This window comes from Jiella soli (assembly GCF_020615385.1).
In the GTDB taxonomy this organism is placed as follows: domain Bacteria; phylum Pseudomonadota; class Alphaproteobacteria; order Rhizobiales; family Rhizobiaceae; genus VKMB-3413.
The window spans coordinates 1-114,131 of the sequence record NZ_JAJAVB010000027.1; the positions used below are offsets into that span (position 1 = coordinate 1).

General features: G+C 66.0%; 100 protein-coding genes, 1 tRNA gene, 2 pseudogenes and 1 riboswitch. Of the genes and pseudogenes, 52 read left to right on the top strand and 51 right to left on the bottom strand.

Annotated elements, in window-relative coordinates; all coding sequences use genetic code 11:
- Positions 1-325 (top strand): glycosyl hydrolase family 65 domain-containing protein (locus LH400_RS18505; RefSeq protein WP_229154608.1); only part of this gene is annotated, 325 nt, incomplete at its 5' end.
- Between the two features lie 203 nt (positions 326-528).
- Here LH400_RS18505 and LH400_RS18510 read toward each other — a convergent pair.
- Entirely contained in the window at positions 529-1,647 is a 1,119-nt protein-coding gene (locus LH400_RS18510; RefSeq protein ID WP_229154865.1) for an ABC transporter ATP-binding protein, read from the bottom strand.
- 211 nt (positions 1,648-1,858) lie between these two features.
- On the opposite strand from LH400_RS18510, the gene LH400_RS18515 reads away from it, so the two are divergent.
- The 7 genes from LH400_RS18515 (at position 1,859) to LH400_RS18545 (ending at position 8,428) form a co-directional block, all read left to right on the top strand.
- Positions 1,859-2,455, top strand: a complete 597-nt coding sequence (locus LH400_RS18515; protein ID WP_229154609.1) for a GntR family transcriptional regulator — start codon at positions 1,859-1,861, stop codon at positions 2,453-2,455.
- Positions 2,452-3,429, top strand: coding sequence for an alpha/beta hydrolase (locus LH400_RS18520; RefSeq protein ID WP_229154611.1), 978 nt, complete (start codon positions 2,452-2,454; stop codon positions 3,427-3,429). The genes LH400_RS18515 and LH400_RS18520 overlap by 4 nt, the downstream gene beginning before the upstream one ends.
- A 25-nt stretch (positions 3,430-3,454) precedes the next feature.
- Positions 3,455-4,660: an ABC transporter substrate-binding protein gene (locus LH400_RS18525; RefSeq protein WP_229154613.1), complete on the top strand. Its 1,206-nt coding sequence runs from the start codon at positions 3,455-3,457 to the stop codon at positions 4,658-4,660.
- 88 nt (positions 4,661-4,748) lie between these two features.
- On the top strand, positions 4,749-5,684 hold the full coding sequence (locus tag LH400_RS18530) for a carbohydrate ABC transporter permease (protein ID WP_229154615.1): 936 nt from the start codon (positions 4,749-4,751) through the stop codon (positions 5,682-5,684).
- On the top strand, positions 5,681-6,514 hold the full coding sequence (locus LH400_RS18535; RefSeq protein WP_229154617.1) for a carbohydrate ABC transporter permease: 834 nt from the start codon (positions 5,681-5,683) through the stop codon (positions 6,512-6,514). Before LH400_RS18530 ends, LH400_RS18535 begins: the two co-directional genes overlap by 4 nt.
- A gap of 40 nt (positions 6,515-6,554) precedes the next feature.
- A complete protein-coding gene (locus LH400_RS18540) occupies positions 6,555-7,436 on the top strand; it encodes a sugar phosphate isomerase/epimerase family protein (protein ID WP_229154618.1) in 882 nt (293 codons plus the stop codon).
- Complete coding sequence (locus LH400_RS18545) at positions 7,433-8,428, top strand: Gfo/Idh/MocA family protein (RefSeq protein ID WP_229154619.1); 996 nt, start codon at positions 7,433-7,435, stop codon at positions 8,426-8,428. The genes LH400_RS18540 and LH400_RS18545 overlap by 4 nt, the downstream gene beginning before the upstream one ends.
- A 168-nt stretch (positions 8,429-8,596) precedes the next feature.
- On the opposite strand, the pseudogene LH400_RS18550 reads toward LH400_RS18545, so the two are convergent.
- Positions 8,597-8,952 (bottom strand): annotated as a pseudogene (locus LH400_RS18550) (3-methyl-2-oxobutanoate hydroxymethyltransferase); the annotation flags it as partial.
- Positions 8,953-9,191: 239 nt separating this feature from the next.
- Here LH400_RS18550 and LH400_RS18555 point away from each other — a divergent pair.
- Positions 9,192-9,425: a hypothetical protein gene (locus LH400_RS18555; protein ID WP_229154620.1), complete on the top strand. Its 234-nt coding sequence runs from the start codon at positions 9,192-9,194 to the stop codon at positions 9,423-9,425.
- 593 nt (positions 9,426-10,018) lie between these two features.
- On the opposite strand, the gene LH400_RS18560 is transcribed toward LH400_RS18555, so the two are convergent.
- From LH400_RS18560 to LH400_RS18580, 5 genes are all read right to left on the bottom strand, one after another.
- Entirely contained in the window at positions 10,019-10,777 is a 759-nt protein-coding gene (locus LH400_RS18560) for an iron ABC transporter ATP-binding protein (protein ID WP_229154621.1), read from the bottom strand.
- On the bottom strand, positions 10,774-11,796 hold the full coding sequence (locus LH400_RS18565; RefSeq protein ID WP_229154622.1) for an iron chelate uptake ABC transporter family permease subunit: 1,023 nt from the start codon (positions 11,794-11,796) through the stop codon (positions 10,774-10,776). Before LH400_RS18565 ends, LH400_RS18560 begins: the two co-directional genes overlap by 4 nt.
- Positions 11,789-12,760, bottom strand: a complete 972-nt coding sequence (locus tag LH400_RS18570) for an ABC transporter permease (RefSeq protein WP_229154623.1) — start codon at positions 12,758-12,760, stop codon at positions 11,789-11,791. The genes LH400_RS18565 and LH400_RS18570 overlap by 8 nt, the downstream gene beginning before the upstream one ends.
- A 92-nt stretch (positions 12,761-12,852) precedes the next feature.
- Positions 12,853-13,779, bottom strand: a complete 927-nt coding sequence (locus LH400_RS18575) for a siderophore ABC transporter substrate-binding protein (protein ID WP_370638436.1) — start codon at positions 13,777-13,779, stop codon at positions 12,853-12,855.
- A gap of 290 nt (positions 13,780-14,069) precedes the next feature.
- On the bottom strand, positions 14,070-14,879 hold the full coding sequence (locus LH400_RS18580) for an alpha/beta hydrolase (RefSeq protein WP_229154626.1): 810 nt from the start codon (positions 14,877-14,879) through the stop codon (positions 14,070-14,072).
- Between the two features lie 146 nt (positions 14,880-15,025).
- On the opposite strand from LH400_RS18580, the gene LH400_RS18585 reads away from it, so the two are divergent.
- Entirely contained in the window at positions 15,026-15,628 is a 603-nt protein-coding gene (locus LH400_RS18585) for a PadR family transcriptional regulator (RefSeq protein WP_229154628.1), read from the top strand.
- Between the two features lie 42 nt (positions 15,629-15,670).
- Positions 15,671-16,450 carry a siderophore-interacting protein gene (locus LH400_RS18590; protein ID WP_229154630.1) on the top strand — a complete coding sequence of 260 codons (780 nt, stop codon included), beginning with the start codon at positions 15,671-15,673 and terminating at the stop codon, positions 16,448-16,450.
- 85 nt (positions 16,451-16,535) lie between these two features.
- Here the strand turns inward: LH400_RS18590 and LH400_RS18595 are convergent, their stop codons facing one another.
- Complete coding sequence (locus LH400_RS18595; RefSeq protein ID WP_229154632.1) at positions 16,536-17,516, bottom strand: helix-turn-helix transcriptional regulator; 981 nt, start codon at positions 17,514-17,516, stop codon at positions 16,536-16,538.
- 277 nt (positions 17,517-17,793) lie between these two features.
- Here LH400_RS18595 and LH400_RS18600 point away from each other — a divergent pair, with 277 nt between their 5' ends.
- Entirely contained in the window at positions 17,794-19,938 is a 2,145-nt protein-coding gene (locus LH400_RS18600; RefSeq protein ID WP_229154634.1) for a TonB-dependent siderophore receptor, read from the top strand.
- Between the two features lie 283 nt (positions 19,939-20,221).
- Here the strand turns inward: LH400_RS18600 and LH400_RS18605 are convergent, their stop codons facing one another.
- From LH400_RS18605 to LH400_RS18615, 3 genes are all read right to left on the bottom strand, one after another.
- Positions 20,222-21,448 (bottom strand): adenylate/guanylate cyclase domain-containing protein, encoded by a 1,227-nt coding sequence (locus tag LH400_RS18605; RefSeq protein WP_229154636.1) that lies wholly within the window; start codon positions 21,446-21,448, stop codon positions 20,222-20,224.
- Between the two features lie 261 nt (positions 21,449-21,709).
- Positions 21,710-21,847, bottom strand: a complete 138-nt coding sequence (locus LH400_RS18610; RefSeq protein ID WP_229154638.1) for a hypothetical protein — start codon at positions 21,845-21,847, stop codon at positions 21,710-21,712.
- Positions 21,844-22,782, bottom strand: coding sequence for a sugar kinase (locus tag LH400_RS18615; RefSeq protein WP_229154640.1), 939 nt, complete (start codon positions 22,780-22,782; stop codon positions 21,844-21,846). The genes LH400_RS18610 and LH400_RS18615 overlap by 4 nt, the downstream gene beginning before the upstream one ends.
- A gap of 850 nt (positions 22,783-23,632) precedes the next feature.
- Here LH400_RS18615 and LH400_RS18620 point away from each other — a divergent pair.
- The 3 genes from LH400_RS18620 (at position 23,633) to LH400_RS18630 (ending at position 28,933) form a co-directional block, all read left to right on the top strand.
- The gene (locus tag LH400_RS18620; protein WP_229154642.1) at positions 23,633-24,829 is read left to right on the top strand and encodes an efflux RND transporter periplasmic adaptor subunit; all 1,197 of its coding nucleotides are present in this window, start codon (positions 23,633-23,635) and stop codon (positions 24,827-24,829) included.
- Between the two features lie 169 nt (positions 24,830-24,998).
- On the top strand, positions 24,999-28,187 hold the full coding sequence (locus LH400_RS18625; protein WP_229154644.1) for an efflux RND transporter permease subunit: 3,189 nt from the start codon (positions 24,999-25,001) through the stop codon (positions 28,185-28,187).
- 119 nt (positions 28,188-28,306) lie between these two features.
- Positions 28,307-28,933, top strand: coding sequence for a TetR/AcrR family transcriptional regulator (locus LH400_RS18630; RefSeq protein ID WP_229154645.1), 627 nt, complete (start codon positions 28,307-28,309; stop codon positions 28,931-28,933).
- Between the two features lie 59 nt (positions 28,934-28,992).
- Here the strand turns inward: LH400_RS18630 and LH400_RS18635 are convergent, their stop codons facing one another.
- Both LH400_RS18635 and LH400_RS18640 read right to left on the bottom strand, forming a co-directional pair.
- Positions 28,993-29,910, bottom strand: a complete 918-nt coding sequence (locus LH400_RS18635) for an NAD-dependent epimerase/dehydratase family protein (RefSeq protein ID WP_229154646.1) — start codon at positions 29,908-29,910, stop codon at positions 28,993-28,995.
- A gap of 35 nt (positions 29,911-29,945) precedes the next feature.
- Positions 29,946-30,587, bottom strand: coding sequence for a cysteine hydrolase family protein (locus LH400_RS18640; RefSeq protein ID WP_229154647.1), 642 nt, complete (start codon positions 30,585-30,587; stop codon positions 29,946-29,948).
- Between the two features lie 171 nt (positions 30,588-30,758).
- On the opposite strand from LH400_RS18640, the gene LH400_RS18645 reads away from it, so the two are divergent.
- The 11 genes from LH400_RS18645 to LH400_RS18695 all read left to right on the top strand — a co-directional run bounded on the left by LH400_RS18645 (position 30,759) and on the right by LH400_RS18695 (position 40,773).
- Positions 30,759-31,559, top strand: coding sequence for an ABC transporter ATP-binding protein (locus tag LH400_RS18645; protein WP_229154648.1), 801 nt, complete (start codon positions 30,759-30,761; stop codon positions 31,557-31,559).
- Complete coding sequence (locus LH400_RS18650; RefSeq protein ID WP_229154649.1) at positions 31,546-32,271, top strand: ABC transporter ATP-binding protein; 726 nt, start codon at positions 31,546-31,548, stop codon at positions 32,269-32,271. The genes LH400_RS18645 and LH400_RS18650 overlap by 14 nt, the downstream gene beginning before the upstream one ends.
- Entirely contained in the window at positions 32,271-33,167 is an 897-nt protein-coding gene (locus LH400_RS18655) for a branched-chain amino acid ABC transporter permease (RefSeq protein WP_229154650.1), read from the top strand. Before LH400_RS18650 ends, LH400_RS18655 begins: the two co-directional genes overlap by 1 nt.
- A complete protein-coding gene (locus LH400_RS18660; RefSeq protein ID WP_229154651.1) occupies positions 33,164-34,195 on the top strand; it encodes a branched-chain amino acid ABC transporter permease in 1,032 nt (343 codons plus the stop codon). The genes LH400_RS18655 and LH400_RS18660 overlap by 4 nt, the downstream gene beginning before the upstream one ends.
- A 14-nt stretch (positions 34,196-34,209) precedes the next feature.
- Positions 34,210-35,376: an ABC transporter substrate-binding protein gene (locus LH400_RS18665; RefSeq protein WP_229154653.1), complete on the top strand. Its 1,167-nt coding sequence runs from the start codon at positions 34,210-34,212 to the stop codon at positions 35,374-35,376.
- 66 nt (positions 35,377-35,442) lie between these two features.
- On the top strand, positions 35,443-36,234 hold the full coding sequence (locus LH400_RS18670; RefSeq protein ID WP_229154655.1) for an N-formylglutamate amidohydrolase: 792 nt from the start codon (positions 35,443-35,445) through the stop codon (positions 36,232-36,234).
- Positions 36,231-37,121, top strand: coding sequence for a MurR/RpiR family transcriptional regulator (locus tag LH400_RS18675; protein WP_229154657.1), 891 nt, complete (start codon positions 36,231-36,233; stop codon positions 37,119-37,121). The genes LH400_RS18670 and LH400_RS18675 overlap by 4 nt, the downstream gene beginning before the upstream one ends.
- A gap of 54 nt (positions 37,122-37,175) precedes the next feature.
- A complete protein-coding gene (locus LH400_RS18680) occupies positions 37,176-38,492 on the top strand; it encodes a type I glutamate--ammonia ligase (protein ID WP_229154659.1) in 1,317 nt (438 codons plus the stop codon).
- Positions 38,493-38,518: 26 nt separating this feature from the next.
- Entirely contained in the window at positions 38,519-39,259 is a 741-nt protein-coding gene (locus LH400_RS18685; RefSeq protein ID WP_229154661.1) for an SDR family NAD(P)-dependent oxidoreductase, read from the top strand.
- A 78-nt stretch (positions 39,260-39,337) separates the two neighbouring features.
- Positions 39,338-40,099 (top strand): RraA family protein, encoded by a 762-nt coding sequence (locus LH400_RS18690; protein ID WP_229154663.1) that lies wholly within the window; start codon positions 39,338-39,340, stop codon positions 40,097-40,099.
- Positions 40,100-40,125: 26 nt separating this feature from the next.
- Complete coding sequence (locus tag LH400_RS18695; protein WP_229154665.1) at positions 40,126-40,773, top strand: cysteine hydrolase family protein; 648 nt, start codon at positions 40,126-40,128, stop codon at positions 40,771-40,773.
- Positions 40,774-40,888: 115 nt separating this feature from the next.
- On the opposite strand, the gene LH400_RS18700 is transcribed toward LH400_RS18695, so the two are convergent.
- From LH400_RS18700 to LH400_RS18740, 9 genes are read right to left on the bottom strand one after another with little or no spacing between them, the layout of a single operon-like run.
- Positions 40,889-42,043, bottom strand: coding sequence for a M20 family metallopeptidase (locus LH400_RS18700; RefSeq protein ID WP_229154667.1), 1,155 nt, complete (start codon positions 42,041-42,043; stop codon positions 40,889-40,891).
- Positions 42,040-44,433 (bottom strand): penicillin acylase family protein, encoded by a 2,394-nt coding sequence (locus LH400_RS18705; RefSeq protein WP_229154669.1) that lies wholly within the window; start codon positions 44,431-44,433, stop codon positions 42,040-42,042. Before LH400_RS18705 ends, LH400_RS18700 begins: the two co-directional genes overlap by 4 nt.
- 7 nt (positions 44,434-44,440) lie before the next feature.
- Positions 44,441-45,418 carry an ABC transporter ATP-binding protein gene (locus tag LH400_RS18710; RefSeq protein ID WP_229154670.1) on the bottom strand — a complete coding sequence of 326 codons (978 nt, stop codon included), beginning with the start codon at positions 45,416-45,418 and terminating at the stop codon, positions 44,441-44,443.
- Positions 45,415-46,410 (bottom strand): ABC transporter ATP-binding protein, encoded by a 996-nt coding sequence (locus LH400_RS18715; RefSeq protein ID WP_229154671.1) that lies wholly within the window; start codon positions 46,408-46,410, stop codon positions 45,415-45,417. The genes LH400_RS18710 and LH400_RS18715 overlap by 4 nt, the downstream gene beginning before the upstream one ends.
- A gap of 15 nt (positions 46,411-46,425) precedes the next feature.
- Positions 46,426-47,214 (bottom strand): SDR family NAD(P)-dependent oxidoreductase, encoded by a 789-nt coding sequence (locus LH400_RS18720; RefSeq protein WP_229154672.1) that lies wholly within the window; start codon positions 47,212-47,214, stop codon positions 46,426-46,428.
- A 12-nt stretch (positions 47,215-47,226) separates the two neighbouring features.
- Complete coding sequence (locus tag LH400_RS18725) at positions 47,227-48,093, bottom strand: ABC transporter permease (RefSeq protein WP_229154673.1); 867 nt, start codon at positions 48,091-48,093, stop codon at positions 47,227-47,229.
- A 10-nt stretch (positions 48,094-48,103) separates the two neighbouring features.
- Positions 48,104-49,024, bottom strand: coding sequence for an ABC transporter permease (locus LH400_RS18730; protein ID WP_229154674.1), 921 nt, complete (start codon positions 49,022-49,024; stop codon positions 48,104-48,106).
- A 22-nt stretch (positions 49,025-49,046) separates the two neighbouring features.
- A complete protein-coding gene (locus tag LH400_RS18735) occupies positions 49,047-50,540 on the bottom strand; it encodes an ABC transporter substrate-binding protein (protein WP_229154675.1) in 1,494 nt (497 codons plus the stop codon).
- Positions 50,541-50,589: 49 nt separating this feature from the next.
- A complete protein-coding gene (locus tag LH400_RS18740; protein ID WP_229154676.1) occupies positions 50,590-51,519 on the bottom strand; it encodes a polysaccharide deacetylase family protein in 930 nt (309 codons plus the stop codon).
- Positions 51,520-51,666: 147 nt separating this feature from the next.
- Here LH400_RS18740 and LH400_RS18745 point away from each other — a divergent pair, with 147 nt between their 5' ends.
- On the top strand, positions 51,667-52,422 hold the full coding sequence (locus LH400_RS18745) for an IclR family transcriptional regulator (protein ID WP_229154678.1): 756 nt from the start codon (positions 51,667-51,669) through the stop codon (positions 52,420-52,422).
- A gap of 173 nt (positions 52,423-52,595) precedes the next feature.
- Here the strand turns inward: LH400_RS18745 and LH400_RS18750 are convergent, their stop codons facing one another.
- The 7 genes from LH400_RS18750 to LH400_RS18780 form a co-directional block, all read right to left on the bottom strand.
- Positions 52,596-53,822 carry a pyridoxal-phosphate-dependent aminotransferase family protein gene (locus LH400_RS18750; protein WP_229154680.1) on the bottom strand — a complete coding sequence of 409 codons (1,227 nt, stop codon included), beginning with the start codon at positions 53,820-53,822 and terminating at the stop codon, positions 52,596-52,598.
- Between the two features lie 448 nt (positions 53,823-54,270).
- Positions 54,271-55,536: a glycerate kinase type-2 family protein gene (locus LH400_RS18755; RefSeq protein ID WP_229154682.1), complete on the bottom strand. Its 1,266-nt coding sequence runs from the start codon at positions 55,534-55,536 to the stop codon at positions 54,271-54,273.
- Positions 55,526-56,497, bottom strand: a complete 972-nt coding sequence (locus LH400_RS18760) for a 2-hydroxyacid dehydrogenase (RefSeq protein ID WP_229154684.1) — start codon at positions 56,495-56,497, stop codon at positions 55,526-55,528. The genes LH400_RS18755 and LH400_RS18760 overlap by 11 nt, the downstream gene beginning before the upstream one ends.
- A gap of 3 nt (positions 56,498-56,500) precedes the next feature.
- Positions 56,501-57,400 (bottom strand): succinate--CoA ligase subunit alpha, encoded by a 900-nt coding sequence (gene sucD / locus LH400_RS18765; RefSeq protein WP_229154686.1) that lies wholly within the window; start codon positions 57,398-57,400, stop codon positions 56,501-56,503.
- A gap of 17 nt (positions 57,401-57,417) precedes the next feature.
- Complete coding sequence (locus LH400_RS18770; protein ID WP_229154688.1) at positions 57,418-58,599, bottom strand: malate--CoA ligase subunit beta; 1,182 nt, start codon at positions 58,597-58,599, stop codon at positions 57,418-57,420.
- A gap of 97 nt (positions 58,600-58,696) precedes the next feature.
- Positions 58,697-59,641 carry an HpcH/HpaI aldolase/citrate lyase family protein gene (locus LH400_RS18775; RefSeq protein ID WP_229154690.1) on the bottom strand — a complete coding sequence of 315 codons (945 nt, stop codon included), beginning with the start codon at positions 59,639-59,641 and terminating at the stop codon, positions 58,697-58,699.
- Positions 59,642-59,961: 320 nt separating this feature from the next.
- On the bottom strand, positions 59,962-60,591 hold the full coding sequence (locus tag LH400_RS18780; protein ID WP_229154692.1) for a LuxR C-terminal-related transcriptional regulator: 630 nt from the start codon (positions 60,589-60,591) through the stop codon (positions 59,962-59,964).
- 284 nt (positions 60,592-60,875) lie between these two features.
- Here LH400_RS18780 and LH400_RS18785 point away from each other — a divergent pair, with 284 nt between their 5' ends.
- Both LH400_RS18785 and folD read left to right on the top strand, forming a co-directional pair.
- Positions 60,876-62,552, top strand: coding sequence for a formate--tetrahydrofolate ligase (locus LH400_RS18785; protein WP_229154694.1), 1,677 nt, complete (start codon positions 60,876-60,878; stop codon positions 62,550-62,552).
- Positions 62,552-63,445, top strand: a complete 894-nt coding sequence (gene folD / locus LH400_RS18790) for a bifunctional methylenetetrahydrofolate dehydrogenase/methenyltetrahydrofolate cyclohydrolase FolD (RefSeq protein WP_229154696.1) — start codon at positions 62,552-62,554, stop codon at positions 63,443-63,445. Before LH400_RS18785 ends, folD begins: the two co-directional genes overlap by 1 nt.
- Before the next feature lie 461 nt (positions 63,446-63,906).
- On the opposite strand, the gene LH400_RS18795 is transcribed toward folD, so the two are convergent.
- Positions 63,907-64,593 (bottom strand): hypothetical protein, encoded by a 687-nt coding sequence (locus LH400_RS18795; protein ID WP_229154698.1) that lies wholly within the window; start codon positions 64,591-64,593, stop codon positions 63,907-63,909.
- A 189-nt stretch (positions 64,594-64,782) separates the two neighbouring features.
- Here LH400_RS18795 and LH400_RS18800 point away from each other — a divergent pair, with 189 nt between their 5' ends.
- The 3 genes from LH400_RS18800 to LH400_RS18810 all read left to right on the top strand — a co-directional run bounded on the left by LH400_RS18800 (position 64,783) and on the right by LH400_RS18810 (position 68,521).
- Positions 64,783-65,592, top strand: coding sequence for a hypothetical protein (locus LH400_RS18800; RefSeq protein ID WP_229154700.1), 810 nt, complete (start codon positions 64,783-64,785; stop codon positions 65,590-65,592).
- A gap of 156 nt (positions 65,593-65,748) precedes the next feature.
- Positions 65,749-66,045 carry a hypothetical protein gene (locus LH400_RS18805; RefSeq protein WP_229154702.1) on the top strand — a complete coding sequence of 99 codons (297 nt, stop codon included), beginning with the start codon at positions 65,749-65,751 and terminating at the stop codon, positions 66,043-66,045.
- 67 nt (positions 66,046-66,112) lie between these two features.
- Entirely contained in the window at positions 66,113-68,521 is a 2,409-nt protein-coding gene (locus tag LH400_RS18810; RefSeq protein WP_229154703.1) for a phage/plasmid primase, P4 family, read from the top strand.
- Between the two features lie 430 nt (positions 68,522-68,951).
- On the opposite strand, the gene LH400_RS18815 is transcribed toward LH400_RS18810, so the two are convergent.
- Both LH400_RS18815 and LH400_RS18820 read right to left on the bottom strand, forming a co-directional pair.
- The gene (locus tag LH400_RS18815) at positions 68,952-69,116 is read right to left on the bottom strand and encodes a hypothetical protein (RefSeq protein ID WP_229154706.1); all 165 of its coding nucleotides are present in this window, start codon (positions 69,114-69,116) and stop codon (positions 68,952-68,954) included.
- Positions 69,117-69,221: 105 nt separating this feature from the next.
- A complete protein-coding gene (locus LH400_RS18820; protein ID WP_229154707.1) occupies positions 69,222-69,674 on the bottom strand; it encodes a hypothetical protein in 453 nt (150 codons plus the stop codon).
- Between the two features lie 159 nt (positions 69,675-69,833).
- Between LH400_RS18820 and LH400_RS18825 the strand changes: the two genes are divergently transcribed.
- The 5 genes from LH400_RS18825 (at position 69,834) to LH400_RS18845 (ending at position 76,325) form a co-directional block, all read left to right on the top strand.
- Complete coding sequence (locus tag LH400_RS18825) at positions 69,834-70,706, top strand: 23S rRNA (adenine(2030)-N(6))-methyltransferase RlmJ (protein WP_229154708.1); 873 nt, start codon at positions 69,834-69,836, stop codon at positions 70,704-70,706.
- 382 nt (positions 70,707-71,088) lie between these two features.
- Complete coding sequence (locus tag LH400_RS18830; protein WP_229154709.1) at positions 71,089-72,990, top strand: ribonuclease H-like domain-containing protein; 1,902 nt, start codon at positions 71,089-71,091, stop codon at positions 72,988-72,990.
- Positions 72,991-73,004: 14 nt separating this feature from the next.
- Positions 73,005-74,057 (top strand): adenylosuccinate synthetase, encoded by a 1,053-nt coding sequence (locus LH400_RS18835; protein WP_229154710.1) that lies wholly within the window; start codon positions 73,005-73,007, stop codon positions 74,055-74,057.
- A 332-nt stretch (positions 74,058-74,389) separates the two neighbouring features.
- Positions 74,390-75,610, top strand: coding sequence for a dCTP deaminase/dUTPase family protein (locus LH400_RS18840; protein ID WP_229154711.1), 1,221 nt, complete (start codon positions 74,390-74,392; stop codon positions 75,608-75,610).
- A 73-nt stretch (positions 75,611-75,683) separates the two neighbouring features.
- Positions 75,684-76,325, top strand: coding sequence for a hypothetical protein (locus LH400_RS18845; RefSeq protein WP_229154712.1), 642 nt, complete (start codon positions 75,684-75,686; stop codon positions 76,323-76,325).
- 260 nt (positions 76,326-76,585) lie between these two features.
- Here the strand turns inward: LH400_RS18845 and LH400_RS18850 are convergent, their stop codons facing one another.
- The 6 genes from LH400_RS18850 to LH400_RS18875 form a co-directional block, all read right to left on the bottom strand.
- Positions 76,586-77,362 (bottom strand): hypothetical protein, encoded by a 777-nt coding sequence (locus LH400_RS18850; RefSeq protein WP_229154713.1) that lies wholly within the window; start codon positions 77,360-77,362, stop codon positions 76,586-76,588.
- A 519-nt stretch (positions 77,363-77,881) separates the two neighbouring features.
- Positions 77,882-79,045, bottom strand: coding sequence for a restriction endonuclease subunit S domain-containing protein (locus LH400_RS18855; RefSeq protein WP_229154715.1), 1,164 nt, complete (start codon positions 79,043-79,045; stop codon positions 77,882-77,884).
- Positions 79,042-80,580, bottom strand: coding sequence for a class I SAM-dependent DNA methyltransferase (locus tag LH400_RS18860; RefSeq protein WP_229154716.1), 1,539 nt, complete (start codon positions 80,578-80,580; stop codon positions 79,042-79,044). The genes LH400_RS18855 and LH400_RS18860 overlap by 4 nt, the downstream gene beginning before the upstream one ends.
- Before the next feature lie 44 nt (positions 80,581-80,624).
- Positions 80,625-83,003, bottom strand: coding sequence for an EcoAI/FtnUII family type I restriction enzme subunit R (gene hsdR, locus LH400_RS18865; RefSeq protein WP_229154717.1), 2,379 nt, complete (start codon positions 83,001-83,003; stop codon positions 80,625-80,627).
- Between the two features lie 400 nt (positions 83,004-83,403).
- Complete coding sequence (locus LH400_RS18870) at positions 83,404-84,621, bottom strand: tyrosine-type recombinase/integrase (RefSeq protein WP_229154718.1); 1,218 nt, start codon at positions 84,619-84,621, stop codon at positions 83,404-83,406.
- Between the two features lie 229 nt (positions 84,622-84,850).
- A tRNA-Thr gene (locus LH400_RS18875) sits at positions 84,851-84,926 on the bottom strand.
- A 209-nt stretch (positions 84,927-85,135) separates the two neighbouring features.
- Between LH400_RS18875 and LH400_RS18880 the strand changes: the two genes are divergently transcribed.
- The 3 genes from LH400_RS18880 to LH400_RS18890 all read left to right on the top strand — a co-directional run bounded on the left by LH400_RS18880 (position 85,136) and on the right by LH400_RS18890 (position 88,157).
- Positions 85,136-85,963, top strand: coding sequence for an exonuclease domain-containing protein (locus LH400_RS18880; RefSeq protein WP_229154719.1), 828 nt, complete (start codon positions 85,136-85,138; stop codon positions 85,961-85,963).
- A gap of 81 nt (positions 85,964-86,044) precedes the next feature.
- Entirely contained in the window at positions 86,045-86,398 is a 354-nt protein-coding gene (locus LH400_RS18885; RefSeq protein WP_229154720.1) for a DUF2147 domain-containing protein, read from the top strand.
- 55 nt (positions 86,399-86,453) lie between these two features.
- A complete protein-coding gene (locus tag LH400_RS18890) occupies positions 86,454-88,157 on the top strand; it encodes a cisplatin damage response ATP-dependent DNA ligase (protein ID WP_229154721.1) in 1,704 nt (567 codons plus the stop codon).
- A 49-nt stretch (positions 88,158-88,206) separates the two neighbouring features.
- Here LH400_RS18890 and LH400_RS18895 read toward each other — a convergent pair whose 3' ends face one another.
- Positions 88,207-89,103: a LysR family transcriptional regulator gene (locus LH400_RS18895; RefSeq protein WP_229154722.1), complete on the bottom strand. Its 897-nt coding sequence runs from the start codon at positions 89,101-89,103 to the stop codon at positions 88,207-88,209.
- A gap of 120 nt (positions 89,104-89,223) precedes the next feature.
- Between LH400_RS18895 and LH400_RS18900 the strand changes: the two genes are divergently transcribed.
- Both LH400_RS18900 and LH400_RS18905 read left to right on the top strand, forming a co-directional pair.
- Positions 89,224-89,877 (top strand): NADPH-dependent F420 reductase, encoded by a 654-nt coding sequence (locus tag LH400_RS18900; RefSeq protein WP_229154724.1) that lies wholly within the window; start codon positions 89,224-89,226, stop codon positions 89,875-89,877.
- Between the two features lie 182 nt (positions 89,878-90,059).
- Positions 90,060-91,256, top strand: coding sequence for a pyridoxal phosphate-dependent aminotransferase (locus tag LH400_RS18905; RefSeq protein ID WP_229154725.1), 1,197 nt, complete (start codon positions 90,060-90,062; stop codon positions 91,254-91,256).
- 55 nt (positions 91,257-91,311) lie between these two features.
- Here the strand turns inward: LH400_RS18905 and LH400_RS18910 are convergent, their stop codons facing one another.
- Positions 91,312-92,061 carry an SDR family NAD(P)-dependent oxidoreductase gene (locus LH400_RS18910; protein ID WP_229154726.1) on the bottom strand — a complete coding sequence of 250 codons (750 nt, stop codon included), beginning with the start codon at positions 92,059-92,061 and terminating at the stop codon, positions 91,312-91,314.
- Positions 92,062-92,166: 105 nt separating this feature from the next.
- Between LH400_RS18910 and LH400_RS18915 the strand changes: the two genes are divergently transcribed.
- The gene (locus LH400_RS18915) at positions 92,167-92,544 is read left to right on the top strand and encodes a winged helix-turn-helix transcriptional regulator (protein ID WP_229154727.1); all 378 of its coding nucleotides are present in this window, start codon (positions 92,167-92,169) and stop codon (positions 92,542-92,544) included.
- A 26-nt stretch (positions 92,545-92,570) separates the two neighbouring features.
- On the opposite strand, the pseudogene LH400_RS18920 reads toward LH400_RS18915, so the two are convergent.
- A pseudogene (locus LH400_RS18920) lies at positions 92,571-92,852 on the bottom strand (MFS transporter); the annotation flags it as partial.
- 124 nt (positions 92,853-92,976) lie between these two features.
- Between LH400_RS18920 and LH400_RS18925 the strand changes: the two are divergent.
- On the top strand, positions 92,977-93,252 hold the full coding sequence (locus LH400_RS18925; protein WP_229154728.1) for a DUF6460 domain-containing protein: 276 nt from the start codon (positions 92,977-92,979) through the stop codon (positions 93,250-93,252).
- A 45-nt stretch (positions 93,253-93,297) separates the two neighbouring features.
- Here LH400_RS18925 and LH400_RS18930 read toward each other — a convergent pair whose 3' ends face one another.
- Positions 93,298-93,801, bottom strand: coding sequence for a hypothetical protein (locus tag LH400_RS18930; RefSeq protein WP_229154729.1), 504 nt, complete (start codon positions 93,799-93,801; stop codon positions 93,298-93,300).
- 115 nt (positions 93,802-93,916) lie between these two features.
- Complete coding sequence (locus LH400_RS18935; RefSeq protein ID WP_229154730.1) at positions 93,917-94,819, bottom strand: histone deacetylase family protein; 903 nt, start codon at positions 94,817-94,819, stop codon at positions 93,917-93,919.
- Positions 94,820-95,021: 202 nt separating this feature from the next.
- On the opposite strand from LH400_RS18935, the gene LH400_RS18940 reads away from it, so the two are divergent.
- Positions 95,022-96,317, top strand: a complete 1,296-nt coding sequence (locus tag LH400_RS18940) for an MATE family efflux transporter (protein WP_229154866.1) — start codon at positions 95,022-95,024, stop codon at positions 96,315-96,317.
- A gap of 82 nt (positions 96,318-96,399) precedes the next feature.
- On the opposite strand, the gene LH400_RS18945 is transcribed toward LH400_RS18940, so the two are convergent.
- Positions 96,400-97,500 carry a quinone-dependent dihydroorotate dehydrogenase gene (locus LH400_RS18945; protein ID WP_229154731.1) on the bottom strand — a complete coding sequence of 367 codons (1,101 nt, stop codon included), beginning with the start codon at positions 97,498-97,500 and terminating at the stop codon, positions 96,400-96,402.
- A complete protein-coding gene (locus LH400_RS18950; protein WP_229154732.1) occupies positions 97,497-97,844 on the bottom strand; it encodes a DUF952 domain-containing protein in 348 nt (115 codons plus the stop codon). The genes LH400_RS18945 and LH400_RS18950 overlap by 4 nt, the downstream gene beginning before the upstream one ends.
- A 166-nt stretch (positions 97,845-98,010) precedes the next feature.
- Here LH400_RS18950 and LH400_RS18955 point away from each other — a divergent pair, with 166 nt between their 5' ends.
- Complete coding sequence (locus tag LH400_RS18955) at positions 98,011-98,541, top strand: hypothetical protein (protein ID WP_229154733.1); 531 nt, start codon at positions 98,011-98,013, stop codon at positions 98,539-98,541.
- Positions 98,542-98,547: 6 nt separating this feature from the next.
- On the opposite strand, the gene LH400_RS18960 is transcribed toward LH400_RS18955, so the two are convergent.
- Entirely contained in the window at positions 98,548-99,528 is a 981-nt protein-coding gene (locus LH400_RS18960; protein WP_229154734.1) for an alpha/beta hydrolase, read from the bottom strand.
- Positions 99,529-99,881: 353 nt separating this feature from the next.
- A riboswitch (TPP riboswitch) is annotated at positions 99,882-100,007 on the top strand.
- A 92-nt stretch (positions 100,008-100,099) separates the two neighbouring features.
- Between LH400_RS18960 and thiC the strand changes: the two genes are divergently transcribed.
- The 6 genes from thiC (at position 100,100) to thiD (ending at position 105,556) form a co-directional block, all read left to right on the top strand.
- Positions 100,100-101,947: a phosphomethylpyrimidine synthase ThiC gene (gene thiC, locus LH400_RS18965; protein WP_229154735.1), complete on the top strand. Its 1,848-nt coding sequence runs from the start codon at positions 100,100-100,102 to the stop codon at positions 101,945-101,947.
- A gap of 5 nt (positions 101,948-101,952) precedes the next feature.
- The gene (thiO, locus tag LH400_RS18970) at positions 101,953-102,957 is read left to right on the top strand and encodes a glycine oxidase ThiO (RefSeq protein WP_229154736.1); all 1,005 of its coding nucleotides are present in this window, start codon (positions 101,953-101,955) and stop codon (positions 102,955-102,957) included.
- A complete protein-coding gene (gene thiS, locus LH400_RS18975; RefSeq protein ID WP_229154737.1) occupies positions 102,926-103,123 on the top strand; it encodes a sulfur carrier protein ThiS in 198 nt (65 codons plus the stop codon). Before thiO ends, thiS begins: the two co-directional genes overlap by 32 nt.
- A 4-nt stretch (positions 103,124-103,127) precedes the next feature.
- Entirely contained in the window at positions 103,128-103,901 is a 774-nt protein-coding gene (locus LH400_RS18980; protein WP_229154738.1) for a thiazole synthase, read from the top strand.
- A complete protein-coding gene (locus LH400_RS18985; protein ID WP_229154739.1) occupies positions 103,898-104,533 on the top strand; it encodes a thiamine phosphate synthase in 636 nt (211 codons plus the stop codon). The genes LH400_RS18980 and LH400_RS18985 overlap by 4 nt, the downstream gene beginning before the upstream one ends.
- A 261-nt stretch (positions 104,534-104,794) precedes the next feature.
- Positions 104,795-105,556: a bifunctional hydroxymethylpyrimidine kinase/phosphomethylpyrimidine kinase gene (gene thiD / locus LH400_RS18990; RefSeq protein WP_229154740.1), complete on the top strand. Its 762-nt coding sequence runs from the start codon at positions 104,795-104,797 to the stop codon at positions 105,554-105,556.
- A gap of 75 nt (positions 105,557-105,631) precedes the next feature.
- Here the strand turns inward: thiD and LH400_RS18995 are convergent, their stop codons facing one another.
- From LH400_RS18995 to LH400_RS19015, 5 genes are all read right to left on the bottom strand, one after another.
- Positions 105,632-108,484, bottom strand: coding sequence for an aq_1923 C-terminal domain (locus LH400_RS18995; protein WP_229154741.1), 2,853 nt, complete (start codon positions 108,482-108,484; stop codon positions 105,632-105,634).
- A gap of 406 nt (positions 108,485-108,890) precedes the next feature.
- Positions 108,891-111,116, bottom strand: a complete 2,226-nt coding sequence (locus LH400_RS19000; protein ID WP_229154742.1) for a WD40 repeat domain-containing protein — start codon at positions 111,114-111,116, stop codon at positions 108,891-108,893.
- A gap of 150 nt (positions 111,117-111,266) precedes the next feature.
- Positions 111,267-111,440, bottom strand: a complete 174-nt coding sequence (locus LH400_RS19005; protein WP_229154743.1) for a DUF1328 domain-containing protein — start codon at positions 111,438-111,440, stop codon at positions 111,267-111,269.
- A gap of 304 nt (positions 111,441-111,744) precedes the next feature.
- Positions 111,745-113,562, bottom strand: a complete 1,818-nt coding sequence (locus LH400_RS19010) for an NAD(P)/FAD-dependent oxidoreductase (protein WP_370638437.1) — start codon at positions 113,560-113,562, stop codon at positions 111,745-111,747.
- A 308-nt stretch (positions 113,563-113,870) separates the two neighbouring features.
- The gene (locus LH400_RS19015) at positions 113,871-114,116 is read right to left on the bottom strand and encodes a hypothetical protein (protein ID WP_229154745.1); all 246 of its coding nucleotides are present in this window, start codon (positions 114,114-114,116) and stop codon (positions 113,871-113,873) included.
- Between the last annotated feature and the right edge of the window lie 15 nt (positions 114,117-114,131).

Genomic DNA, 114,131 nt, shown 5'->3' on the forward strand with positions numbered 1-114,131 from the left:
CCGAGGCGGTTGGACCTGGTACACCGGCGCCGCCGGCTGGATGTATCGCGCCGGCGTCGAAGGCATTCTCGGCATCCGCAAAGACGGCGAATTCCTGACCATCGCCCCGCGCATTCCCCAGGCATGGCCGGGCTTTTCGGCGACGATCCGTATGGGCAACACCTGCTATCGGGTGAGCGTGGACAATCGCGATGTCTCGGGATCGACGGTCGTCCGCGCAGTGCTCGATGGCGTCGATGCGCCAGTGGAAGACGGCGCGCTCCGCGTCCGGATCGACGGCGCCGAGCATGCTCTGACCATCAGCCTGCCGACCTTGCCGGCTTAGACTCCCGCCTTGCCGCCTCAACGAACCGCGATCTGCGGCACTCAAGTTCCCTTGTCGCCCTGGTCATCTTCGTTGAATTCGCTGCTAAAGATCCGCTTTCCGCCCTCTTGAATCTAGGATCGGGGCTGCAGGGAACGGCCGCTCATGTGAAGCTCAGGTTTGATCGCAACCGTTCGACATGGGCGCGGAAGCGCCTCATTCGATCACGCTGTGCACGCCTTCAAAAGAGGCTCATGACCGTGGGAGGCAAGCCGCTCCCCGGAGGCCGCATCGAAGAGATGAGCGTGCGCGGCGCTGCCCGCGACGCTGAGGCTTTCGCCGATTTCCACCCGACTATCACGCGGCAGTTCGACTGTGATCATCCTGTCGCGCCCGATGTCGAGATAGCCGAAGGTTTGGCTGCCCAACCGCTCGACCACGCTGAGGGTGCCAGAGAACCAGGCCTCTTCCGGAGCGCATGGCACGAGGCCTTCCGGCCGGATGCCTAGCGTCACCCGTCCGTTCGGCGCCTGCGCACCGCCCGAAGGGATCTCGGCGCGCCCGGCGGGAACCTCTAAGACGAGCCGATCACCCCGGGTGGCAAGGACCGGACACTCGAGGACGTTCATGGTGGGGCTGCCGATGAACTGCGCGACAAAGAGTGTCGCCGGGGACCGATACAAATCGAGCGGCGCGCCCACCTGTTCGACATCGCCGCCGTTCATCACCACGATCCTGTCGGCAAGCGTCATCGCCTCGACCTGGTCGTGCGTCACATAGACGGTCGTCGCCTTGATGCGCCGATGCAGCTTGGCGATCTCCAGCCGCATCTCCACGCGCAGCGCGGCGTCGAGGTTCGACAGCGGCTCGTCGAACAGGAAGGCATCCGGCTTGCGCACGATCGCGCGACCCATGGCGACGCGCTGGCGCTGCCCGCCGGACAGCTGGCCCGGCCGCCGGTCGAGATAGGGGTCAAGCTTCAGAACCGCCGCCGCGTCGGACACGCGGGCGTCGATCTCCTGCTGTGCGACATCCCGCATCTTCAGCCCGAAACCCATGTTCTCGGCCACGCTCATATGCGGATAGAGCGCATAGTCCTGGAAGACCATCGCCACGTTGCGCTCGGCAGGCGGCAGGTGGCCGACCGGCCGGCCGCCGATGGCGAGGTCGCCGTCGGTGATCTCCTCAAGGCCCGCCAACATCCGCAGGAGGGTGGACTTGCCGCAGCCGGACGGACCGACCAGCACGACGAACTCGCCGGATTTTATCGCCAGGGAGATCGAGCGGATCACGTTCACGGACCCGTAATCCTTGCGCAGGTTCCGCAATTCGATGGCTGCCACGATGGTGCTCCTCCCAGCTTCGTCAGAGGCCGGCTTGACGACCTGACCATTATCAATAATGATAACGATATCGATTGCAAGAAGGTCGAGAGCTTTGGTCCGAACTGCCCCCACCCCGCGCGCCTTCGCGACGCCGATCCGCAGGATCGGGCGGGGCCGTCCGGCGTCGGGCAAGTCGACCGCGGCCTTCGCGGCGTTGAAGCGGGATATCATGCTCGGCAGCCTCGCCCCCGGGGAGAGTCTCGTGGAACTCGAACTCGCCGAACGCTTCGGCTGCAGCCAGGGCACGATCCGCGAGGCGCTGCTGCAATTGCAGGACGAGGGGCTCGTCCTCAGGCACGGCTATCGCGGCACGCAGGTTTCCGACTGCACCGAAGACGAGGCGGTGGAGCTGTTTCGCATCCGCCAGTCGATCGAATGCCGCGGCATCGCCCGGGCGATGGAGCATCCGGGCCGGACCCTCGTCGCCGAGATTGAGGAGATGGTCGCCGCGATGATCGCGGCGGCTGAGGCGGAGGACGAGCTCGAACTCGCCTCGATCGACCGCGACTTTCACCAGCGGCTGTTCTCCGAGGCGCGGCTGACGGCCCTGGAGCCGATCCTGCGCCGATGCCTCGTCCATAACCACCGCTACAAGATCTCGCAGTCGGAGGGGCCGCGCGACCTCGTCCAGACGGCGCGCCGGCACGAACCGATCGTCACGGCGATCCGGTCCGGCGACGCGGCGGCCGCCAAGACCGCCCTGTTCCACCACATCGCGACGATCGTCGACTTCGGCCCGACGGTTTTTCCGGAATCGCCGGAATGACGGGGCCCATCGCCCTCTCGGCCGAACTTGCGCCGGACATGGCCGCGCTGATGGATCGTGTTGCCCGGCAGGACGGGCCGCAGGCGGATCCGACGACGCTGCCGCCGGCCGAGGGGCGCCGCCTCGCCGCCGCCGGCAATCGCCGCTGGAATGTCGACCTGCCGGAAATGGCGGTGTCGAGGAATCTCGGCGTGCCGGCGGATGCGGCGCTCGGCGGGCCCGCGATCCGATGCTGGCTGCATGTTCCGCTCGACGCGCGTCCCGGCCTCGTCGTCTTCGTGCATGGCGGCGGCTTTTCCTTCTGCAGCCCCGAGACGCACGAGCGCGCCGCGCGGCTGCTTGCCGCCGAATCCGGCCTTGCGGTGCTGCTGCCGGACTATCGGCTGGCACCCGAGCATCCCTATCCCGCCGGCCTCACCGACGTGGTGGCGACACTGCGCGCCCTGCCGCGGCTTGCCGAGACAGCAGACGTGCCGCCCGGGCCGCTCTTCCTTGCCGGCGACTCGGCGGGCGCCAACCTCGCCCTCGCCTCACTCATTCACGAGATGCGCGCGGATCGGCCGGTCGGAGCCGCAGGTGCCCTGCTCTTCTACGGCAATTACGACGCCGATTTCGAAAGCCCGTCCTTCCGCTTCTTCGCCGAAGGTCCGGGACTGACGCGGGCGAAGATGCAGCGCTACTGGCGCTTCTATGTCGGCAACCGGGACATGCGCGGCGATGCGCTGGCCTGCCCGGCCTTCGCCGAGCGGACGGAGCTCGCGGCCCTGCCGCCGCTCCACCTGATGGCCGCGGGCGTCGACCCGCTGCTCAGCGACACGCTGGCCCTTCAGGCGCGGCTTGCCGATGCGGGGCGCTCCGAGAAAGCCGAAATCGTGCCGGGCGTCGTCCACGGCTTCCTGCAGATGACGCACGAATTGGCCGCGGCACGGGAGGCGATCGCCGCCGCCGGCCGGTTCGTGCGCGACCACAGCTGATCGATCGACAACAGGGAGGAAAATGATGTCGAAACAGAAACTGAAGCTCGCCGCAGCCGCCGCGGCACTCGTCGCGGGGCTGGGCCTTGGCCAGGCGAACGCCGAGACGGTCCGGTTCTGGTACCATTTCGACAATCCCGAAAACCCGATGTCGGGTCTCGTGGAGAAGTTCGAGAAGCAGAACCCCGACATCACCGTCGAGGCCGACAACGTTCCCTGGAACAGCTATTACGACAATCTCTACACCGCGATCGTCGGGGGCAACGCCCCGGATGCGGCGATGGTCAAGCTCTTCGCCCAGCCGCGGCTCGTGGAGATGGGCGCGCTCGAGCCGATCGGCGACCGGATCGAGGCGTGGGACGGCAAGAAGGAGCTTCTCGACAATCTCCTGAGCCTCAATGCCGGGCCGCAGGGCAAGCAATTCTACCTTCCGATCCAGTATGTCGTGCTCTACCTCTACTACCGCGCCGACCTCTTCAAGGAGGCCGGTCTCGAGCCGCCGAAGACCTGCGAGGAGTTCCGCCGGGACGCCAAGGCGCTCACCAAGGCGCCCGACCGTTATGGCTTCGGCTTTCGCGGCGGCAAGGGCGGCTGGGACCAGTGGGGCACCTTCGTCCTCTCGCGCGGCGCCAAGCTCGAGCCGGGCGGCCTGACGACGCCCGAGGCAATCAAGGCGAACCAGTGGCTGGTCGACATGTTCCAAAAGGACAAGTCGATCCCGCCCTCGGCGCCGAACGACGGCTTCCAGGAGATCATCGGCGCCTTCAAATCCGGCAAGACGGCGATGACCATCCACCATATCGGCTCGGCCAACGACCTCGTCGCGGCGCTGGGCGACAAGGTCTCGGCGGTGCCGGTGCCGAAGTGCGACGGCACGGCCTGGACGTCCTATGGTGACGAGTCGCTCGCGATCTTCTCGGCTTCCGAGCACAAGGACGCGGCCTGGAAGTGGATCTCCTTCCTGGCCGAGCCGGAGAACAACGTCGCCTTCGTCAAGGCGACCGGCCAGATGCCGGTGACCAAGACCGGGTCGAAGACCTATGACGGCCATCCCAAGCGCTTCGTCGAGGCGACGGTGGACTCGCTGCCCTTCGCGCATGTCCTGCCGCAGACCTCGGCGACCGCCGACTTCGTCAACACCGAGTGGCAGACGGCGATGCAGCAGGCGCTGACCGGCCAGATCACCGCCGAGGCGATGATGGAGAAGCTCCAGGGCATCTTCACCGAGTGATGCGATCGAATGGAAGCGCCCCCGCGGCGTTTCCATTCCTCGGCCGGCCGAGGCGACCGTCTCGCCTTCACAGTTCACGGGACCCGACATGTCCAGCATCAACGACGCGCTCGCGCTCGAGGCGCCGAATCCTGGCGGCCGCAAACGCCCGCGACGCGGCGCGCTTCTCCCCTATGCGCTGCTGACGCCGGCCGTCGTGGTCGTCCTGATCATCGTCTTCGCGCCCATGGTCGAGGCGCTGGTGACGAGCTTCTACGACTACGTCCTGTTCCGGCCGAACGCGGCGAAGTTCGTCGGCATCGCCAACTTCGTGAAGCTGTTCAACGATCCGGTGTTCTGGACCTCGCTCTGGCAGACGGCGCTGTGGATCGGCCTCACCGTGCCGCTGCAGATGGGCCTCGGCCTCGTCGCCGCGCTGCTCCTCAACAGGGAGTTCGCCTGGCGCGGCCTCGCCCGGGCGCTGGTGATCATCCCCTGGGCGCTGCCGAGCGTCGTCATCGCGCTGATGTGGCGCTGGATCTACGACCCGAACATCGGCATCCTCAACGACCTCCTCCTGCGCCTCGACATCGTCCGCGCCGCGATCCCCTGGCTCGCCGATCCCGATGTCGCGCTCTACGCAGTCATCGCGACGCTGACCTGGCAGGGCTTTCCCTTCTTCGCAGTGATGATCCTCGCCGGCCTGCAGGGCATCCCGAAGAGCCAGTACGAGGCGGCGGCGATCGACGGCGCCAGCGCCTGGCGGCAGTTCCGCCACATCACCCTGCCCGGCATCGGGCCGATCCTGGCCACCGCCGGGCTCCTGCGCACGATCTGGGTCGCCAATTCGATCGACGTCATCTTCGTCATGACCGGCGGCGGTCCCGGCTATTCCACCTACACGCTGCCGCTCTTCGCCTTCGTCAAGGCCCGGCAGAACCTCGACTTCGGCTACGGCTCGGCAATCGCCGTCACCTTCACCGTCATCCTCGGCGCGCTCGTCGCAATCTATATCGCAAGGACCATGCGGGAGGTCGAACGATGAAGCGCGACGGCTTCCTGAAACGGCTTTTGACGACGCACATCCCGGTCGCGCTCGTCGTCCTCCTCGCCATCGGCCCGTTCGCCTGGATGATCCTGACTTCGCTGACGCCCTCGTCGGCGATCATCGCGAAGGGCGTCTCGTTCTCGCCCGCGGGATGGGGGCCGGACAATTACGTCCGGCTCCTCGCCCATACCGACTTTCTCGGCAATATGGGCCACAGCCTGGTCGTCGCGCTCGGCACGGTCGTTCTCGGCCTCGTCGTCTCTGTGACCGCGGCCTATTCCTTCTCGCGCTTCCGCTTCTTCGGCCGCCGCGTCCTGATGCTGCAGTTCCTCCTGGTGAACATGTTCCCGGTCGTGCTCCTGATCCTGCCGCTGTTCACGCTGATGCGGCGCCTCGGCCTGCTCGACACCCATCTCGCGCTGATCATCGCCAATTCCACCGTCGCCATCCCCTTCGCGGTCTGGATGCTGACGAGCTATATCGGCGCGATTCCCAAGAGCCTCGACGAGGCGGCGATGATCGACGGCTGCTCGCGGCTCCAGGCGCTCAGGCGCGTCGTGCTGCCGCTCGCGCTCCCCGGCATCATCTCGACCGGCATCTACATCTTCATCACCTCCTGGAACGAATATCTCTACGCCCTCACCCTCGGCGGGCGGCACGTGCGCACGGTCACGGTCGCGATCCAGACGCTGATCGGCGAATACCAGATCGAATGGGGCCTGCTCGCGGCCGGCGGCGTCGTCGGCGCCCTGCCCGTCACCATCCTCTTCCTCGTCGTCCAGCGCCGCCTCGTCGGCGGGCTGACGCAGGGCGCCGTCAAGGGATGATGGCCCGCCTCTTTCTTCCTTACTCCAGCGGACAATGCCCATGAATCCGATCGGTCTGATCTCGATGCAATACGCCCGACCGTTCACGGCCGAGCACTTCCGGTTCTTCGACGCGATGAAGCGACAGGGCTTCGACTTCGTCGAACTCCTGGTGCCTGAGGTTGGCGAACTCGACCTGAAGGAGACGGCTGCGGCGCTTCGGGGCTCCGGCCTCGGCGTCGTCCTTGCCGCTCGCGTCAACCTGCAACGCAACCTCGCCTCCAAAGACCTCGCCGCCCACCGCGCCGGCATCGACTATCTGCGCTACACCGCCGACTGCGCCGCCGAACTCGGCGCTACCATCGTCGGCGGGCCGCTGACCGGCAATCCGCTCGTCTTCGCCGGCCGGCCGCCCGCCCCGGTCGCCGAGGACGAGCGCCTCGCCCGCAAGGAGCGCTGCGTCGTCGGCCTCGAGGCAGCGGGCGACCACGCAAAGGCCGCGGGGATCACGCTGGCGATCGAGCCGCTCAACCGCTTCGAAAGCGATGTCCTGCAGACCACCCAGCAGGCGATGGAACTCCTGGAGGCGGTCGACCACCCCGCCGTCGCGCTGATGCTCGACACCTTCCATATGCATATTGAGGAAGCCGACATCGCCGAGGCGATCCGGCTCGGCGGCCAGAGGCTCGTCCACTTCCAGGCGAACGAGAACCATCGCGGCTTCCCCGGCACCGGCGCCACCGACTGGGTGTCGGTCTGCCGTGCGCTGCACGAGGTCGGCTATGCCGGTCCGGTCTCGCTCGAACCCTTCCGCCGCAACGACGACCGCTTCGGCGTTCCCTTCGCGCAGTGGCGGCCCCCGCATGAGGACGAGGACGCGCGGCTTGCCGCCAGCGCCGCCTTCATCCGCTCCCATCTCGAACTGACGGAATACAGACGATGACCTTGAAGATCGGTTGGATCGGCTGTGGCATTCATGCGACGCAGATGCTGCTGCCGCAGCTCGTCCGCCACGATGTCGAGATCGCCGCACTCTGCGACATCGATGCCGGGCGGCTCGCCGCGGCCGGGCGCCAGTTCGGCGTCGAAACGCTCACCACCGATGCAAGAGCGCTGATCGAAACGCCCGGCCTCGACGCCGTCGGCATGGCGGTCGGGCCGGACCAGCATCTCGCCTTCGGCCTTGCGGCCCTGGAGCGCGGTCTGCCCGTCTTCATGGAAAAGCCGCCGTCGGGAACGGCAGCCGGCGCGCGGCAGCTGCGGGACGCTTCCGAGAGGGCCGGCAAGCCGCTCCTCCTCGGCTTCATGAAGCGCTATTCGGTCGGCAACAAGATCGCCAAGAACATCCTGACGTCCGGCCGCTTCGGCGATATCCTCGGCCTCACCGGCTATTACATGACGGCGCCCGGCTATTTCGCGGGGAATGTCGACTATACCGGCTTCCTTCTCCACCACTGCGTCCACTACATGGACCTCGTCTCGCATCTCGTCTCACCAGTCGTCGGCATGAACGCGCGCAAGGTCGAGAAGACGCCGGGCCGCATCCTCTTCCATGTCGGCTTCGACTTCGCCTGCGGGGCGATCGGCACAATCGCCATGGGCACCGCCCAAAGCCGTGGCGCGCCGGTCGAGCGGATCGAGATCATGGGCGATCACCAGCGCATCGAGGTCGAGGACGTCGTCGAGATCCGCTGGAACCGCAATCCGCCCTTCAAGGTCGGAGATCCCGAGGCGAGCCTCCTCGACACCGAGGACACGCTGACCTGGAAGCCGAACTTCACCGCCGCGGCGAACGAGGACTACAAGGGCTATCACGCGCTTCTTGCCGACGTCGTTCCGGCGTTGAAGGGCGAGACGACGGCCGCGCCGACCATCGCCGACGGGGTAATCGCCATGGAGCGGCTGGAGGAGATGCGCCGGTTGCTCAGTGTGTAGTCTCGGTCAGCGTCGGAGTTATAGCGTGCCAGCGAGCCCACCGGCGGTAGCATCCTGATCTCGATGTCCGGCAAGAGGAACTGCTCGACAATTCCATGGCCAAAACCTTCTTCAAAACCATGAACCCACACAACCTGCGCAAGAGCCACTTTCCCGTGACGAGTCCAATCAGATGTTGTCAACCTTTTCCATGAACCGATCGAGTTCCTGAGGATCCATCCGGACGATGTGGCGGTCCTCAGGATAAGCCTTTGCTTCGACATCAACCGCAAACTCACGGAAGGCGGCGACCCTTTCGGCCTGTAGCCGATCAAACTCAGCGGCAAAATTTCTGTACACCTTGGAATGACGAGGCATGTCGTCTCTGTTTTGCCCGAGAACGTCTTCCGCGAACAGATATTGCGCGTCGCAGCCGGTACCTGCTCCATCGACAGCATAAGGAGAGAGGTTCGCTTCGAGATCGCCTCGGCGACCTCGACCGGAACGACCTCAATCTCCGCGCCGAACGCCCCTGCGGCCTCGAGCGGCGCACCGAACGCAGATAGCGATCGCGCTTTCGGCGGTTGTGTTTCGGCACGACGGCATGACCCCAACCCCGATTCGCTACCCGGCGTTTTCAGAGGCTTGTCAGCGTGACCCCATGCCGATCGGCGCCGGGTAAGAATACCGAGAGGCCAGTGAAAGCGCTTCGACCGCTCCGCCGGTTCGCACGATCGACGAGTTCCTGGCCGCCGAGATCACGCGCGGGCTTCATCCCCGCCACATGGCCCGCACGAACAGCGTCGACTATCGCCTCTTCCCGCATTGCACCTTCGGGACGGTAATCGAAATCTCCCGAACCAAGGTGGCCAACCAAGTCGACCGAGCCGTTCTTCTGGCGCTCGTCCAGACGTTCAAGATGCCGGACCTGTTGGCGATGGCCGACACCTTCCGAGACATCGCTGGCTTGGCGGCCGGCATCTCAGCTTGGCGCTGCGACGCCAGAGAGCCACCGTAGGGGGCGGACCTCGCATTCTTGGCACTGGTCGACTTGCAACTCCAGTACAGACTGCATAACATTGGAGACGCTGCGATCTCTAAGATGTTGAATTCATTGCAGGGATTTGGATTGGGATCGCGTCCCTCCGGGCCCACCATTTTTCCTCACAAGCTGCTGAAACCGCTGAAGGTGCCGTTCCGGACCGTTCACAGGCCGAAATGCATGACATGAACGGCGACGCGGTGTCTCTGCCTGCCCAGGCGACACGGCGAAACAGTCGCTGTCAGTAGGTCCGCAGCGTTCCCGAGGACCGAGCCGGCCTGTTCGCCGCGCCCGGATTCAGCGAACATTGCGGACCGTGTTCCCTTGATCGCTTCAGAGCATTGGCTGGCGGAAGGCCGCCGATCTGCACCTGACCCTGAAGCGCCGCTGACTGGTCCGGCGTGTTTCGCTCTCTCCTGCTCCAATGGCTCAACAGGACGCCTCCGAGAGGACCCCTCCAGCGGAAGCAGACTGGTTCGTCCGCGATCGAGCGCATGTGAATCACCGCCCGCGCGAGCGGACGGCGAACCGGAAATCCCGTTCACCGCACCGAAAACCGCTTCCGTGCTTCACCGGCGGAACAGGCAGGTCCTTTGGCCCTCGATCTCGCGCACCATCACGGGTAGGCCGAACACCGCCTCGATGGTCTCTTCCGTCACCACGGTGTCCACCGGGCCGTCGACGACGATCCGGCCCTCGCGCATGGCGACGACCCGATCGGCGAAGCAGCTGGCGAAGTTGATGTCGTGCAGGACGACGACGACGATCTTGCCGAGATCGTCGGCCGCCTTGCGCACGAGCCGCATCATCGCGACGGCGTGGCGGATGTCGAGATTGTTCAGCGGCTCGTCGAGCAGGATCGCCCGTGTGTCCTGGGCGAGCACCATGGCGACGAAGGCGCGCTGGCGCTGCCCGCCCGAAAGCTCGTCGAGAAACCGATCGGCGAAAGGCACGAGGTCGAGAAAGGCGAGAGCCTCGTCGACCTTGGCGTGATCCGCGGCGGTCAGCCGCCCCTTCGAATGGGGAAACCGGCCGAAGCCGATGAGGTCGCGCACGGTGAGCCGGGCCATCAGCCCGTTCTCCTGCCTCAGGACGGAAATCCGCCGCGCCAGCTCGTCGCCGGCCGTCCGCGTGACGTCGAGTCCGTCGACGAATGCCTTTCCCTCGTCGATCGGCAGCAGCCGCGCTATCATCGACAAAAGCGTCGACTTGCCGGCTCCGTTGGGACCGATGATGGCGGTGACGCCCGGCGAATCGAGGGTCAGCGAGGCGCGGTCGACGACGCGGCTGTCGCCGTAGAGCTTGGTCAAAGACGATGCTTCGATCATCGGATTCCCCGCTTGACGACGATGGCCAGGAAGACGATGCCGCCGAGGAACTCGATGACGATGCCGAGGGCCGTGTCGAAGTGGAACACGCGTTCGAGAAGCGTCTGGCCGCCGACGAGGCAGATCACCGCGATCAGCGAGGCGGCGACAAGGGTTTCGGCATGCCGGCGCGAACCGACGAGAGAGACGGCGAGGCTCGCGACGAGCAGGCCGAAGAAGGTGACCGGGCCGACGAGCGCGGTCGAGACGGAGACGAGTACGGCGATCAGGCCGAGGCTGAGCCGCGTCAGGGCGACCGGGTCGACCCCGAGCGAGGTCGCGGTTTCGCGGCCGAGCGCCAGCACGTCGAGCTGCGGCAGGAGGCGCCAGAAGGACAGGGTGACGAGACCAATCAGAACTGCCGCCACGGCCAGAAGATCGGTCTCGATCGTGCTGAAGCTCGCATAGAGCCTGTCCTGCAGGACGACGAAGGCGTTCGGGTCGATCAGACGTTGGAGGAAACCGGAAAGCGAGCGGAACAGCACCCCGACGATGACCCCGACGAGGAGCAGCCTGTGAAGGTCGTGGGCCCCTTTGCCGAGCAGAGTGCCGTAGAGGGCGAGCGCAAAGCCGATCATCGCGAGGGTTTGGGCGAGGAACAGCGACATCGTCTCTGCGCCGGTCGCAAAGAGCGTTCCCGCGAAGGCCACCATCAGGGTCTGGATCAGGCCGTAAAGTGCATCGAAGCCCATGATGGAAGGGGTGAGGATGCGGTTGCCGGACAGCGTCTGGAAGACGACAGTCGACAGGGCGATGGCATGGCCGACGAGAATCATCGCGACAAGCTTCGGCGCCCGGAACGGCAAGACGAAGGACCAGTTGCCATGGGCCCCGATGGTCATGAAGATCGCGCAGCAGGCAATGGCAAGGAGCACCAGAAGCAACAGCGTGCGCGCCGGACCGCGCGCGGCGGCCCGCCCCGAGTGAACCTCCCGGCGCCGGCGCACGCCATGAACCTGCTTATCGGCGACATCAGCCATGCGCCGTCCTCCGCCCCGCAAGCAGGATGAGGAACAAGACCGAACCCGCGACACCCATGATGACACCCACCGGGATCTCGTAGGGATAGCGCAGGATGCGGCCGAGAACGTCGCAGCCGAGGACGAGCGTGGCACCCCACAAGGCGACGAACGGGACGATGCGCCGGCCGTTGTCGCCCATCGTCATGGTCACGAGATTGGGCACCACGAGACCGACGAAGGGGATCGAGCCGATGGTGGCGACGGTCACCGCGGCAATCAGCGAGACGATGACGAGGCCGATGGCGACCACCCGCTCATAGGCGAGGCCGAGATTGACGCTGACGTCGCGGCCAAGGCCCGCGAGGGTGAAGCGATCGGCCGCAAAGAGCGCGACCGCCCCCAGCGCGGCGCCGATCCATAGGAGTTCGTAGCGACCTTTCAGAACCATCGAGAAGTCGCCGCTGCTCCAGGCGGCGAGCGACTGCAGGAGGTCGGTCCGATAGGCGAGGAAATGGGCGGCCGACTGGATGATACCGGCAAGGATCAGACCGACCAGCGGAACGAGCAGGCCGCTCTTCAGCCGCAGCCGGCGAATGAGGGCGAGAAAGACGGCTGTGCCGGCAATGGCAAACATGGCCGCGACCAGCGCCTTGGCGAGGACGGGCGCCCCCGGCGCCAGAAGCGTGACCACCACCATGCCGAGCCCGGCCGCTTCGGTCGTGCCAATCGTCGAGGGTTCGACGAAGCGGTTCGACGACAGCATCTGCATGAGAAGCCCGGCGACGGCGAGACTCCCGCCAGCGAGGGTCGCCGCGGCAGTGCGCGGCAGCCGGCTGACGAGAAGGAGGCGCAGCGCTTCGCCGTCGACCCCTCCGCTCCAAACCGAGGCGAAGGAGAGATCGCCCGCACCGACGAAGAGGCTCGCAACGAAGAGAAGGCCGAGGCCGAGACAGCCAAGGCTCAGGAGGCGGCTATCGGACATGGTCGGCCGGGTGTGCGGGACTTTCGCCGCAGGCGGGGGGCGGCGATGCGCGGCGCCCGCGACAGGTTCATTCCGCGTGCCTCTTGTCACGCTCACTCGGCCTTCGCGAACGCCTCGGAGAGCTGGTCGACATTGCGTTGCAGGGCGGTGAGGCCGGCGCTCGAGAGATACCAGGTGGCAGGGTCGAGATAGACGACCTGGCCGCTTTTCCACGCCTTCGTGTTCTCGACCAGTTCGTTCTTCAGCATCGAGGCGGCGGCGCTCCGGCCGATCGCGGCGTCGCGGTCGATCACGAAGAGCCAGTCGGGGTCGGTCTTCGCGATATATTCGAAGGAGATCGCCTCGCCGTGATTGGCGACGTCAAGATTGCTGTCGGCCGGGGCGACACCGAAGGCGCCGTGAAGGATGCCGAAGCGCGAGCCGGGGCCGAAGGCGCTCATCCGGTTGCCGGTGGTCAGGACGATCAGGCCCTTGCCCCGGCCTTCGGTCTCGGTCTTAAGCGTCGCGATCGTGCTTTCGAGTCTGGCGATCCGCGCCTCGACTTCGTCCTGCCTGTCGAAGATCCTGCCGAGCGCACGGGCGCGGACGAGAGCCGAAACGAGGAAATCGGTCTGATCGACCGACATGTCGATGGTCGTCGCCACCTGGGAGAGCGCCTTCGTCTGGCTGCTCGAACGCCCACCGGTGATGATGAGGTCGGGCCGCAATGCCGCAACGGCTTCAAGATCGGCTTCGAACAGCGATCCGACCTTTGTGACGTCGTCCTCGGCATATTTGGACAGATAGCCCGGATAGGGAGCCGTCGGCGCACCGGCCACGTCGACGCCGAGCGCGTCAAGCGTGTCGAGAGTGGCGAGATCAAAGGCGACGACGGTCTTCGGCGCGTGCGGAACGCTTCTTTCGCCGGTCGCGGTCTCGACGCTGACCGTTGCCCCGGCGTCTTCCTGGGCAAGCGCGGGAGCACTGGCGAGAAGTCCCGCAAGGCCCGCGGCCGCCAGCGACCGGAACGCCTTGCGCATCAGGGAAGAGGGCCGCCTCCCAGCAGCGCGACGAACGATTGGGGTCATGGTCGGTCCTTCCTGCGGAGATGCATCCTCGCGGCCGACATCGCAAAAGTTGACTGACAATGTCAATATTTCGCTCTGCATGCGGAGCCTGCCGATCGCACGGCACGGCTCGGCTCGGCTCGGCGACGGACATCCCCGGCCGCCTGGGGAGGTAGCAAGATATTAAACCGGAAGATGTTTCCGGCACTGGCCGACAGGCGGGCGCGACGATCGGAGAAGGGACGCAGCGACGCTCGCGCCTTTCACCGCGGCTCCTCGCCGTCGCCCCTGGCGGTTGATGCGAAGAACTGGCGCAATGCGGGTGCGACGATCGAACCATGCGTTTCCTGCGGCAGGAAAAGCGTGGTGACATGGGCGTGGCCGGCATCGCGAAGCCGGGTGCCGAAATCGATCCCATTCGGACCCGCGCGTATCGCTTCGAGATCGCGCCGATCCTGTCCGGAGAGGCCGGCGCGCCATTGCCGGCGACCGGCAGCGAGAATCGTCAGGCGGCGCGTGTCCTTCGCCGGATGGATGGAAAGGCCCGCCAGGGTCTCGCCGAGTTCCTGCATCACCCGATGGCGGTTCCACCAGACCGAAGGATCGGCGGCGAAGAAATCGGCGATCGGCAGGTCCCGGCGCAGGAAGGCCCGAAGCACGAAAAGCCCTGCCAGGGAATGGCCGAAGACCGCGCTCGATCCCGCCGCCACCGGAGCGTGCTCGGCCAGGAAGGGCAGCAGCCGCGTCCGCAGGAAACCCGCAAACAGCCGCTCGCCGCCGGTCTGCGGGACCGGGTGGCCCGGACGCAGCGGAAACGTCTCGGCGCCAGCCGCATCGGTCAGCTCGAAATATCGACGCAGGATGCGGGTCTGCCCGTCGCGCTCCGGCAGGCCGATCCCGACGAGCAGCCGGGAGGAGCCCGCCGCCAGCGCGGTTTCCTCCGCCATCTCGAAGAACTGGTCGGCATCGAGGACGAAAGCCGCGGGCCAGAGGGAGCGGGGCGTCATCCCGATCCGGCGAAGCACGACGCGGTAGGGGCGCCCGGCAAAGGTCAGTTCGATTTCCTGGCGCATCCGCATGCCTCTCCGATCGAGGGCGGAAATATATTGATACTTGTCCTCAACATATATCGGGATGTATCGGCATTTAGAAAAAGGAGATCGAGATGCGCCGGATCGTCAATGACGGGCCGAGCTTGCGCCGCGAAGGCTCGCGCTAGATGCTCAAGGCGGAGCGGGATCATGGCAGGGCCGGCCCTCGCCACGGCCACAGCCAGGGACTTGACCGCGATGGCGAGGCTTCCGGCAATGCGGAGGGGCGCCAGCATCGCGGCCCGCATGCCGGGCGTGGCGGCCGGGGCCGGCGCGGCGGCCCGTTCGACTATGGCGACCTTCGCCTCCTCGTCCTCGTCATGCTCATGGAGAAGCCGAGCCACGGCTACGAGCTGATGAAGACGATCGAGGAACGCTTCGAAGGCCGCTATTCGCCGAGCCCGGGCCTGATCTATCCGACCCTTGCCTGGCTCCAGGATGGCGGGCTCATCCTGCTCTCGCCCGAAAGCGCGGGTCGCAAGCGCTACGAGGTTTCCGAGGCCGGGCGCCTGTTCCTTCAGGAACACCAGGAGCGTGTGGAGGCGATCTTGCAGCGTGTCGCACGCGGCGAAATCGGCCGCGGCGACATTCCCGAACCGATCCTCGCCGCGATGGGCGAGCTGAAGCGCGCCCTTCGCGCCCGGCTCGCCGCCGACCCGTCCGACGCCGCGACGGTCGAACGGATCGCCGGCGCGATCCGCGAGGCGGCGGCCACGGTCGGGCGCATGTGACTTTCTATCTGCCGAGATCTCTTTGGAAAAGGACATCCAGACATGAACCTGCATGAGCCCGTGGCGGCCTCTCCGGCAACCGCTCCGACAAGGCGCGTGCGCCACGAATTGCGGCGCCGCCAGCTTTCGGTGGTCTCCACCGAGCGCCTGAGCCCTGCGATGCTGAGGATCGTCCTCGGCGGCGAGGAGCTTCGAGGCTTCACGAGCCTTGGGGCCGACGACCACGTGAAGATCTTCCTTCCGGGCGAAGACGGGGCGGAGGCCGAGCGGCGGGACTACACCCCGCGCCATTACGACGCGCGGCGCAACGAGCTGACCCTCGATTTCGCCGTCCACGAGGCCGGCCCGGCCACCGCCTGGGCGTTGTCCGCGAAGGTCGGCGACGCGTTGACGATCGGCGGGCCCCGGGGCTCGCTCGTCATCGAAGAGAGCGTCCGGCGCTTCCTGCTGATCGGCGATGAGACCGCATTGCCGGCGATCGGCCGGCGGATCGAGGAGGCCGGACCGGGCGTTTCGATCGTCAGCCTCGTCGCCGTGCCCGAACCGGCCGACAAGCAGAATTTCGAGACGGCCGCCGATCTCCACGCGCACTGGGTCCACCGGCCGCTCGAGCGCGCCGACGATCCCGAAGCGCTGCTCGCCGCCCTTCGCACGATCGAGATCGAACCGGATTGCTTCGTCTGGATCGCGGCCGAGGCGTCCGTGGTGCGGGCGCTCCGCAGCGTCCTTCTCGAAGAGCGAGCCCATCCGAAAACCTGGTTCAAGGCGTCCGGCTACTGGGTCCGCGGAAAGGCCGACACGACGGAGAAGTTCGAGGACTGATCGTCGATCGCCCTGCTGGGCGGGGGCAAGCCCGTCGCGGCCTCCGCCCCGAAGGCGGGCACGGTTGCGGCAGCCCGGTCGCCGCCTACCGCACGCTTCTAGGCGATACGCCGAAATGCCGCTTGAACGCCGTCGAGAAATTGGCGGCGCTGCGGTAGCCGGCGAGATGCGCGGCTTCCGCCACGCTCAGGCCTTCGTGCTCGATGGCACGCCGGGCACGGGTCAAATTGCGTCGGCGGATGTAGTCGAAGGCGCTCATGCCGTGGACGGCCTGGAAGAGCCTCTGCAGCGTGCTGACGCTCGTCCCCGTCGCGGCGGCGATCTCGTCCAGCGTCGGATTGGCGAATTCGCGCAGGCACTCCTCGATCCGGCGCATCCGATGCAGATCGCGCGAGCCGACATGGCCGATGGCCCAGCAGGCGCGACGCGCACCGAGCTGGCCAAAGCCCTCGGCGACGAGTTCCAGCGCACGGCTTTCCAGATAGAGCCGCTGCAAGGCGGGTTCGTATGACGGGGGCCGTAGGATCTGCTCGCCGATCGCGATCATGCTGTTGCTCGGGCGCCAGCCGTGCCGCGCAAGATGGGTCCGGCAGAATTCGGCGACGCGCGGCGCCCGCAACGGGTCGGCGAGTCCGCAATCGGCCAGCCATTCGTGGGATATCGTGACATTGACCTTGCGCAGGTGCTCGCCCCGCCGCGAACGCCGCGTAAACACCGTCGGGCGGGTGCGCGCCATGACCGCGGCGCGGACGGTTCCGCCGTCGCCTTCGCCGGCCGGGATGATCGGGCTGCCATCGATCGCGGCGTCGACGGCCCCTTGCAGGAAGAGATAGAAAGTAACCCCGGGCCGCTGCTCGATGCGCGTCTCGAGATCGACGAGCTCGGTCGTGTCGGAAGAATGCAGCACGAGGCCCGGCCGCAGCTCGGTCAGCCGGTAGTGTCCCTTCAGCGCCGCTCCGTCGCCGACCTGTCCGCTGCGACGCCACGCAAACCCTTTGCCGACAAGCGCGGACGCGTCGGCAATCCGGCTGGCGGCGATGGTCTCGTCGTCGAGATCGAATGGCATACCCATCATCGTGCCACACCGGATTCGAGCCTGGAACAGCGGACCTCCCGCAGCACGGCGGACGGCCGTGACATGAAGGCAACACATTCTCGCCATGTTCGCGGCCCGCGCCGCCGCTGCACCGGTCGCAAAGCTCTTTGACACGTCCGCAAACGGCCTGCGCTGGTTCCGGCCTCAGCTCCTTCGTAAAACATGACCACAGATGACAAGTTTTAGTGCGGCGGTGCAAGACCCCTTCCGGGTCAAGCCGTTTCCGAGTCCGAGGGGGTTTATCAAAATGGGCAGTTTCGATCCGCGGCGCAGCCGCAAGACGGTGCTGAGGCTGCTCGTTGGCACGAGTCTGGCGAGCGGAGGCTGGATCGGTGCGGGCGCGGCGCAGGACGCCGGTTCGACGATCGACCTCGAGACCGTCACCGTCGAGGGGTCAAGCTACACCACCGAGGGAAGCAAGAGCTATACGACCGACCTGATCAGCGTCGGCGAGAAGGAAGCCCGGTCGCCGCGCGAGATCCCGCAGTCGACGACGGTCCTGACCCGCGAACGGATCGAGGACGGCGGATATACCTCGCTCGACACCGCGCTGCGCGAGACGCCCGGCATCGTCGTCCTCAACAACGACAATGGCCGCTCGAGCATCCTCTCCCGCGGCTTCGAGTTCGATTCGCTCTATTTCGACGGCCTGCCTGCGCCCCTGTCGAGCGTCTACGGCACCCAGCCGGACCTTGCCATCGTCGACCACATCGAGGTTCTGCGCGGGCCCTCGGGTCTGTTCGGCGGCACCGGCGAGCCTGCCGGCGCCATCAACATGGCCCTGAAGAAGGCGCCTGACGAGTGGCAGGGCTATCTCGAAGGTCAGTACGGTTCCTGGAACACCGGGCGCGGCGAGTTCGACATCGGCGGCCCGCTCAACGACGCCGGAACCATCCGCGGCCGCATCGTCGGCGCCTTTCAGGACGGCGACAACATGGTCGACGTCGTCGACAACCAGTCCGGCGTCGCCTATGGCACCGTGTCGGTTGACCTCACCGAACAGACCACCGCGACCGTCATCCTCAGCCATCTCGAACGCGACATCACGCCGTTCAACGGCCTGCCGACCTATGCCGACGGCTCGCTGATCGACATCGACCGCTCGACCTATACCGGCGCCGACTGGAACAGCTTCGACAACAATGTCGACGACTATATCGCCGAGGTGGAGCACAAGTTCGACGATGGCGGCCACGCTCGCGTCGCACTGCGCTATTCCGTCCGCGATGCCGACTTCCTCTATGGCTGGGCGGGAAGCGCCGCCGACCAGAACGGCAACGTCACCGGCATCCGCTGGATCGGCCGCGACTTCGAGGAAAAGTCGCTGGCGCTCGACGCCTTCGTCTCCAAGCCGTTCACGCTGTTCGGCCAGGAGCACAACGTTCTCCTCGGCGCCGACTACCGCAAGATCGACACCACGCTCCTGAGCGCTTCCGGCATGATCCCGGGAACCCGCAATCTCTACAACTGGAACGCCTCCGCGATCGCCGAGCCGACCGTCGACTACACCAGCCAGACCGACAGCGATCAGGAGCAGACCGGCATCTACGGACAGCTGCGCATCAAGCCGATCGATCGAATGACGCTGATCGGCGGCGGCCGCGTCAGCTGGTACGATTCCTCGACTGAAAACCTGTTGACCGGCGCGACCCAGGACGAGATCGAGTTCGACCACCACTTCACGCCCTATCTCGGCACGGTCGTCGATCTCACCGAGGAGATTTCCGCCTATGCGAGCTACACGGAAATCTTCCAGCCGCAGACCTATTTCGACGGCAATGGCGACCTTCTCGATCCGCGCGAGGGGCGCCAGTACGAGGCGGGCTTCAAGGGCGAATTCTTCGGCGGGACGCTCAACGCCACGCTCGCTTATTTCAATCTGCGCGACAAGAACCGGGCCGAACAGGACACCGGCGGAAACTACGTCGCCCTCGGCGAGGTCGAGGCGAGCGGCATCGAAATGGAGATCGCCGGCGAACTTCTGCCGAACTGGCAGGTGCAGGCGGGCTACACCTACACCCAGACCGAATATCTCAACGGCAGCGCCGCCGGTTCGGTCTTCAGCCCCTACACGCCCGAACACCAGGTACAGCTCTGGACCGACTACACCTTCCGCCAGGCCGACGCCTGGTATGACGGCCTGTCGATCGGCGGCGGCGTCAAGATCTACAGCGACTTCTCGGCTGTCAGCGGCTCGACCACGATCGAGGCTCCGGGCTATGAAGTGGTCGATCTCAAATTCGGCTACGAGATCAACGACAATCTCGAGGCGAAGCTGCAGATCAACAACCTCTTCGACGAAAAATACTACGCGCGTGTCGGCTCGACTTCGGTCTTCAACTTCTACGGCGAGGAACGCAACGCCATGCTGACGGTCAAGGCGAAGTTCTGAGGGAATCGGTCGCGACACCTCTGGCCGTGACTCGTGACACGGCCATGTCCGCCGTCTGTCCGAAGGCTACGGTATCGTCGCCGGCGAATGCCACAGCGTGATGCGGCGGCGCCTGCTGCCGCTCATGCCACTTCGTCGGGGGGACGCTCTTCGAATGTCCGGATCGATGAGGCGGTCGGTTCTGCGGGTCTCGTCGGTGGACCGGAAGGGCACCTGCGCTCCTCTCCGCCAATGTCACCGCTGAAATCTCCCCTTCGGGGCTGTCCCGTCTCGCCTGCGCGGATCACCCCTTTTGGACGAGGGCGAAGACCTCCATCGCTTCCTCGACGCCGCGAAGGGGGAAGGTCCCGACACTTTCGAGATCCGCGCCGCAGCCGGCTTCTTCGGCGAAGGCTCGGGATACGAGAACCGGCCGGTTCACCACCTTGGTCAGATCCTCCAGACGGGCGGCCGCATTGACCGCCGGACCGATCACCGTGAAGTCGAGCCGCCTCTGCGAACCGATATTGCCGTACATGACGTCGCCGAGATGGATGCCGACGCCGTAGCGCAGCGCGTCCCGGCCCTGGCGCCGTCGCTGCTCGTTCAGGCGATCCATCGCCTGCCGCGCCTCGGCGACCGAGCGCAGGAGATCGCGACACGGTTCGGGGCGATCCATCGGGAAGATCGCCAGCAGGCCGTCGCCGATGAACTTCAGGATTTCTCCGCCATTGCGCTCGATCGGCTCGCAGAGCGCGTCGAAATAGCTGTTGAGCATTTCGATGATGTCGTCGCGCGGCCACAGGTCGGATATGTGCGTGAAATCGCGCAGGTCGCAGAGCAGGATGGCCGCGCGCACCGTCTTGCCGCTGCCGCGGGTGATCGCCCCGGCGAGGATCTCCTCGCTGGCATGATGGCCGACATAGGTCTCGAGAAGAGTGCGCGCCAAGCGGTTCTTCAGGCGGATCTCGGTGACGAGGGAAAGGATCGGCGGCAGGCTGGAGAGGCAGGCGAGGTGCTCTTCGGAAAAGCCGGCGGGATTGGCGGACGCGAAGCTGACGACGTGCCGGCGGCCCAGGCTGTGGACGAGCGGCCAGGCGACGTAGTCGGTCAGGCCCTCGTCGCGCAGCTGCGCGAACATGGGAATTGCGGCCGCGTCGACATCGTCCCCGGCAAGTCTCCAGCGCACCTCGTCCTGGCCGCCATGGACCAGGGCGATCGGGCTGCCGCCATAGCCGATCGTCTCCAGAGTCCCGTGCTCGAATGTCCGGATTTCCGCCTCGGAAACGCCCTTCCGCCAGACGATCCGCGCCCCGAACCAGAGCGGGTGCTCGATGCGGAAATGCAGCGTCGCCCGGGCCAGGGGCAGGCCGGCGGCGGCGAGCCGGTCGCACAGATCCTGAAAGATGACGTCGATGAACCGCTCCTGCGCGGTTCCCCGCGTGAGCCAGTCGAGGATCTCGCTCGGCACCGAGCGCGGACCGGCTCCCTCGCAGATCGACGAAGGAGCCGCAACGATATTCTCGCTCATGGCGAATAGTCCCCGTGCTTCGAGCAAAGCCGCTTCTGCCGAGACGAATGGCCCATTTCAAGGCATCGCAAAGGCCGCTCGCGGCAGGCCGCAGCCTCTGCTGCGCGCCGCCGGCCGTTGCCGGTCCTTCCTCGCGCGCCTGCTGGGCCGCCGGATTGCGCCCGCCGCGTTCAGGCATCAGCCTGTGCGTCGGCGCCTTCTCCATCCGGGCGACAGAGCGTCCATCGATACCGAACGGCTGCAAATATCGAAAACGGCCGCCTAGCGGGTGTCGGTGGCGAAGGCGTAGTCGTCGAGGACCGATTCGACGCTGGCAATCAGGAGCCGCCGCGCCGTCGGCTGCACGGCACCGGCGGCGACCCTTTCGTAGAGCCGGCCGAGGTCGGTGGCGCTGCTCATGTCCGGCTTTCCAGGAAGGCTTCGGCTTCGGCGAGGCTCGCGGTGCCGGCCATCGGCCCCTTCTTCGTCACGGCCAGCGCGCCGCAGGCATTGGCGAGGCGGAGCGCCCGCTCGGTCTCATCGCCGCGAAGCCAGAAGCTGACGAAGGCTGCGCCGAAGCAGTCGCCGGCGCCGGTCGGGTCGACTTCCTCGACCGCGAAGGCCGGGGAATGCACCGCGCCGGAGGCGTCGTAGCAGACGGCGCCCGCCGCGCCCTTCTTGACCACGGCCGCCCGGACCCCGCGGGCGAGTATCTCCGCTGCGGCCTCGGCCTCACTACGCGCCTTTGTGAACAGGAAGAGTTCGTCGCCGCTCGGCAGGAAGACATCGGCGCGCTCCAGCACGAAGTTGAGCGCCTCGCGCATGCCGGGGGCGCTGAGGATTTCCCTGCGGATATTGGGGTCGAAGGAGACGGTGCCGCCACGGGCCTTCACGGCGTCGATACCGGCCTTGACCACCGCGATCACCCGCTCGGAGAACAGCGAGGATCCCATGACGTGGAAATGGTCGGCCGAGGCGAGCAGGCTGCGCGCCGCCGCGTCGAGCTCGATGAGCCCGCAGGCGCTATCGCGGATGTTGAAGACGAAGTTGCGGCCACCGTCGCGATTGTAGCGTACGAAGGCGCTGCCGGTGGCGGCGCCTTCGTGGACGGCGATCGCCGAGACGTCGACGCCGCTTGCCTCGAGCCGCCGGATGTTGAGGACGCCGAAATCGTCGGCGCCGACACTGGAGATGATGCCGGCTGGCTGGCCGAGGCGGCCCGCCTGGTCGATGAAGATCGCCGGCGCGCCCGAAGGGAACGGGCCGATGAGGGGGCCAGGCGTCAGAAAGGTCTGGCCGACCTGCGTCGCCATGATCTCGACCAGGATCTCCCCGGCGGTGACGATCTTTTTCATGAAACTCTCCCTCAGACCCGGACCTGCCTTTTTGCGCACGTCCGTGCAGTCGGCAAGGAGGATGACGGCGCCCTGGACGATCAATCGGGGGAAGTATGGCAGCACGTCGGATTTAAGCCGATCCTGAACGACGGGCTGGGCTGGGACTTCGAGGCGATCGGCTTCGCCGAGACGCGGCGGCTGATCGACGGCCGGGCTGCCGACCCGCGCCCTCCTCTGCGCCAACGACCGGATCGCATTCAGCGCCATGACGGCGGCCTTCGAGTGCAGACTGAGTCGGTCGCAGCGGTCGCAGCTTGCGCCAGGCTCCTTTGGAGCGATCGTCGAATGGGGCCGCCAGACCCTTCTCCTGACCCAGGCGATCAAGGAAACATTCGGCGCTGGATTATTTTTATACCGATCGGTAGTTTAATCCCTTGACCGCACCGCAGCATCATCCTACCTGATTGCTACCGCTCGGTACAGATATTCCGACCGAAATCGTATCGCCCTCAAGGTCATGGCGACCACAGGCGGGAGCACGGCAATGAACGATACCGATATCATCACCGCCGTCACTGGCCCGGCGCCTTGGACAGGCCGCTCCATCGCCGCCCGGCGCGGCGCCGGATGCCGCCGGAACAGCACCCTCCCGCCACCGGGCATCTGAGAACCGGCGGCGATAACCGCGGCGGCTGACAAAGGCCGCGGCTGGTTGGCAGCCGCGCCGACCGACCGGCCCCGATTACGCCGGCGCGAGGGACCGTCTGCCCGCCCACCAATGCGGCCCGGCCATCGCTCCGCCCGCCTCCAGCGGCTGTCGCAGAGCGGCCGCCGCAACGCCTTCCTCTCCAATCTGCGAGTGTCGAAGATGAAGAAGACCAGCATTCGTCGGCTCCTGTGGAGCTCCACCCTGTCTCTCGCGATCGCCGCCGGTGCGACCAGCGTGGCGCTGAACGATCCGGAACCTGCCATCGCGAACGAGGCGTCCGCCAAGGCTTCCGCGCCCGCAGCGGTCCCGGTTTCGGTCGCCACTGTGAAGCCGCAATCCGTGACCCTGTGGAAGGAGTTTTCGGGGCGGCTCGAAGCCGTCGACCGGGTGGAAATCCGGCCCCGGGTCGCCGGCGCGATCGAAGCCTTCCACTTCCGCGAGGGCGCGCTCGTCAAGAAGGGCGATTTGCTCGCCACCATAGACCCCGCCCCGTTCGAAGCCGCCGTCGCCCGGGCGCGCGCGGATGTCGAGGCGGCCGAGGCGCAGGTCCGTCTCGCCGCGCTCGAGGTCGATCGCGCGAAGTCGCTCGTCACCTCGCGGACCGTGTCGCAGAGCACGCTCGACCAGCGATCGAGCGCCTACGACCAGGCCGTGGCCAACGCCGACGCCGCCAGGGCGACGCTGAAGACCGCCGAACTCGACCTCGGCTACACCGAAGTCCGGGCGCCGATCGACGGCCGGATCGGCCAGATCCAGGTGACCGAGGGCAATCTCGTGGCCGCCAGCCTCGCCTCGCCGGTGCTTGCGACGCTGGTCTCTGTCGATCCGGTCTATGCGAGCTTCGATGTCGCGGCGAGCGACATCGCCGACATCCTCGCCAGCCTTCCGGAAGGCTCGGACGGGCTGCCGGCGGTGGAGAAACTGCCGGTCGAGGTCGAACGGTTCGGCGGCGCGGCGGCGAAGGATCCCGTCCGCGGCCATGTCCAGCTGATCGGCAACGAGGTGAACCCCGACAGCGGCACCCTGCGGGTCCGCGCCGCGATCGACAATCCCAAGGGCGCCTTCGTTCCCGGTGAGTTCGTCCATGTCAGGCTGGGTCAGCCCAAGCCGCAGGATGCGCTGATGATCAGCGAGACGGCTGTCGGGACGGACCAGGATCGCAAATACGTCCTCGTCGTCGGCGACGACCGGAAGGTGGAATACCGCAAGGTCGAGCTCGGCGCCTCCGTCGACGGTCTGCGCGTCGTCTCCGACGGGCTGAAGCCCGGCGAGCAGATCGTCCTCGTCGGGATCCAGTCGCTGGCGCCCGGCACTCTCGTCTCCCCCGAACCCGTCGCGCTGGCCGCCGCCAACTGACGCGCGACGGGGCGGACGGCCCGGCCAACCTCCAGGCCGGGCCGTCGTCACCGTAGAGAATCCACAGCCGCAACCCCTCCTCCCTTCGGCGTGCCAGAGCAGCGCCGGGGGTGGCGCAATAACTGCGTATCAAGCGCCCGGCACGGCCGAACGCTCGGAGCGACGTCCCATGAACATCTCGAAGTTCTTCATCGATCGCCCGGTCTTCGCTGGGGTCCTGTCCGTCCTCATCCTGATCTGCGGCCTGCTCGGCATGCGCGCGCTGCCGATCTCGGAATATCCCGAGGTCGTGCCGCCCTCGATCGTGGTTCGCGCCCAGTATCCCGGCGCCAATCCCAAGGTCATCGCCGAGACCGTGGCGACGCCGATCGAGGAGGAGATCAACGGCGTCGAGGGCATGCTCTACATGTCCAGCCAGGCGACGGCCGACGGCGCGCTGACGCTCACCGTCACCTTCGCGCTCGGCACCGATCCCGACAAGGCGCAGCAGCTCGTCCAGAACCGCGTGAGCCAGGCCGAACCGCGCCTGCCGGAAGAGGTTCGCTCGCTCGGCATCACCACCAAGAAGAGCTCGCCCGACCTGATGATGGTCGTCCACCTCGTCTCGCCGGACGGGCGCTACGACCTCAAATATCTGCGCAACTACGCCGTCATCAACGTCAAGGACCGTCTGGCCCAGATACCCGGCGTCGGCGACGTCCAGGTGTTCGGCTCCGGCGACTATTCGATGCGGATCTGGCTTGATCCGCAGAAGGTGGCCGAGGAAGGCCTGTCGGCGAGCGACGTCGTGGCGGCGATCCGCGAGCAGAACGTTCAGGCCGCCGCTGGCCAGATCGGCGCGCCGCCGACCGACGGCGACATCGCGCTTCAGCTCTCGGTCAATGCGGAGGGACGGCTGAACACGCCGGAGGCCTTCGGCGACATCATCGTCAAGACCGCGCCGAACGGCGCCGTCGTCCATCTGCGCGACATCGCCCGGATCGAACTCGGCGCGTCGGGCTATTCCCTGCGCTCGCTGCTCGGCGGGAAGCCGGCCGTTGCTCTGCCGATCTTCCAGTCGCCGGGCTCGAACGCCATCGCGGTCTCCGATCAGATCCACGCGACGATGGAGGAGCTGCAGTCCCGCATGCCGCAGGGTGTCCATTACGAGATCGTCTACGACACGACGCAGTTCGTGCGCGCCTCGATCAAGGCCGTGGTTCATACCCTGCTCGAGGCCGTGGTGCTCGTCGTCATCGTCGTCATCGTCTTCCTGCAGACCTGGCGCGCCTCGATCATTCCGCTGATCGCGGTGCCGGTGTCGATCGTCGGCACGTTCGGCGCGCTCTACGTCCTCGGCTTCTCGATCAATGCGCTCAGCCTCTTCGGCCTGGTGCTGGCGATCGGCATCGTGGTCGACGACGCGATCGTCGTCGTCGAGAATGTCGAACGCAATATCGAGGAGGGCCTCGCGCCGCGCCAGGCGACCTACAAGGCGATGCGCGAGGTCTCCGGCCCGATCGTCGCGATCGCGCTGGTGCTGGTCGCCGTCTTCGTCCCGCTCGCCTTCATCTCCGGCCTGACCGGCCAGTTCTACCGCCAGTTCGCCGTGACCATCGCGATCTCGACGGTGATCTCGGCGGTCAATTCCCTGACGCTGTCGCCGGCGCTGGCGGCGCTGCTCCTCAAGGGCCACGGCGCCAAGAAGGATTTCCTGACGCGGACGATGGACTTCCTCTTCGGCTGGTTCTTCCGCGGCTTCAACCGCGCCTTCGGCTTCGGCTCCAGGACCTATGGAAAGGGTGTCGGCAAGCTGTTCTCCCGCAAGACGCTCGTCATGGGCGTCTATCTCCTCCTCGTCGCCGGCACCGTCTTCATGTTCAACCAGGTGCCCGGCGGCTTCGTGCCGGCGCAGGACAAGGGCTATCTCGTCGGCTTTGCGCAGTTGCCGGACGGCGCCAGCCTCGACCGCACCACACGCGTCGTCGAGAAGATGGACGCGATCGCGCTCGGGCAGCCCGGCGCGCAGAACACGGTGTCCTTCCCCGGCCTGTCGATCAACGGCTTCACCAACAGCTCCAATGCCGGCGTCGTCTTCGTGACCGAGAAGCCGTTCGAGGAGCGCGAGGGCCTCTCCGGCGGCGCCATCGCCGGCGCCCTCAACCAGCAATATGCGGGGATTCGCGAGGCGATAATCGCCATGTTCCCGCCGCCGCCCGTCCAGGGCCTCGGCACGATCGGCGGCTTCAAGCTGCAGCTCGAGGACCGCGCCGGCCTCGGCTACGAGGCACTCGACAAGGCGACGAACGCCTTCCTGGCGAAGGCGCGGCAGGCGCCGGAACTCGCCGGGATGTTCTCCAGCTACCGGATTTCGGTGCCGCAGCTCTTCGCCGATCTCGACCGCACCAAGGCGCACCAGCTCGGGGTTTCGGTGACGGACGTCTTCGACACGCTGCAGATCTATCTGGGCTCGCTCTACATCAACGACTTCAACAAGTTCGGCCGCACCTACTCGGTGCGGGTGCAGGCCGAGGCCACCGACCGCAGCCAGCCGGACGACATCGGCCGGCTGAAGGTCCGCTCGTCGAACGGCGCGATGGTGCCGCTCTCGGCGCTGATGACCGTCACGGCGACGGCCGGGCCGGAGCGGGCGATCCGCTACAACGGGTTTCTCTCAGCCGACATCAATGGCGGCGCGGCGCCCGGCTTTTCCTCCGGCGAGGCGCAGGCGGCGGTGGAGCGGGTGGCGGCCGAGACCCTGCCCAACGGGATCGACTTCGAATGGACCGATCTCACCTATCAGCAGATCATCGCCGGCAATTCCGGCCTGATCGTCTTTCCGCTGGCGGTCCTCCTCGTCTTCCTCGTGCTGGCCGCCCAGTACGAGAGCCTCACCCTGCCCTTCGCGATCATCATGATCGTGCCGACCGGCATCCTGGCAGCGCTGGTCGGCGTCTGGCTCGACCATGGCGACAACAACATCTTCACCCAGATCGGCTTCATCGTGCTGGTCGGCCTGTCGGCCAAGAACGCCATCCTGATCGTCGAATTCGCGCGCGACCTGGAACTCTCGGGCATGGCGACCCGCGAGGCCGCCGTCGAGGCGAGCCGGCTGCGCCTGCGCCCGATCCTGATGACCTCCGTCGCCTTCATCATGGGCGTCGTGCCGCTGGTCCTGTCGACGGGGCCGGGCGCGGAGATGCGCGCGGCCATGGGCGTCGCGGTCTTCGCCGGCATGCTCGGCGTCACCGCCTTCGGCATCTTCCTCACGCCGGTCTTCTACGTCCTGGTACGGGCCTTGTCCGGCGGCCGGCCGCTGCAGCGGATCGAGGACGCGGACGCCGCGCCGCTCGGACACGCCGAGGCAGGCACGCACTGACTCGGGGTCCCAGGGATGGGCCGGCCACCGGCCCATCCCCATTCGCTTTCGAACGGGCGCGCAATTTCCTATATGATGCCTTGAGATAGAGAAGAACGAGACGCTGCGGAGGGCGTGACATGGCCAAGGGCCGGCCCAGGGAGTTCGACGTCGACGAGGCGCTGGACAAGGCGATCGACCTGTTCTGGCGACAGGGCTACGAGGGCACGTCGCTCGCCGACCTCGTCTCGGCGATGGGGATCACCAAGCCGAGCCTCTACGCCGCTTTCGGCAACAAGGAGGAGCTGTTCAAGAAGGCCGTGGACCGCTACGCCGAGCAGCGATGGGCTCTCGTCGACGCGATCTTCGACGCCCCCTCCTCGCGGCAGGCGATCGAGCGCTTCCTGATGCTGTTCACCGGGGCCGAGCAGCCCGAGGGCGCTCCTTGCGGATGCCTCATGGTCCAGGGCGCTCTCGTCTGCAGCCCGGAGGGCAAATCCGTGAAGCAGGATCTCCTGTCGCGGCGCATGTCCAATCTGAAATGGCTCTGCGACCGCCTCGAGCACTGGAAGGCCGCGGGCGACCTGCCGCGCGATACCGATATCCAAGGCCTCGGACGCTTCGTGGCCACCATCGCCAACGGTCTGACCATCCAGTCCACCAGCGGCGCCAAGCCGGACCAGCTGAAGGCGGTGGTCGAGCAGTTCATGCAGTCATGGCCCGGCCGGCAGACGGCGGAGACCGCATCCGCCATCCGCGCGGCGTGACAGGCCGGGCGCCGAGACCCGCTGTCGATCCGAGGTAAAGGCCTGAAAGGCCTCTGCCTCTAACGAGCGTCCGAGCCGGGCGCAGGCGAAAGCGCGCTCTGCCTGAGGAAATCGGCGTAGCGGCACAGTCCGGTCTGAAGGTCGACCAGCGGCCTGTAAGCGATATCGGCGGCGGCTCTTGCGCCGTCGAATCCCGAGGGACCCTCCCTCGCCGGACCGTCGCCCAGAAGCTCGACCTCAAGGCCGGGCAGCAGCGAGCGCGCCGTCTCGATCACATGGCCGAGCGGGATCCCCTCGCCGGCCGTGACGTTGTAGATCTCGTGCCGCAGGACTTCGGCCATGGCGACACGGACGAGACCTTCGACCGCGTCGTCCACGAAGAGGTAGTGGGTGATGTCGTCCGGATGCCCCTTGAGGCTCACCCGGCGCCCCTCGATGCCCGAGCGTAACAGGTTCTCGAGGTCGGTCGGCGTGCGGCGGCCGGGGCCGTAGACCCAGGACAGGCGAACGGAGACTGCACCCAGCCCCTGTTCGCGGCGATAGGCGAGCACCGCCAGCTCGGCGGCGGCCTTGCTCGCGCCGTAGACATTGTCGGGGGCCGGCGACACCTCCTCGTCGACGATCCCGCGGCTTCGGCTGCCATAGACCTCGCTCGTCGAGCACGCGATCACGCGCGAGACCCCATGGCGCCTCGCCGCCTCCAGGATATTCGCCGTACCGAGCGCGTTGATGCGCCAGATATCCAGCGGCCGGTCCGCCATGACCATCGGCCCCGAGACGGCCCCACAATGCAGGATCGTGCCAGGCGCAGCCTGTCCGATCAGCGCCTCGACATCTGCCGCCTTCGTCAGGTCGCACGGTGCGAGAGGCTTGCCGTCCGGGGCCGGGCCCGCCAGATCCGAGGCGACGACGGCGACGCCGAGCGCATCCAGCCTGCGGACGAGGGCCGCGCCGACGAAGCCGGCGGCTCCTGTCACGAGGACCCGCCCGAGTTCCCGCCGCCCGGCCGACATCACGACGCCGACAGTTCGGCGAGGAGTTCCTCGGTGCTGCGCTGGCGGCAATAGCCGGCGATCGCCCGCACCGAAGCCTGCTGGCGCTCCTGCGTGAAGGTCGCGCAGGCGTCAGGCACGAGCGTCACGAGATAGCCGAGATCGCAGGCATCGCGGACGGCCGATTCCACGCACTGGTCGGTGACGACGCCGCAGAGGATCAGCTGCTTTATCTCCAGGTTGCGCAGGACGTAGTCGATATTGGTCGAGATGAAGACGCTCGACGAGGTCTTCGGGATGACCATCTCGTCCGCACCCGGCGCCAGCACGTCCGGCACCTTGGCGTCCCAGGAACCCTTCGCGACGTCGATGCCGGAGATCTTGTAGTCGAGGCTGCGGTCGCGGCCGTCTTCCGTCTGGTTCTCGATCAGCGTGTAGAGCACCTCGATGCCGGCCTGCCGGCAGGCCTTCTGGATCCGCTGCATGTTCGGAAGCGCCATCGTCTCCATGCGACCCAGATAGTAGGCGCGCTCCGCCTCGTCCGGCCCGCCGGGGCTCTTGAACTCGCCGCCCTCGCGGTGCGCGGTGTAGTTCTGGACGTCGATGAACAAGAGCGCCGTCTGCTTCGGCACTACCGGAATTTCCCGACTGTAGGACGTCATTGCCACCTCTGATCGAATCCCCTCGCGCAGGACTGTCCATTGCCTGCGCAAGCTTATTTTTAGGGCATTTCGGGCCTTGTAACAAATGAAATGCGCATGCTAGCCTTCTAACAAATGAAAGATGCCACGGGGAAAGCCCGTCATGAGCAGCGCGAGGCAGGCAGCGGATCGATGGCATCGGCAACCGAAGCCCTCCTGAAGGTCGACGATCTCCGCAAGGATTTCGGTGGCGTGAAGGCCCTCGACGGGGTCACCTTCTCGCTGGCTGAGGGCGAGCTCGCCGGCTTGATCGGGCCCAACGGCTCCGGCAAGACGACCGCCTTCAACCTGCTGACCGGCGTCCTGAAGCCGACGGCCGGCACGATCCGCTTCCGGGGCGAGCCCGTCGGCGGCAATCCGCCGGAGCGCAACGCCGCCCTGGGCATGGCGCGGACCTTCCAGAACATCCGCCTGTTCCGCGAACTGCCCGTCCTCGACAATGTGATGGTCGGCGTCCACATGCGCCACGGCCCGGGATTCGTGCCGACGATCTTCCGCCTGCCCTCGGCGCGACGGTCGGAGCGCGCCATCCGCGAGCGGGCGCTGGCGACGCTGGAGATCCTCGGCCTCGAGAAGCGCACCAACGACGTCGTCGGCAATCTGCCCTATGGCGACCAGCGCAAGGTCGAGTTCGCGCGGGCGCTCGCGAGCGAACCGAGCCTCCTGCTCCTCGACGAACCGACCGCCGGCATGAACCCGCAGGAGACGGCCGATCTCGGCGAGACGATCCGGCGGCTCCACCACGAGCTCGCGATCACGACGCTTCTGGTCGAGCACGACATGAAGATGGTCATGGGCCTGTGCCAGCGCATCATCGTCTTCAACCAGGGCCGCCTCCTCGCAGAGGGGACGCCGGAAGAGACCCAGAGGAATCCGAAGGTCATCGAGGCCTATCTCGGCCGACGCAGGAAGAGCGCCGATGCTGCGGCTTGAGGACCTCAACGTGCGCCGCGGCGGCACCCATGCGCTTCGCGGCATCGGCCTTGAGGTGAAGGCCGGCGAGATCGTCGCGCTGATCGGAGCGAACGGCGCCGGCAAGACCACCACGCTTGCCACCATCTCCGGCCTGCTGCGACCGCAGGGCGGCCGGATCCTGTTCACGCCGGAGGTGGACGGCGAACCTCTGGACCTGTCGAGAATGAAGGCGGACGCCATCGTCGCGGCCGGCATCTCGCACTGTCCCGAGGGGCGCCAGGTCTTCGCGAACCTGACGGTGACGGAGAACCTCAGGATCGGTGCCTATCTGCGCCGCGACAAGGCGGCGATCGACAAGGACGTAAAGGACATCCAGGCGATGTTCCCGATCCTGAAGGAGCGCGGGTCGGTGCCCGGCGACCGGCTGTCGGGCGGCGAGCAGATGATGCTGGTGATCGGCCGCGCGCTGATGAGCCGCCCGAAGCTCCTGCTCCTCGACGAGCCTTCGCTCGGGCTCGCGCCGCAGCTCGTCGAGCAGATCTTCGAAATCCTTGAGAGAATCCGGAGCGAAGGCGTGACCGTCCTCCTCGTCGAGCAGAACGCCGCCATGGCCCTCGAACTGGCCGACCGCGCCTATGTGCTGGAGGCCGGCTCCCTCGTCCTGTCGGGAACCGGCAGGGACCTTGCGCAGGATGCCGAGGTCCGGCGCGCCTATCTCGGGGCGGCGTGATGACCGGTTCCTACATCCTCGCCCAGCTCGTCAACGGCCTGATCCTCGGCTCGATGTATGCGCTGATCGCCATCGGCTTCTCGATGATCTACGGCATCGTCAGGCTGATCAACTTCGCCCATGGCGACATTTTCACGATCGGCGCCTTCGCGACCCTCGCCAGCCTCGCCCTCGTTCACGCGCCTTTCCCGCTCGCCGTCGCGATCGTCCTGGCCGCCGGCGCGCTGGCTGGCGTGATCATCGAGCGCGCCGCCTTCCGCCCGATGCGCGGGGCGCCCCAGGTCACCGGCTTCATCGCCTCGCTCGCCGTCGCGATCATCCTCGAGAACCTCGCCGTCCTCACGATCACGGCGCAGCCGCGCACCTTCACCGTTCCGGCCTATCTCGGCCAGCTCATCACCTTCGGCGACCTGAGTTTCCGGGTCATCGACGCCGTCATCGTCGTCTTCGCAATCGTCCTGATGATCGCGCTCGTCTGCTTCGTGCGCTTCACCAGGGTGGGCGTCGCGATGCGGGCGACGGCGGAGAACTACGACGTCGCAAGGCTCATGGGCATCAACATCGACCGGATGATCAGCATGGCGTTCGCGATCGGCAGCGCGCTTGCGGCGACGGCCGGTCTGATGTGGGGCAGCAAATACGGTCAGATCAGCCCGCTGATGGGTCTCCTGCCGGGTCTCAAGGCGTTCGTCGCGGCGGTCATCGGCGGCGTCGGCTCGATCACCGGCGCGATGCTCGGCGGCTACGTTCTCGGCCTGTCCGAAGTGCTGTTCGTGGGGCTGCTGCCGCCGGAGTTCTCCGGCTATCGCAATGCCTTCGTCTTCGGCACGCTGATCCTCGTCCTCCTGGTCATGCCGAACGGTCTGCTCGGCCGCAGCACGGAGACGCGGGCATGAGCGGGCGCGACACCTTCCTGCCGCGCTTTGCCGCCGCGGCAGCCATAGGGGGCCTGCTGGTCTGGACCGCACGAGCCAATTTCGACCCCTACATCCTGTCGATCATCCAGTTCGCAGGCCTCAACGTCATCCTCGCGGTGAGCCTCAACATCACCAACGGCTTCGTCGGCCTGTTCTCGCTCGGCCATCCGGCCTTCATGACCGTCGGCGGCTACGTCACCGCGATCCTGGTGATGCCCTCGGCCCGCAAGGGCCTGATGCTGCCGGACCTGCCGGCCTTCCTCGTCTCGCAGGAATGGCCCTTCCTGCCGGCATTGCTCATGGGCGGCCTGGCGGCGACGGTCGTCGCGGTGGTGGTCGGCTTCCCCGTCTTGAGGCTGCGGGGGCACTACCTCGCCGTCGCGACGCTCGGCCTGATCTTCATCGTACAGAGCTTCGCGGTGAACCTTCGCGGCATCACCCGCGGCGCGCTCGGTCTCAGCGGACTGCCGGCCCACACGACGCTCTGGTGGGTGTTCGGCTTCATGCTGGTGACGATCTACGTCTGCTGGCAGCTGAAGCACTCCTCGCTCGGCCGCACCATGCTGGCGATCCGCGAGAACGAGCTCGCCGCCGCCTGCCTCGGCGTCAAGGTCGCCCGCACCCGCATCCTGGCCTTCGCCCTCGGCGCCTTCTTCGCAGGCGTGGCGGGCGGGCTGTGGGCGCATCTGGTGACGCTGATCAGCCCCAGCTCCTTCTCCTTCCTCCTCGCCTTCCAGCTCGTGGTGATGATCGTCATCGGCGGATCCGGGTCGATCACGGGCGTCGCGCTGGTCGCGGCCGGCCTGACGATCCTCACCGAGATGCTGCGCCCGATCGAGGAAGCGGCGGACCTTTTCGGCGCCAGCCAGATCATCGTCGCCGTAGGCGTCATCCTCGTCCTCATCTATCGGCCGTCCGGCCTGTTCGGCACGGTCGAGCCAGATTTCTTCGCGTGGATCAGGCGTCCCTTCGCCCGGTCCAAAACCCCCGCCGGGTCGACCGGCTAGAGAGGAGAAGTCCCATGCCGAACTGGAAATCGAGACTGTCGGCGGCGGTCGCCGTCGCCGCGATGACGGCGACAACGGCCCTTCCCGCCTTCGCGCAGGAGGCGATCAACATCGCCGTGCTCTACAACGTGTCGAGCGGTGGCCTTGCTTCGCTGGACGTGCCCTCGCTGAACGGCGTGAAGCTGAAGGCGAAGATAATCAACGACGCGGGCGGCCTGCTCGACGGCCGCATGATCGACGTCACGGCGATCGACACCAAGAACGACACCGGCGAGACGGCGACCGCCGCCAAGCGCGCCGTGTCGATCGACAACCTCGTCGCCGGCATCGGCCAGAGCGACACGACGTTCGCGCTGGCCGCCGCGCCGCTGTTCCAGTCGGCCGGCATTCCCTTCGTCACCTCCGGCGCGACCTCGCCCGACCTGCCGACGATGGTTGGCGATCAGATGTTCCTCGTTCCCTTCGGCGACGACGTCCAGGCGCATGCCATGGCCGAATACGCCTACAACAAGCTCGGGATCAAGAATGTCGCCGTGTGGACCGACAACGCCATGGACTACACCACCGGCCTGTCGAAATACTTCAAGGAGCGCTTCACCGAGCTCGGCGGCAAGATCGTGCTCGAAGACGCCTACATGACGACCGACCAGGACTTCTCGGCGCAGGTCGCGCGGCTGAAGTCGACCGACGGCGTCGACGGCGTCTTTGCTTCCTCCGGGCCCGACACGGCCGGCATCATCGTCAAGCAGATCCGGGAAGCCGGCCTCGACATGCCGATCATGGCCGGAGACGGCTTCGACACCGACCTCGTCACCAGCGTTCCCGGTCCGAAGCTCGCCGAGAACATCTACTTCACGACGCACGCCTATGTCGGCCTCGACAGCGGCCCGGCGAACGAGTTCCGCCAGGCCTACGAGAAGGAATACGGCCGTGAGCCGGAGAACGCCTTCGCCGCGCTCGGCTACGACGCGATGGGCCTCGTTGCCGACGCGATCAAGCGGGCGGGCTCGGCCGATCCGGCCGAAGTGAGCAAGGCGCTCGCCGCGACCGACGGATACCAGGCGGTCACCGGCACCATCTCCTATCCGGCGGACAGCCACGTGCCGACGAAGCCGGTAGCGATCATGCATGTCGTCGGCGGCGACGTGACGTTCGAGACCACCGTTACCCCGAAGGGCTGAGAAGCCGCGACGGGCGGCCCCTGCGCCAGTCGCCGGGGCCGCCGCTTCTCGCGGCGGGAGGCAAGCTTGAGCGTCATCGACAGACTTCTGCAGGATGGGGACCCCGCTCCATTCGGGACCGAGAACGGGGACGGCCGATTCCCCATTCTCTTCGCATCAGACCACGCCGGCCGCGCCATTCCGAAGGCGCTCGGGCGGCTCGGCCTCGACGAGGTGGCGCTCGCCCGCCACGTCGCCTACGACATCGGCATCTACGGCGTGACGACGCGGCTCGCGAAGACGCTCGACGCGACCTACGTCTTCCAGCCCTATTCGCGCCTGGTGATCGACTGCAACCGCCGGCCCGGCAATGCCCAGTCGGTCCTCGCGGTCAGCGACGGCACCACGGTTCCCGGCAACGAAGGCATCGAGCCCGCCGCGGTGGAGGCGCGCCGCCGCGAGATCCTCGAGCCCTATCATCGCGAGATCGAGCGGGTGCTCGCCGACCGGCAGGCACGCGCGCAGCCGACGGCGCTGTTCGCGATGCACAGCTGCACGCCGCTGTTCGGCGGCGAGACAGGCCCCCGGCCCTGGCATATCGGCGTCCTCGCCAACCGGGACTGGCGGATCGGCGACGCGCTGATCGAGATCCTGACCAAGGAGACCGACCTCTGCGTCGGCCGCAACCAGCCCTACAGCGTCGACGAGGAATCCGACTACACGATACCGCTGCACGCGGAAGCGAACGGCCTTCCCTATGTCGAGATCGAGATCCGGCAGGACCTAATCGGCGACGAGGCCGGTCAGCGCGAATGGGCGGAGCTGTGCGCCTCGGTCTTTCCGCGGGCGCTCGAGCGCTCGGGCGTGGTCGCCGCGTGAGCAAGGACGCTTCCGCTCCACCTGTCGATCCGGCGGATGTGCCGTCGATCCAGGAGCGGGTGCGGCAGGCCCTGCCCGACTTCACCGAGGCCGAGGGCCGCGTCGCCCATGCGCTGCTCGGGGATTACCCGGTCGCCGGCCTGGAGACGGTCGCAAAGCTCGCGCGGCGCGCCGGCACCAGCGGGCCGACCATCCTGCGCTTCGTCGGCCGGCTGGGCTTTGCGAGCTACGCCGCCTTCCAGGAGGCGCTGCGCAGCGAGATCCACACCCGCCTGCAGGGGCCGCTGTCGCGCTACTCCTCGCTGCGGCGGGACGACGAGGCCGACCTCACCCGCCAGGTCTCGGAGGCCCTGCGCCGCAACATCGAGGGAGCCGCGCGCAACACCTCGCCGGAGGATCTTGCCGCCATCGTGGATCAGCTCTGCGATCCCGGCCGCAACGCCTTCTTCCTCGGCGGCCGGTTCAGCTGGATGCTCGCCTCCTATTTCCACCACTACCTGCGCGAGCTGAGGCCCGGAGCCCGCATCATCCGCGATTCGAGCGCCGCCTGGGCCGACTACCTCCTCGACGTTAGGGCCGGCGACGTCCTCGTCGTGTTCGACTTCCGCCGCTATCAAAACGACGTCCTCGAATTCGCACGGGGAGCGTCGGCGCAGGGCGCGTCCGTCGTCCTCGTCACCGACGTCTGGTACTCGCCGATCGCCGCCTTCGCCGACTATGCGATCGCCTGCCCCGTCGGCATACCCAGCGCCTTCGACAGCGGCGTCAGCGGCCTCGCCATCGTCGAGATGCTGGTTGCCGGCGTGGTGGAAAAGCTCGGCGAGACGGCGAAGGACCGGATCGCCGCCCTCGAAACTTTGCGCAAAACCTACAATCTCGGAGACTGACGATGCCGCCGCGCCGATTCGATCCCGTGCAAAGCCAGCCGAAGCGAGGCCGCCATGCTGCGTGAACCGATGACGATGCTCTGCTACACGGACCTTTCCGGGGCGGTCCGCGGCAAGGGATTTCCGACGCGGCTCCTGGAGAAGCGGCTGAAGAGCGGCATCGGCTGGACCCCGACCAACCTCATGTTCACCGCGCTCGGGACGATCGCCGACTCCGTCTGGAGTTCGTTCGGCGACCTGACGCTGATGCCGGATCCGGAGACGCGGGTCGAGGTCGACTTCGACGACGGCACGCCGGCCGAGCGCTTCTTCCTCTGCGACGTCGAGAACACCGACGGGACGCCCTGGGACTGCTGTCCGCGCACGCTCCTGAAGGACGCCGTGAAGGCGCTCCGCGACGAAACCGGCCTGGAACTGCGCGCCACGTTCGAGCACGAATTCGTCTATGCGGGCGCAAATTCTCGCACGGCCGACAATTACGCGCTCGACGCCGTCCGCCGCCATGGCGCGTTCGGCGAGACGTTTCTCGCCGCCCTGGCGGCGGCGGGCCATCTCGCCGACAGCTACCTGCCGGAATTCGCTGCGGGACAGTTCGAGGTGACGGTGCCGCCGGCGCCCGCGCTCGCCGCCTGCGACGGCGCAGTCGTGCTCCGCGAGATGGCGCGGGCGACGGCGTGGCGGCTCGGCTCCTCCGTCAGCTTCTCGCCACGCCTGTCCCCGGAGGGTCTCGGCAGCGGCGTCCACATTCATTTCAGCCTGTGGGACGAGGCCGGCAATCCGGTCAGCCACGATGCCTCCCGCGCGCATGGCGTCGGCGAGAAGGCCGGAAATTTCCTCGCCGGCATCGTCAGCCACATGCCGGCGCTGCTCGCCTTCACCGCCCCCTCGCCCGTCTCCTATCTCCGCCTCGTCCCGCACGCCTGGACCGGAATCTGGTCGAACATCGGCGTGCGCGACCGCGAAGCCGGCATCCGGATCTGCCCGACCTTCGGGGGGTCGGAGGAGGCGATGGCGCGGCAGTTCAACTTCGAGTACCGCGCCGCGGACGCGACCGCCAATCCCTACCTCGCCCTCGCCGTCATCATCCGCGCCGGTCTGGCGGGGCTGAGGGACGGGTGCGCGATGCCGGAGCCGACGGTCGAGGAGGATCCGGAGGCGATGAGCGAAGAGGCGCGGCAGGCCCGCGGCATCGTCCGCCTGCCGTCCTCCGTCGATCAGGCCTTCGCCGCGCTCGAAGCGGACGAGACGGTGAAGAGCTTCCTGCCGAAGCCGCTGCTCGCCGCCTATCTCGCGAACAAGAGGGCGGAGTTCGAGATCGGCCGGACATGGACGCCCGAGGAAATCTGCCGGCGCTATGCCGAGGTCTACTGAACGAAGCGGCGAGAGGAGCGCGGACCATGGGTAAGCTCGACCGACGGATCGCCGTGGTCACCGGGGCCGCGACGGGACTCGGGCGCGGCATTGCCGAACTCTATGCGAGCGAGGGCGCAGAAATCGTGATCGTCGATCGCAACGGGCAAGGCGCCGAGCGCGTGGCCGCGGCGATCCGCGCCACCGGCCGGCGCAGCCTCGCCCTCGAGGCGGATGTCGGCGACGAGGAATCCGTCGATCGGGCGTTCCGGAGGGTGGCGGAGGAGTTCGGCGCGCCGGACATTCTGGTCAACAATGCCGGCATCGTCACCGTTTCGCTGCTGGAGGACATGGCGACGGCGACCTTCGACGAGATGATCCGGATCGACCTCAAGAGCGTCTTCCTGTGCACCCGCGCGGTGCTGCCGGCGATGCGGGCGAAGGGCTACGGCCGGATCGTCAACATCGCCTCGCAGATCGCCTACAAGGGCGCCGAGGGCATGACGCACTACGCGGCGGCCAAGGCGGGGGTCGTCGGGCTGACCCGTTCGCTGGCCTACGAGGTGACGCGGCACGGCATCGCCGTCAACGCGATCTGCCCCGGCCCGATCGACACCGACATGAAGCTGCCGCCGGAATGGGCGGCGAAGAAGCAGTCTGAGCTGGTGATCGGCCGGCAGGGCACGGTGGGCGAGGTCGCGCCGACCGCGCTTCTCCTCGCCTGCGAGGACGCCGCCTTCTATGTCGGCGCGACGTTCCATCCGAACGGCGGCGACATCATGGTCTAGGGCCGCGCGCCCTCCGGTCGCTTAACCGGTTCCCGACCGCCGAGCCGCATCCTCCGATATCCGCCAGGAAGACCTCGCATGACCGATCGCAGCGAAATCGCCAAACGCCTGAAGGACATCCCGACGACGCTCGCGGCGGATATCCTGAAGGACGAGGCCCTCTTCGAGCGCAGCGTATCCGGCCTCGCGCCGATGACGGCGGGCTCCGGACGGTTCGCCGGCACGGTGCGGACGATCGCCTTCCTGCCCGGACGGCCGGAGCTGCGCGGGCGGGCGGGGCCGCCGCTGAACTTCTCGGCGATCGACGCGCTGGAGCCCGGCGAGGTGCTGGTGCTTGCCGCCGGCGGCTCGATGCGCGGCGCGATCCTCGGCGACATGCTGGCGACGCGGGCGCATGAGCGGGGCGCAGCCGGCGCCGTCGTCGACGGCGCGGTCCGAGACCTCGCCGGCATGGAGGAGGCGCGGCTCCCGGTCTTCGCCCGCGGCGTCGCGCCGATGGCCGCTCATGCGACGCTGGTGCCGGTCGCGGTGAACACGCAGGTCCGGTTCGGCGACGTCGCCGTTCTGCCGGACGACTGGGTGCTCGCCGACGAGGACGGCGTCCTCGTCCTGCCGCTCTCTCTGGTCGAGCGCCTGATCGAGCGCCACGCGGCGGCCTCGGTGAAGGAGCGGTTCTCGCGCCAGCTCCTGCTTGCCGGCTTCGCCCTTGCCGAGGTCTTCCCCCTGCCGGCCGCGCTGGAGCCGTTCCTGAAGGACTTCGCCAAGACCGAAAGAGTGCCGACGGCCGAGACCGTGAGGCAGGCGATCGGCGACCGGTCGCCTGCCCGCCATCCGAAGTGACCCGCCGCCAGCCGAAGAGGCCGCCCATGCAACGCCCCGAAGACGCAGCCCTCAGCCGCAAACGCCCGTTCGACCCCAAGCGCACCTGCCTGCTCCTGATCGACACCCAGAACTACGTCTGGAACGAAGAGGTGGCGGCCCGCCTGCCCGAATTCGACCGCACGGTCCGCAGCAGCGTGATCCCGAACCTGCAGCGCCTGATCGCCGGCTTCCGCGAGGCCGGCGCCGAGGTGATGTACACGGTGATGGAGAACCTCACCCGCGACGGGCGCGACCGCAGCCTGGACTACAAGCTGTCGAACTTCTTCATCGCGAAGGGCTCCTGGGAGGCGAAGGTGTTCGAAGCCGTCGCACCCGGCGAGGACGATATCGTCCTGCCGAAGACCTCGTCCGGCGTCTTCAACTCGACCAATATCGAATACCTGCTGCGCAACATCGGCATCGACACGCTGGTGATCACCGGCTTCCTCACCGACCAATGCGTCGACCATACCGTGCGGGACGCCGCCGATCGCGGCTTCTATCCGGTCTGCATCTCCGACGCCTGCGCCACTCATTCAGAGGCAAGGCACCGCAACGCCCTCGCCGCCTTCGCCGGCTATTGCCGCACGCTGACCACCGAGGAGCTTCTTGCGGAGCTTCCGGGATCGCAGGGTTCGCGCTCCTCCGGATAAGCCGCCGGGAAGCCGGTTCCGCCAGCCACAGCCGCGGCGGAGGTTGGGGCCTGCCACCGCCGCCGCGCCGGCCCTGGTGGCCTCGCCTCGGCGCGTGTCGGGCGGGAGCCGGCCTTCAGTCCGCCAAGCGGCTCAGCATCAGATTGGCGAGGAGCGCCGTGCGGGCGGCGAGCGAGTCCGTCAGGATATGCTCGGAGTGCGTATGGGCGCCGGCGCCGTCGGCGCCGAGACCGTCGAGCGTCGGCACGCCCATCGCCGCGGTGAAATTGCCGTCCGAGCCCCCGCCCGTCACCTGTCCCTTCAGGTCGAGGCCGAGATCCCTGCCGAGGGCCGCCGCCTTGTCGAACAGGCGCCGGGCCGCGGCGCTCTGGGTGAAGGGCGGCCGGTTGAGGCCGCCGGCGACCTCGATCGCGATGTCCGGATCGCTCGGGGCGAGCCCCTCGACGATGGCGAGGATCTCGGCCGCCGCCTCGGCGTCCGGAAGGCGGATGTCGACGGCAAGCCGGCATTCGGCGGGAACCACGTTGCGCCCGGTGCCGCCCTGGATGGTGCCGACGGTGACGGTGACGCCGCGGGCCGGATCGTTCAGCGCCTCCAGCTGCAGCACCAGCCTGGCAGCCTCGCGGATCGCACTCCGCCCGTCCTGCGGCCGCGTGCCGGCATGCGAGGCGCGGCCGGTGACGAGGATGTCGATCATGGCGACGCCCTTGCGGGCGACGACGATCTGGCCGCCGTCGCGCGCCGGCTCGACGACGAGGACATGGGAGGCTCGCTTGGCCGCCGCCTCGATCAGCGGACGCGAACTCTTGCTGCCCACCTCCTCGTCGGAAACGAGGAGGATCTCCACCGGCGGCAATTCCGCTCCGGCCCGCTTCGCGGCGAGTTCCAGCGCGTGGAGCGCCATCAGCGCCCCCGACTTCATGTCGTAGATGCCGGGACCGAAGATCCGCCCGTCCGTCTCGCGCCAGGGCAGATCCCGCTCCAGCGTGCCGACGGGATGGACCGTGTCGAGATGGGCGAGGATCAGCAGCCGGTCGGCGTCGGCCTCGGGATCAAAGGTAACGGAGAGAATGTCGCCATAGCCCATCGTGCCGGCGGTCCGCCGGACGGAAAGTCCGTTGGCGCGCGCCCGATCGGCGACCCGGTCGGCGAGGCGATTGACGCGCTGCGGCTCGCGGGACGGCGTCTCGATCTCCACCCAGGCCCGCAGCTCGGTGAGGAAGGCGCCAAGGTCGATATCGGTCGCGGCGAAGAGCGAGGCGCCGGTCATGCGCCGCGCTCCGCGAGACCGGCCGGAACGAGCTGGATCAGCATTTGCGTTTCCTCGGCAATGCGCGACTCGCTGTAGAGGAGCGGGACGTAGCCGCCGGTCGCCCAGAGCGGGGCGAGATCGCCGTAATGGGGCGAAGCGGGGTCGCCGGACTGGCCCGGCGCGTTGACGCAGATGCTCGCGTCCCAGTCGCCGACATCCATCACGAGGCGCACCGAGGCGCCGGCGATCACCCGGAAGTCGGACATGCGATAGCCGGCATGCATCGGGGTCGAGCGGCTGCCGCCGAGCGGCAGCGGGCCGACGTCCCATCCGGCCTCGCCCTCTTTTCTCAGAGACGTCGCGGCGTGCTCGAAATAGGCCTGGTGGAGATCGCCCCAGCGCCAGCCTGCCGGATCCTCGCCGAGGCGCCTGCGGCAGTCGGCGAAGGCGGCGGCGAGCGTCTCTGCGAGCATATGGTCGCGGGCCGCAATCGGCTCCGAACCGAAGCGCGCGTCCGGCGCCTCCAAGAGGGCCAGCAGGCTCTCGGCATGCCCCGGCTGGAGCAGCGCCCGGACCTTGGCATCCGGCGCCATCTTCGCCAGCAGCGCCGGCCGCAGATGCTTCATCCACCAGACTTCGAACAGCGCCGCCTCGGCGCTGCCTGCCGCGAGTGCGCCGTCCCAGCCGGCAAGGAGGTCGAGCGCCGCCGCCGCGTCCCCCGTGGCTCCGGCCTTCACCCCGTCCGATGTCAACAGCCGGGACAGCCGGACCGCCGGCAGCGAGACGACATCGTTCTGCAGCCGGCCCGCGGCTTCCAGCGAATGCGCGGGGTCTTCGCGCAGGACGGCCTTGATCCGCTCGGCCCGGCTCGGCTCGACCCATTCATAGCCGATGCCCGGCGCATCCGATGCGCGGTCGCCAGGCAGGTTCATCTCGTTGGCGGTCGCGACGAAACCCTCGGCCGGATTGACGAGATGCGGCAGGTCCTTCGCCGGCAGGAACCCGTCCCATTCGTGGCTGCCGTCGCCCGGCACCGGCAGGAGGCCGTTCCAGTTGCGCCGGACCGGCGTGAAACCGGCGGCATACCAGGCGACGTCGCCGGTGGTGTCGGCGCAGACATGGTTGACCGAGGGCGTCCCCCAATGCGTGAGGGCCGCGCCGAAATCGGCGACGCTCCCGGCCCGCATGGCCGAGAGGCTGCCGAGATAGGCCGAGGCGCCGGGCTCCAGCCAGACCGAGCGGACGGCGACCGCCCGCTGCCTCACACGGTCCTCGTGAAGCACCGGGCCATGCCGGGTGAAGGAGAGCGTCAGGTCCTGCGGCTCATGTCCCTTGACGTCGAAGCTCTCGCGGATGCGGCGGAACGGCTCGAACCCGTCGCGATAGCGGTAACGGTCCGGATCGCCGGCCTTGGTCTCGTAGACATAGACGTCCTCCTGGTCGGCGCCGAAGATCGTCAGGCCGAAGGCGGTGGTGCCGTTATGGCCGATCGAGATGCCGGGCGCCGAGGGCTCGCCCGCCCCGATCGCGTCGAAGCCGGGGGCGGTCAGGTGGACGAGGTAGCGCAGCGACGGGACAGCCTGCGCCCGGTGCGGATCGGAGGCGACGATCGGCCGGCCGGTCGCGGTGCGCGAGCCGTGGACCACCCAGTTGTTCGAGCCCTCCTCCGTCGTCGCGCGGACGATGTCGCCGAGATCGGTCACCTCGGTCCAGCGCCAGGCCTCGTCCATCGTCGCGGCGAGGCGTTCGGTCTCGAAGGTCACCGGAGCGGTGGCGAGCTTGAACAGGCGCAGCGCTGCCATCGGCACATCGGCGAGGTCGAGGCCCGGTACCGCCGCCAGATTGGCCGGCGGGTCGATGCGGCTGCGCAGCGCGTCGGTCGCCGCGTCGCTCCGCGACAGGACATTCGCCCGGACGATCTCGGAGACGGCATTGCGGGTCAGGGCGTGGGTGCGGATACGCACGACGTCCTCCGCCTGCCAGCGCGCGGGGCGCGTGCCGAACAGCGAGAATTCCGGCGACAGCCGCGCAGGCTCGCGCTCGGTCAGCGCGACATAGGCGTTGATCCCCGCGGCGAAGGCCCGGCAGATCGCCTCGGCGTCCGCCGAATAGGCCGCCCATTCGGCGACCATGTCCCCGCGATAGAGGAAGTGCCGGGCGGCATGGTCCTGCGCCAGATAGCCGGGGCCGAAGTCGGCGGCGAGCAGGCCGAGCCCGCGCTTGCGCCACAGATCGATCTGCCAGAGGCGGTCGCGGGCGGCATTGAAGCCCTGGAGGAAGAAGAGGTCGGCCTCGCTGGCGGCCTTCAGATGCGGAATACCCCAGCGATCGACCCGGATCTCGGCGGCCTCGTAGAGACCGTCGACGGCGATCGCCTCGCTGTCGGCTCTGGCAGAGGGATCGGGCATGCAGACCTCAGGCGTGATGGCAGGCGACGCGCGCACCGTCCGGCCGCGGCGTCAATTCGGGACGTTCGCTCAGGCAGATGTCGGTCGCGAGCGGACAACGGGTGTGGAAGGGACAGCCGGACGGGATGTTGGCGGGACTCGGCAGCTCGCCGGAGAGGACGTAGCGCTGCTTGGCGCGCTGGACGGCCGGGTTCGCCTCCGGCACCGCCGACATCAGTGCCCGCGTGTAGGGGTGCTTCGGGTCGGCGAAGAAGGTCTCGCGCGCCGCCTCCTCGACGATCCGGCCGAGATACATCACCACGACCCGGTCGGCGATGTGCCGCACGACGGAGAGGTCGTGCGAGACGAAGAGATAGGCGACGCCGGTGCGCTTCTGCAGCGCGACGAGGAGGTTGAGGATCTGCGCCCGGACCGAAACGTCGAGCGCCGAGACCGGTTCGTCGCAGATGACGAGTTCGGGCTCGAGCGCCAGCGCCCTTGCGATGACGACGCGCTGGCGCTGGCCGCCGGAGAACTGATGCGGATAGCGTTCGGCATGTTCGGGCCTGAGGCCCACCTGCGTCAGGAGCTCGCCGACCCTCCGCTTCAGCTTGGCGCCGCGGGCGATGCCGCGCACGAGCAGCGGCTCGCCGATCGTCGCGCCGATGGTGGAACGCGGATCGAGCGACAGCGCCGGATCCTGGAAGATCATCTGCACCCGCCGGCGAATGGCGTTCAGCTGCCGGCGGCTCGCCCCGTTCACCTCCTGGCCGGCGATCTTGATACTGCCGGCGGTCGGCTTCTGCAGGCCGACGATGGCGTTCGAGAGGGTGGATTTGCCGCAGCCGGATTCGCCGACCAGCGCCACGGTCTCGCCCGCCGCGATGGCGAGGTCGACGCCGTTGACCGCCTTGACGGTCGAGGCCGGCTTGCCGAACAGGCTGGCACGGCCGGCAAAATGGACCGTGACGTCATGCGTCTCGAGGACGATCGTTGCGTCCGTCATGCCGCGGCCCTCGTGATCTCGTGGACCTTGTCGCGGTGCCAGCAGGCCGTGCGGTGGCCGGGGCGCTCCTCGAACAGGGGCGGCTGCTCGGCGCGGCACTTGTCGCTCGCCAGCGGGCAGCGGCCGGCAAAGCGGCAGCCGGCGCCGAACTCCTCCGGTGAGGGCACCGTCCCGTCGATGGTCGCGAGTTCGGCCTTCGGCGCGACATCGAGCCGCGGCACGGAGGCGAGCAGCAGCGCCGTATAGGGATGGGCGGGCCGCGCGAAGAGGTCGTGGACCGGCGCGATCTCGGCGATCCGCCCGGCATACATCACCGCGACATGGTCGGCGATGTCGGCGACGACGCCCATGTCGTGGGTGATGAGGACGATCGAGGTGCCGCGATCGGCGACCAGCTTCTTCATCACGTCGAGGATCTGCGCCTGGATGGTGACGTCGAGCGCCGTCGTCGGCTCGTCGGCGACGAGGACGCGGGGGCCGCAGATCAGCGCGATGGCGATCATGATGCGCTGGCACATGCCGCCGGAGAGTTCGAACGGATATTGGTGCAGCCGCCGGTCCGGATCGGGAATGCCGACGGCATCGAGCATGTCGCGCGCCCGCGACATCGCCTCTGCGCGCCCTACCCGCTGATGCTGGCGCAGCGCTTCCGCGATCTGCGAGCCGACCGTCGTCAGGGGATCGAGCGAGGCGCTCGGTTCCTGGAATATGATCGAGATGTCCTTGCCGCGCGCCTTGCGCAGGGCGCGCTCCGGCAGGGCCGCGAGATCGGTATCGCCGAGGAGGACGCGGCCGCTCTTCAGCCGCGCGACGTCCGGCAGGAGCCCGAGCAGAGCGTAGGAGGTCAGCGACTTGCCGCAGCCGGATTCGCCGACCAGCGCCATCACCTCGCCGGGCTGGACGGCGAAGGTGACGCCGTCGACGACGCTGGCGCCTGAGATCTCGATGGTGAGGTTCTCGACCGACAGGAGCGGCCGGCTGATATCCGACATCCGAAAGTCCGTTCCTCAGGCCGTTCCGGGCGTCTTGCCGAGTTCGCCGCTCTCATAGGTGCCGATCGAATTGCCGCCGTCGACGGAGAGCACCGCGCCGGTGACGAACGAGGCCTTGCTGGAGCAGAGAAAGGCGATGGCCGACGGCGCGTCCTCAGGGCCGCTGACGCGGCCGAGCGGGATGCGCTTCTTCATCCGCTCGACATAGTCGTCCGACAGCGTCGAGACCTGCGAACCCGGCGCGAAGCCCGGCTCGACGACGTTGACGCGGATGCGATGCGGCGCGAGCTCCAGCGCGAGGCCCTTGGAGAAGCGCTCCAGCGCGGTCTTCGAGGTGCAGTAGGCGACCGATCCGTTGCGCATCTGCCGGGCGGCGCCGGACGAGATGTTGACGATCGAGCCTTCCCGCCCTTCCGCGATCATCAGCTTCGCCATCTCGCGGCTGACGAGGAACGGCGCCCGCAGATTGACGCCGAAGATCCGGTCCCAGTCGGCGACGTCGATGTCGAGGAGACCGTATTTCGGATAGAGGCCGGCATTGTTGACGACGATGTCCGGCGCGCCCCAGCGCGCCTTTACGAGGCCGGCGAGATCGAGGATCGAGTCCGCCTCGGTCAGTTCCGTCGCGTGGGTGAGCGTCGTCGCCGGATCGAGCTTCAGTTCCGCGACCACGGCCTCCAATTCGTCGGCCCGGCGGTCGGAGAGGCACAGATGCGCGCCTTCCCCCGCGAAATGCGCCGCGATCCAGCGGCCGAAGACGCCGGCGGCGCCGGTGACCAGGACGGACTTGCCTTGAAATTCCATATGGGATGAGCCTCAGCGGATTCGAGAGCGGGGATCGAGCCGGTCGCGCAGCCAATCTCCCAGGACGTTGACGGACAGAACGAGCAGGACGAGGCAACCGCCGGGAAAGGCGACGATCCACCAGGCGCGTTCGACATATTGCCGGCCGACGCTCATGATCGAGCCCCAGCTGGAGGCCGGCGGCTGGATGCCGAGGCCAAGGAAGGAAAGCCCCGCCTCGAACAGGATCATCAGGCCGAATTCGGATGTCGCGACGATCAGGATCGGGCCGGCGATGTTCGGCAGGACGTGGCGGAAGAGAATGCGCAGCGCCCCTGCCCCGGCGAGTTCCGAGGCCTTGATGAAGGGCAGGTTCGCCACCTGCAGCGTCTGTGCGTAGGCGACGCGGGTATAGCGCGGCCAACGCGTCAGGCCGAGCACCAGGACGAGCTTGAAGAAGCCCGGCCCCAGCACCGCGACGGTAAGGACCGCCAAGAGGATCGCCGGGATCGACAGCATGATGTCGACGAGGCGCATGACGACGATGTCCACCCAGCCGCGGAACCAGCCGGCGATCATGCCGAGCGTGACCCCGACCAGCGTCGAGACGAAGACCGACAGGAGCGCCACGCCGAGCGAGACGCGGGCGCCGTAGAGGATACGCGAGAGGAGATCGCGCCCGAGATCGTCGGTGCCGAGGAGATAGGTGACGCCGCCGCGGCCGATCGTGCCGGGGCCCTTCAGCCGCGACAGCAGCGCCTGGCGATCCGGATCGGCCGGTGCGATCCAGGGCGCCAGGATCGCCGCGGCGACGATCACCGCGATGATCACGGCGACGACGAGGATCGAGACGGGCACGCGCGAAGTGTGCCGGCGGAGGGCGAGAAAGGCATTCGTCATGGAAGCTGCCTCACCGCGCAAGCCGGATGCGCGGGTCGATCGCGGCATAGGCGAAATCCGCGGCCACGCTGGTCGCGACATAGATGAATGAGATCAGGAGCACGATGACCTGCACCACGAGGAAGTCGCGCGACTGGATCGACTGGATCGCGAGTTGGCCGATCCCCGGCCAGGCGAAGACCGTCTCGACGATGACGGCGCCGGCCAAAAGATTGCCGATCTCGAGCGCGGCGACGGTGATGACGGGGACGGCCGAATTGCGCAGGACGTGCCGCAGGACGACGGCCCGCATCGACAGGCCCCTCGCCCGCGCGGCCCGGACATAGTCCTTGCCGAGTTCGTCGACCATGGCGATGCGCATCATCCGCGCGAAGGTGGACATGGACAGCGCGCCGAGCGCGATCGAGGGCATGATCAGGGAACTGAAGCTGCCGACGCCGGAGGTCGGCAGCCAGCGGAGCTGAACCGCGAAGACGAGGATCAGCAGAATGCCGGAGAGAAAGGTCGGCACGCTCTGCCCGGTGAGGACGACGGCCGCGAGAGCGCGCTCGACCAGCGTGCCCTTGTTCGCGGCCATCAGGATGCCGACCGGGAGGCCGACGCCGAGGGCGACGACCAGCGCCCCGGCGGCGAGTTCGATCGTGTAGGGCAGCCGCGACAGGACGATGTCGATGGCCGGCACGCGCTGGACCACCGAGACGCCGAAGTCGAATTGGGCGAGGCCGGCAAGATAGGCGAGATACTGCGTCAGGAGCGGCTGGTCGAAGCCGAGCTGATGACGCAGCGCCGCGATCTCCTCGGCCGAGGCGCCCTGCGGTACCAGGAGCAGCGTCGGATCTCCGGAGAAGTGCATCACCACGAAGACGATGGTGATGACCCCGAAGATCGCGACCGCCGCCTGGATCAGCCGGCCGATGGCATATCGTAGCATGTCGGCCTCGCCCCGCCCGCGCCTATTGCTGCCAGCTCATGTCCATGACGAACATCGACTCGTTCGGCGTCGGCTGCCATTCGAGATGGCTGCTCGCGCCATAGACCGCATAGTCCTGGTAGAGGCCGAGACCGGGCACGTCCTCGCGCAGGATCTTGTAGGCGGTCACGTAGTCCTTCTGCCGGGCGTCCTGGTCGAGCGTCGAGCGGGCGGCGTCGACCGCCTTGTCGAAGTCGGGATTGGAGTATTTCGCCCAGGTGCTGCCGGTGCGGAACAGCGGATAGATGATCCCGTCGGCGTCCTGGCAGGCGCAGGACCAGCGGCCGAAGGCGATGCTGCCGGCATTCGCCGGATCGCCCTGGCGGCGGCGCAGGAAGGTCGCCTGATCGCTCGAGACGATCTCGGTGTCGAGCCCGACATCGTTCAGCATCTGCTGGATCGCCTCGACCATCGCCCGGCTGTAGGAGGGCGAGGTCAGGAACTCGATCTTGGCGCCCTCGGCTCCGGCTTCCTTGATCAGCTCCTTGGCCTTTTCCGGATCGTAGTCGTAGCCCTTCACATCCTCGGTATAGCCGAAGACCGGCGGCGCGCCGATCACGTCGACCGGCTTGCCATAGCCCTCGAGCAGCGCTTCGACGAGGCCCTGCTTGTCGATCGCATAGGCGATCGCCTTGCGCACCCGGACATCCTTCGTCGGGCCGCTTTCGGCGTTGATGTAGAGGTAGCCGACCCGTTCGGTGGGAACCGACAGGATCTTGATGCCCGTCTCGTTCTTCAGGCTGACCGCCTGGTCCGGCGGCACGTCGCGCACGAGATCGGCCTGCCCCGTGCGCAGATCCGCGATTCGGGTGGAGACGTCCGGCACGGCCCTGAAGGTGACCTTCTGGAACGGCGGCTTGCCGCCCCAGTAATTCTCGTTGGCCTTCAGCTCGGTACGCACGCCATCCTGATGGCTGACGAAGGCATAGGGCCCGCTGCCGATCGGCTCGGCGTTGAGGCCGGCGTCGCCGACCTTCTCGACATAGGCCTTCGGCACGATGGACAGCTTGACGAGCTGTGCCAGGAGGGCCGGATAGGGCGACTTGGTCGTGATCCGCACCGTGTTCGGCCCGGTCGCCTGGGCCTTCTCGATCTGGCTGAACTGCGAGAACTGCGGGCTCTTGAGCTCGGGATCGATGATCCGGTTGACGCTGAAGGCGACGTCTTCCGCAGTCAGCTTGCTGCCGTCATGGAAGGTCACGCCCTCCCGGATGTCGAAGTCGATCGTCTTGTCGTCGACATATTTCCAGGCCGTCGCGATCTGCGGCACGACCTTGCCGTCGGAGCCGCGCGTGACGAGGTTGTCGAAGATGTTGCGGTAGACCGAATAGCTGTCGGTGTTCCACTGCAGATGAGGATCGAGCGTGGCCGCATCGTTCGGCAGGTCGATCGTCAGCGTCTCCTTGGCCGTTTGGGCGAAGGCCGGAGCGGCGAGAATGCCCATTGCGAGGGCGGTTGCGGTGAGCAGTCTGAGCAACGGTGTTCCCTTTCGTCCTGTGTTGAAGATGATCTTCGGCTAGCCGGCCTCAGCAGGCGGTCGTTCCGGCCTCGGAGGCGCAGAAGCGCGCGACCTCGGCATGGGTGGCGAACCAGACGTCGCCCTTGGCCTTCGCGTGGCGGATGATCTCGTCGAGGATGAAGATCCGCGAGCGATGGCCGACATGGTGCGGATGCAGGGTCACCTGGAACAGGCCGCCCTCTTCGAAGGCTAGGTCGACCTCGCGCCGGAGGATGTCGAGGAGCATCGCCGGGCCGCCATAGGGGCGCGCGCTCGCCATGCGATCCATGTTGAAATAGGGCGCATCGTCGCGGATCCACTCCACCGGGATCTCGACCACTCCGGTCGCCTCGCCCTTCTCCAGAAGCTCGTAGGGTTCGTCGTCCGCCATCAGCGAGGAATCGTAGAGAAGCCCCATCTCGCGGATAATGGCGAGCGTATACGGGGAGAAGTCCCAGGAGGCGGTGCGCATCCCCACGGGCCGCGTGCCGGACAGCCGCTCCAGGGCGTCGGCCGCCCGCAGCGAGAGATCGCGCTCGGTCTCATGGTCGAGGACCGAATTGAACTCGTGGATCCAGGAGTGGATGCCGATCTCGTGGCCGGCACCGGCCACCCGGCGAACCTCCTCCGGGTGGAGCATGGCCGAGACCGCGGGCATGAAGATCGATGCGGGCACGCCGTGCCGTTCGAGCACGTCGAGGATCCGGGGCATGCCGGACCGCGCGCCGTACTGGCCCTGGCTCATGCGCCCCGCCGAAGCGCCGCCATTGCGCAGGTCGATCGTCTCGTGATCGGAATCGAAGGAAAGCGCCACCGCCATGCGGGCGCCGTCCTTCCAGGCGGCGGGCTTCAGCGACCGACCCGCCCGCACGCTCGCCACGCGCTCGCGCCAGATCGCTTCTGCCCAGGTCCAGGGCTTCTTCGGGTCGACCGGCTCGGAGGAAAGATTCGACGGCATTCGGTCCTGTCCGCTGCAGTGGGAAGAGATGCCGCGCCTCGCGAAGCCGTATCGAGCCGTGTCCTGGCCGAGTCAGCTCTGGCGCTTCTCTATGCAGGGAGGTTATGAGCCCAGGAAGTGGTCAGCAACCGGGGTGCGTTCACATACATGAACTCCGAGGTGAAGAGCGCGGGGCGGGTTCTGGATCTTCTGGAGTTCCTCGCCGGCTGCCGCGAGCCCGTCTCGTTCAGCGCCGTGGTGGCCGCGCTCGGCTGCCCGAAGAGCAGCGCGCACGCCCTTCTCCAGACGCTGATCGGGCGTGGCCATGTCGTGCAGGACCGCAGCGGGCGCTATCTGTTGGTCGAGGCCAGCCGCCACGGCTTCCCCTTCCGGCCAAGCGAGGAGCCGCTGGTGGCGCGGGCGCTCCCCATCATGGAGCGGCTTCGCGACGTCTCGGGTGAGACGGTGCTCTTGTCGACGATGAACGCGCGCGGCGACGTCCGCAGGCTCGCCAAATCCGTCAGCCGCCAGCCGGTCCGCTACGATGTCGACCTGCAGTCGCCGATCGCCGTCTACTGCACCGCCACCGGCCGCGCTCTCCTCGCCTTTCGTGGCGACGACGAGATCGAAGCCTATCTCGACCGGGTCAGCCTCCTCTCCTACACCGGCTTCACGGTCACCGATCGGGAGGAGCTGCTCGCCGTCCTCGCCGAGGTTCGCCGGCGCGGCTATGCGATCAACGATCAGGAGTTCATCACCGGCTCGACCGGCGTCGCGGCCCCGATCCGCGACAAGGCCGGCATCGTCATCGCCGCCCTCAATCTCGGCACGCTGACCAGCCGCTTCCGCGAGCGTGAGGCCGAGCTCTGCCGCCTCGTCGTAGAGGCGGCCGCCAGCCTCTCGGGGTGCGAGAGGCCACGATAGCGCAGGGCACCGCCGCCGCCGACCGCTCCGCCAGAGGTGTCCACTGGCGAGATCGCCCCGGGCGTTCCCCTCGCGGCCGCGAGACGGCTGCCCCGCGACAGTACCGATGTATGCGGCCGGCGACCTGCCGAGCGGGCCGATGATCATCGGCCTCGGCGGCGCCGACCGGCGCATCACGCGAGGCGGCGCTTCAGTTCCTTGATTGCCGCCTCGATGTCGGTGGCGGTGTCGAAGCGGTTCAGCATCTCGCCGAAACGGCGGACGATGGTGGAGAGATCGTCTTCGGACGTGAGGTTCAGGATCCCGACGCGCACCTGGGTCGGCTCGGAGAGCGTCGGCCAGATGCCGAAGCCTTCGGCCCGGCAGGCGTTGACGAACTCCTTCTCCCGGCCCTTCATGTCACCCGGCAGGTCGAGCACGATGAGGCTGGTCATGTTGGAGGTGACCGTGCAGCCCATTGATTCCAGGGCCGCGCGCAAAGCCTTCTCGGCCGTGCGGTAGCGCTCCGCCCGCTGCAGGAGGCCCTGCTCCAGCACCATGCGCAGCGCCTCGTGAAAGGAGGCGACGGCATAGGGAGAATGGGTGCGGTGATAGGTGCCCTTCTCGACGTCCTTGCCGTCGATGATGCCCCAGTGGCGGGCTTCCATGATCGGATGATGGACGAAGCTGCGGGCGCCGACCTTCCTCAGCTCGGCGATGTAGCGGTCCGAGAAGCTGACCGGCGCATAGGTGAGCGGCAGCGCCATCATGCCCTTCTGCGGGCAGGAGGCCCAGCCGACGATCCCGGGATAGTCATCGATCTTCATTTCGGCGATGCCGAGCGAGGAGACGGCGTCGATGAGGCCCATCGTGCCATGCTTCTCGCAGGCATCGGAAAATCCCCGGATGTCGTTGATCCGGCCGGAGCCGGTCTCCCAATGCGCCATGGCCGCCCATTTCGGCTTGTGCTCGGCGAGGGCCATCTCGACGATCTCGCCGGTGACGGACTGGCCGTGCGGCACGCGGATGGTGACGACAGAAGCCGCCTGCGGATTGAGGGAATCCGCCCGCAGTTCCTCCTCCGTCGCGGCCTTCATCCGAACGGATAGTTCGTCGATACCCGAAAAGGTGCCGTTGACGAACATGACGATCCTGTCACCCGGATGGACCACCGAGAACATCGCGTCGAGCCCGCTCCAGCCGGTCCCGGCGATGCCGAAGGTGTGGATGTTCCGCGTGCCGAAGATGTCGCGCAGCATCTCCTTGCATTCGACCATGCCGCGCAAGACGTCCGGCTGCATGTGGTCGGCAACGCCCGGGCTCGTATAGGCCTCGAGCACCCGCTCGGCCGTGTTGCCGGGACCTGGGCCCGCGGCGATGGTGTGGGGAATGTCCAGCCGCGGAAAGACGGGCGCGTTCATGGTGGTCTCCTCCTCTTCGTGCGGGCCGCATGTCGCGATCGCTAGCGTGACGCCCGTGCGCCGGCCGGCGAACGGGCTCCCTGCGTCCTCCGGCTTCAACAGAAGGCGCGGCGCCCCGTTTGGCCACGCCCGCGCGGGTGTTTCCTGCTGCCCCATCGGGTACCCCGCCCGACCGCAACGGATAGCGTTCGGGCGAACCGCGGGTGACGAGCCTCTATCGCCGACGCGTCATGCACAGATTGCGAGGGCACGGCGGCAGGATGCGCTCACGCGCGAGGTCGCGTGACGGAGAGCGAAGGCAGCTGAGCATCGATCCCGCCCTGCGAGGAGATGCGAGCAGGCCGACGGCCACGACCAGCAGCGCCCCCGAACGATCACCGCCTGTCGAACGGAGCGCCACTCTCTGCGCGGACAGCATCCGATTCTCAAAGCAGAGAGCGGGCTCCGGTCAGGCCATCAGCGCGATCTGGATGTCAGCGACATTGGTGCCGGTCGTCCCGGTCGTCAGGAGGTCGCCTGCAGCGGCGAGCGCATGATAGGCGTCGTTGCGGGTAAGATGGACGACGGGATCGACGCCCGCTGCCTTCAGGCGATCGAGCGTTCCGCCATCGACGATCCCGCCGGCCGCGTCCGTCGGCCCGTCGCGCCCGTCCGTTCCGCCCGAAAGAAAGGCCCAGGCGCGCCGCAGCGGACGATCCGCTTCGGCCAGCGCCAACCGCAGGGCGAATTCCTGGTTTCGCCCGCCCAGCCCGTCGCCGACGACCTGGACCGTGGTCTCGCCGCCGGAGACGATCGCGACCGGACCGGCCTCGCCCGCCTGTTCCTGAAGAAGCGCGAAGACTTCCGCCACCGCTTCGCCGACATCGCCGCCGAGCCAACCGGGCCGCACCACGACCCGGAATCCCGCATCCGAAAGGTGCCGCGCGACGGCCTCGACCGAGCGGGCATTGCTGGCGACGACCCGGCTGACGACGCGCGACGAGGGCGGGCGGGTCTTTCCTGCCGCGATCGCCGCCATCACGGCCGGCGGCACCCTGTCCGTCAGCCGATGGCGTTCGAGAACGTCCCGGGCGTCGAGCCCGGCCTCGCTCCATGCGGTCGGGCCGGAAGCGATCGTCGCGGGATCGTCGCCCGGCACGTCCGAAACGATCAGCGAGATCACGCTGGCGGGCGACGCCACCGCCGCGAGGCCGCCGCCCTTGAGGCGGGACAAGGCGCGGCGCACCGCGTTCATCTCGGTGATGTCGGCGCCCGAGCGCAGGAGGAGGTCGGTGACGGCGGTCTTGTCGGCGAGCGTCAGCCCCTCGCGCGGCGCAACGCCGAGAGCGGAGCCGCCGCCGGATATGAGCGCGAGGAGAACGTCACCCTCTCCCGCGGCCTCGGCGAGCGCGAGCAGCGCCTCGCCGCCCTCGGCGCTGCCGGCATTCGGCAAAGGATGGCCGCCGGCGATTACCCGGCAGGAGGCGACCGGCCGCGCGGCGGCATCGGTAGTGACGACGACACCGCCCGCGATCGGACGGCCGAGTTCGGCGATCGCCGCCTCGGCCATCGTCGAAGCCGCCTTGCCGAGAGCCGCGACGAAGACACGCTTCGCAGCGGCAAGATCCGCGCGGCGCTCGGCCATCGCCGCTCTCACAGCCTCAGCGGGGTCGGCCGCCGCAACGGCAACCGCGAAGGCCTCCCGCAGCGCCGGCCTGAGCGCGTCAGGCGACACGATTGGGCGGCTCCTTTCCGGCGAAGAAGGCGTCGAGATTGTCCGCCACCATCATGCCCATCGCCTCGCGCGTTGCCCGTGTCGCGCTGCCGAGATGCGGCAGGAGCACGGCGTTCGTCTCAAGGAGCGGCGGCGGGATCGTCGGCTCGCCCTCGTAGACGTCGAGCCCCGCACCGGCGATCGTGCCGCCGAGAAGTGCCTCGGCAAGGGCAGCGGCATCCACCACCTCGCCGCGCGCCGTGTTCACCAGGATCGCCGTCGGCTTCATCATCGCGAGCCGCTCGGCGTTGATCAAGTGATAGTTCTCCTTGCCGCCCGGCATGTGCAGCGAGACGACGTCGGCCTCGCGAAGCACGGCCTCGATCGAATCGCGGGCCTCGGCCTTGGATTCGGCCGCAAGCTCCCGCTTCACCGGAAAGGCGTCATAGTAGATCACCTTCATGCCGAAGCCATGATGAGCGCGCCTGGCGGCCGTCCGGCCGATCCGGCCGAAGCCGAGGATGCCGAAGGTCGCGCCGGAGACCTTGGTCCCGACCATGTGGGTCGGCCGCCAACCGGCCCATTTGCCGGCCCGCACCTCACGCTCGCCCTCCGATGCCCGACGCGCCGCCATCAGCATGAGGGTGATCGCCAGATCCGCCGTGCATTCGGACAGGACGTCCGGCGTGTTGGTGACGACGATGCCGGCCGCCTTGGCCGCATCGGTGTCGATATGGCTGAAGCCGACGCCGTAATTGCCGAGGATCTTCGCCCGCGGCGTCCCGGCGGGAAAAATGTCGGCGGGGAGCTTGTCGCTCACCGTCGGGCAGATCGCGTCATATTCGGAAAAGGCGCTCGCGATCGCTTCCGGCGCCATCGGCACGTCGTCCGCGTTGAGCGTCGCGTCATATGTCCGGGACAGCCGGTCCTCCACCGGTTTCGGCCAGCTGCGGGTGACGAGGATCCTCTGCTTCGTGGTCATGATTCAGGCCGCCTGCTTCATCTTGTCGAGGAGATTGGCGACCGTCTCGCCGAAGGCGGAGGGGTGGGGGATGATGTGGTGGCCGCAGGCGCGGATGATCTCCACCTTCTCCTGCGCCGACTCGCCCTCGCCCGATACGATCGCGCCGGCATGGCCCATCCGCTTGCCCTTCGGCGCCGAAAGGCCGGCGACATAGGCGAGCAGCGGCTTGGAGAAATTCTCCTTCGCCCAGTGCGCCGCGTCCACTTCCTGCGGACCGCCGATCTCGCCGATCATCACGACCGCATCGGTCTCCTCGTCCTTTTCGAACAGTTCGAGAAGGTCGCGGAAGGACGAGCCGTTGATCGGATCGCCGCCGATGCCGACGCTGGTCGACACGCCGATGCCGTGCGCCTTCATCTGGCTCGCCGCCTCGTAGCTGAGCGTGCCCGAGCGCGCGACGATGCCGATGCGTCCGGGCGCGTAGATCGAGCCCGGCATGATCCCCATCATCGCCTGGCCGGCGGTGATCATGCCCGCGCAGTTCGGCCCCATCAGCATCATTCGGCTTTCGGCGCGGTAGCGGCGCATGTATCGCTTCACCCGCATCATGTCCTGGGCGGGAATGCCGTCGGTGATGCACACGCAGGTCTTGATGCCGCTGTCGGCCGCTTCCATGATCGAATCGGCGGCGAAGGGCGGCGGCACGAAGACGATCGACGCCTGCGCGCCGGTCTCGGCGACGGCGCCCTTGACGGTCGAGAAGACCGGCAGGCCAAGATGGGTGGTGCCGCCCTTGCCGGGCGTCACGCCGCCGACGACGTTCGTGCCGTAGGCCTTCATCTCCTCGGTATGGAAACTGCCGATCCGCCCCGTGATCCCCTGTACCAGGACCTTGGTCTCTTTGGTGAGCAGAATAGCCATCTTGACAAGTCCTCCCGTCAGGCCGCGGCGCTCTGGCCGAGCTTCTTCCATTCGGCGACCGCCATCTCGGCGGCCTCTGCCAGCGTGTCGGCGACGATCACGTCCGGCGCCTTCTCGGCGAGGATCCGCCTGCCCTCCTCCACCTTGGTTCCGGAGAGGCGCACGATCAACGGCAGATCGAGCCCCACCTCCTCGCGCGCCCGGACGACGCCCTCGGCCACCCAGTCGCAGCGGTTGATGCCGGCGAAGATGTTGACCAGGATCACCTTGACGTTCTTGTCCTGCAGGACCGCACGGAAGCTCTTGGCCACCCGCTCGGGGCTGGCGCCGCCGCCAATGTCGAGGAAGTTCGCGGGCTCGCCGCCCGACAGCTTGATCATGTCGAGCGTCGCCATGGCGAGGCCGGCGCCGTTGATGATGCAGCCGATCTCTCCGTCGAGGCCGACATAGCTGAGGCCGCGGTCGGAGGCGAAGGTCTCGCGCGGATCCTCCTGGCTCTTGTCGCGCATCTCGGAGATGTTCGGGCGTCGGAACAGCGCGTTCTCGTCGAAGCTCATCTTGCAGTCGAGGGCGACGAGTTCGTCCTTCGAGACGACCAGCGGGTTGATCTCCAGCATGGTGGCGTCGAAGTCGCGGAAGACGCGGTAGCAGGCGAGCAGCGTGTCGGTCGCCTTGGTCACCATGGAGCCGTCGAGGCCGAGGCCGAAGGCGAGTTCGCGGGCCTGGAACTTCTGCATCCCCGCCCCGGGATCGACGGTGATGGTGATCAGGCTGTCGGGCTCGGTCTCGGCGATGTCCTCGATCTCCATGCCGCCCGAGGCCGACGCCATGATCTTGATGCGCTCCGCCTTCCGGTCGAGAACGATGCCGAGATAGAGTTCGCGCTCGATCGGCACCGTCTCCTCGATATAGAGGCGGTTGACGAGATTGCCCTTCGGACCGGTCTGCCTGGTCACGAGGCGCCGGCCCATGAGCCTGTCGGCGGCGCCCTCCACCTCTTCCTCGCTGCGGCACAGGATGATGCCGCCGGCCTTGCCGCGCGCGCCGGAGTGGATCTGCGCCTTGACCACCCAGGCCTCGCCGCCGATCTCGCTCGCCCGGTAGCGCGCCTGTTCCGGACTGTAGGCGATACCGCCGCGCGGCAGCTTCACCCCGTGGGTGGCGAGAAGCTCTTTCGCCTGGAACTCGTGGATGTTCATCGGGGCCTCCTCCCTCGGAGCATGATGCCGGAACGAGTGTCCGCGGCACAATGGTCCGTCGAACGTTAGACTGGGTCCGCGCCGGCGCGGGCGGTGTTCAGCCCGCGCGGGCGCGGATGGCGTCGTCGACCGCGATGACGTTCATGGCCATGCGCTCGGACGCGGCGTCGATCATCTTGCCGTCGAGGCTCGCCGCGCCCTTGCCCGCCGCGGCCGCCTCCTTCAGCGCCGCCAGGATGCGCCGGGCCTTGTCGACCTCGCCCGAAAGCGGCGAGAACTCGTCGTTCGCGAGCGCGATCTGGCTCGGATGGATCGCCCACTTGCCCTCGATGCCGAGCGCCGCGCCACGCTTGGCGGCGGCGCGGTACTCGTCCGGATCGGAGAAGTCGCCGAACGGGCCGTCGATCGGCCTGAGACCATAGGCTCGGCAGGCGACCGTCATGCGCGAGAGCGCGAAGTGCCACTGGTCGCCGGGATAGTCGGGGTGCAGGCCGCCGATATTGACGGTGCGGGCCTTGTTGAAGGCGGCATAGTCGGCAACGCCGAAATGCAGCGCCTCGAGGCGCGAGGGCATGGCGGCGATCGCCTCGACATTGGCCATGCCGAGCGGGGTCTCGATGAGCGCCTCGATGCCGACCTTGTTCCTGTAGCCCTTGGCCATCTCGATCTGGTTGAGCAGCGCCTCGACCATGTAGACGTCAGCGGGAACGCCCACCTTCGGGATCATCACCATGTCGAGCCTGTGGCCGGCCTGCTCCATCACGTCGACGACGTCGCGATACATGTAGTGGGTGTCGAGACCGTTGATGCGGACCGACATCGTCTTGTCCTTGGCCTTCCAGTCGATGTCGTTCAGCGCCTCGATGATGTTCTTGCGCGCCCGCTCCTTGTCGTCCGGCGCAACGGCGTCCTCGATGTCGAGGAAGATGCAGTCGGCAGCGCTGTCGGCCGCCTTCTCGATCATTGCGGGGTTGGATCCCGGCACGGCGAGCGTCGAGCGCTGGACGCGCATTTTCCGCAGATTGTGGATTGAGTGGCTCATGCGTGATCCTCCCCTTTGCAGATCGACCGTCCGGCCCTTGAAGCCGGCCGCCTCCCGCCGCGGGTGCGGGCGGCGCCTCGGAGGCTCGACCATCCGGCGAACACCGGCGGCTCGGCCCGGGCTTCCGGTCGATCTCCTCCCGCCTGCTTCCCGCCGCCAGGATTAGCGCCCGGGCGCAGGCGGCGGCGACACACGGGCGGATAGAAACTCACCGTCCTCGGATCACCTCCGCCCTACCCGTTCGGAGAACCGCTGCGGCGTTTCGACCGGTTCCAGCGCTCTGCGCCGCGCCGGACGAGGGTGTCACGACCAGCCGAGTCTCAGTTCTGCACCTCGCGGGTCCACAGCGCGACGGCCATGGATCGGTTGCGCACGTTGAGCTTCTCGTAGATGTTCTTGAGGTAGTATTTTACCGTATTCTCCGACATGCCGATCCGATTGGCGATCTGCTGGTTCGTCCAGCCGCGCGAGAGGATGTCGAGGAGCTCGCGCTCGCGCGCGTTGAGCGCGGCGAGCGGCGTGTCGTTCACCGAGGCGAGGTCGATATAGGGAATGCAGATATGGCCGGCGGCGACGGCGCGCAGCGTCGTGAAGAAGATACCGATGTCCTCCTGCTGATAGCAGTAGCCGCGCGCGCCGAGCCGGACCGCCTGGCGAAGCGCGGAAGGTTCGCGGTTGTTGCTGAACACCACGGAGCGGATGGTGCTGTTCTTCGCCTTCAGGCGGCGCAACACGTCCACCGCCTTCATATCCGACAGTTCCCAGGCGATGACGGCAAGATCGATACCATCTTCCGAAGCGGTGATGAGATCGGTGCCGCGATCGCTGATGCGGGCGAGCGACAAATCGGCTTCCGCGGCGACGAGGCCCGTGATGGCCGACACCACCAGCGGATTGGCCTCCAGAAGAAAGACACGCGTCGCCTGCGATCGCAGATGATCCTCCGCCATCGGCCCCTCCCGTAATGCGTGCCCTCCTGCTTTCCGCTTAATAGACGAAAGGTTTGTCCTTGTCTTTTTTCCGATCGGACGGCGAGCGGCGACGCGGCGCTTTCCGACCGATCAGGCCGGTCTACCCGAACGGGCGGATTTCTCCCGCCATCCGGTAGTGGGCTCGCGCCTTTCCTTCGCCGACAATATGACGCGGCACCCTTGTGCGCTCGCCGGGAGGATTAAGGGGGGCCGATAGGAAGAGACGAGCGTCGATTAAGACCACGCCTGGACCGGGAGGAGAGATGGGCCAGCCAACCGACATCGAGATTGCGCGCGCCGCCACGAAGCGGCCGATTCAGGAAATCGGAGCAAAGCTCGGAATAGTGGCCGAATCGCTGCTGCCATACGGTCACGACAAGGCGAAGGTCTCGGCCGACTTCATCGCCGCGCAGGCGGGCAAGCCCGATGGCAAGCTCATCCTGGTGACGGCGATCAACCCCACCCCGGCCGGCGAGGGCAAGACGACGACGACCGTCGGCCTCGGCGACGGGCTGAATCGCATCGGCAAGCGCGCGGCCATCTGCATCCGCGAGGCTTCGCTCGGACCCAATTTCGGCATGAAGGGCGGCGCGGCCGGCGGCGGCTATGCCCAGATCGTACCGATGGAGGAGATGAACCTCCATTTCACCGGCGACTTTCACGCGATCACGTCGGCGCACAATCTGCTCGCGGCGATGATCGACAACCACATCTACTGGGGCAACGATCTCGAGATCGACCTTCGGCGGGTCGGCTGGCGGCGCGTCCTCGACATGAACGATCGGGCCCTGCGGCAGGTGGTGAGCTCGCTGGGTGGCGTTGCCAACGGCTTTCCCCGCGAGACCGGATTCGACATCACCGTCGCCTCGGAGGTGATGGCGATCCTCTGCCTCGCCGCGGATCTGAAGGATTTGAAGCGACGTCTCGGCGACATGATCGTCGCCTATCGCCGCGACAAGAGCCCGGTGACGGCCCGCGACATCGGGGCGGACGGCGCGATGACGGTGCTTCTCAAGGATGCCATGCAGCCGAACCTCGTGCAGACGCTCGAGAACAACCCCGCCTTCGTCCATGGCGGCCCGTTCGCCAACATTGCCCATGGCTGCAACTCGGTCGTCGCGACGAGAACGGCGCTGAAACTTGCCGACTACGTCGTCACCGAGGCCGGCTTCGGCGCCGATCTCGGAGCGGAGAAGTTCTTCGACATCAAGTGCCGCAAGGCCGGCCTGAGGCCGGCCGCGGCGGTCATCGTCGCGACCTGCCGCGCGCTGAAGATGAATGGCGGCGTCGCCAAGGCCGATCTTGGCACCGAGAACGTCGAGGCGCTCACCGCCGGCTGCGCCAATCTCGCGCGCCACATCGAGAATGTCAGGGGCTTCGGCGTGCCGGTCGTCGTGGCGATCAACCACTTCGTCTCCGACACCGAGGCGGAGATCGCGGCGCTGAAGGACGCCGTGGCAAGCCTCGGCGTCGAGGCGGTGCTGTGCAAGCACTGGGCGATGGGCAGCGCCGGGATCGAGGAGCTTGCGGCGCGCGTCGCGGAACTCGCCGATGGCGGCGAGGCCGACTTCCGCCCGCTCTACCCGGCTGAGATGCCGCTCTTCGAAAAGATCGAAACCATCGCCAAGCGCATCTACCGGGCCGGCGAGATCGTCGCCGACGAGAGCATCCGCCGGCAGCTGAAGGAATGGGAAGAGGCCGGGTACGGCGATCTGCCGATCTGCATGGCGAAGACGCAGTATTCCTTCACCACCGATCCCAATGTGCGCGGCGCGCCGAGCGGCCATTCGCTTCCCGTCCGCGAGGTTCGCCTGTCGGCGGGCGCGGGATTCGTCGTCGCGATCTGCGGAGAGATCATGACCATGCCGGGATTGCCGCGCGTTCCCGCGGCGCAGTCGATCACCCTCAACGAGGACGGCAATATCGAGGGGCTGTTCTGATGGCCGCGAAGGTGATCGACGGAAAGGCGCTCGCCGCCAGGCTTCGCGAGCGCGTCAAGGCGCATGTGACGCGCCTCGTGGAGGAACACGCGGTACAGCCGGGTCTTGCCGTCGTGCTCGTCGGGGAGAACCCGGCGAGCGAAGTCTATGTCCGCTCGAAGGGCAAGGCGACGAAGGAGGCGGGCATGAAGTCCGTCGAGCACAAGCTCGACGCGGCCACGTCCGAAGCCGATCTCCTGGCTCTGATCGACAGGCTCAATCGCGACGCGACGATCCACGGCATCCTGGTCCAGCTGCCGGTGCCCGACCACATCGACGCGGACAAGGTGCTCGCTGCCATCGATCCGGCGAAGGACGTCGACGGCTTCCACATCTCCAATGTCGGCCTGCTCGGAACCGGGCAGAAGGCGATGGTGCCCTGCACGCCGCTCGGATGCCTGATGATGCTGCGCGAGGAGCTCGGGAGCCTGTCGGGAATGGAAGCCGTGGTGATCGGCCGGTCGAACATCGTGGGCAAGCCGATGGCGCAGCTCCTGCTGAAGGACAGCTGCACCGTCACCATCGCCCATTCGCGCACCAGAGACCTGCCCGGCGTCGTCCGCCGCGCCGACATCGTGGTCGCCGCAGTCGGGCGGCCGACCATGGTGACGGCACAGTGGATCAAGCCCGGCGCGACGGTCATCGACGTCGGCATCAACCGGATCGAGAAGGAAGACGGCGGCACCCGCCTCGTCGGCGATGTCGACTATGAGGACGTCGCGAAGATCGCCGGCGCGATCACACCGGTGCCGGGCGGCGTCGGCCCGATGACCATCGCCTGCCTCCTCGCCAACACGGTGACGGCCTGCTGCCGCACGCACGGCCTCGCCGAGCCCGAAGGCCTCACCGCCTGACCCCGTTCGCCTCCCAAGCGAAGACCGGAAGCGGGCCGGGAAGGCGTCGATCCTTCCCGGCCCGCTCTTCGTTTCGAGACCGGCGGAGCGGCTTTACCTCGCAGCGGCGAAACGCCGGGGATGATCGCGCCCAGTGCGTAGCGAATAACGGGCAGAAGTCAGCAGCGGCGGCCAACGCCCTGCGTGGCTCACGCACGCATATGCGGATGCCGCGACAAGCCGATGTTTCGCCGGCTCGCTGGCCGAGACACGGCAAGGCGAGTTCTCGAACTATCGAGTAAGCTGGGAAAATTCGAGGAAGTGGTGCCCCAAGCCGGCTCATAGCATCCTGTTACGTCATTGATTTCAATGATTTTTCTCAAAACTCGTTACGTCAACCATACGTCAGGCTACTTCAACATTCAGGTCCGAATTTTCAAGTGAGTGAGACGCCATGCTGTTTCATGGCGTCTCATGCTGTTTCAAAGCATGGCCTTGAGAGACTTGATTTTCGGGCATTCAATCCCGTGGATCGAAAGCCCCTCGCCGATGTCGCCCTTCATCTCGATATGAGCGCCCCGCTTGTTGCCGAATTTGGCGATGGCGGAGGTCGGGATGAAATGCAGAGTGAAGGCGAACTCGTCGTCGGTAGGCATGACGAGGATGACGTTGACGTGCTCGAAATCGTTCGGGGCGATGACCGTGGCCGACGAGCCCTTTACGGTGCCGAACGTCGCATAGATGCGAACGTTGAGACCGCCGATCACGACATAGACATTCACGCTGTCGCGCATCGGGTCTTTGTCGTCGGGCGTGGCAACGGTGACGCCCTGCGCGAGGAGCATCCCCGACAAGAGATTGACCGCCGCGTTTTGTGTCGCACCGACAACCTTGTGCGCGGTCTCAGGCGACGAGCCGAGCATCAGCCAAGCCGGATCGACCTTCAGGATTTCCGCGATCATCTTGTTTTTGTCTGCACGCGGGCGGCCCTCACCGGCCAGCCAACGCCGAACCCCCTCATTCGAAACGGAGGCGCCATAACGCTTCTGAAGCTGCTCGCTTATCCACGCCAGGCGGCCGCGATTGAGCGGCGGGCAAAGATCGCTATCGTCACACGCCTGAATCAGCCTCTTGGCGTAATCCGGCGAAATCACGGGGCGCTTGCTCATCCGGTCTCCTTACGCGTGTCACTCAAAGAAGCTGCGGCACTCACAAGCTCCGGCCCCTCCCAAAGAATCAACCAATACTTGACATGCCACTAATTGGCTGCGATCTCGATTATCCCAAAAATCCAGTTCAAGGAAGTGTTGAAAGATGAATGACGGGATGCCATCGCGACACAAAATGGCAGCATCGATATGAGCCGTATGGAAATTCTCGCGGATTGGCTGGCGCGGTCCGAATGGCAGGTCTGGGAAGCTGCAGCGCTGCTCGCCGGAATCTGCCCGGAACGTTCCCGAATGAGTAACGTGCAGGCTAACGATTGGGCCTGCTTGCCCGGCCGCAAGATCGAACGGCGCTGCGACATCTCAGAGGCTAAGTGGATCGATGCTCAAGTCGAGGACGAAATCGAGCGCAAACGCGGCCGGTTGATCAACGTCGTACCCGGCGGCGCAGATGCTGCAGAGTCTCCACAACAGATTTTGAAGCGGGCCAAAAGGGGAGACTTCCTGCCGGCGTGGCTCCAGGCAGCGCAGGACGATCCGGGGTGCCGTCAATTTCTGCCCACCGAACTTCGTCGCTCGCAGAAGCGGCCCTCGGTGAGCGAAGCGAACCAGGCGAAACGGAGGCAGCAGCTTGCAGACGATCCGAAGCAGCAGCTTCTCAATTTTACCGCTCGGGAGATCTTTGAGCGGATGGCGGCTGAAGATTTCCGCGACCAGCGAATTGCATTTCATCGGCGCATCAACGTTTCGAAGGTTGCGGAAAAAATACATGGCGAGCTGCAAGCCCGCGATCGCAAAAATGCGCCTAGCGATATTCGCGCAATAAGCAATCGCGTCAGCAAGTGGCTTAAGGGATTGGAAATGGAATCGGCCGACCGCAAATCGGAATCGACCCAGCCGAGGTCTATTATCCCATTCGATTCATCGCGATCCTCTGCGTGTCACCACAGAGGACCAAATGATAATGAAACAAGGACAGACACCCCTACTCAACACTCGTGAGGCCGCAAACTACCTTGGCCTTTCGGCTTCGTTTCTGACGAAGGTCCGCCTCAGGGCACCGGAGGCCAGCCCGCCATTCATCAGGATCGGCCGCGTCGTTCGCTACCCACGCACGGGCCTTGAGAGCTTCATCGACTCGCACAAGGAGGGCGGACGATGAACGCTTCTGACAAGGCATTCTGGCGGATCTGGTGCCGCAAGCGCTCCGCACAGTTCATCTCCGAAGGCATGAAGCGCGCCGAGGCAAGGCGGCTTGCCCATCGAGAAGCTAAACGCCGGGCGGAACATGCGCGAACCGTGGGCTTGGAGACGGCTGCCAATGCCGCCGTCTGGGTTCTGAAGGAGGGTAAACGCTACACCATCCGCGTGTTCCAGTACGATAGCTCACTCATGTGCGTCGACTTCGAAGCGCAATTCTCCGATCCGCAGCGGTACCGCGCCGGAGTTAACTAACCCTCGGCTGATCACGAAGGTGAGTAGCTTCGCTCGCCGCTTATGTCAGCTAAATAGAGAAAAAATCATGAATGACCAGAGTAAGCTGGACGGCCTGCTAAAGCCGTCCGGTGAGACGCCTGCGCGCGTCCACATCTCCAAGTTCGGCAACCACAGGACAACGGCCGCACGGCGCGAGCGGCTTTCGAAAGACGAGATCTGCCAACTTCTGATGAATCATCGCGTCGGCCCGAAGGAAGGGTCGGCATGGTCGCCCGCCATCTTCACGAATGATCGGCGGGCCAACGGCAATGCCGAGGCGGCGTGCCTGGCCGTGCTTGACCTCGACCATAGCCAACTTTCTCCGAAGCTCGTCGCCAGAAGACTCCGGGAAAAGCACATTGCGGGAATCATATCCACCACTTGGTCACATTGCCTCGAGGACCCGTGCATGCGCGTTGTCGTATTTCCTAGGACACCTTGGAGAGCCGCCGACTACGCGAGCCCGGGAAAGGCTAAAGTAGCTTTCGCCGCGGGTTTGAGGACTCTGGCCAAATGCCTCGGCCTCAAGATCGATCTAAACGCCTTGGACCCCGCCCGCCTCTATTTCCTCCCACGCCATCAAGACGGTGCTACAGCAGATGCGATTTGGGTAGACGGAGGCGCTGTTGATGTTTGGCCGGCGTCTGGCGAATCCGATACTGGGGAACAAGCAGCCGGTGACAGCGAAGACGATGATGATTACGACGATCCTCTCGACCGTCTGTACACCGCCCCGGAGGAGATCGTTCGTTCCGCCATCACAGCAACGCGCAACGATGCTCGCTTCGACGAGCGCCGACGATGGCTGAAGCAGCTGGCAGCCATACAGAACACATTGGGAGAGGCTGGCCGAGACGCGGCGGAAGAGTGGTCGAAGAAATGGGAAGGCGGCGAGCACGATGATGAGGAGTTCGCACGCACTTGGAATTCGCTGGACACCAAATATCAAGGCCGCAAGGCCGGTATTGGCACGATCCTCGCCGAGGCAAAAACTGATGGCTGGGTCGATCCAAGAGGCACTAACCAGCATCTTTCGCAGGCTCGCTGCAGCGCGGACGAACGGGCAGCCGGCGGCGACATCTGGGCTGGTGTGCAGCACGCGAACCGGCTTCGCGGACATCGTCTCTACGAGTCGGCGTCGAGATGTTGGTGGCGCTGGACGGGGTTTCAATGGACTAGGCAAACGTCCGAGCAGGTGGCGGCCGATGCAAAGGAGACCAGCGCTCAACTCCTCAACGGCGCGGCCGGGAAGCTTGGCGCCGACGCGAGCGAACGTGAGCAACGACTTTACAAGGATCTGACGAAGCTGCATCGGACAAATGCGCGGCAGCAAGCTATGGTCGAGGCGGCCAGCTCCGAACCAGGGATGGCGGTAGGATCGCCGGCCGTTTTCGATGTCGATCTGGCCAACTTGGCCCTTCCGAACGGCATTCTGAATCTTCGTACAGGACAATTGAACGAGTCGCCGGCGTCTAGCAGCCTGGTCTCGAAGCTTGCCGGTACGCGCTTCATACCCGGCGCGGTCGCTCCCTTGTTTGATAAGTTCCTCCAAACGGCGCTGCCCAATGAGGAAATCCGCTCGTTCGTCCAAAGGACCGTCGGCTACACCCTGACCGGCTACGTGGACGAAGAATGCTTCTTCGCCCTGCACGGCACGGGCGCCAACGGGAAATCCGTATTCGGAAACATTCTCCATGCCCTTTTGGGAGATTACGCAACGACGTCCGGGCCGGCGATGCTCACACGCAGCAAATCGGGCAACGAGGGAGAGCGTCTTGTTGCGGGGTTGCCAGGGAAGCGGATCTCTCTGGTGAATGAAACTGCCGTCGGCGACCTGTGGGATTCGGAGCGTATGAAAACGCTAGCCTCACGTGAACCAATGACCGCCCGCTCCCTTTATCGCGAGCCGTTCGTCTTCATGCCGACGGCGAAGATCTGGCTTCGGACGAACCACCTTCCCGGCTCACTGGATGCTGGCGATGGCTTTTGGCGGCGGATGATTGCCATTCCGTTTGCGCGGCAGGTACCACCCGAAGAGCGCATCCCAGATTTGGACCGCAGAATCATCGAGAGCGAGCTGCCTGGCGTTCTGAATTGGGCCCTTGAAGGCGCCCGAAAGTGGTTCGATGCCGGCCACAAGCTTAATCCACCGAACGAGATTCTTGCAGTCGTAAATGATTATCGTGAAGAAACTGATGTGCTCGGCATGTGGATCGAGGAGCGGACCAAGCCTGACATCAACTGCCGCGTGCCCGTCCAAATGGCATGGCAGAATTACAAGGAGTATTGCGAAGAAAAGGGCATCAGCGCGGGATCAGGCTTCATCTTCTCGCGAGCGATGACCTCTCGCGGTATGGAGAGATCCAAATCACGCAAGAACGGCCGCCAGTACCAAGGCTTTCGCCTCAGATGGAGCTGGCCCAGCACGGATGATAACGACGACGAATTCATTTGAGGAGACGCAAGGGGACGCAAATTAGGCTCTCTTCAATTTCTCCTCATGAATCTCTTTGTCTAAGAGGAAATGTTCAACAAGTCCGAACGCGTCCCCAGGCGTCCCGCTTCTGCTGTTTGATTCTAGAAAAAAATCTCGAAACTGCCACAGACCACGCTCGGCGCTTCCCCCGGCACCAACACCGTGAAAAGAAGGACCCGGAGCGACACGGCCAGACTTCAACCGCCCCTTGAGCCGCCACAGAGCCCCACAGACGCGGTTGCCGCAACCTATCAGTAGCGCCCCGGAAAGTTGTCTAAGTTTGGCGCCTTGCGTGATGTAGCGGAAGGTGGACACCTAAGAGTACCCCCGGCTCTTTCGGACATCGCTGCGGATCGGCCTGCGGATGTCGGGTAATAATCCTCGGCGGGATATTATTTTTCGGCCCTGTCTACCGATCCGCTGTTGAGCACGCCGATTTCGGCGCCTTCTCCACTCGTGCGGGCGCACTTCGCCCCTGCTGCCAGACAAGGTGCGTGAGGTTGTAGGCCAGATTCGCCATTCCGATTTCCACCTCTGCGCGAACGATGTCGATGGTGCGGACGAACATCGCCATCGGGGCCGTCTGACGGGCGAAGTCATGTTCGGTCGCCGAGCGGATTCGCGAGCACCGGCCATTCGCCAGTGACGTCCTCTCGCTCCTCGCTCACACTTTTCAGCTTCAGGCGCTGGATGTCAGAGACGTAGCCGTTCTTCGTTTTTCTCCAGCCATTGCTCGTGCTTGGCCGATCGTTAGGCCGTATCCGCTTAAACCCGGCCCGGTGGTGGAGTGGTCGAGAACGTGGACGATCTGCGCGCCATCGTTGGCGGCGACGTTCGTGACCGTGAAGCCGCGGAGGAAGCCGTGCTGCCGACCGATGACCGCATCGTTCTTGTAGCCGAACGCCGGCACCACGATGTCGACTTCCCGCGGCTTGCCATCCGTCGCCGGCTTGGCCTTGGAGAACTCCACCGTCCACCGAGCATCGCGGTCCTTCTGCCTCAGCTTGGTGGGCTTGTTCTTCCAGCCATCCGGCACCTCACCGGCCTCAATAGCGGCCTTCTCATCCGCGGCGTTGCGCTGCTTCGGCGCGGTGTCAATTGTGCCGACGACGATTTGACCGCCCATCGCCATAGGTGCTCGCGGAACAGCCAGATCGTCCTCGCCTCCGGAACCCGGTCAGCCATCCGAGACGAGTATCTTGATCTATTGCTGGATCGCCATGCTGCTATAAAGATCCCGCTTCCAGAGTTCAGCCGCCCCGCCTTCGGAATCGAGCAGCCTAGATTTGCGATGAGCGAGTGCATCGAAACTAACGAGCTAATGAACTATCGACACGCATTTCATGCCGGCAACCACACCGAAGTCTTCAAACATGCCGTGCTATCGATCGTCCTCGACATGCTGCGGCTCAAACCTCGTCCGTTCGCAGTCATCGACACGCATGCCGGCCTCGGCGTCTATGATCTGACATCACGCGAGGCGGCTCGGACCAACGAGAGGGCGGAAGGCGTGGAGCGTCTTGGAAACAGGGGCCTTCGGTCGGCGCCTGTCTATACCTCTTCTCTGGCGTCGACCAGGGCTGGGGCAGAGAACCTGTATCCGGGTTCTCCTGAGATCACACGCCTTGCGCTGCGCGGCTACGACCGGTTGATCCTATGCGAGCTTCATCCTGAGGACGGGGAATCGTTGCGCCGGCGATACCGATCCGATCCGCGGGTTTCGGTCCACTTGCGCGACGGCTACGAGGCAATCGGCGCACTCCTACCGCCTGCCGAGAGACGAGGACTGGTCTTCGTGGATCCCCCATTCGAGAAGACCGACGAGACGGGGGCGATCGGGAGAGCGCTCGTAAAGGGTTTTCGTCGCTGGGCGACCGGCATCTATATGGTCTGGTACCCAATCAAAGGATCCGAGAACGGAATGAAGATTGAGGCCGCAGCAATTGAGGCGGGCTTCAACGACGTGCTCCGCGCCGAATTCTGCCCCTTCGTGCGAAGCGGACTGGAATTGGCGGGAAGCGGTCTCGTTATCTGCAACCCGCCGTGGACGCTCGACCGCAAGCTGCGGCAGCTCTGCGAGGAACTGTCGACGATCCTAGGCCACGGCGACGTCACATGGAGCGTCCGTCTCGCCTTTGACGAAGGGCGCGGCGAACAATCCTAGTGGATGCGTTCGCGGCGTTTGGGCTCATCTGCTTCAAAGGCATGGATTGCCAAGATCAGGTCGCGCCATCGCCGACACATTACGTAATCGCCTCGTTCAAACGCTCGATCCGCCCTGGCGTCCACAACATCAAGTGCGCGCTCGGACCCGAGATGATCGAAGAGCGTCATCGCACGGATCCACGCTGATCGACGCAGACCATAGTCGTGGGGCTCCGAACTGCAACCGAGACCTCTTACAACTTTTACGCTATATTTCCACACATGCCCTCCAGTGCTGCAGGATCGGCACTTTTCATGTATAACGACGTACCCAGGTCGCCAACTCGACGGCTAGACGTTATCACTTTTTGATAGTGCGAACGTGCGAAAGAGGGAATCGAGTGTCGTTTTTCGGACTGGCGATCGACGATGCGAACCTGGAACGGCCGATCGGCGCGGTCGGACGCCTTGAGCGATCCGCCCCCTCGACGGCTAGAACAGCCCGCCTTCCCTCGAACCTCACCGCGCTTTTGGCGGCTTGCGCCGAGCAGCCGGAAAGAGTGCTGTTCCTCGACGTCGAGACGACGGGGCTGAGTCACTTTTACGACGAGATCACTGTAATCGGCTGGTCCTACAAAGGGCGTGCCTCAACGATCGTGAAAGGCGACTGCCATCGCGCACTTGTTGAGGATGCGCGCGACGCGGTCGCAATCATCACGTTCAACGGAATTCGCTTTGATAGTCGGTTCCTGCGCGCGGAATATCCTGACGTCGTACTGCCGCAGCACCATCTGGACCTCATGTATCTCTGCCGTAGGGCGGGTTTGAAAGGCGGGCAGAAGGCGATCGAGAAGGCATTGGGAATTGAGTTGCGGACGAAGGTCGACGGCATCGATGGACTTGCGGCCGTCACTCTGTGGCACCGCTACGTGCGTGGAGACGTCGGGGCTCTTGAGGGCCTAGTCCGTTACAATCGTGCCGATATCGCCGCGATGGGTGCGATCCTCGATCGGGTACTTGTCTGCTTGGACGTTGCGCCGGACCTATTCGTTGGCGACGTGTGCTTCGAGAAATGGGCAGGCCCTTGTGGGTTGGAGGAACTACCGACGTTCGAGCCGAGGAAGGCTGACGATTTGCGGCAGCTCGATTTCAAGTCCCTACTTGGCAATGGTCCGGCTTCAAGCGCGCGAATCGTCGGCATCGACCTGACCGGTTCTGAGGCGCGAGGTTCGGGCTGGTGCCTACTCGACGGCGACAAATGCCAAGTCGCCACAGTCTTTACTGACCGCGACCTGATCGACAGGACGATGTCTTCCAGACCCGATCTGATCTCAATCGACTCACCGCTTTGCCTTCCATCCGGTCGGACAAGCGTCGACGATGCTGATCCGGGACGCGAGAGGTTCGGCATCATGCGGGAGTGCGAGCGTGAGCTGAAGCGGCGCGGTGTGAACGTGTATCCCTGTCTCCTGCCGAGTATGCAGAAGCTGACTGCGCGTGGAATGTTGTTGGCAGAGGAGTTTCGGCGTCGAGGGGTTCCCGTGATCGAGAGCTATCCTGGAGCCGCACAGGACATCATGCGCATACCTCGCAAAGGTGCCGGCGTGGAGTGGCTTCGGCTCGGTCTAGAGGAGTTCGGTCTGAAGGGCGATTTCGGAGAGGCGACGCACGACGAACTCGACGCAGCGACATCTGCGCTTGTCGGCTCGTTTCACTGGGCGGGATTGTCGGAGTCTTTGGGAACGGCGGACGAGCCCCCGCTGATCATCCCGATGCTATCCGGTGCGCCCCATCGGCTACTGATCGGCATCAGCGGTCCGATCGCCGCAGGCAAGACGACGCTTGCGCGCGAACTCGAGGCACTGGGCTTTGCCTACGCTCGCTTTAGCGAAGTGATCGACGACGAACTTAGGGCGAGAGGTCTTCCTCTGGATCGGATCGAGAGGCAGCGTCTCGGCGCCGAGATCCATCGGACGGGCCGGCAGCGCTGGCTCGCCGGACGCACCCTCGCCCGCGTTGGAGACGCCGAGCGTGTAGTCATCGACGGTCTGCGCTTCGCAGATGACCATGCTTTCTTCGGGGAAATCATGGGCGGCTCGTATTTGCATGTTTTCGTTGACGCGGACGAGGCTTTGCGTAGAGAGCGGTACGCGTTGCGATCTGACGACGACTTCAGTGTCGCCGCCAGCGCCGATGTGGAAAGTGGGATCGAGATCCTGCGGGGCCTCGCGCATCGCAGATTGGTTAACTGCGCGACGCGCGACACCGTTGCCGCCGAGGCCCGCGACCTTGCTGCAATCTAAATCAAGGGTGCGATATGCCCGTATCGGTAGTCGTCGGAGGACAATTCGGATCGGAGGGCAAAGGCAAGGTTGCGCTTGAGATCGTTCGCCGCAACTTTGGACCGACAACCGTCGTCCGCGTAGGAGGCCCCAACTCCGGACACACCGCGTACGATAAAGCAGGACGTCGGTGGGCGTTGCGCCAGATGCCTGCCGCCTGCGTGGATCGAAACGTGGACGTCGTGTTTCCGCCCGGATCCTATCTCGACGTCGACGTTCTGTTGGAAGAAATATCGGCTCTCGACTACCCGACCGACCGCATCATCGTCAGCCCGTGGGCACAAGTCGTCACCGACGCGCACAGGCGTTGGGAACAGGAGGCGGGCCTCGTTTCCTCGATCGGTTCCACCGGATCGGGAACCGGTGCCGCCGTCATGGCAGCAATCGCACGCGACGCGCCAACATTCCCCCTGAAGACGCTTCATGCTGAGCATCATGGTTTACTGGCTCCGTTCGTCCGCTGCGGCGACACGGGAGAGCTACTGGCCGATCGTCTCGGCAGCGGCCAGCGGATCGTCGTCGAGGGGTCTCAAGGTTTCGGTCTGTCGCTGCTCGATGGAGGGTACTGGCCAAAGGCCACCTCGCGATCGACGACAGCCGCTGCGGCGCTAGCGGAGGCCGGACTCGCGCCGCGGTGGGTCGACGACGTCACGATGGTCCTCCGAAGCTATCCTATCAGGGTTGCGGGGGTTTCTGGTCCATTGCCTAAGGAAACGACATGGGAGGAAGTCGCACGTAGAGCCGATCTAGCGCTCGACATTCGAGAATACACTACAGTGACAGGCAAGCTGCGCCGAGTGGGAGAATTCGACGCATTGCTAGTTCGCCGCGCTCTAGCTGCTAACGCTCCAAATAATTTGGTGCTGAATCACCTTGACTACGTCGGACCGGCCGGCGGGATCGGCGATCCAAATAGTGTCGTATCGCAGTTTATCCGCCGAGTGGAAGCCGCCATCGGGCGGCGGATAGACTGGTACGGCTTCTCTGCGTTAGACATCATGGCTGGGAGGGAGCAGGCGACTTCGTGACATACCACCCACAGATCGACTGCCTGTCGAACATTACCAGTCATAATGAGGTAACTACGATTGCTGATCTCTCGAACGAATGGCTGGTAACGCGGCAGATAGTGGCGTCGATTTTTCATGCACACGACAGTGCGCGGGAGCACGGGTCGTGATTCCGCAAGCCGGTAATCTTTGGACAAAAACGAAATATTCGGGCCTGATGTCGCCACCATGGGCGGGAGCGCGTTTTCTCTCTGTCTTTCCTTCTCCACTCTACGGCCTGATCCACCTGCGACGTTCTTTCAACCACACCAGAGGGACAGGTGAGACGCTTTTTTGCACGTTGGGTCCCAATGTCTGAAGATAGCGACGCGCAGGCTGCCGCCGACAGTTCCGTTGAGCAGGAGATTGTAGGTAGACTAGACGCTGCTGGATTGGCCGAGCCTTTGTTGGGCCAGCCCGACCCCTTTCCAAGTATTGCCCCGTCCCTTCTCTCCGCTGATCATATAGAAAACTATGTCCGAAAAACTGGGATGATAGCGCCATTCCATCTTGGTGGCGGTAGAAAGGCGCGTCTTAAAAAAGCTTCCTACGAAGGGCGCATCGGCAGCCGAGCGTATCAATACAATGAGCAAGGAAGTCTAATATCGGTCTCTATGGATGATGGTGTCTTGGTCGTACCTGCGAATTCCATCGTCTTCGTGGAATCGGGAATCGATTTCAGACTCCCCGACTACATGGCAATCCGTTTTAACCTGCAGATCCTTCATGTCCACCGCGGCCTCCTCCTAGGAACGGGTCCGCTTGTCGATCCGGGCTTTTGGGGAAAGCTTTGCATTCCTCTGCACAACCTGACCGATGAGCCGTACACGATCCCGCTCGACGAGGGACTGATCTGGATCGAGTTCACCAAGACGACGTCAAACCCAAGGCACGGGCGAGATGCGTTGGGAGAGCCGCAGCAAAAAGCCCAGTTCTGGGACATAGAGAAGTTTATTCGGAAGGCCGCGGCTGCTCCGCGGGGACGCGCTGAGCCCGTCGCGATCAGAAGCTCAATTCCGTCTATGGTTACTACGGCGAATGACAAGGCGGATGCCGCATCTAAGGCCAGCGAACAAGCAGCAAAAGACGCTAAGCTGGCGGCGGAAGACGCGAGACACGCAGCGGAAGACTCGGAGAAGGCAAAAAGCACTCTCCACCGGCTAGGGTTTGGCGCAGCATTAGCAGGCGTAATTGCGATATTTAGCCTATTGCTTTCTCTCGCCTCTTTATATGCATCATACTACTGGAGTATTAAAAGCGATATCGACGAAATTCAAGTAAAAGTGGACGGGGCGGGAGCGGCGCTTAGCGAACTCAAGAATCGTGTCTCATCAATGCGGAACGACGACCGTGCGCAGTTGCTTGAGGACCAGATCCGTTACCTGCGGAATGAGTTACTCCGCCTTCGCAGAGCGGCCCCTGCCGACGTTGGAGGGGGCGACGTCATCCCAAATCCTGAGACACGGCCCGTTCCTCGCGGTGCGGACGCGGCTGCGCCCCCATCCGCGGCGGACCCGATTGATGCAAGATAGATACGTAGGAGACATTGGCGACTACGCGAAGCTCTCACTAGTGCGTCGTCTGGCGGCAGGCCGGAGGCTAGGGGTGGCTTGGTATCTGCACCCGGACGAAGGCCACAACCAGGACGGACGCCACGTTAGCTATCTGCGGGACGTTGATCGCTGGCGTGGACCTGATCCCGAAGTTTTCGACTACATAACAAGCATCGCTGACGGCCCCAGGCTGGTCAGTGCATTGCAGGATGCGTTCGAGGAGGGGACACTTTTCGCCTCTGAGACTGTTCCGGCGCGGAACCTGCCTAGACGTCTGCGATGCGCGGAACGGGCGTTGTGGTTTGAGCGGACGCGGACGGCACTGACGGACGCCGAGATCATATTTGCAGACCCGGACAACGGGCTGGTCTCCGACGATCCCGCCCGACGTCTCGAACCCAACTTCGCAAAGCGAATGCCGATCTCCGAAGTCCTGGCTCTCGCGAACGGACGTCCAACGATTGTCTACCACCACAACAGTCGCTTCAAGGGCGGCCACGAGGCCGAGATCGATTTCTGGATGAGGCGCTTGGGCCGCCCGAGCATTGCGGTCCGCTGCAACGCGTATAGCTGCCGCACCTTTCTCGTTATCAATCCCGACGCGAAGATCAGCGATAGGGTCGTGGGCTTTTGTCGAGACTGGCGCGACCATAAAGTCTCTCTCCACGCGAACGCGGCTGCCCGGAGCCCATGAGGGCAACCACGCGACAGCCTTGATGCAAAAATCGAGTCGGAAGCGTACTGCGAGTCCTTTCTCCCGATGGAGCAAAAGGCTGACATTCTGCTTACGGCCTGATGCTCATCTGTGGCAACGGTTCTTATGACTGGAAAGCCGTCGTTCGCAAGGTCGCAATTCAATGGCAGCCAAGCGGGCGAAAGAGCCGTTCGGATTTGCAACAAGAGGTTCTCTTTGTGCGGCTCGCTACACGAAAAATCAGCCCTGGCTGGAATCCATCAGATTGACTGCAGATAACGGTTCAACTTGTTTCGTGCCCAAGCGGCGGAAACAAGCATTACACTGGCGACCAGGATCAAGCCATAGGAAAAGTATCGTCCCAGATCCGTCACGTTTGAACCCGTAAAATCAAAATACATTATCAGTCCGCCAAATCCAAAGCAGAGAATGATCGTGAACAGGTAGGAGGCCGTCGAAATAATTTTCAATTGTCGGTCAAGTGGACCTTGTTCAACGCGGCTTCGTGGATGCATGGCCTTTCGAACCTTCATCACTTGGTGTGCCAAGGGCATCAGCAAGAAAAAAGATAATATCAGCAGGACAAAGCTTCCTATTTCACCAACAGGTAGAATATCTAGCAATCGTGCTGAAAGCGAGAGGGTTATACTCGCAAAAATGAAATCCAAGAGAATCAGCAACGGTCCCAAAAATCTCGGATCCGCCAACACTTGAACATTCGAATTCGGAGATTCTCGGATCTGAATTCGAATACCATCTTCTGTATCAGAGTTGATAGGGGATGGTGCGCCGATACCGTCCATCAGTTGGCGCGACTCAAGCTCCAATTTTTTAATTTCAACCGAAGTCTTCCGATAAGTCAGGTACACCATCGGCAGACCTAGCAACGCTGCAATCCCTGAAATGATAGCAACGCCGATCTTGACTAGCAGCTCGAAGTTTTCGACTGCGGATTTCTCACCTTCTGAAGTGCCTTGCGCGAATACGCAAGTTGCAGTGAAGATGAGTACAACGGTCAGAATTAGTCGGTTTCGCATGGTTCCCGCTAGCCAGGTAATACTTGGGTATCATCCCACCTTAGGGCGCAATCACAAAGGAAGTTAACCCGATTTTCTCTCCCGCGGAAGATGCGTTGAGCCGACGGCATTACCGCAACCATGAGCTGCGGGTCGTCATTGCCGACTTATATGTCGGCTTTCGATACAACGACGCCGTTCGACCGTACTGGAGCTAGAGCGCCGTGCGTCCGAATGGACGCACAAAGGGACGCTCTAACTCTTTGAATCTCCGCATCATGCTTTCCGAAAATCGAATCCGATTTCCGGGCCGATGCTGTCACGTAATTTTGGTCTCGAAGCGGACATTTGCTGCGAGCCCCATGAACGACCGCAATGGTCGGAACCCGAATGGCAACTTTCCGCGTGTTACGTCCCAAAGCTGCCAGTCTCCTGGAGACTCAGAGTCAACAATTCCCTTGTGGCTTGGCCAGCGGCTGACGGACGAGTTCAAATCCGACAGGTCTAGAGGCAAATCGGGCTATTCGTCTCAGTACCCAGTCACGCGGCCTTGGCCTGACCGTTGAAGATCTCGTGCAGCATGGCTGGGATCAGGGCCTCTACATCCTGCGCAGTGCTGGCGCGCATGGCGCGGGCTTCGCGGGCCTTCGCATGGAGGCGGTCAAACCATTGCTGGCGGCTCATCGGTGGCGTAGGAACCGTGAGTGCCTCCAGGGCTCCTTGGCCCAGAGTGCGATTCCGATCGGCACTTCCGCGCGATGCGGATTGGACCTTGGCGAGACCTTCAGAGGTCTGGAGGTAGAACCAGATGAAATTGGCGGTCGCGAGCCCTTGAGTGGGAACGCATGTCAGATAGCGGTGCGACCCGACTCGCCCATGATCATCGGGGCCTGCCACCGCGAACGCCCCCTCCCAAGCTTTGATGTTGCTGAACACGAGGTCGCCCTGCTGAACAAGGAATAGCTTTTGCCAGCTCAGCTCCGCGCCCAGCAGATCAGGTTTGTGGAACGTGCCTCGGCCGAACGAACGGACTCCGAGCTCTGGGTAGCGGGCATCAAGATCGATTTCGACTGGCCTGCGCACCAAGGGCGCAACCTCGGCCATGGGGAGCAGGGTGGCGCCGTCGATGGCGCGCTGGAAGGCTTTCAGCAGCAGCGCCTGCGTTTCCCGCTCGGCCGCCTCTAGGGCGCGTCGGCGGTCTTCGACCAATGCAGCGACACTGTCGAGCTGCCGGACGATGCGGCGCTGTTCGTCGAGAGGCGGCAGTGGGACTTCGATCGCTGCAAGCTTTTCTACACCAAGCGTTCGGTTCCGACCGGCGCCCCCGGGGGAGGCCCATAGCAATTTGTCGCGCCCTCTGTCGTGCGTGAACCACCAGAAAAGGTACCGGGCCTCTGCGAGTTTCGGATCGACCACACAGGTAAGAAAGCGATGGGAACCGACCTTCCCGTCCTCAGCTTCAGTAGCGACAGCGACGGCTCCTTCCCATGCGAAAACAATATTGAATAGGAGGTCGCCTGACTTCCATTCAAATAGGCGTTTTTCTCCAAGCTCTGATCCCGTTTTGGGCTCCTTATGAAAGGCGCCACGCCCAAAGGATCGAATTCCAACTTCGGGATAAAATTGGTCTGGCAAAGTCTCGATCGGACGTCGGACCAGCGGTGCGATTTCCCTCATCGTCCGTAGAATGAGCTGCCCTTTCACAGCTTCTCTCCCAATACGGCTTTGATCTCGTCCATGATGCCGAGGATTCGCTGTTCCTGTGCGATGATCGCATCCACGATCTCGGCCGGCGCGCGATGATCGGCGACCTCGCCGGAATGCGGGTTCTTGATGTCCAGGTTGCACGCGACGACACGGTCCTGGGCGTCGCGCTGGATCAGGTCAGCAGCGGAGACCTTCCAGGCGCGCTCGTTCGGCTCGCGCTTCTTCCACCAGGCAAGGCAGTCCGCAAATTCCTCATAGGCCATGGGCGCGGTTTTCGAGTATTTCTTGCGGCCCTCCGGCAGCGGCATCTCGTAGTACCAGATGTCCGTCGTCGGTCCGGTCGTGTCGAAGAAGATCAGGTTTGCCGGGATGTCCGTGTAGGGCGCGAACACCCCTTCACGCAACCGGACCACCGTGTGCAGGTTGAACTTCTCGAGCAGGTCGGCCTTGATCCGCGCTGAAATGCCATCGCCGAACAGCGTGCCGTGCGGAACGACGACCGCGGCCCGCGCGCGCCCGGCGCGCTTCAGCCGACGCATGATCAGTTGCAGGAACAGCAACGCCGTTTCGGCCGTGCGCCGGTCCTCCGGGAAGTTGTTGAGGATGCCTGCCTCCTCCTCGCCGCCGAATGGCGGATTGGTCAGGATGACATTGACCCGCTGATCCTCGCCGATCTCGGCCAGGCGGAAGCGAAGGGCATTGCCGGGGTCGATGCGCGGGGCATGCAGACCGTGCAGCAGTAGGTTGAGCTGGGACAGCAGGAACGGCAGCGACTTGGCCTCGCCGCCGAAGAAGCTGTCTTCCTGGAGGATGCGCCGCTTCTCGACTGTATCGGCCTCGCGCTCAAGATGGAGGAACGCCTCGGTCAGAAATCCCCCGGTGCCGCATGCCGGGTCGAGGATGGTTTCGCCCAGCTTGGGATCGGTGACCTCGACCATGAACCGCACGACCGGCCGGGGCGTGTAGAACTCGCCCGAGTCCCCCGCCGCGTCGCGCATCTCGCGTAGCAACGTCTCATAGAGGCGGCCGAGTGTGTGAACTTCTTCCGAGGAATCGAAATGGATGCCGTCGATCAGGTTGACCACGTCGCGCAGCAGGTAGCCGCTTTCCATTCGGTTCGCGAAGCCCTGGAAGACGGTCGCGATCACGTCGCGCCGTTCGCGACGCCCGTTATCGCCGCGCAAGCCTCGGAGATAGGCGAAGAGCCCTGGGCCGCGCGTGCCGTCCGGACGCTCGGTCATTTCGGAAACGAGAAACGACAGGAGGTCGGGGCCGGTAATGCCGTCCGCATCCGCCGCCCAGTCGCGCCAGCGATAAGGGGCCTCGATGATCGAGCGATAATCCTTGCCCGCGAGCTCCGCGCGTCCCTCCTCGATCCGCTCCATGTCGTCGAGGAACTTCAGGAACATGATCCAGGTGAGCATCGGCAAACGATCAAGGTCGCCGTTCAGCCCCTTGTCCTTCCGCATGATCTTGCGAGCGGATTTGATAATGCTGTCGAGACGCTGGGCAGTAGTCAGTTGCTTCGGCACAGCCTTCTTGCGGGCGGTTGTAGCCAAGATAGAGCTCCCTCAATTCAAGCGGTGTAGAGCAGACGCTGCAGCTCGGTGACGGCGCTGCGCAGCTCCTTGCCCCCGCCGAAGCGGGCGGCGATTTCTATGACGTTGCCCCAGTCGTTGAACGGGGGCACTTCCAGGATGTCGGGCAGCTTGAACTGGGCACTGCCGTGTTCGGCATACTTTTCAAGCACCGCATCCAGAACTTCGCGGGCATCCGGCCCAAAGCGGTCCAGAAACTCGTCCTGCTCCCTCACCAGACGGTCAGCGCGCTCGCGCCGGGTGCGCAGCGGCATGTTATAGGCGAGATGGCAAAGGAGATCGAAAGGGTCTGCCTCCGGCTTTCCGACTGCATCAGCCAGGGAATCGAGGTCGATGCCCTTTTCCTCGAGCCGCTCGACGATTTCCGCCCGGCGTTGGGAGTCGAGCCAGTCCGTGCGCAGTTCCGACGCATTGGGATAGAGAGTGCGAACCTTGTCGCCTGTGTAATCGGTGAGCTGGCGGCAGGCGAGCTGCCGCCCGTCGGAATCGAGTTCGTAGACGAGGTGCCGGACGATCGCTACCTCGCCGCCGTCAACATAGAACTTGCGAGGGCCGTTCTCGGCTTCGTTCCCCAGCTCGACGGGTCCATCCGGGATGTCGGGCCCTTCAGGAAAATCGTCGGGATCCGGCGCCCCTTCTTCGATCTCACGCTCCTCGACGATATCGCCGTCCGCATCGATGACCGCTTCGTCCTCGCGGACGGGATCGCCGTCAAAAGCCGGATCGGCGAACATGCGTGTCGCCGTTCCGGTATAATCGATGATGTTGAAGGCGAGCTTGCCGTAGTCGGGCCTGAGACGGGTGCCTCGTCCGATGATCTGCTTGAACTCCGGCATGGAGCCCACGACCCGCGCAAGCACGACGTTTTTGCAGGTCGGAGCGTCCACGCCGGTCGTGAGAAGCTGCGACGTGGTGAGGATGACCGGCGTCTGGGTCTCGACATCCTGAAACTTCGCCCTGTGCGCGCTCCCCACATCGCCCTCGTCGGACGTCACACGGCAAACGTAGTCGGAATGGTCCTTTACGAGATCGGTGTTTAGGGCGGCGAGCGCCTGCCGCATTTCGAGCGCGTGTTCCTGATCGACGCAGAAGACGATGGTCTTTGCGAAGCGGTCGGTCTCGGCCATGAAGCCCGCGAGATGTCTCGCAATGGCCTGCGTTCTTGCACGCAGTGCTACGACCCGCTCGAAGTCCCGCGTGGAGTACTCGGCGTCGGGGATCTCGCGTCCATAACGATCAAGTTCGCCACGCGTCGGCCGCCAGCCGGCAGCGTCGTAGTCCGAGATGACGCGATGGACGCGATACGGGGCCAGGAAGCCGTCAGCGATGCCCTGCGCAAGGCTGTACTCATAGAGCGGATCGCCGAAATAGTTGTAGGTGTCGACGTTGTCCTCTCGCCGCGGCGTCGCTGTCATCCCGATCTGGGTCGCAGGCTCGAACCACTCGAGGATCTCCCGCCAATTGCTGTCGTCCCGGGCGCTGCCCCGATGGCATTCGTCAATGATGATGAGATCGAAGAAATCGCGCGCATACTCCCGGTAGAGGCCCGGCCGATTCTCGTCACGCGCAATGGACTGGTAGATCGCGAAATACATGTCGCGGCTCTTCACCGCCAGCCCACCAGCGATCTTGTGACGGGCGTCGCCAAACGGGCTGAAATCTTTTGCCATCGGATCGTCGACCAGAACGTTGCGATCTGCGAGAAACAGGATCTTCGGGTTCCATTTGACCCCCTTGGAATTCCAGCGGGCCGACCAGAGCTTCCAGCAGATCTGGAAGGCGACGGCAGTCTTGCCCGCTCCGGTGCACAGCGTGATCAGTGCCCGCTTTCTGCCCTGAAGCGCCGCCTGAACGGCGCGGTTCACGGCGATTTCTTGATAGTAGCGAAGAGGTTTGGCTCGATCTGGAAACGTTGGCGTCAGCAGCCGTTCGGCCACTTGGTCGTCGACAATGCCCTCGGCGCGGCGGAGCCGAGCCCAAAGGTCATCAGGCGCCGGGAAATTCAAGATCGTTCGCTCGACGCCGGTCGTGTAGTCGAACTCGACAATCTCGATCCCGTTGGTCGAGTACGCGAATTGAAGACCAAGGATTTCCGCATATTCCTTGGCTTGTTGGAGCCCCTCCGCAGCATGCCGGTAGCGGGATTTGGCCTCAACGACGGCGATCGGGAAATCCGGATTATATCGGAGCAGATAGTCGGAGCGCTTCTGCTTGCCGCGGCGGGCCTTGCCGCCAATGAAGACAACACGACCGTTGGTGAAGGTTCTCTGTTCGTTTATCGCATGCGGGCGATCATCCCAACCCGCCGCCTGCAGCTTCGGGACGACGAACTTCCTGCAGGTATCGGCTTCGTTCATGCGCAATCTACTTCGCCCAGCTTCGACATGCCATCGCGCTGCAAACGGCTTGTCAAAGAACTCGGCTCAGACCAACGCGCAATTCTTTGGGTTTGGCAGCTCTTTTGCCTGACAACGGCTCGGAGAAGCTACAGCGTGGCCGACTGATGCCGCAAGCCTTATTCCGTCCCTGGCAGCAAGGACTCGCGCCGGGCTTTAATCATTCATCCGGGATCTGCACTCGCAGCGACTGAAGCCTCCGGCCCAAAGATGTTCCCCGTGGAGTGGTACCTCGACCCGATCGGGGGCGAGCTGCGACTGTCGGAGCGTCCGCATAAGTCACCTTCTTGATAAGTCGTTCGCGCAATGCCAAATTTCGGCCTGGCACGCTCAAAAGCTGCCGGTCCGCTTTCCTTCGCGGTCAGATAATAGCCGCGACTTCAACCTGGCGCCGCGCACGCTGTCGCAATTCGTCGCAAAGATCTGCCCATGCCTGTGCCATCTCGACCCGCTCTTTCCAATAGAGCGCACGATTGTAGACGCGGCGCACGGCATTGGAGTCGACATGCGCGAGGCTCGCTTCGATCACGTCATAGCGCCAACCGCGCTCATTGAGGATCGTCGAGGCCGATGACCTGAAGCCGTGGGCGGTGTGAGTGCCCTTCCCATATCCAACCTTATCCAAGGCGTAGTTCATCGCGTTCTCGGAAATCATCGCGTGCTTGCGGCGATAGCGGTTCGGGAAAATGATCTCCCCGCCGCCGCTGATCTCCCGTTGCGCCTCGAAAATCTCCACGGCCTGCCGCGACAGCGGGACCAAATGTTCCCGACGCATCTTCGCGACTTCCTTGGGTATCGTCCAAACGCGCTCTTTGAGATCGACATCGCTCCACCGCGCCAAACGAGTTTCGACGGGGCGGCAATAGCAGAGCGACTGGAGCTTCAGGGCATGTCGGACGCTCCGATCCCCGTAGGTCTCCAGGGCGACGAGAAGCTTGCCGAATGCCTTCTCGTCGGTGATCGCCGCCGTGCTTTCCACCTCGACCTTCGGCAGAACCTTCTTCAGCGACGTGACGGGATTGATCTCCGCCTCATCGCGAACGATTGCGAAATCAAAGACGGCAGCGATCCGGCTCCGAAGTCGAACCGCACTCTCCCGGCGACCGGAGTCAGCGACAGCCTCGATCACAGGCAACACGTCGCGAGCCCGAATGTCCGCAATCGGCATGTCGTGGAGTGGTGCGGCGAGTGTTTCGAGGAGCCAAACGTTCTTCTGCAAAGTCTGGACGGCCGGGTTCTTCTTCTCCAGCGCAGTCAGGTAGAGGCTCACCATGTCGCGGAACGTAGCCCGACCCGCCGATATTGCGGCCTCGACGTTTCGCTTCTTCGGCTCCGGGTCCTTCCCACGTGCGAGATCACCCTTGAGCCGATCGCGTTCCACCCGAGCCTCGGCAAGGCCCATGTCTGGATAAATCCCGAGGTTCTTCGCACGGCGCTCGCCGTTGATCCGGTAATCGATCCGCCACGTCTTTTTTCCCGCAGGCGTGACGAGGAGATGAAGCCCGCCCCCATCGGTCAGTTTTGTGAGCTTTGAGACCGGCTTCAGCTTTTTCAGAATCAGAGAATTTAGCGCGTTCATGGCGTTCCCGTTTTACGCTGGCGATGACGTAATTTACGTCGCTTTACGTCGCGAGGCATGAGATTTCAAGTTTAAGGTTGAAAATGCCTGAGACAGTATGAGACGCCGAATTTCCGGGACACCAATTCAATAGCCCGTTGAACCACAGAGCCTTAAGCGCAAAATGAGACGTCCTGAGACGGGATGATCCCGGTTGATACGTCAACTTTGAACTTGAGATTTTGGGAAATGGTGCCCCAAGCCGGACTCGAACCAGCGACCTACGCATTACGAATGCGTTGCTCTACCAACTGAGCTATTGGGGCACTCCCCGTCGGAACGCGCTACGCTCCGCGGACGGCGCCCTGATAGCGTCAAACGGCTTCGGGTTCAAGTGCGTGTCGGGGATCAAGACGGACAGTTGACGTGGGGAAGCCGGGATCGACGTCCTCCCCGGTGAGCCTTGCGACAGCTTAGCTCGGGTTTCGCTGCCGGCGCTTGCGCCGGTGCGCGGAAAACCCGATCTTGAGGGCGCATGAGCGAACTCTTCCCTCCGGCGCAGTCGACGCCCTCCCTCTTTGCCGAGCCGGCTCCCGCTCTCGTCCGCGTCATCGACACCGAGACCGCCGGCCAGAGGCTGGAGGAGGACGCGGTGATCGAGATCGGCTCTGTCGATCTCGATCTGTCGACGGGCGCGATCTCCAACCCGATGCAGACCTTCTGCGACCCGGCCGGTGCGGTGATCAACCCGCATGCGCGAAAGGTGCATCAGATCACCGACGCGATGCTCGCCGGGGCGCCGCCCTTCGCCGAGGCGGTCAAACCCTTCGCCGCCGCGCCGAGTTTCGCCGCCCAGCGCGCGAGCTTCGATCGCTCGCGGCTGCGGCTGACCGGCCGTTGGCTGTGCACGCACAAGCTCGCCTTGCGCGCCTTTCCGGGCGTGCGGGCACACGGCCTGCAGAGCCTCGTCAAATACGTGCCGCTCGACCTCAAGCCGGTGGAACCGCTGCTGTCCGGCCTGCATCCCCACCGCGCGCTCTACGATGCCGTCGCGACCGCCGTGCTTCTGCGCCGAATCGCCGAGGCGCTGATGCCGCGGTGCCACGACCTTGCCGATTTCCTGGAGCGGGCCGAGCGCGTGTCGAACGAACCGGCGCTCCTGGCAAAACTTCGCTTCGGCCGGCACAAGGGGATCGAACTCGCCAAGGTGCCGGACGACTATCTGGAGTGGCTCGTCCGTGAGCCCGGGATGGACGCCGATGCGGTGTTCACCGCGAAGCATCATCTGAAGCTCCGCCAGATCCGCGGCGCCCGGATGCTGCCGCCGGCCTATTCCGGTGCCGCCATCGAGCGCCCGGGCTAGGCGTCCGTCGAGCCGACCTTTCGCCGCAGGCCCTTGCGGGCGGCCCGTGCCGCCGCAGTTTTGCGCAGCGAGGAGATTGCCATGACACGAAATGTTCCATCCGCCGCGCTCGCATCGATCCTGCTCCTTGCGAGCGCTTCTTTCGCCATTGCCGAACCGACGCCGGTCGGCCGATGGGTGGCGGAAGACGGAACGCGCATCTCGGTGAAACCATGCCGCGCGGGCTACTGCGCCGAGATCGCCTCGGGCGCCTATTCCGGCCAATCCGTCGCACGCGTCGCCGGGCCCGGCCCGGACTTCAAGGGCACCGTCCGCGATCCGCGCAGCGACACCGCCTATGACGGGGGCCTGCGCCTCGACGGCGCCGCGCTCGAACTGCGCGGCTGCCTCGCCAAGGTCTTCTGCCGAACCATCCAGACCTGGCGGCGCCAGTGACGCCTGCCGCCGGGACCGCAGGCGGCCCCAAAGGCGCATGTGCAGGCGATCGGCGATGAAGCCCTTCGCTGACCTTCTCGACCGCCTGGTGCTGACGCCCTCGCGCAACGGCAAGCTGAAGCTGATGGCCGATTTCTTCGCGGCCGTGCCGGATCCCGAACGCGGCCACGCGCTGGCCGCGATCACCGGCGATCTCGACATTGCGAGCGTCAAGCCAGCGATGCTGCGCGCCCTCATGGCGGAGCGCATGGACGAGGTGCTGTTCGGCTATTCCTACGATTATGTCGGCGACCTTGCCGAGACGATCGCGCTGGTCTGGCCGGAGCGGGCGCAAGATGCGGGACGTCACGCGGAGCGCGCTGCACGCCCAGGCGCGGCCTCCTCTCGCGGGGCGCTCCCCGAACCGACGCTCGACGAAATCGTCACCCGGCTGAACGCCGCGACTCGCCAACAGGGGCCGAAATTGGTCGAGGCGTGGCTCGATCGCCTCGACGCCTCCGGCCGCTATGCCCTCCTGAAGCTCGTCACCGGCGCGATGCGGATCGGCGTCTCCTCGCGCCTCGCCAAACAGGCGCTCGCCGATTTCGGGCAGAAGGACATCGCCGAGATCGAGGAGCTCTGGCATGGCCTGACGCCGCCCTATGGCGACCTCTTCGCCTGGCTGGAGGACAGGGCCGACAAACCCATCTCGGCGGCCGCGGCGCCCTTCCGCCCGGTGATGCTGTCGCAGCCGCTGGAAGAACCGGACTATGGCCGGATCGATCCGGAGACTTACGCAGCGGAATGGAAATGGGACGGCATCCGCGTCCAGGCGAGCGCGGAGCGCGGCGTCAGGCGGCTCTATTCGCGCACCGGCGACGACATCTCCGGCGCCTTTCCCGATCTCCTCGACTTCATGACCTATGACGGGGTGCTCGACGGCGAGCTCCTGGTCGCGCGGGCGACGCCGAAAGGCGGCAAGCCGGAGGTAGACACGGCATCGGACTGCGCGGACGACATCGTCGTCGGCACCTTCTCCGACCTCCAGCAGCGCCTCAACCGCAAGACCGTCTCCGCCGCCGTCCTGAAGACATATCCGGTGTTCCTGCGGGCCTACGACCTTCTCCAGGACGGCACGGAGGATCTGCGCGCCCTGCCCTTCGCCCAGCGGCGCGAGCGCCTGTCCGCTTTTGTCACGAAGCTCGAGCCGACACGCTTCGACATCTCGCCCTTCGTCTCCTTCGAGACCTTCCAGGACCTTGAGCGCCTGAGGGCCGAGCCGCCGCATCCGGTGATCGAGGGGCTGATGCTGAAGCGCTGGGATTCGCCCTATGTCCCCGGCCGGCCGAAGGGTCCGTGGTTCAAGTGGAAGCAGGACCCGCATCTGATCGACGCGGTCCTGATGTATGCCCAGCGCGGCCACGGCAAGCGCTCGAGCTTTTATTCCGACTATACCTTCGGCGTCTGGACCGGACCCGAGGATGCGCCCGAGCTCGTGCCCGTCGGCAAGGCCTATTTCGGCTTCACCGACGAGGAACTGAAGCAGCTCGACAAATATATCCGCGACAACACGGTCGAGCGCTTCGGGCCGGTGCGCTCGGTGCGCGCCGAGCCCGACCACGGCCTCGTCATCGAGGTCGCCTTCGAGGGGCTTGCCCGCTCCTCGCGCCACAAGTCGGGCGTCGCCATGCGGTTTCCCCGGGTATCCCGCCTCAGATGGGATAAGCCGGCCTTCGAGGCGGACCGGCTGGAGACGCTGCAGGCCATGCTGCCGGAATGAGCGGCCGGCATCGGCCGATGCGCGGGCCGACGCTTCGGGACATGGCCCGTCAGCGGCGGCGCGGGAATTCAGCGGCGACCATGTCGACGAAGGCCTTCAGCTTCGCCGTCGGGCGGCGATCGGGAGCGGTCAGCACGTGCATCTCCCAGGACGGCCCCTCCCATTCGGGAAGCAGCCGGTTCAGCCGGCCGTCCACGATCAGCGGCCCCAGAAGCGATTCCGCTCCCATGGCAATGCCGCTGCCGGCAAGAACCGCGGCCACAATGGCGCGCGCGTCGTTCGTCCGCAGCCGGCCGTTCACGCGGACTTCCTCGCTCTCGCCGCCCTTGGTGAAGACCCAGACATGGCTGCGCGTCTCGCTGGAGCCGATGAAGACGATGCACTCGTGGCCGGCGAGATCGCGGGGATGCTCCGGCTCGCCGCGCCGCGCAAGATAGGATGGGGCGGCCACCACAACGAGGCGGTATGGCGCGAGCGGTCGGGCGATCAGCGAGGAATCCGCCAGGGCGCCGATGCGGATCACCGCCTCGAATCCCTCCTCGATCAGGTCGACCTTGCGGTCCCCGAGAACGAGGTCGACCTCGACCTGCGGATATCGCTCCATGTAGTGGACCACCAGCGGCGTCAGGCTTTCGCTGCCGAAGGTCACCGGCGCGTTGACCCGCAGACGGCCGCGCGGCGCGGCCGCGATCTCCTCGGCAAGCGCATCGGCGGCTTCGGCTTCGGCGAGCACGATCCGGCACTGGTGGTAATAGGCCCGGCCGAGCTCGGTGAGGCTCTGGCGTCGCGTCGTGCGGGCGATCAGCCTTGCGGACAGGCGCGCCTCGAGCGCGGCGACATGCTTGCCGACCATCTGCTGCGACAGGTCGAGCGCCTTCGCCGCGGCCGAAAAGGAGCCGGCCTCGGCAACCTTCACGAAGACGGCCATGCTGGCGAGCCGATCCATGATTTCCAACCGATCGTTTCAGGTCATTGTCTCAGATGCCGATTTATCTCTACTTCATGAACAATCAAAGTCTGTTTCCGAGGCCGCACCGGGCGGCCGGAAGCAGGGAAGTTTCAAGAGATGAAGATCGCAATGATCGGGGCTGGCTTCGTCAGCCAGGCCGTCGCCAGACTCGCCATCGCCCATGGCCACGAGGTGATGGTCTCGAATTCGCGCGAGCCGAAGACGCTGTTCAGCCTTGGCTATGGGCTCGGCTGCAGGACCGGGACCGCGGAGGACGCGGCGGTCTTTGGCGAGGTCGTGCTGGTCGCCGTGCCGCTGAGCGCGATCGGCGATCTACCCGCCGCCGCGCTGGCCGGCAAGATCGTGATGGACGCGAACAACTACTATCCGCAGCGCGACGGGCAGATCCCGGCGCTCGATGCGCGTGAGACGACGACCAGCCAGATGCTGGCGCGGGAGCTGCCGGACGCGCGCATCGTCAAGGCGTTCAATGCCATCGAGGCCCGCGATCTCGTCAAGGACGCGCGACCCGCCGGCGCCTCCGACCGACGCGCGCTGCCGGTCGCGGGCGACGACGCCGAGGCCAAGCGGATCGTGATCGCGCTAATCGAGCAGCTCGGCTACGACGCTGTCGATGCCGGTGCGCTCGAAGACAGCTGGCGTTTCGAGCGCGACAAGCCGGCGTATTGCATCCCATTCGACCCGGAGGGTCTGCGAAAGGCGCTCGCGGCGGCCGAGCGCGATGTCGAGGTTCCGCGAGAGCGGCGCTGAACCGGACGGAACGGAGGTCGCGGCGGCGGCGCTTCTTTCGGCGCCGCACGACCATGGGCGGCCGATCGATCCGCTCCCTGCGGTTCGCCCGTGTCCTGGTCTTGCCAAGGGCGCGCCGCAAGGTCCAAGGATCTCCCGCGCCGGTACCCACTGCCGGCGAGGGAGTGAAACGGACCGACACCATGCTGCACACGACCGCCGCCTTCGACCGCATCGGCGAGGAGAACGCCTTCGCCGTCCTCGCCCGGGCCACCGCGCTCCAGCAGGCCGGCAAGGACGTCATCAATCTCGGCATCGGCCAGCCGGATTTCTCGACGCCGGCGCATATCGTCGAGGCCGCGGTGAAGGCGCTGCGCGACGGCCATCACGGCTACACGCCGGCGACCGGACTGCTGGCGACGCGCGAGGCGGTGGTGCGCCGGACGCTGGCGACGACCGGCGTCGAGGTCTCGCCCGAGCAGGTGATGATCATGCCGGGCGGCAAGCCCACAATGTTCGCGGCGATCGTCATGTTCGGCGAACCCGGCGCCGAGATCCTCTATCCCGACCCCGGCTTCCCGATCTACCGCTCGATGATCGAATTTACCGGCGCGACGCCCGTGCCGGTGCCGATCCGCGAGGAGAACGGCTTCGCCTTCTCGGCCGAGGAGACGCTGTCGCTGATCACCGACAAGACGCGGCTCCTGATCCTCAACTCGCCGGCCAATCCGACCGGCGGCGTGACTCCGCGCGCCGAGATCGAGAAGCTGGTGAAGGGGCTCGCCGACCATCCGGACGTCGCGATCCTGTCAGACGAGATCTACGACGTCATGACCTATGACGGCGAAGAGGCGACGTCGCTCCTGACCTTCCCGGAGATCGCCGACCGGCTGATCGTGCTCAACGGCTGGTCGAAGACCTGGGCGATGACCGGCTGGCGGCTGGGCTGGTCGATCTGGCCGGCGGGCGGAGCGGGCCGCAAGCTCTACGACAATGTCCGCAAGCTGGCGGTCAATTGCTGGTCCTGCGTCAACGCGCCGAGCCAGTTCGCCGGGATCGCGGCGATCGACGGGCCGCAGGACGACGTGGCGACGATGATGGCGGCCTTCGACCGGCGCCGAAAGGTGGTGGTCGAGGGGCTGAACGCGCTGCCGGGGGTCTCCTGCGCGACGCCGAAGGGCGCCTTCTACGCCTTCCCCAACATCGCCGGGACCGGCTGGAAGGCCAAGCCCCTCGCCTCCGCGCTCCTGGAAGAGGCGAGCGTCGCGCTGATCGGCGGACCGGACTTCGGCATTCTCGGCGAGGGCTATGTCCGCCTGTCCTATGCCAATTCCGAGGAGAACATCCGCCGGGCGCTGGAACGGATGGGTGCGTTCCTTTCGGAGCAGCCGGCGCGCTAGCCGACCGGGCGATCGGGGGCGAGGATGCCGCCGATGGCCCAGCCGTGAAGGCGTGTCAGACCTGCGCCATGCCGCCGTCGGCGAAGATTTCGCTGCCGGTCATGACCGCGCTGTCCGCCGAGGCGAGGAACAAGGCGACGGCCGCGATCTCGGCCGGATCGGCGATCCGCCCTGCTGGGGTCTGGGCGATCAGCGCGTCGTAGAGCATGGTGCCTCCGCCCGCCGCCTGCGCGACACCGTCGAGGCCGGGCGTCGCCGTCGCGCCCGGCGACAGGACGTTGACCCGGATACCGGTCCCCTTCAGGTCGAGCGCCCAGCTGCGTGCGAGGTTTCGGACCGCCGCCTTGGTTGCACTGTAGATGCTGAAGGCGGGGGTGCCCATCACGCCGGTGGTCGATCCGGTGAGGATGATCGAGCCGCCCGATCGCATCAGCGGCAGCGCCTTCTGCACCGTGAAGACCACCCCCTTCACATTGGTGCCGAAGGTCAGATCGAACGAGCCCTCTGTGATCTGGCCGAGGGGTTCGACCTGCCCGCCCCCGGCGTTGGCAAACAGCACGTCGATGTGCCCGTGACCGGTCCGCACGGTCTCGAACAGACGATCGAGATCGGCAAGGCGCGAGACATCGCCTTGGACCGGCGTCACCGCGCCGCCGATCTCCGCGGCCGCCTTCTCGAGCTCGGCCTGCCTGCGGCCCGTGATGTAGACATGCGCGCCCTCTGCGACGAACCGCTTTGCGGCCGCGAGGCCGATGCCGCTGTTCGCGCCGGTGACGACCGCGATCTTTCCGTCCAACCTACCCATGACAACTCTCCTGTTCCGGGGTGGAGGCGTTGAGGTATGGGCGCACTGACATTAGCTCCAGTATGCACCTTTTGGTAAGTGCCAAAGAAAATGCGGAGATCCTGAATGACGAATCCCTTCACCTGCGGTCTCGATGCCGTGCTGTTCGTCATCGGCGGCAAGTGGAAGCCGCTGATCGTGTTCCATCTTGCGCGCGGCACGCTCCGCTATGGCGAGCTGCGCCGCGCGGTCGGCCGGGCAAGCGATAAGGTGCTGATCCAGCAGCTGAAGGAATTGCAGGCCGACGGCATCGTCCGCCGCGTCGATCACGGCGAGGTTCCGCCCAAGGTGGACTATTCTCTGACCCCCTTCGGCATCAGCCTCGCAAGGGCGCTGGAACAGCTCTGCGAATGGGGAACGAGGCACGCGGACGATCTGGCCGCCATTCTGGCCCGCCGGGAGACCGGCGAAGAGACCGGTCCCTCCGCCGTCGTCGAGGCCTGATAAGGACCGCGGCGCGCATAGTCGACGAAATAGGAGATCAGGATGCCGCTGGTGATGCACATCTGGTTGAGCGAAACGACCGCGCCGCGCTTGTCCGCCGGTGCCATCTTGCAGAGATAGAGCGGCGTCAGCATGGACGCAACGCCGATGGCGAGGCCGAGCACCACCCGCCCCGCGAGAAGGACGATGTAGCCGGGGGCGAAGGCACAGAGGAGCGCGCCGGCGACGAAGAGCGCGGCCGTAGTGATGATGACGCGGCGGCGGCCGAAGCTGTCGGAGAGGCTGCCGGCGAATGCCGCACCGTTCACTGCTCGGGCGTCTCGCGCGCACGCCCAAACCCTCGATCCGGAGCAGGACTCGCCCTTCGCTCTTGCGGCGATGCAGACGGCCGCCTACCTGCGGAACGAAGGGCCAAGGACGAAGGGATTGCGCATGTCGGGTCGCGTGGAACGATTTCTGGGAGGTTCACCGGTCGGGGTGGCGGTCCGGCTCGTGCTCCTGTCGATCGTCGTCGGACTGATCCTCTCCTGGCTCAGCTGGAACCCGCACGACATCATCCGCTGGGCGGTCGACTTCGTCGACTACATCTGGGTCAGCCTGTTCGGATCGATGGAGCGGGCGATCTACTATTTCATTCTCGGCGCCGCGGTCGTCGTGCCGGTCTTCCTGATCTCGAGGCTGTTGAAGATCGGACGAAGCCGGTATTGATGTGCCGACCGCTAAGTTCGTCACGCTTCATTCGACCTAGCGCGGCTAGTTCTTTTCGTCCTGCAGCCTCTTCTCTGCCGCCTTCTTGATAACTTCGGCATTGAGCGAGAGTGCTTCCACTATTTGATGGATCGGGTCGGCTCCACCCGAAAGCAGGGACGCGACGAGCAGGACGTCGGCAAGGCGTAGCGGCCAGTGCATCGTCGACTGGTCAGCCAGCAGCGCCCCGACCACGCTTACCCCGCAAAGCCCGAGAAAAGCAGAAAACAGCAGGGAAAACCCCATCGCCCAGCGGCGCCTGACGGCCTCCGTCCGCTCCGTATCCTCCTCCTTAGTTCCCAAGACGAACGTAACATAGACTTCGGTCGCGCGCTCGACAAACAAAGCCAGGATCAAAAACGTCCCAAGACGTTCGACCATGCTGAGAAAGATATCGCCATCCTTGAAGGCGACAAGCGACAGATCCTCCACGCTCTTGGACAATATCCAGATTGCAAAGAGCAGAAGGATAGACGCGACGAAAATCTGGACCTTGCGCGTGCTACTCAAGCTGGCGCCCCTTTTAAGACAATCGCAGATTGTCACCTTAGCAACTGAGGGTCAACAACTTTCCCTAAGGGAATGAAATTGCGCATTCAGACCAGGGTCCTTTACTCCGCCGGCTTCACCCGAACTCCCGGGCCACCCGGTGGATGATCGTGTGGCGCCGCGCCAGACGGTCGATGTCGCGCGAATAGCCGCCGCCGATGACTGCCGCCACGGGGATGTCCCTGCCGCGGAAGAAGCCGATGACGCGCCGGTCGCGCTCGAAGAGGCCGGCGTCGGTGAGCGACAGGCGTCCGAGGCGGTCCTCCGCGTGCGGATCGACGCCGGCATTGTAGAAGACGAGATCCGGCCGGGCGGTGTCGAAGGCTTGCGCGATGGCCGCGCCGAGCGCATCGAGATAGGCCGCATCGCCGGTGCCGTCCGTTAGCGGCACGTCGAGATCCGAGACCGCCTTCTCGCTCGGATAGTTCTTCTCGCCATGCAGCGACAGGGTGAAGACCCGCTCGTCCTGCGCGAAGATCTTCGCCGTGCCGTCGCCCTGGTGGACGTCGCAATCGACGACGAGCACCCGTCCCACGTCTCCATCCGCAAGCAGCACCGAGGCCGTGACAGCGACGTCGTTGAAGACGGAAAAGCCCGCTCCGCCGCCTCTCGCGGCATGGTGGCTGCCGCCGGCCGTGTGGCAGGCGAGCCCTTCGGCGAGCGCCAGGCGCGCCGTGAGCACCGTGCCGCCCGTCGCGCAGCGCGAGCGCATGGCCACGCGCTCGTCGACCCTAAATCCGATCGCCTTTTCCATTTCCGGCGGCACCGCCTGATAGAGCACCTGATCGACATAGCGGGCGTCGTGGGCGAGCCGCAGCCATCCGGGCAGCGCCGGGGCCGGCATATGGAAGCGCCCCGCGCCGACGATCCCGTCCTCGACCAGGATCTCGGCGAGCCGGGTGAACTTCGACATCGGGAAGCGATGATGGGCGTCGAACTGAGCGTCGAAGGCGGGATGGTGGATGATCGGGACCGGCATAACGCCTCTAGATAGGCGCCGGCGGGCGGTGCGCGAGGCGGGCCTTGCGTTCCGCCCGGCGCGGTGCCATCGCAGAGCGATGCAGCGCATCCCGGAAGAGCCGACCGCGGAAATCGACAGACCCGCGGCCTCCCGGCCGGGGGAGCGGCGCGTGCGTCCCTTCACCGTGACGAATGCCGACGTCTGGAAGATCACGCTTCCGATGACGCTCGCCTTCCTGACGACGCCGCTGCTCGGTCTCACCGACACCGCCGTCGTCGGCCGGATCGGCGACGCCGCCGCGCTCGGCGGCCTCGCCGTCGGCTCGCTGATCTTCGACTTCGCCTTCGCGACCTGCAATTTCCTGCGCTCCGGCACGACCGGCCTTACCGCACAGGCGGTCGGGGTCGAGGACGACCGCGAGGTGCAGGCCGTCTTCTGGCGCGCGGCGATCCTCGCCGCCGCCATCGGGCTCGCTCTCGTCGTGACCGAGCCTGCGCTGACAGCGCTGGGTCTCCTCGCGATCGCGCCGGGGCCGGAAGTGGCCGAGACGGTCCGGACCTATGTCTTCGTGCGCATGTTCTCGGCGCCCTTCGCCCTGTTCAACTATGCCGTGCTGGGCCATGTGCTCGGGCGCGGGCACTCGACGCTCGGGCTTGCGCTCCAGCTCGTCGTCAACGGCACAAACATCGCCCTCTCGATCCTCTTCGGGCTCGTCCTCGACTGGGGCGTCGGCGGCGTCGCGCTCGGCACGGTCTGCGGCGAGGCGGTCGGCGCGCTGGTCGGCCTCCTCGCGGTGCTTGGGGGCTTCGCACAGGGCGAGCGCCCGTCATGGCAGCAGATCGTCGACAGGACCGGCTTCGTCAGGATGGTGGCGGTCAACCGCGACATCATGATCCGGTCGCTCTGCCTGCTTTCCGCCTTCGCCCTGTTCACCCGCATCGGCGCGAGCTTCGGCGCGGGGGTGCTCGCGGCGAACGGCCTCCTGATGAATCTCTTCATGATCGGCTCGTTCTTCCTCGACGGCATGGCGACCGCCGCCGAACAGCTGATCGGCCGAGCCGTCGGCGCCAGATGGCGTCCCGCCTTCGACCGCGCGACGCGTCTGACCATCGCGTGGGGGCTGGGTCTCGGCGTCCTGATGGCCGTCGTCTTCGCAGCCGGCGGCCGGGCCGTGATCGCCTTCCTGACCACCGATCAAGGCGTGCGCGGAACGGCCGGCGACTACCTCTTCTGGGCGGCGGCGACGCCGCTCTCCGGCGCACTCGCCTTCATCATGGACGGTGTCTTCATCGGCGCCACCTGGTCGGGGACGATGCGCGACATGATGATCATCTCGCTGGCGCTGTTCGTCGCCGCGGCCTACGCTCTGACGCCGCTGCTGGGCAATCACGGCCTGTGGCTGGCGATGGTCCTGTTCCTCGGCGTGCGGGGCCTCAGCCTCCTTGCCGCCCTGCCCGCCCGGCGCAGACGGAGCTTTCCCGATCCCGCCGACGCCGGGGCGGGCCTGCACCAATGATGTCGGATCGCGCCGGGCCGTCGCTTTCGACCCGTTCAGTGCCGGTTTCCTAAGGTCTCCCCGGCGCTCGGACCGGCACCCGTCAGGCTGCTGGAGGCGGCGCCTCTAGCTCTTCCTCCAGCCGGCGATCACGTAGCTGCGACACATGGTCGATGCCGTGCCGCTCCATGTAGCGCAGCATGCCGAGGAGGATGCGCGAGGGAAGCTTGGGGCCCCGGTAGACGAGACCGGTGTAGAGCTGGACGAGGTCGGCGCCCGCCTCGATCTTGCGGATCGCGCCCTTGGCCTCGTCGATGCCGCCGACGCCGATCAGCGGAAAGTCGGGCCCGACGGCGCGGCGGAACTTCGCCAGCACATAGGTCGAGCGATCGAGAAGCGGCGCGCCGGACAGGCCGCCCGCCTCCTCGGCCAGGGGTTCTCCCGGGACCTCGGCGCGCGACAGCGTCGTGTTGGAGACGATCAGCCCGTCGACCGCCCGCTTCTTCGCGGCCTCGGCGATCTCCCAAATCTGGTCCTCGGACAGATCCGGCGCGACCTTGACGAAGACCGGCTTGCGCTGGGAGGCCATCAGGGCGGCAAAGCCGTTGCGCGCCGCAACGACCGACTTCAGGAGACGGTCGAGATCGTCCCCGGACTGAAGGCTCCGCAGGCCCGGCGTGTTCGGCGAAGAGATGTTGATCGTCAGGTAGCTCGCAAAGCTCTCGAAGGCGTTCACCCCCTCGACATAGTCTGCGATGCGGTCCTCCGAATCCTTGTTCGCCCCGATATTCACGCCGACGATGCCGGCCTTGCGCGCGCGCGCGGCCATGCGCTCGACGGCCTCGGCATGGCCCTCATTGTTGAAGCCGAGCCGGTTGATGACCGCCCGGCTCTTCTCCAGCCGGAAGATCCGCGGCTTCGGATTGCCCTCCTGCGGGCGCGGCGTCAGCGTTCCGACCTCCACGAAGCCGAAGCCGAGCCGCAGCGCCGCATCCGGCACCTCGGCGTTCTTGTCGTAGCCGGCGGCAAGGCCGACGGGATTGGGAAAGGAGATGCCGGCGACGCGGGTGCGCAGCCGGTCGTCCACGGGAATGTCGATGCGCGGGACGAGGCCGCGCCTCAGCGCGTCGATCGACAGGCCGTGAACGCGTTCGGCGTCGAAGCGGAACAGCACCGGCCGCGCCAGCCGGTACCATTTGCTCATCGCATCGAGCCCGGGAAGAGGTGGTACCCATCCGGCCCGAGCGGCAGATCCTCCATCCACAGGACGGCATCGAGCGTCAGGCTGCCGTAAAGATGCGGAAACAGGGCGCCGCCGCGCGAAGGCTCCCATTTGAGCGCGTCGCCGAGCTTTTCAGGATCGACCGCGACCAGCACCAGGCCGTGCTGGCCGGAAAAATGCTTCGCCGCCGTCTCGCGCACCTGCGCGCTGGTGGAGAAGTGGATGTAGCCGTCGGCCTCGTCGACCGGCGCGCCGTTAAAGACACCCTCGGCCTCGGCCTTCTGCCACATGGCGCGCGGGACGATCTTGTAGATGGGCTGTTCCATGGCGAAACCGTTGGCAAACAAAGCGGCAAACGTCAATTCCCGGCTCCGGTTGCCTTATGCGCGACACGCCGAGCCGATACGCATCGCCATGACGCGCGGCGACAGCATCGCGCCGGAAGGCCCCGGCCAGCCGCCGCCCTTTCGCATCGCAGACCGGAGAGACACCATGACCCGCCTTCGCAGCACGAGCCTTCTCGTCAGCCTCGCGGCCGCCTGTTCCACCGGGCTTACCGCCCCGGCCCTCGCGCAGTCCGGCATCATCGATCCGCCGACCGGCCGCTACCAGATGATGCCGGTGGACGGCGGCGTCGCGCGCCTCGACACGGCGACGGGCACCGTCGAGCTCTGCCAGGCCAAGGGCGACCGGATGGTCTGCGGCGACACCTCCGGCCTCGCGCCCCTGCCGTCGGGATCCGCGCCGGCTCCCGATCTCGACGCCGAGGGCGACGCGGACACGGAGACCACCGACCTTCAGGGCCGCCTCGACGCCCTCGATGACCGTGTTGCCGAGCTGGAAGCCGCCCAGCGGGACACCCTCAAGCTGCCCGACACCGACGAGGCGATCACCCAGATGCACAAGCTGTTCCGCGGCTTTGCCGACATCGCCAAGGAACTCGACCGCGAGTTCAACGACGACCGCCGCGGCCCGCATGACGACCGCCGGATGCTGCCGCAATACAAGGGCCCGACGCTGTAGGTCGCTTCACCCCAGCCCGGCCATCCGGTTCCGCAGGAAGGCTTCCTGGTCGTCCAGCGTCCTTTCGCCCGCCTTGCTCGGGAAGGCCTGGAAAACATGCGCGCCGCCGTTCGTGAGCGAGAGTTCGGCGCGGCTGCCGGATGTGGCCCAGCGCGTCGCCATGAACAGCGTGTCGTCGATCAGAAGGTCCGCCGTGCCGCAGGAGAACAGCGCCGCCGGCAGGCCGGAAAGGTCGGCATAGAGCGGCGAGACGGCCGGATCCTTGAGACTGTAGCTGTCCGGCACGAAGCGCAGGACGAACTCCTTGATGTCGTCGGCATTCAGGACGAGCCGCTCTTCGCCGCAGCGGCGCACGCTCGGCGTGAGCGACAGGTCATAGCAGCCGGCGACGAGGTTCGCCGCCTTGAACGGCATCATCGCGTAGTCGTCGCGCAGCCGGATCAGCGTCAGGACGGACAGATGCGCCCCCGCCGATTCGCCACCGATCGCCAGAAATCCGCGCGGCAGGTCGAGATGGCCGTTCGCCAACGCGACCGCCACGCTTGCGCAGTCATCCGGCGCGGCCGGAAAGGGATGCTCCGGCGCCAGGCGATACTCGACCGAGGCGACCGTCAGGCCGGTATGGTCGGCGAGCCGCCGCAGGCGTGGATCGCTTTCCTCTGCGCCGCCCCAGACCCAGCCGCCGCCATGAATGTGCAGAAAGGTGCCTCGTGTCTGCCCGTCGGAGGGTCTCAAGACCCGGATCTGGATGGCCCGGCCGGCCGGGCCGAAATGGGTGATCGTCTCGGCCGCCCGGTCTTTCGGCGCGGCGGGAAACGTCCCCTTCCCCTCCTTGCGCATCCGGCGCACCTGGTCGATCGGCATCGCCCACGGATCGGGCCGCGTCTTCTGATCGGCCACGATCTTCCGGTTGAGCGCGGCGAGTTCCGGATCGACCTCTTCCGGATCAAAGGCCGCCGGATCGATCGAAAGTCGCTGCGTTGCCATCACACGTTCCCCTGTTGCCGATGCGGAAAGTTAGGCGCCTGACGCGATCATGGTAGGGCTTCGCGACACGGCGAAGGGCAAGCCGACCGCCTTTTCCCCGCGGGGCGCGCGGAGAGGGGTTCCCGTTTTCTGGTCAAGACCGCGCTGGTTCGAAGCCGCAGCGCCGGGGCGCTCTGGAACAGACATCCCGCGATCGCTCCGAGGGACAAGAGGGTCCGGACAGACGACCGCGCGGCACTTGCAAGCCGATAGGGCGACGGCGCCAGGGCGCGGAGTTGCGGCTGACGGCCTCGAAGCGGCAGCCGGCCAAACACAGCCGGATTGACAGGCGCAAAAGCCGGGATCATGCTTGCGGCCATCACCAGGGGAGTCCCGGCAAGGGGCTGAGAGGCTGATGGCGCTCGACGAGAGCGCAGCGCAGCGACCCTTCGAACCTGATCCGGCTCACACCGGCGTAGGGATGGTCAAGGCGCGTTCGGCCGGCGGAAATCCGTCATCTTCAAGCCCTCGCGCGGTCTCCACTCCATATGCCCGGACCGGATCCCAGAGCGAAACGCTTAGGGAGCGTCCGATGAATCTCATGACCCCGCTGGCCAATGCCGGCCCGCTGCCTGCCTCGACCAAGGTCCATGTCCCCGGAAGGCTTCATCCGGAGATCGCCGTGCCGATGCGCCAGATCGCGCTGCATGCGACGGCGAAGGAACCGCCGCTGACGGTCTACGACGCCTCCGGTCCCTATACGGACCCGGCGACGACGACCGACGTCAACCGTGGGCTGACCCGGTTGCGCGAGGCCTGGATCACCGCCCGCGGCGATGTCGAAGCCTATGACGGCCGCCACGTCACGCCGGCCGACAACGGCTTCGTCTCCGCCGACCGGCTGACGCCGGAATTTCCCGTCCGCAACCGGCCCTATCGCGCCACGGGCGGCAAGGCCGTCACCCAGATCGCCTATGCCCGGGCCGGCATCGTCACGCCGGAGATGGAGTTCGTCGCGATCCGCGAAAACCTGGGACGCCAGCAGGCGGCCGAGACACTGGCCCGCGACGGCGAGGATTTCGGCGCGGCAATCCCCGACTTCGTGACGCAGGAATTCGTGCGCGACGAGATCGCCAGGGGCCGGGCGATCATCCCGGCGAACATCAACCATCCGGAAACCGAGCCGATGATCATCGGCCGGAACTTCCTGGTGAAGATCAACGCCAATATCGGCAATTCCGCCGTCACCTCCTCCATGGCCGAGGAGGTCGACAAGATGGTCTGGGCGATCCGCTGGGGCGCCGACACCGTCATGGACCTCTCCACCGGCCGCAACATCCACAACATCCGCGAATGGATCATCCGCAATTCGCCCGTCCCGATCGGCACCGTGCCGATCTACCAGGCGCTGGAGAAGGTGAACGGCGTTGCCGAGGATCTCACCTGGGAGGTGTTCCGCGACACGCTGATCGAGCAGGCCGAGCAGGGCGTCGACTATTTCACCATCCACGCCGGCGTCCGCCTCGCCCATGTGCCGCTGACGGCGGAGCGAGTGACGGGCATCGTTTCGCGCGGCGGCTCGATCATGGCGAAGTGGTGCCTCTCCCATCACCGCGAGAGCTTCCTCTATGAGCATTTCGACGAGATCTGCGACATCGCGAGAGCCTATGACGTCTCCTTCTCGCTCGGCGACGGCCTGCGTCCGGGCTCGATCGCCGACGCCAACGACGCCGCGCAGTTCGCCGAACTGGAGACCCTCGGCGAACTGACCAAGATCGCCTGGGCCAAGGATTGCCAGGTGATGATCGAGGGCCCGGGCCATGTGCCGATGCACAAGATCAAGGCCAATATGGACAAGCAGCTGAAGACCTGCGGCGAGGCGCCGTTCTATACGCTGGGACCCCTCACCACCGACATCGCGCCGGGATACGACCACATCACCTCGGCGATCGGCGCGGCGCAGATCGGCTGGTTCGGCACGGCGATGCTCTGCTACGTGACGCCCAAGGAGCATCTGGGACTGCCGAACAAGGCGGACGTCAAGACCGGCGTCATCACCTACAAGCTCGCCGCCCATGCCGCCGATCTCGCCAAGGGCCATCCGGGCGCGCAGGAAAGAGACGACGCGCTTAGCCGCGCCCGCTTCGAGTTCCGCTGGGAGGATCAGTTCAACCTCTCGCTCGACCCGGAGACGGCGCGCGACTTCCACGACCAGACCCTGCCGAAGGAGGCGCACAAGGTGGCGCATTTCTGCTCCATGTGCGGGCCGAAATTCTGCTCGATGAAGATCAGCCAGGACATCCGCGAGGAGGCGCGCCGCGAGGGCATGGAGAAGATGGCGGAGAAATACCGCCGCGAGGGCGACCTCTATATGCCGCTCGATGCCGCTTCCGCAGGGGCGACGCCCGGTGAGGCCGGCCGCGGAGAGGGCGCGGAGTAGCAGCCATGCGGGTGACCGTTTTCGGCGCGGGGGTGTTGGGGCTCACCTGCGCCGTGGCGCTCGCCGAGCGCGGCTTTTCAGTCGTGCTCGGCGAGCGCTCCGAGCCCCTCGGCAGCGGGGCCGCCTCCTGGCTCGCCGGCGGCATGCTCGCGCCCTTCTGCGAGGGCGAGACGGCCGAGGAGCCGGTCGTCCGACTTGGACAGCAGGCGGCGAACTGGTGGGAGAAGCGCGTGCCGGGCGTTGCCCGGCGCGGCACGCTGGTCGTGGCGCCAGCCCGCGACGCGGCGGAGCTTCGCCGTCTCGCCGGGCAGACGGAGCACCACCGATGGCTGGACGAAGCCGCGCTCGCGGCCCTGGAGCCGGATCTTGCCGGCCGCTTCCGCCGCGGCCTCTTCTTCGCCGAGGAGGCGCATCTCGATCCGCGCCAGGCGATGGCAGCGCTGGCCGACCGGCTGAGGAACCTTGGCGGCACGATCGTCTTCGGCGCCGACCATCTGGACGTCTCGCCGCACGGCCTGATCGTCGACTGCCGGGGCTTTGCAGCAAGGGACGCCCTGCCGGATCTGAGGCCGGTCAAGGGCGAGATGCTGCTCCTGCGCACGGGCGACATCACGCTCTCGCGCCCGGTCCGGCTCGCCCATCCGCGCACGCCGGCCTATGTGGTGCCGCGGGGTGGCGGGCTGTTCATGATCGGCGCGACCATGGTCGAGGCGGGGGACCGGCGGGTTACCGCGCGCGGCGTCGCCTCGCTGCTCAATGCCGCCTATGCGCTGCACCCCGCCTTCGCCGAGGCGGAGCTGGTCGAGACCGGGGCGGACCTGCGCCCGGCCTTTCCCGACAATATGCCGCGCCTTCGCCGGCGCGGGTGCACCCTCTTCGTCAACGGCGTCTATCGCCACGGCTTCCTGCTCGCGCCGGCGCTTGCCGAGATGGTGGCCGAGGCCGTCGCCGACCCCGATTCCAGACCGGAGCTGATGGATGAAGATCATCGTGAACGGCGAACGGCGTGAGGCCGAAGCCGTGACGCTCGCCGCCCTCCTTCTCGACCTCGGATATGAGGGCGCGATCGTCGCGACCGCGATCAATGGCGACTTCGTGCCGGCGAGCGACCGCGAGGCGCAGCCGCTCGGCGACGGCGACAGGGTCGAGATCCTCGCGCCGATGCAGGGGGGCTGAGCCGATGCCGACCCTCTACGGCACCGAACTTACCTCGCGCCTCTTCCTCGGCACCGCGCAGTATCCCTCGCCAAAGATCCTCGCCGACGCCGTCGAGGCCTCCGGCGCCGAGGTGGTAACAGTCTCGGTGCGCCGCGAGACGGGCGGTCACCTCGCCGGGCAGGAATTCTGGAGACTGATCCGGCAGCTCGGCGTGCGCGTCCTGCCGAACACCGCCGGCTGCTTCAGCGTCAAGGAGGCGGTGACGACGGCCAGGATGGCGCGCGAACTCTTCGGGACCGACTGGATCAAGCTCGAGGTCGTCGCCGACGAGGACACGCTCGCGCCCGATGTCTTCGGCCTCGTCGATGCGGCGGATAAGCTCGTCGCGGAGGGCTTCAAGGTCTTCCCCTATACGACCGAGGACGTCGGCGTCGCAGAGCGGCTGGTCGAGGCCGGCTGCGAGGTCCTGATGCCCTGGGGCGCGCCGATCGGGACGGGGCGCGGCCTTGCCAATCCCGCTGGGTTGAAGACCCTGCGCGCGCGCTTTCCCGACCTTCCCCTCGTCGTCGACGCCGGCATCGGACTGTCGTCCCATGCAGCCGAGGCGATGGAGCTCGGCTATGATGCGGTCCTCCTCAACACCGCCGTCGCCAAGGCCGGCGATCCCGTCAAGATGGCCCGGGCCTTCGCGCGGAGCATCGAAGCCGGGCGCCTCGCCTATGAAGCGGAGCCGATGGAGCCGCGCGACATGGCCGCGCCCTCGACGCCGATGCTCGGCCGGGCGGTGTTCGAATGAGGCTCGCCGGAAGCCGGGAGCAGATCGATCCGTTCTATCCGATCGTCCCGTCGGCCGACTGGGTGGCGCGTCTGGTACCGCTCGGGGTCAGGCTGATCCAGCTCCGTGTCAAGGACGGGACCGAGGCCGAGATCCGGGCCGAGATCCGCCGCGCCCGCGGCGACTGCGCGGCGCAAGACTGCGTTCTCGTCGTCAATGATCACTGGCGCCTCGCCATCGAGGAAGGCTGCGGCTTCGTCCATCTCGGCCAGGAAGACCTCGACACCGCCGACGTTCCGGCGATCCGCGCCGCCGGGCTCTCGCTCGGCCTCTCGACCCACGACCATGAGGAACTCGCCCGCGCCCTCGCCTTCGCGCCCGATTACGTCGCGCTGGGGCCGGTCTATCCGACGACCCTGAAGGCGATGCGCTTCGCGCCGCAGGGGCTGGAGCGTGTCACCGAATGGAAGCACCGGATCGGCCCGATCCCGCTGGTGGCGATCGGCGGCTTCACGCTGGAACGGACGGAAGCGGCGTTCGCGGCCGGCGCGGACATCGTCTCCGTCGTGTCGGACATCGTCGGTGCGGACGATCCGGAGGCGCGGACGCGGGAATGGCTCGCTGCGACGCGGGCGGATGCGGCCTGTGGTTGACATTGGGTCGAAACCGGCGAACGTGATGCCTGACGCGAGCGTTCCACCCCCCTCTGCCTGCCGGTATCTCCCCCACAAGGGGGGAGATCATTTCGCACGAGCGGTATCGGCTATTCGCAGCAGGTCTTGTTCGCCTGAGCATTGGCGGAAGCGATCGGACGCAGAAGTTGCCGATCTCTCCCCTTGTGGGGGAGATGCCGGCAGGCAGAGGGGGGTATACGACCGGCGTGTCGGACGACGTGTCTCCTACGAGAGGCATCATTGCTAGCGACCGATCGCCCGAACGTCCTCGTCATCGCCGGCTCCGACTCCAGCGGCGGCGCCGGCATCGTGCGCGACGTCGCGACGCTCGCGGAGATGGGCGCCTCTGCCGCACTCGCCGTCACGGCTGTGACTGCACAGACCGATGCCGGCGTGAGCGCCGTTCACATGATACCGCCCGGCGTGGTCGCGGAGCAGGTTGCCGCCGCGCTCACCAGCGGCGAAGTTGGTGCCGTGAAGATCGGCATGCTCGGCTCGGCGGAGATCGTTCGGGCGGTCGCGGCCGCGCTCGGCGAGCATGCCGCCGGCATCCTCGTTGTTCTCGACCCGGTCCTTGCCTCTTCGTCTGGCCGCACCCTGCTCGACGACGCCGGTCGGGAGGAACTGACGAAGGCGCTCCTGCCACTGACGACACTGCTAACCCCGAACCTGCCGGAGGCCGCGATCCTGACCGGCATGCCGCCTGCAGCAGACGAGGACGAGATGATCGCGCAGGCGCACCGGCTCCTCGATCTGGGGCTGCGCGCGGTCCTCATGAAGGGCGGCCATGGCGGCGGAGCGGAGGCGGTCGACATTCTCGTTCGCCGGGGGAAGCCCCCGCTGCGCCTCGCCTCGCCTCGCCTCACGGGGACGCTGCGCGGGACCGGCTGCCTCCTCGCCTCGGCGATCGCCGGCGGGCTGGCGAGAGGCCTGCCGCTCACGGAGGCCTGCCGCTCCGCCAAACAGAGGCTGGACATCGCCTTCGCTTCCGCTGCGACTTGACGCCGAAACGGCGGACGGGCCGCACTCGCGCCCGTCCTTGAAATTTCAGCCAGGAAAGTCCTGCTGCGGCTTGGGTCAGCTATCGCCCTTCGCCTTGCGCCATGCGGCGATCGCCCCTTGCGTGCCCGGCCCGAGCACGCCGTCCACACCGCCCTGGTAGAAGCCCTCGTTCTTGAGATAGCTCTGGATCGCCTGGCGGATCGAAAGGTCGAAGGACTGCCCTGCCCCCGTCACGATGAAGGATTCGGCATCGGCGTCGCCGAAGAGAAGTCCCTTCATCATGTCGGCCACGGCGGCGGGCGGGTTCGGCGTCTCGCCGCCGAGGGCCAGTGCGTTCATGAAGCCGACATAGAAGTGGCCGCTCGGCACGTCCTTGGCAGCCGCCTGCCGGAAGTAGTCGAGCGCTCGGGCATAGTCGACCTCGCCGCCCTGGCCGCGATAGGCCATCTTCCCGAGCTCGGTCAGCGCCTCCGGCACGCCGAAATCGGCCGCCTCGGAGAACATCTGCGAGGCGCCGGGGTAGTCGACAGGGATCACCGTGCCGTTCACCTTCTCGACGCCGAGCCAGTATTTGGCGAAGCCGTTGCCCTGCGCAGCCGAGGCCTGCAGGAGCTTGACCGCCTCCTTCTCGTCGGCCTGAACGCCGCGGCCGTCGTAATAGGCGAGAGCGAGTTCGTATTGCGCCACCGCCTGGCCGGCATCGGCGGCCTCGCGATAAAGACGCGCGGCATCGTCGTTGCGGCCGGCTGCCTGATAGGCCCGGCCGAGTTCGAAGGTGATGCGCGGCTCGTTCGGCGCAGCCGCATGGGCGGCCTCGCAGGCGGGGATCGCCTGGGCGTGGTCGATATCTGTCGGCGATTTGACGCCTTCGATTCCCGCAGGCTTGCTCGGATCGTCGGTATCCGCGGCCAGGGTGTCGCATGCGGAGACCACCGCGGCGACACCGCCGCCTGGCGCTTCGGGCGCTTCGGGCGCAGCCGGCAAGGCCGGAGCGACGGGACCGCCGGGCGCGGCGGGCAATTGCGGCTCGCTCGGCGCGGCACCGCCCGGATCGCGCAGCAGCGCCAACTGCAGCGGGATCGGCGGGGCGCCGTTGACGGAGAGGCTGGGATTGAGCGCGCCCAGGGCGTCCATCGGATCGCTCCCACCGAATAGGCTCGCGGCGAACACGGTCATCGCCAGGGGCTGGGCCGGTTCGAGGCTGATCGCGATCGACTGCGGCTGGGCGAGGAAATTGCGGATCGCCTCGGAGACGGTCGTCGCCAGCGCCTCGCTTCCGGTGGCCTCCTGCACGCTCTGCTTGACGACGGTCGGAATGGCCGCGGCGAAGAGTTGCGGATCGATGTTCTGGGTGGCGGCAGCCATGGCCAGCGCCCGTCCCGTCAGGGACTGATCGACATATTCGAGCCTGGCGCTGCGCAGCGCGGTGGCGAGCGATTCCAGCCCGGCGGTCTCGTCGCCGCTTGCCAGGGCGCTTCTCATCGCGGACGTATCGACATTGTCGAAGACGGCCTGGAGGCGGAACTGGCCGCCATCCTTCAGACCGAACTGCTGGCGCAGATCCAGGGCCTTGGTCTCGCGATTGTGGTCGAGCACGAGATCGAAGTCGAAGCCGAAGGGATCGTAGCCGAGCCTCTGGACGTCGGCGAGGTTGGTTTCGCTCGCCGCGGCGATCTGCGCGGCCGAGAAGGACAGGTTCGAGATCGTCGCCACCAGCGAGGCCGGAACATTGTCGCTGGTTCCGGATACGCTGAGGGCTGCCGAAGCCATGGTGAACAGCGGACCTGCCGGATCATAGCCGGTGACGCCGGACACAGTGACGCCGTCGGCGGAGACCGAGCCCAGCCGATCGCCTGCGATCGTCCCGCCCGTTGCGGCGAGATAGGGCTTGTCGAAGACCATCATGTCGATTGTGGCGACCCTGTCGTCGGGTCCGAGCGCACCGACTTCGCGGATGCTGCCGTTTCGAAGCAGCAGCGCCGAGGCCTGCAGGCTCCCGTCGGGAAGCGTCACCGGCGCAACGAGGCGGCCCTCCGCGAAGGTGATCCCGCTCCAGCTCGGCTGCCCATCGTCCTTGGTCATGCGCAGATTGGTCATCACCACGTCCGTGCCGGACATGGTGGCGCCGTCATAACGGACCTTCGGCGAGAACTGGCTCTGCATCGGCGGCAGCTCGTTGATGCGCGAGACGAAAGTCTCGGCGAGCATCTGCGCCTGCTCGATGACGGGCGCACCCGGCGCCGGCGACGCGCCGAACGGGTCGTCGGCCGTCGGTCCGGTATCGGCGCCGGTCTGCGCACCCGGTTCGGGCGCGAACGGATCGGGCGCGCGGCTGCCGGAGCCGATGTCCGTTGTGGCGCGCGGAGCCGGCGTTGCGCCGAACGGATTGTCGGCGGTCCCGGAGTCGGGTGCTGCCGGCGCAGCCGGCGGCGGCGTGCCGACCGGATTTTCCGAGGCGGTGCCGCTGTCGGACGTCGCAGGCGGCGTTCCCAAGGGGTTTCCGGCGGTTCCGGTGCCCGGCTCGGCCGGGGCGGCCGGCGGCGAACCGAACGGGTTCTGCGAGACCGAGCCGAGCCCCTCGTCGGGGATCGGTTGGAGGGTCGGCGCGGCATCGACTGCCGGGGCCGGGGCTGCCGTAGCGGCGGGCGCTGCCGGCGCGGCCGGCGCGGCCGCGACGCCGCCGAGCTTGTCCCTCAGGATCCTGGCGAAGGACGCATAGGGACAATTGGCAAACTCGTCGATATGCGCCTGATAGGCGTCCGGCGTGTTGATTTCCCGGGCGATCTCGAAATGCGCCTTGGCTTCACCGCAATCCGTGGGCTGGGCCAGTCTCGGCCCGTTCTGAGCCACGGCGCCCCCCGGCAGAACGAGGGCAGAAGCGGCGGCCGACAGAAGGGCGGCGAACCCGATGCGTCTCACGGCGGTCATCGATCGAATTCCACGCTGTTGTCTGGAAAAGGCGAGCCGGTCGGTCGGAAGCGGGCTGAGACGATCGCCATCGGGGGCTCGTACGGCCGACCGGGGCCGATCTGACGTCTGGCGAAGATCATCCTTCGGGAAGTAGAAATGCGGGTACTGTCCCCCACCCTCCGCCGGATGGCGGCGTCATGTTCAGCATCGACACCACGCACCTCCTTCCCGACCTTGCGGCACCACGCAACGGCGCCCCGTGTCGATCGGCAACGCCTCGAATGGAGCAGAACATTCATAACTTGCTTTACTCCATCCCACAATAGCTTGCCGAAAGACAGTATTATCACGAGTTGACGCTACGGCCCATGAAGCGTCCTGATTGACGATGGGACCACGGCTTCGGCCATGGATACCGGGCCGGTCAGTGCGGGTCGGTCTTGCCGGGAACGGTCCGCTGCGCCTTCAGGATATCGGGAAGCGGCGCCTGGGAGCCGGTCGGCGCGCGGGCCGAAATGTCGGCCTCGACCGAAGGAGCCGACAGCCAGAGCCGTGCGGCCCTGACCGAAGCGGCGCCGCTTGCGGCAGCGCTGCTGTCATAGGTGACGAGCGCCGCGATCTCGGCTCCGCTCTCGATGTCCCATAGCTTCACCAAGTGGTCGTGGGAGCCGCTGGCAAGCACAAGGCCATCGGCGCTGAAGGCAAGGCTCGCGATCGTATCGGCATGGTCCGCGAGCCGCGTCACGAGATGGCCGCTTGCAGCGTCGAGGATCGCGACCGTGCGCACGCCTCCTTGGGCGACCGCGATCCGCCTGCCGTCCGGGCTGAAGGCGAGCGCCAGAACGGTGCTCGACAGGCCCTCGCCGCTCCTGACGCTGCGGCCGGAAGCCACGTCCCAGAGCGTCACCTCCGAATAGCTTCCGCCGGCCAGCGTCCTCCCGTCCGGGCTGAAGGCGAGCCGGCTCGCACCGAAGCGACCCGGCCCAAGGCTTGCTACCTGCGCACCGGTCCCGGCGTTCCAGATCCTGATCGTCTTGTCGGCCAGAGAGGCGGCCACGAGGCTCCCGTCCGGGCTGAACACCGCCGACGACACGTCGCCACCCTTGCCGTCCAGGCTGAGGATCGGGGCGCCGGTGCGGCTACTCCAAAGGCCGACGATCGCGCCTGTCGCGGCGGCGAGTATCTCGCCGTCGGGAGAGAACGCCACCGCCGGGATCGTGTAGACATCCGTCGGGATCCGGGCGACCTGCTCGCCGCTCGCGGCGTCGAAGATCTCGATCAGCCGCGAGGAGGCAGCGGCAAGGAGGTCGCCGCGCGGGCTGAAGGCGGCGGACAGGACGTAGCCGGCGGTCGGAACCGTCTTCGACAGGGTCGCGGATTGGCTGTCCCAGAGCGCGACGCCGCCGCCGAGCGCCCCGCCGACCGCCAGCGTTCCGTCCGGCGCGAAGGCGACGGCGTTGACGTCGTCGGCATGGATCTCGATCTGATGCGAGAGGGCGAGCGCGGGAAGGCGCCAGAGGTCGATCTCCGCCCCACCCGAGCCGGTCGCAAGGCTCGCCCCGTCGGGAGAGAAGGCGACGCGGTCGGAGCTGTAGACGCTTTCCTGGAGGCTCGGACCGGCCGCGCCGGTCGCCACGTTCCAGAACCGGACGATCCTTTCCGGGCCGCCGACGCTCGCCAGCGTCGCCCCGTCCGGCGAAACGGCGACATCGTAGACACCGTATTTGTGTCCGTTCAGCTGGTGCAGCATCGCGCCGGTGGCCGCGTCGAACAGCGAAAGGCCCGATGTGCTGGCGGTCGCCACGTTCCGCCCCGACGCGGCAAATTTCGCGGCATTGACGTTGCCGTCTGCGGTGATGGTGAGGAGGCTCTTCCCCGATCCGGCGTCCCAGATATTGACCGCGGGCTCGTAGCCGGCGGTGAGCAGCCTGCTGCCATCGGGCGAAAACCGCACGCTGCGGACCATGCCCTTCTGAGCGTTGTCGATCCTGCGGACCAGCGACGCGGAGGCAACGTCCCAGATCTCGACGCCCTGATAGACCCCCGCCGCCAGGAGCGCGCCGTTCGGGCTGAAATCGAGTGCTCCAACGCCGGTCGACCCGCCGGATCCGAGCGTGCGGGTGGCGTCGGGCCCCCTGTCGAAGAGGCGGATGACCCCGGTATCGTCGGCGGTCGCAAGGAGGCCCGTCCCCGGCTGGACGGCGACGGCGTTGACCGGCTCGCCCGAGCCGTTGACGGTTCCCATCAGGGCGCCGGTCGCGGTGTTCCAGACCTTGGCCGTCCCGTCCTTCGAGGCTGAGGCGAACCAGGATCCGTCCGGACCGAAGGCGATCGAGGTGACCGCCTGCGAATGGCCCTGGGTAAGGTCGAAGCGCCATCCCTCGCCGAGCTCGATGCGTGAAGGCTCCGGCGGGGCCGCGGCGGCGAGGGCGGGGCTGGTCGTGCCGACAAGCGGCGTGGTCGATGCCGGCCGGGCCCCGTCCGCGAGGCGGATGGCCGGGCTTCGATCATCGTGCCGGGCACCGGCGACACCGAAAGTCGAGGATGGGCCGACAAGGCCTGGTCGCGACGCCGGAAGATCCTTCGCCGAAGCCGCCTCTGCAACCAGGACAAGACCGAACGCTGACAGACAAAGCACGAAGCCACGCATGGAATGCCCTTGCCCGATATTTCCTTACGGAAGGGCTAGCAGCTTTCTCAACGGCAGCAAAGGGCCGGTGGAGAATTCTCTTTATGAAACAATGGGGCGGCACCGGATCGGCGCCGCCCCACAAGACATGGCAGTCGGATCGCGCTGGCGTCAGATCGACCGGCGACCGCGGAATCCGCCGAAGATCAGCGACAGGACGAAGAGGACGATCGCTACGAAGAAGATGATCTTCGCGATCCCGACCGCTGCGCCGGCGATTCCACCGAAGCCGAGAACGGCAGCAATCAGCGCGACGACGAGAAACGTAATGGCCCAACCGATCATGATCGGCACTCCTTCAACTGGTTTGGTTGAGCAAATAACGTGGCAACGGCCGAAAAGTTCTGTTGGCTGACGTTTTATGTTTAACGACCGGCAGCATCATCCGCGGTCGCCAGCATCAGAGAAACGCCGGCTCGCTCCTTCGGCAAGGCGCCGCGCCGGTCTCTTCGATGTCCAGCGCTGCCTCGCCGTCCGATCGGTCCCGGCAAGGAAAGGTCGCGAGCGAGCCCCACGGCGCTCCGGCCGAGACCGGCGGCGATGCGACGACCTCCCCGAGCGATTGCGAGGCCCGCCGGGACGCCATGCATCAGCGGCCGGTGTGGTGGACCTCCTGCTGCCCATAGACCGGCGTCGGGATGCCTTCCTGCCGGGCCTTCAGTTGCAGGGCGAGATAGAGCGAATAATGCCGCGACTGGTGGAGGTTGCCGCCATGGAACCATAGATGCTCGATCTGTGTCGGCTTCCACATGTTGCGCTGCTCGCCTTCCCAGGGGCCTGGGTCCTTCGGCGTGTCGGAGCCGAGCCCCCAGACCTTGCCGACCTTGTCGGCCGCCTCCTGGCCGACGAGGTCGGCGACCCAGCCATTCATCGAGCCGTAGCCGGTGGCGTAGACGATGAGATCGGCCGGAAGCTCCGTGCCGTCCGCGAGCTTGACGCCGGTCTCGGTGATCGCCTCGACCTGTCCCGCCTTCAGCTTGATCTTGCCGTCGATGACGAGCTGAGAGGCGCCGACATCGATGTAATAGCCGGAGCCGCGCCGCAGATACTTCATGAATAGGCCCGAATTGTCCGGCCCCCAGTCGAGCTGGAAGCCGGCCTTCTCGAGCCCTTCGTAGAAGGCGGCGTCCACTTCCCTGATCTTGTCGTAGATCGGGATCTGGAACTCGTGCAGGATCCGGTAGGGCAGCGAGGCGAAGATCATGTCCGCCTTGTGGGTGGTGATCCCGTTGGCCAGTGCCTTTTCGGAATAGAGCGCGCCGAGCCCATATTCCATCAGCGGGTCGGAGCGCACGATATGCGTGGTCGAGCGCTGCACCATGGTGACGTCCGCCCCGGCCTCCCAGAGCGCGGCGCAGATGTCGTGGGCCGAATTGTTGGAGCCGATGACGACCGCCTTCTTCCCCTTGTAGGCGTCCGGTCCCGGATGCTGCGAGGAATGGTGCTGGTCGCCCTTGAACCTGTCCATGCCGGGAAAGTTCGGGATGTTCGGCTTGGCCGACATGCCGGTCGCAAAGACCAGTTCCTTCGGCCTCAGCGTGATCTCCTCGCCGTCCCGGTCGACGACGACCTCCCACTCGCCCTTCGCGTCGTCCCAGCGCGCACTCTTGGCGGTGGTCTTCGCCCAATAGTTGAGCTCCATCACCCGCGTGTACATTTCGAGCCAGTCGCCGATCTTGTCCTTCGGCGAGAAGACCGGCCAGTTCGGCGGGAAGGGCAGATAGGGCAGATGGTCGTACCAGACCGGATCGTGCAGGCAGAGCGACTTGTAGCGCTTGCGCCAGGAATCGCCCGGGCGCTCGTTCTTCTCGACGATGATCGTCGGCACGCCCAGCTGGCGCAGCCGGGCGCCGAGCGCGATACCGCCCTGGCCGCCGCCGATGATCAGGACCTGGGGCTGGGTCTCGATCCCCAGCGTTGCCGCCTCCTCGGCACGCTTTTCGGCCCAGCTCTTGCGACCCGGATCCTGGCCGTGCTCGGCGCCCATCGGCCGGCGATCGCGCATCGGCTCCTCGAAGCCCTTGAGTTCGGTCATTGCTGTCAGCAGCGTCCACGCCTTGCCCTCGGCATTGATCCGCACGAGGCCTTCGCCCCGCGCAACGCCCGTCTCGAATGTGAACCAGGCGGTGACGATGCCGCCCTCCTCGGTCGGCTCCTCCGACAGGGTGAAGCCCTTCGGCGCCACGTGCGACAGCACGCTCTCCAGCATGTCCTTGACGCCCGCCGGGTTCTCGACGGTCTTGAGGTTCCAGGTGAAGGCGACGAGATCGCGCCAGAAGCTCGTGGGGGCGAAGAGGTCCGCCACGGCCTGTGGATTGCCCGAGGCGAGCGCCGCCTCGAAATCCCCGAGCCACCGTTCTGCCGTCGCACGCGCCGCATTCGCCGGCACTTCGGCCGGCCGTTCCATTGTCTCGCTCATGGTTCCTCCCAGAGACCGATCCAGACCCGCGGGGGTGGACACGCTTCTCTTCGGCCGGACCCCGCGGTTCCACCGCCCGCCCGGGAGCGCCTTGTCTCTGCGCCTTGCCCGGTCGGCCGGTCTCCGGCCGCATGCCGGGAGGAGTGTGGCGCGCGGTTTGGCGCCGCGCAAGCGGTAGGACGCCGCGCCAGCCTCCTCCTTCGACCAATAGAGGAAGGGGCGGCCAATAGAGAAAGGGCGGGCGACCGCGCGGCCGCCCGCCCTTCGGCGGATGTCTATCGATTGAATGGGGTCGGTCAGTGATCGGGGAAGAAGACCGGGCCGACGATCCGGATGCCGCTGTCGGTCCGGCGGATCGGCTTCTGCGTGGCGGTATCCGCATGGGCGGTGGCCACGGGCCGCTCGCTCGGCACCGGGATGATCGACGGGCGTAGTTCCGAAACCTGGTAGCTTTTCTGATCGTCGTTGCTTTGCGCCACTGCGGGGATGGCTTGCGCGGTCAACAAAGAGGCCGCCGCAATCAGAAGAAATGCACGATACATGGAAGCTGCTCCGAG

What these genes read in the sequence shown, in the direction of transcription:
- LH400_RS18620 (WP_229154642.1), top strand. Translation starts at nt 23,633, where the DNA reads ATGAAGAAGACCAGCATTCGTCGGCTCCTGTGGAGCTCCACCCTGTCT.
- LH400_RS18910 (WP_229154726.1), bottom strand. Translation starts at nt 92,061, where the DNA reads ATGGGTAGGTTGGACGGAAAGATCGCGGTCGTCACCGGCGCGAACAGC.
- LH400_RS18585 (WP_229154628.1), top strand. Translation starts at nt 15,026, where the DNA reads ATGCTCAAGGCGGAGCGGGATCATGGCAGGGCCGGCCCTCGCCACGGC.
- LH400_RS18925 (WP_229154728.1), top strand. Translation starts at nt 92,977, where the DNA reads ATGTCGGGTCGCGTGGAACGATTTCTGGGAGGTTCACCGGTCGGGGTG.
- LH400_RS19005 (WP_229154743.1), bottom strand. Translation starts at nt 111,440, where the DNA reads ATGATCGGTTGGGCCATTACGTTTCTCGTCGTCGCGCTGATTGCTGCC.
- LH400_RS18885 (WP_229154720.1), top strand. Translation starts at nt 86,045, where the DNA reads ATGACACGAAATGTTCCATCCGCCGCGCTCGCATCGATCCTGCTCCTT.
- LH400_RS18935 (WP_229154730.1), bottom strand. Translation starts at nt 94,819, where the DNA reads ATGCCGGTCCCGATCATCCACCATCCCGCCTTCGACGCTCAGTTCGAC.
- LH400_RS18905 (WP_229154725.1), top strand. Translation starts at nt 90,060, where the DNA reads ATGCTGCACACGACCGCCGCCTTCGACCGCATCGGCGAGGAGAACGCC.
- LH400_RS18900 (WP_229154724.1), top strand. Translation starts at nt 89,224, where the DNA reads ATGAAGATCGCAATGATCGGGGCTGGCTTCGTCAGCCAGGCCGTCGCC.
- LH400_RS19015 (WP_229154745.1), bottom strand. Translation starts at nt 114,116, where the DNA reads ATGTATCGTGCATTTCTTCTGATTGCGGCGGCCTCTTTGTTGACCGCG.
- LH400_RS18750 (WP_229154680.1), bottom strand. Translation starts at nt 53,822, where the DNA reads ATGAACGCGCCCGTCTTTCCGCGGCTGGACATTCCCCACACCATCGCC.
- LH400_RS18945 (WP_229154731.1), bottom strand. Translation starts at nt 97,500, where the DNA reads ATGAGCAAATGGTACCGGCTGGCGCGGCCGGTGCTGTTCCGCTTCGAC.
- LH400_RS18820 (WP_229154707.1), bottom strand. Translation starts at nt 69,674, where the DNA reads ATGGCGATGGGCGGTCAAATCGTCGTCGGCACAATTGACACCGCGCCG.
- thiC (WP_229154735.1), top strand. Translation starts at nt 100,100, where the DNA reads ATGAATCTCATGACCCCGCTGGCCAATGCCGGCCCGCTGCCTGCCTCG.
- LH400_RS18665 (WP_229154653.1), top strand. Translation starts at nt 34,210, where the DNA reads ATGCCGAACTGGAAATCGAGACTGTCGGCGGCGGTCGCCGTCGCCGCG.
- LH400_RS18680 (WP_229154659.1), top strand. Translation starts at nt 37,176, where the DNA reads ATGCTGCGTGAACCGATGACGATGCTCTGCTACACGGACCTTTCCGGG.
- LH400_RS18515 (WP_229154609.1), top strand. Translation starts at nt 1,859, where the DNA reads ATGCTCGGCAGCCTCGCCCCCGGGGAGAGTCTCGTGGAACTCGAACTC.
- LH400_RS18685 (WP_229154661.1), top strand. Translation starts at nt 38,519, where the DNA reads ATGGGTAAGCTCGACCGACGGATCGCCGTGGTCACCGGGGCCGCGACG.
- LH400_RS18720 (WP_229154672.1), bottom strand. Translation starts at nt 47,214, where the DNA reads ATGGAATTTCAAGGCAAGTCCGTCCTGGTCACCGGCGCCGCCGGCGTC.
- LH400_RS18640 (WP_229154647.1), bottom strand. Translation starts at nt 30,587, where the DNA reads ATGACGTCCTACAGTCGGGAAATTCCGGTAGTGCCGAAGCAGACGGCG.
- LH400_RS18985 (WP_229154739.1), top strand. Translation starts at nt 103,898, where the DNA reads ATGAGGCTCGCCGGAAGCCGGGAGCAGATCGATCCGTTCTATCCGATC.
- LH400_RS18850 (WP_229154713.1), bottom strand. Translation starts at nt 77,362, where the DNA reads ATGCGAAACCGACTAATTCTGACCGTTGTACTCATCTTCACTGCAACT.
- LH400_RS18540 (WP_229154618.1), top strand. Translation starts at nt 6,555, where the DNA reads ATGAATCCGATCGGTCTGATCTCGATGCAATACGCCCGACCGTTCACG.
- LH400_RS18770 (WP_229154688.1), bottom strand. Translation starts at nt 58,599, where the DNA reads ATGAACATCCACGAGTTCCAGGCGAAAGAGCTTCTCGCCACCCACGGG.
- LH400_RS18775 (WP_229154690.1), bottom strand. Translation starts at nt 59,641, where the DNA reads ATGAGCCACTCAATCCACAATCTGCGGAAAATGCGCGTCCAGCGCTCG.
- LH400_RS18600 (WP_229154634.1), top strand. Translation starts at nt 17,794, where the DNA reads ATGGGCAGTTTCGATCCGCGGCGCAGCCGCAAGACGGTGCTGAGGCTG.
- LH400_RS18590 (WP_229154630.1), top strand. Translation starts at nt 15,671, where the DNA reads ATGAACCTGCATGAGCCCGTGGCGGCCTCTCCGGCAACCGCTCCGACA.
- LH400_RS18940 (WP_229154866.1), top strand. Translation starts at nt 95,022, where the DNA reads ATGACGCTCGCCTTCCTGACGACGCCGCTGCTCGGTCTCACCGACACC.
- LH400_RS18535 (WP_229154617.1), top strand. Translation starts at nt 5,681, where the DNA reads ATGAAGCGCGACGGCTTCCTGAAACGGCTTTTGACGACGCACATCCCG.
- folD (WP_229154696.1), top strand. Translation starts at nt 62,552, where the DNA reads ATGGCCGCGAAGGTGATCGACGGAAAGGCGCTCGCCGCCAGGCTTCGC.
- LH400_RS18655 (WP_229154650.1), top strand. Translation starts at nt 32,271, where the DNA reads ATGACCGGTTCCTACATCCTCGCCCAGCTCGTCAACGGCCTGATCCTC.
- LH400_RS18800 (WP_229154700.1), top strand. Translation starts at nt 64,783, where the DNA reads ATGAGCCGTATGGAAATTCTCGCGGATTGGCTGGCGCGGTCCGAATGG.
- LH400_RS18715 (WP_229154671.1), bottom strand. Translation starts at nt 46,410, where the DNA reads ATGTCGGATATCAGCCGGCCGCTCCTGTCGGTCGAGAACCTCACCATC.
- LH400_RS18995 (WP_229154741.1), bottom strand. Translation starts at nt 108,484, where the DNA reads ATGACCGCCGTGAGACGCATCGGGTTCGCCGCCCTTCTGTCGGCCGCC.
- LH400_RS18840 (WP_229154711.1), top strand. Translation starts at nt 74,390, where the DNA reads ATGTCTGAAGATAGCGACGCGCAGGCTGCCGCCGACAGTTCCGTTGAG.
- LH400_RS18580 (WP_229154626.1), bottom strand. Translation starts at nt 14,879, where the DNA reads ATGCGCCAGGAAATCGAACTGACCTTTGCCGGGCGCCCCTACCGCGTC.
- LH400_RS18570 (WP_229154623.1), bottom strand. Translation starts at nt 12,760, where the DNA reads ATGTCCGATAGCCGCCTCCTGAGCCTTGGCTGTCTCGGCCTCGGCCTT.
- LH400_RS18835 (WP_229154710.1), top strand. Translation starts at nt 73,005, where the DNA reads ATGCCCGTATCGGTAGTCGTCGGAGGACAATTCGGATCGGAGGGCAAA.
- LH400_RS18795 (WP_229154698.1), bottom strand. Translation starts at nt 64,593, where the DNA reads ATGAGCAAGCGCCCCGTGATTTCGCCGGATTACGCCAAGAGGCTGATT.
- LH400_RS18740 (WP_229154676.1), bottom strand. Translation starts at nt 51,519, where the DNA reads ATGCCGTCGAATCTTTCCTCCGAGCCGGTCGACCCGAAGAAGCCCTGG.
- LH400_RS18705 (WP_229154669.1), bottom strand. Translation starts at nt 44,433, where the DNA reads ATGCCCGATCCCTCTGCCAGAGCCGACAGCGAGGCGATCGCCGTCGAC.
- LH400_RS18815 (WP_229154706.1), bottom strand. Translation starts at nt 69,116, where the DNA reads ATGGCGATGTTCGTCCGCACCATCGACATCGTTCGCGCAGAGGTGGAA.
- LH400_RS18645 (WP_229154648.1), top strand. Translation starts at nt 30,759, where the DNA reads ATGGCATCGGCAACCGAAGCCCTCCTGAAGGTCGACGATCTCCGCAAG.
- LH400_RS18520 (WP_229154611.1), top strand. Translation starts at nt 2,452, where the DNA reads ATGACGGGGCCCATCGCCCTCTCGGCCGAACTTGCGCCGGACATGGCC.
- LH400_RS18805 (WP_229154702.1), top strand. Translation starts at nt 65,749, where the DNA reads ATGAACGCTTCTGACAAGGCATTCTGGCGGATCTGGTGCCGCAAGCGC.
- LH400_RS18895 (WP_229154722.1), bottom strand. Translation starts at nt 89,103, where the DNA reads ATGGATCGGCTCGCCAGCATGGCCGTCTTCGTGAAGGTTGCCGAGGCC.
- LH400_RS19010 (WP_370638437.1), bottom strand. Translation starts at nt 113,562, where the DNA reads ATGGAACGGCCGGCCGAAGTGCCGGCGAATGCGGCGCGTGCGACGGCA.
- LH400_RS18660 (WP_229154651.1), top strand. Translation starts at nt 33,164, where the DNA reads ATGAGCGGGCGCGACACCTTCCTGCCGCGCTTTGCCGCCGCGGCAGCC.
- LH400_RS18650 (WP_229154649.1), top strand. Translation starts at nt 31,546, where the DNA reads ATGCTGCGGCTTGAGGACCTCAACGTGCGCCGCGGCGGCACCCATGCG.
- LH400_RS18880 (WP_229154719.1), top strand. Translation starts at nt 85,136, where the DNA reads ATGAGCGAACTCTTCCCTCCGGCGCAGTCGACGCCCTCCCTCTTTGCC.
- LH400_RS18530 (WP_229154615.1), top strand. Translation starts at nt 4,749, where the DNA reads ATGTCCAGCATCAACGACGCGCTCGCGCTCGAGGCGCCGAATCCTGGC.
- LH400_RS18700 (WP_229154667.1), bottom strand. Translation starts at nt 42,043, where the DNA reads ATGACCGGCGCCTCGCTCTTCGCCGCGACCGATATCGACCTTGGCGCC.
- LH400_RS18710 (WP_229154670.1), bottom strand. Translation starts at nt 45,418, where the DNA reads ATGACGGACGCAACGATCGTCCTCGAGACGCATGACGTCACGGTCCAT.
- LH400_RS18615 (WP_229154640.1), bottom strand. Translation starts at nt 22,782, where the DNA reads ATGAAAAAGATCGTCACCGCCGGGGAGATCCTGGTCGAGATCATGGCG.
- LH400_RS18695 (WP_229154665.1), top strand. Translation starts at nt 40,126, where the DNA reads ATGCAACGCCCCGAAGACGCAGCCCTCAGCCGCAAACGCCCGTTCGAC.
- LH400_RS18960 (WP_229154734.1), bottom strand. Translation starts at nt 99,528, where the DNA reads ATGGCAACGCAGCGACTTTCGATCGATCCGGCGGCCTTTGATCCGGAA.
- LH400_RS18555 (WP_229154620.1), top strand. Translation starts at nt 9,192, where the DNA reads ATGGCCCGCACGAACAGCGTCGACTATCGCCTCTTCCCGCATTGCACC.
- LH400_RS18625 (WP_229154644.1), top strand. Translation starts at nt 24,999, where the DNA reads ATGAACATCTCGAAGTTCTTCATCGATCGCCCGGTCTTCGCTGGGGTC.
- LH400_RS18785 (WP_229154694.1), top strand. Translation starts at nt 60,876, where the DNA reads ATGGGCCAGCCAACCGACATCGAGATTGCGCGCGCCGCCACGAAGCGG.
- LH400_RS18810 (WP_229154703.1), top strand. Translation starts at nt 66,113, where the DNA reads ATGAATGACCAGAGTAAGCTGGACGGCCTGCTAAAGCCGTCCGGTGAG.
- thiO (WP_229154736.1), top strand. Translation starts at nt 101,953, where the DNA reads ATGCGGGTGACCGTTTTCGGCGCGGGGGTGTTGGGGCTCACCTGCGCC.
- LH400_RS18605 (WP_229154636.1), bottom strand. Translation starts at nt 21,448, where the DNA reads ATGAGCGAGAATATCGTTGCGGCTCCTTCGTCGATCTGCGAGGGAGCC.
- LH400_RS18565 (WP_229154622.1), bottom strand. Translation starts at nt 11,796, where the DNA reads ATGGCTGATGTCGCCGATAAGCAGGTTCATGGCGTGCGCCGGCGCCGG.
- LH400_RS18915 (WP_229154727.1), top strand. Translation starts at nt 92,167, where the DNA reads ATGACGAATCCCTTCACCTGCGGTCTCGATGCCGTGCTGTTCGTCATC.
- LH400_RS18560 (WP_229154621.1), bottom strand. Translation starts at nt 10,777, where the DNA reads ATGATCGAAGCATCGTCTTTGACCAAGCTCTACGGCGACAGCCGCGTC.
- LH400_RS18630 (WP_229154645.1), top strand. Translation starts at nt 28,307, where the DNA reads ATGGCCAAGGGCCGGCCCAGGGAGTTCGACGTCGACGAGGCGCTGGAC.
- LH400_RS18745 (WP_229154678.1), top strand. Translation starts at nt 51,667, where the DNA reads ATGAACTCCGAGGTGAAGAGCGCGGGGCGGGTTCTGGATCTTCTGGAG.
- LH400_RS18575 (WP_370638436.1), bottom strand. Translation starts at nt 13,779, where the DNA reads ATGCGCAAGGCGTTCCGGTCGCTGGCGGCCGCGGGCCTTGCGGGACTT.
- hsdR (WP_229154717.1), bottom strand. Translation starts at nt 83,003, where the DNA reads ATGAACGAAGCCGATACCTGCAGGAAGTTCGTCGTCCCGAAGCTGCAG.
- LH400_RS18870 (WP_229154718.1), bottom strand. Translation starts at nt 84,621, where the DNA reads ATGAACGCGCTAAATTCTCTGATTCTGAAAAAGCTGAAGCCGGTCTCA.
- LH400_RS18890 (WP_229154721.1), top strand. Translation starts at nt 86,454, where the DNA reads ATGAAGCCCTTCGCTGACCTTCTCGACCGCCTGGTGCTGACGCCCTCG.
- LH400_RS18545 (WP_229154619.1), top strand. Translation starts at nt 7,433, where the DNA reads ATGACCTTGAAGATCGGTTGGATCGGCTGTGGCATTCATGCGACGCAG.
- LH400_RS18825 (WP_229154708.1), top strand. Translation starts at nt 69,834, where the DNA reads ATGAGCGAGTGCATCGAAACTAACGAGCTAATGAACTATCGACACGCA.
- LH400_RS18760 (WP_229154684.1), bottom strand. Translation starts at nt 56,497, where the DNA reads ATGACCACGAAGCAGAGGATCCTCGTCACCCGCAGCTGGCCGAAACCG.
- sucD (WP_229154686.1), bottom strand. Translation starts at nt 57,400, where the DNA reads ATGGCTATTCTGCTCACCAAAGAGACCAAGGTCCTGGTACAGGGGATC.
- LH400_RS18950 (WP_229154732.1), bottom strand. Translation starts at nt 97,844, where the DNA reads ATGGAACAGCCCATCTACAAGATCGTCCCGCGCGCCATGTGGCAGAAG.
- LH400_RS19000 (WP_229154742.1), bottom strand. Translation starts at nt 111,116, where the DNA reads ATGCGTGGCTTCGTGCTTTGTCTGTCAGCGTTCGGTCTTGTCCTGGTT.
- LH400_RS18690 (WP_229154663.1), top strand. Translation starts at nt 39,338, where the DNA reads ATGACCGATCGCAGCGAAATCGCCAAACGCCTGAAGGACATCCCGACG.
- LH400_RS18595 (WP_229154632.1), bottom strand. Translation starts at nt 17,516, where the DNA reads ATGCCATTCGATCTCGACGACGAGACCATCGCCGCCAGCCGGATTGCC.
- LH400_RS18610 (WP_229154638.1), bottom strand. Translation starts at nt 21,847, where the DNA reads ATGAGCAGCGCCACCGACCTCGGCCGGCTCTACGAAAGGGTCGCCGCC.
- LH400_RS18725 (WP_229154673.1), bottom strand. Translation starts at nt 48,093, where the DNA reads ATGACGAATGCCTTTCTCGCCCTCCGCCGGCACACTTCGCGCGTGCCC.
- thiS (WP_229154737.1), top strand. Translation starts at nt 102,926, where the DNA reads ATGAAGATCATCGTGAACGGCGAACGGCGTGAGGCCGAAGCCGTGACG.
- LH400_RS18525 (WP_229154613.1), top strand. Translation starts at nt 3,455, where the DNA reads ATGTCGAAACAGAAACTGAAGCTCGCCGCAGCCGCCGCGGCACTCGTC.
- LH400_RS18780 (WP_229154692.1), bottom strand. Translation starts at nt 60,591, where the DNA reads ATGGCGGAGGATCATCTGCGATCGCAGGCGACGCGTGTCTTTCTTCTG.
- LH400_RS18955 (WP_229154733.1), top strand. Translation starts at nt 98,011, where the DNA reads ATGACCCGCCTTCGCAGCACGAGCCTTCTCGTCAGCCTCGCGGCCGCC.
- LH400_RS18730 (WP_229154674.1), bottom strand. Translation starts at nt 49,024, where the DNA reads ATGCTACGATATGCCATCGGCCGGCTGATCCAGGCGGCGGTCGCGATC.
- LH400_RS18980 (WP_229154738.1), top strand. Translation starts at nt 103,128, where the DNA reads ATGCCGACCCTCTACGGCACCGAACTTACCTCGCGCCTCTTCCTCGGC.